Source organism: Massilia sp. Root351 (genome assembly GCF_001425045.1).
Taxonomy (GTDB): Bacteria; Pseudomonadota; Gammaproteobacteria; order Burkholderiales; family Burkholderiaceae_D; genus Rugamonas.
Genome location: NZ_LMDJ01000001.1, coordinates 623,697 through 733,595 on the forward strand (window position 1 = coordinate 623,697; position 109,899 = coordinate 733,595).

Below are 109,899 nucleotides of genomic sequence, written 5' to 3' on the forward strand. Positions count from 1 at the left end.
AGCAGCCAGAACAGCACGTCGCCTTCCGCCAGGATCGGCCAGAACATCAACACGACTGCGTAAATCCCGCCTCGGCCCGCGTCCTGCGGGCCCTTTCAGCAGCCGCTGACGGCCATAACGGGCCGTAATTATTTCCTAAAAGTTCTTCCGTGCGCCACGGAATATGTCCGTGTGTTGAAATGGCATTGTTGCTAAGAATTCTAGCGGGTGCTTGACATTACACAAGCTTCGCTAGTCGCGGCTTGGCCGGAACGGGCTGGTTTGGTATTAGAATTGTTATTGAAATTGCAATGCCATTCCGGGATAGACAACTCACCCAGACGAGGAAAAATCATGGCACACCACGCCCTTGCTTCTCAAGAAAGTTACAACCCTAATCATCTGTTGGATATGCTGCTGGGCAAGATGCAGCTGAAGAACGACGCCGCGCTGTCGCGCATGCTGGAAGTGGCGCCGCCTGTGATCAGCAAGATCCGCCACCACCGCCTGCCGGTCGGCGCCTCGCTGCTGATCCGCATGCACGAAGTGACCGGCATGAGCATTCGCGACCTGCGCGACTTGATGGGCGACCGCCGCACCAAGTACCGCCTGTCCGATGCCCAGGGACGTCCAAAGCCAGAGGACCGTCCGGAAAAGCAGCAGGACGCCGGCACCTACGCGCACTGACGTGCGGCGCGAGGCAGCGGCGCCGGAGCCGGGACTGCGATGTCCCGGCCTGGCGGGCCGGTGCGCACGCGGCGGCGCGGCAATAGTTCAGCTCAGCAGGACCATGGCAATTTCTTCATACTGCAGTTCCGTTTCGCGGAACAGCTGCAGGTAGACCGTTTCATCGAGGCCCAGCGCAGTCCAGGCCACGGTGGACACCGGCGGCACCAGGCCGTCCGGCATTTGCGCCAAATCGAGCGCATGGGCAATGGCGTCCGCCACATGGATGATGGCCGCCAAGAATCCCGCCCCCGGTGCTTCCGGGTGGTGGTGGTGCGCGATCGCCAGCCGCATCGTGTCCGAAAAATTCCAATGTTCCGCCAGCGCCATGCCGGCGTCCACGTGGTCGATGCCCAGCACTGCGCGTTCCGCTTCCAGCGGCATGCAGTCATGTTCGTTGCGGTAGGCGATGGCCTGCTGGTACGCTTGCGGGAAGCACGCCACCAGCACCAGGCGGCCGATGTCGTGCAGCAGCCCGGCCGTGAAGGCGTAATCCTGGTTGAAGCGCATCTGGCGCGCCAGCACCTTGGCGCAGGCCGCGCTGGCAATCGAGTGGCGCCAGAACGCCTTGTGGTCGAAGCCGGCGCAAGAGCGCTCGGCGAAGCAGCCGGTGAGGGCGGCCGCCGTGATCAGGTTGCGCGTGGCCTGGAAGCCGAGGAAGGTGATGGCTTGCTGGATGGTGGTCACTTTCACCTGCAGGCCGTACAGCGAGGAATTGGCCAGGCGCAAGGTCTTGGCGGTCAGCGCCTGGTCGTGCGAGACCTTCTTGGCCAGCACGGAAATATCCACATCCTCCTGGTCGATGCTGTTGAGCAGTTCCATCACCACGGCGGGCAGCGAGGGCAGGTCATCCAGGTTTTTTACTACGTCGTCGTATGTCAGCATGGCGCTCATTCGTCAGCGGGGGCGTGGCCCAGGCGGTAATCGGTCACGAAGCGGCGCAGCAGCGCCGTGGCCCAGTCGCTGTCGCTGTCCGGGTCGTTTTTATGGAACAGCTGCCCGATGCGGGCGAGCTGCTGCTGCCGGCCGGCGGCCTGCTCGGCCTCGCTGGGCTGCTGCACCGTGGCGATGGGCAGCGCTTCGATGCCGTGGCGCGCCATCAGCGCCAGCATGGACTCGGTCAGCACCGTGCCCTGCGGCAGCAGCACCTTGCCGTGCGCATCCAGCAGTTCGTCCGACAATATCATTCCTGCTTCCACCTGGCCCACCGGCAGGTGCTGATAAGTGGCAGTCATTGCGGCCTCCGTCGTTCTCGTCGCACGATCTTACCATCGGCGCCGCGGGCGAGTCGAAAATCTTGCCAAGTTGCTAGGCATACTTTACATTGGGGCGTAGCCGTCATATCCGTGCCGCGCGGGACTGGGAGGAGTAGCTCGATGTATGGTATCCAAGGTCGATTGACCTTGCTGTTCGTGGTGATCGTCACGCTCGTGCTCGGCATTTCCGGCACCTATGCGCAGTACAGCCTGAGCCATGAACTTGAAGTCAACAACCAGCGCCTGCGCCAGGGCGTGCTGACGCGCTTGCAGACCAGCTTGCCCTCCGCGCTGTGGGACCTGGACAAGGCCAAGGTGGACAACATCGTGGCGGCCGAAATGCTGCCGCCCGAACTGGTGGCGATCCGCGTCTACGACACTTCGGTCGGCCTGTTCTCGGGCAAGCTGCGCAAGGAAAACGGCAGCGTCACCCAGATCGAGTCCGACGTCCCGGTGGGCGGCACGCCGGTGGTGGCCGACCTGGCCTACCGCGACGCCGGCGCGGCCGGCAACGCGCCCAAGCCCGTCATCGTGGGCCGGGTGGTGGTCAATTTCAGCCGCGCGCAGATGGACGCCACCTTGCGCAGCGAGGTGCAGCGCAAGGTCATCGAAGTGCTGCTGCTGGACTCCATCCTGGTGGCCGCGCTGGCGCTGAGCCTGCGCATCGTGTTCGACCCGCTCAAGCAGCTGCGCGACGGCTTGCACGATCTGGCCACGCGCGGCTCGGACGAGGTGGGCGAGCTGCCGGAAAACCGGCGCGACGAGCTGGGCCAGGTGATCCGCGGCTTCAACGCCATCCAGCGCCGCGTGAAGGCCATCATCGCCCGCACCCGCGAAGCCGAGGACGAGGCGCGCCGCGCCGCGCAGGAAACCGCGAAAGCGCTGGACGACCTGCGCCGCACCCAGGAATCGCTGCTGCAGGCCGAGCGCCTGGCCTCGCTGGGCGGCCTGGTGGCCGGCGTGGCGCACGAAATCAATACGCCGGTCGGCATCGCGCTGACCAGCGCCTCCATCCTGTCCGAGGCCACCGAGCGGGTGCACCAGTCGGTGGCCGAGGGCGCCATCAAGAAATCGGACATCCTGAAGTACCTGGAGACGGCCGGCGAGAGCACCAAGCTGATCATGAACAACGCCTACCGCGCCGCGCACCTGATCCACAGCTTCAAGCAGATCGCGGTGGACCAGGTGAGCGAGGTGCGGCGCCGCTTCGAACTGCGCGAATACATCGGCGAGGTGGTGTCCAGCCTGCAGCCCAAGCTGAAGAAAACCCATATCCAGGTCGACATCAACTGTCCCGTCGAGATCGTGCTCGACAGCTACCCGGGCGCGCTGGCCCAGGTCATCACCAACCTCACGCTGAACTGCGTGGAGCACGCCTTCGAACCCGACGCGGAAGGCCGCATCGCCATCAACGTCAAGCTGGACGGCGACTGGGTGGAAATGCAGGTGGTCGACAACGGCAAAGGCATTCCGCCGGACATGCTGGACAAGGTGTTCGATCCCTTCGTGACCACGCGCCGGGGCCAGGGCGGCACCGGGCTGGGGCTCAACATCGTGTTCAATCTGATCGCCAAGCAGTTCGCCGGCACCATCACGGTGACCAGCACACTGGGGCAGGGCGCCAGTTTCGTGCTGCGCATCCCGCGCGTGACGCCGATCGAGGGCGAGGACAGCGGCCGGCCGCACGCCGACGCGCCCTTGCACGCATAGGACCGGGCGCGAAGCGCCCGCCAAAGAACCGGCAACTGCCGCATACTACGGTTTTGCTGTGAAGGAGGCGACGATGGAGACACGCAGGCAAATCGCCCTGCTGCGCGGCATCAACGTGGGGCGCGCCAAGCGCGTCGCCATGGCCGATCTGCGCAAGCTGGTCACCGACCTGGGCTACGCCGACGTGCGCACCGTGCTCAACAGCGGCAATGTGGTCTACGACTGCCCGGAAGACGCCGCCGATCCTGCCGAGGCGGCCGTCCGCATCGAGGAAGCGCTGGTGCTCAAGCTGGGCGTGGGCGCGCGCGTGACGGTGCTCGACGCCGGGCAGCTTGCGCACGTGGTGGAGGACAACAGCCTGCATCCGCTGGCCGACGATCCGTCGCGCCTGCTGGTGGCGGTGCTGAACAACCCGGCCGACCGCGAACGGCTGCTGCCGCTGGCGCACCAGAGCTGGGAGCCGGAAGCGTTCGCGCTGGGGCGCTGGGCGGCCTACCTGTGGTGCGCCGACGGCATTCTGGCCAGCCGCGCGGCGGCCGCCATGGGCAAGGTGCTGGGCGACGCCGTCACCACCCGCAACTGGACCACGATCAGCAAACTGCACGCGCTGGCCTGCCAGCGGCCGGCTTGAATTCAAGGAGAACATGATGGCACTGGTGGAAGGCGAATTCGAGGTCACGATGAGTCCCGAGCACATGTCGGTGGGGGCCTCCGGCTTCGGCCTGCACCGCATGGTGCTCGACAAGCGCTACCACGGCGCGCTCGACGCCAGCGGCAACGGCGAAATGCTCAGCTTCATGGGCGCGGCGCAAGGTTCGGCCGGCTATGTGGCGATGGAGCGCGTGGAAGGCAAGCTGGACGGCCTGCGCGGCGGCTTCACCTTGCAGCACAGCGGCATCATGGACCGGGGCCAGCCCAGCCTGAGCGTGCTGGTGGTGCCGGATTCGGGCAGCGGGGACTTGACCGGGCTGAGCGGCAAACTGGACCTGCGCATCGAGGACGGCAAGCACTTTTACACGTTCGACTATGTGATTGCGGCCCTGCCTTAGCGTTTGCGCTACAATGGCGCAATTATTTGCTATGCGGCAACAAAATGAACAAAGATCTGTATAAGGGCGCGCTGATCATGGCCGCCGTGCTGGTGGTGCTGGTGGTGGGCGGCTTCGCGCTGTCGGACAACGGCGTGCAGAAGGCCGGCTGTGTCGGCCGCGCCATTGCCAGCGGCATTTCCTTGGGCAATATCGCCTCGGTCTGCGGGCTGGGCCGCTGAGATGCCGGGGTCTGGCCCCGGGTCTGCCCCCAGGCGGCTCAAGTCACCTGAAAGCAGGCGGCGAAGGCCTGGCGCGCCGGATGGTGCAGCACGTCGCTGCGCCACACCAGCATGGTCTGCACCAGCGCCGTTTCCGGCGGCAGCGCGTGGCACTGGATGCTGCCGGCCAGCTTGCGCTGCTTGAGCACTTCCTTCGGCATCAGCGCCACCCCCATGCCGGCCGCCACGCAGCCCAGTATCGCCTCGAACGTGCCGAACTCCGAAATGCGCGTGGCCGCCACGTCGCCTTCCGCAAACCAGTTTTCCAGCCGCCGCCGGTAAGCGCAGCCGCTGCGGAATACCAGCAGGGCGCGCCGCGCCACGTCGCGCGGGCTGTGCACCGGCCCTTGCGCCGCATCGGTCAGCAGCACCAGCTCCTCCTCGAATACCGCCAGTTGCGCCAGCTCCGGCCGCAGCACCGGCGCGGCCACCAGCGCCACGTCCAGTTTGTGCTGGAGCACGGCCTGCAGCAACTGGTCGGTAGGGGCGGTTTCCAGCAGCAGGTCCACCTGCGGGTGCTGCTTGTGAAACGTCGCCAGCACCAGCGGCAGGCGCGCGGCGGCGGCAGTTTCCATGGCGCCGATGCGCAACTGTCCGGCCGGTTTCTGGTCGCCGCGCACCGAGGCCTGCGCCTCGTCGGCCAGGGTCAGCAGGCGGTCCGCGTAAGCCAGCAGGCGTTCGCCTTCGGCCGTGATCAGCAGGCGCCGGCCGGCGCGGTGGAACAGCGCCACGCCCAGCGATTCCTCCAGCTGCCCCAGCCGGGCCGACACGTTCGATTGCACGCGGTTGAGCCGCGCGGCGGCCTGCGTGACGCTGCCTTCCTCGGCCACGGCTTTGAAGATGCGCAGTGCGGACAGTTCCATGGCTCTCCTGTGATTCTCAAAATACGATAGATAAGATCATTATTATTCATTTTTCTGGATATGCAAACCCGCCTATAGTGTATCCATGAAAACCGCCACCCCACCCTCGCGCGCTGTATTGCTGGCCTGCAGCTTCGCCTTCATCATCGTCCAGCTTGACGTCACCATCGTCAACGTCGCCTTGCCCCGCATGGGGCAGGAGCTCGGCGCCAGCGTTGGCGACCTGCAATGGGTAGTCGATGCCTACACCCTGGGTTTTGCCGTCTTCCTGCTATCGGCCGGCGTCCTCGGCGACAAGTTCGGTTCCCGCCGCGTGTTCCTGGCCGGCTTCTGGCTGTTCACGCTGGCCTCGCTGGCTTGCGCGGCCGCCAGCGGCGCCATGATGCTCAACCTGGCCCGCGCCGTGCAGGGCATAGGGGCTGCGCTGCTGGTGCCCAGTTCGCTTGCCATCCTGAACGCCGCTTACGCGCACGACAAGGTGCAGCTGGCCAAGGCCGTGGGCTGGTGGACGGCGGCCGGCGGCGTCTCGATCGCGCTGGGCCCGGTATTGGGCGCGGCGCTGCTGGAGCTGGCCGGCTGGCGCAGCATTTTCTGGGTCAACATCCCGCTGTGCCTGGCGGGTGCCTGGCTGACGCTGCGCGCCGTGCCGGCGGCGGCCGGGAAGGATCCGCAGCGCGCCTTCGACATGCCGGGCCAGCTGCTGGCCGTGGTGGCGCTGACCGCCTTCATCGGCGCCGTGATCGAAGTGCACGCGCTGGGCTGGACCCATGCGATAGTGCAGGGCGGCCTGGCGCTGGCCGCGCTGGCGGGGGCGATGTTCCTGTGGGTGGAGGCGCGCAGCAAGGCGCCCATGCTGCCGCTGGCGCTGTTCCGCAGCGCGGGCTTCAGCGGCGCGGTGGCGTTCGGTGTGCTGGTCAACTTCGCTTACTACGGCGTGATCTTCGTGCTCAGCTTTTACCTGCAGAGCATGCGCGGCTACACCGCCCTGGAGGCGGGCATGATCTTCCTGCCGCTGACCGGCACGTTCATCTTCTCCAACATCGCCAGCGGACGGATGTCGGCGCGCACCGGCTTGCGGGCGCCCATGATAGCCGGCGGGCTGATAGGCGCCAGCGGCTATGCCTTGCTGGGCGTGTTCGGCATCTCCGCCGAGGCCGGCTTCTGGGCCATGCTGCCCGGCCTGGCCCTGATCCCGGCCGGCATGGGCTTGGCCGTGCCAGCCATGACGACCTCGATTTTATCCAGTGTCGGCGCCGGCCAGGCCGGCACCGCCTCGGCAGTGCTCAACACCGCACGCCAGGTGGGCGGCGCGCTCGGTGTGGCGGTCTATGGCGCCATGGTCGCTGCCGCCACGCCGGCGATGGCGATGACCGGCTTGCGCACCGCAATGGCGATCTCCGCCGCGCTGCTGCTGGCCGCCGCCGCCATCGCCTGGCAGTGTATTGCCCGCGCCGCAGCCACCGCGTCCGTGGCACGTGCGTTGTAGAAGGAGCTGCCGCCTGGAATGTAGGGACGGCGGCCGTGGCCGCCTCACGTCCAGGCGCACTGTCGCGCCGGCGTCACGCGGTCAGTTGCGCGAGCGGCACAACAGCAGCGCGACCAGGCTCAGGCCCGCTGCGGTGGAGAGGTAGTAGCCGACGTAGCTCAGACCGTGGTGCGTGGCCAGCCAGGTGGCGGCGTACGGCGCCAGCGAGGCGCCCAGGATGCCGGCCAGGTTGAACGTGAGCGAGGCGCCGGTGTAGCGCACCTCGGCCGGGAACAGCTCGGACAGCATGGTGCCCAGCGGGCCGTAGGTCATGCCCATCAGGCCCAGGCCGATCGACATGGCCAGCGTGACTTCGATGGTGCTGCCGGAGCCGAACAGCGGCGCCAGCACCAGCCCGAACGCCATGATCAGCGCGGAGACCACGATCAAGGTCAGGCGGCGGCCATAGCGGTCCGCCACCAGCGCGGTGATGGGGATGGTGAGGCCGAAGAACACCACCGAGAACAGCTGCAGGATCAGGAAGTCCTTGCGGGTATAGCCCAGCGCGGTGGTGCCCCAGCTCAGCGTGAACACCGTCATCAGGTAGAACAGCACAAAGGTGGCCATGGCCATCAGGGTGCCCAGCACCAGCATGCGGGTATGGTCGCGGAACACGGTGACGGCGGGGATCTTCACGCGCTCGCCCTTGTCGAGCACCTTCTGGAAGTCCGGCGTTTCGGTGATCTTCAGGCGCACGTACAGGCCGACGATGACCAGCAGCGCGCTGGACAGGAAGGGAATGCGCCAGCCGTAGGAGAAGAACTGCTCGTCGCTCAGCACCTGGGTCAGCAGCAGGAAGATGGAGCCGGACAGGAAGAAGCCGATCGGCGCGCCCAGTTGCGGGAACATGCCGTACCAGGCGCGTTTGCCCGGCGGCGCGTTCTCGGTGGCCAGCAGCACCGCGCCGCCCCACTCGCCGCCCAGGCCCAGCCCCTGGCCGAAGCGGCACAGCGCCAGCAGCAGCGGCGCCATGGTGCCGATGGCGGCGTAGGTCGGCAGCAGGCCGATGGCGACGGTGGACAAGCCCATGGTGAGCAGCGCCGCCACCAGCGTGGCCTTGCGGCCGATGCGGTCGCCGAAGTGGCCGAATACGGCCGAGCCGACCGGGCGCGCGAAGAAGGCGATGGCGAACGTGGCCAGCGATTGCAGGGTGGCGGCGGCGGGGTCTCCTGCCGGGAAGAACAGCTTGGGGAAGACCAGCACGGCGGCGGTCGCGTAGATATAAAAATCGAAGAATTCGATGGTGGTGCCGATCAGGCTGGCGAACAAGACGGTGGCGGGGGAATTGGCCTTCGGTGCGCCGGGGTGAGGCTGACTCATTACTGCTCCTGGTTGCGATGGACGACGGGCGCAGGCGGGCAAGCGGCGCGGATGGCCGGCAAGGAATGCGCCGCTGCACGGGCGGGGATGGTGCCAGGTGCAGTGTGCGGCGGGGACAGCCGGTTTCGGGTGGAACGCGCGGCAGGCCTGCTGAGGCCAACATGATACGTCCCGGCGGCGAAAAACGCCAAGGACGCATCATGTCGGACCGGCGCAGCGGTCAGGCTTGGTCCCCGGCCGCGCTGGAGGCCGGTATTATGGCCGCGAAGCCTACGCGTATTTCATCGGCGGACTCGGGCCGCACCACGCGCGCAAGCTCCTTGCCGTCGCGCAGGAAGATCAGCGTGGGCCACAGCTTCACGCGGAAGGAACGGCCCAGCAGGCGTCCCGGCCCGTCTTCCACTTTGTAATGCGGCACCTGTTCGTAGGCGGCGTAGGCTTGCGCCAGGGGCGGCTGGGCGGCGCGGCAGTAGCCGCACCAGTTGGTGCCGAATTCCAGCACCGCCGGCCCGGCCAGCGCGTCGATGTCGGCGCGCGTGGGCGCGCTTTCCTTGTAGGTGGTTTCCATTAGCTTGTCCTCCTGATACGGCTCATGATCTACGATTTCGGCTTCAGGCTGGCGCACGGGTCGGGTCGCGGCTTCTTCGGCACGGTATAGCTGGCGTCGTACAGACCGGGTGCGGCTGCGCTCTCCACGTAGCCCACGCTGCGCACGGTCAGCTTGGGCTCGACCGCGTTGAGCCAGCGCGGCACCCCGTAGTCCTTGCGCACATGGCCGTTGCCGGCGATGAGCACCACGTCGCGCGGCTGCTGGGCGCGCAGCAGCTTGGCCATCCAGATGTCGCGCGCGACCTGGGCGTTGACCATGCCGGGCACCATCATGTCAGGCAGCATATTGCAGTGGCCGGCCACGATTTCCTTTTCCTGGCCCTTGAGAATGTCGGCCGGCAGCGGCTCCTTCAGGCGGTACTGCGCCACGGTCTTCTCGTCGAAGCTGGACGCCACGCCGTCGCGCACCACCAGCGAGGCATCCTTGCGCGACAGGTTGGCGGCGATCAGCGGCAGCTCGTAGCGCAAGGCCAGGTCGATGATGGGACGGTACTGGTCCCAGTCCCAGCGCGGGCCGGCCATCACCAGGATGACGCACTGGGCGTCGCGGCAGTCCTTCTGCGCCTTGCTGAGCAGTTCCTGGTTTTCGCGGTCGAACTGCTCCATGGCGATGGCGGGACGCCAGCCGGCTTCCACGCGCCGGAACAGCTGCTGGTAGCGCAGCTTGTGGCCGTCGGGGTTGTCGTGCACTTCGCCCAGCAGCAGCACCTGCGGATTGTCGGTGACGGGTTCGGATTGGGACTGGGTTGGTTTGTTCTTGCTGCCTGCACAGCCGGCGATGGCGGCGGCGACCAGCAGCAGCGCGGGTAGGGAGCGTTTCATGTTGCCTTACTTTGGTTGAGGGAAAACCGGGTCAGCCTCCAGTCTATCCCAAGCCGGCCTCCTTGGTGGGAAGGGGGCCGGCCATCCCTGTCACGCCAGTAGCTTGTGGATCTGCGCGGCGATTTCCTGCACGTGCGTTTCCAGCGCGAAGTGGCCGGTGTCCAGCAGTTTCACCACCGCGTTCGGGTTGTCGCGGCGGTAGGCTTCGGCGCCTGCCGGGATGAAGAAGGGGTCGTTTTTGCCCCAGATGACCAGCGTCGGCAATTGCGTGTCGCGGAAGAACTGCTGGAACACCGGGTACTTCGGCAGATTGTTCTGGTAGTCGAGGAACAGCGCCAGCTGGATCTCCGCGTTGCCGGGGCGCTGCATCAGCAGCGCGTCCAGGTAGTAGGCCTCCGGCGCCACCGCGTCCGGGTTGGCCACTCCGTGGGTGTACTGCCATTTGGTCCCCTCAAGGCTGAGCGATTCGCGCATGGCCTCGCGGTGTTCGTCCGGCGCCGCCCAGTACTGCTTGATGCCGGTCCACGGATCGCCCAGGCCTTCCAGGTAGGCATTGCCGTTCTGCGAGACCAGTGCGGTCACGCGTTCGGGATGGGCGGCGGCCAGGCGCAGGCCGACAGGAGCCCCGTAGTCGAACACGTAGAGCGCGTATTTTTTCAGCTCCAGCGCCTGCACGAAGGCTTCCATGGTGGCGGCCAGGTTGTCGAAAGTGTAGCCGTAATTGCGCTCCCCGGGGACGGTGGTGAAGCCGAAGCCCGGCAGGTCCGGTGCGATGACGCGGTATTTGGTGGCCAGCAGCGGGATCAGGTCGCGGTACATGTGCGAGGAGCTGGGGAAGCCGTGCAGCAGCAGCATCACAGGCGCATCCGGCGCGCCGGCTTCGCGGTAGAAGATGTTCACGCCGTCGGCTTCGACATTGCGGAAGGTGGCTAGGTTCGACATGGTTGGCTCCGTTCTCAATGAAACTGGTTAAATTACGTTTTACTGGTTACTAGATTAGCGTAGAATTGAAACTTGTAAAATAATTTTTTAACGGTTACAGTGAAATTCACTCTTTCGGAGAATGGAATAATGATGGATTTTCTGGGCGATCACCCGGCGCTGGATCTGCTCAACACCGTGGTGCAAGTCAACGGCGAGGCGGTGGAGCGCTGGCAGAGCGGTGCCGACGTGGCGCAATGGCTGGCGCAGGCGGGATATTTGCCGGGCGGCGCTGCTGCTGCTGCTGCTGCTGCTGCTGCCGGGCTGCCGCACTTGTTGGAGCAGGCGCGCGCGCTGCGCGAGCTGCTGCGCAGGCTGGTGGCGGCGCGCAAGGCCGGGCTGGCACTGGACGGGACGGACCTGGCGACGCTGAATGCGGCGCTGGCGTATGGACGGCGCCACATGGCGCTGGCGGCCGGGCAGGATGGCGCGCTGGCCTTGCGACCGGTGTACGCGGCCGATACGGCGCAACAGGTGCTGGCGCCGCTGGCCGAGTCGGCGGCCGAGCTGCTTGCCGGCGACTTTGCGCTGGTGAAGCACTGCGAGAACCCGGAATGCTCGATGTGGTTCATGGACCGCACCAAGTCGCACCGCAGGCGCTGGTGCAGCATGGCGATTTGCGGCAACCGCCACAAAGTCGCCAGTTTCCGCCAGCGCAGGGCCAGCCCTCCTACGTAGGTTGACGTATGTCGTAGTCATTCCTCAATGGTTAATCTCATGTCAATAGTGAACCACAACATGAGAGAGGCCTGGGATGATGAAGATACGAAAACGAGCGTTGCTGGCTGCACTCGCGGCGGCGGCGCCGATGCTGGCGCACGCGGGCGCCACGATACCAATCGGCGAGGACAAATCGGTCAGCGTGGGCTTCGGCATGCGCGGCTCCTATTCCAGCATCGAGGACGGCGCCAGTAATGGCACCTCGCGCTCGAATGACCTGAACCTGGACAGCGCCCGCCTGTTCTTCGGCGCATCGCTGAACAAGAACATCAAGGGCATGTTCAACACAGAGTGGGACGGCGACAAGATCCGCGTGCTGGATGCTGCCGGCCAGTTCGCCATCTCGCCCGAACTCAATATCTGGGCCGGCCGCCTGCTCTCGCCGAGCGACCGCGCCAACATGGCCGGACCATATTACTCGCTGGGCGGCGGCTACTGGGCCGGCGTCTCCTCCCGCTACGGCTACAACGGCGGCATCTTCCGCGGCCGCGACGACGGCGTGGTCGTGTGGGGCAATGTGCTGGAAGGGGGCAAGCTGGGCTACTCCTTCGGTGCTTTCGAAGGCCACACCTTCGGCATCGGCTCGCTGACCCAGAACCAGGCCAGGGCCGCCGGCGTGAAAACCTCCGATTCGCTGATGTACGCCGGCCGGGTGCAATACGACTTCTGGGACGCCGAGCCGGGCTACTACGGCACTGGCAACTACCTCGGCGGCAAGGACATCCTGGCCATCGGCGTGGCTGCCCGCCAGCAGAAGGACGGCGTGCTGACGCTGTCCGGCGTGGGCGACTACAGCGCCTGGAACGTCGACTTCCTGCTGGAAAAGCGCATCCCCGGCTCGGGCGCGTTCGCCATCGAGGCGGCCTATTACGACTACGACACCGACAACGTCATCAAGTCCGAGCAGGGCGAGGCCTGGTCGGCCGGCGCGTCCTATATTTTCGAGCAGGGCATGGGCGCGGGCAAGCTGCAGCCCTTCGTGCGCTTCCAGAAATTCACGCCCGACACGCATCTCAACACGCGCCAGAGCGACGTCGGCGTGAACTACATCATCGACGGCTACAACGCGCAAGTGAGCGCCGTGTATTCGCGCACCAAGGTCGCGGCCACGCCGGACCAGAACAAATTCGTCGTCGCGCTGCAACTCCAATACTGACCCAACCCATTACGAGGACCGCCATGCAAACTCGCCGCACATTCATCGCCACCTTCACGCAGATCGCCGCCGGCGCCGCCATGCTGATGGGAGGCGTTTCCGCGCAGGCCGCCGACACCATCAAGGTCGGCATCCTGCATTCGCTGTCGGGCACCATGGCCATTTCGGAAACGTCGCTCAAGGACGTGGCCCTGATGACCATAGACGAAATCAACGCCAACGGCGGCGTGCTGGGCAAGAAACTGGAAGCCGTGGTGGTGGACCCGGCCTCCAACTGGCCGCTGTTCGCCGAGAAGGCGCGCCAGCTGATCGCCAAGGACAAGGTCGCCGCTGTCTTCGGCTGCTGGACTTCGGTGTCGCGCAAGTCCGTGCTGCCGGTGTTCAAGGAGCTGAACAGCATCCTGTACTACCCGGTGCAGTACGAAGGCGAGGAGCTGGAGAAGAACGTGTTCTACACCGGCGCCGCGCCCAACCAGCAAGCCATCCCCGCGGTGGAATACCTGATGAGCAAGGACGGCGGCGCCGCCAAGCGCTTCGTCCTGCTGGGCACCGACTACGTGTACCCGCGCACCACCAACAAGATCCTGCGCGCCTTCCTGAAGAGCAAAGGCGTGAAGGACAGCGACATCGACGAGGTCTACACCCCGTTCGGCCATTCGGACTACCAGACCATCGTGGCCAACATCAAGAAATTCTCGGCCGGCGGCAAGACGGCGGTGATCTCCACCATCAACGGCGACTCCAACGTGCCGTTCTACAAAGAGCTGGGCAACGCCGGCCTGAAGGCGACCGACGTGCCGGTGGTGGCGTTCTCGGTAGGCGAGGAGGAGCTGCGCGGCGTGGACACCAAGCCGCTGCTGGGCCACCTGGCGGCGTGGAACTACTTCGAGTCGGTGAAGAACCCGGTCAACTCGGAGTTCATCAAGAAGTGGAAGGCCTACGCCGTGGCCAAGAAGCTGCCGAACGCAAACACCGTGGTGACCAACGACCCGATGGAAGCGACCTACGTCGGCATCCACATGTGGAAGCAGGCGGTGGAAAAGGCCGGCACCACGGATACCGACAAGGTAATTGCGGCGATGGGCGGCCAGAGCTTCAAGGCGCCGTCCGGCTTCACCCTGACCATGGACCCGACCAACCACCACCTGCACAAGCCGGTGATGATAGGCGAGATCAAGGGCGACGGGCAGTTCAGCGTGGTTTGGAAGACCAAGGCCCCGCTGCGCGCCCAGCCATGGAGTCCTTTCATCAAGGGCAATGAAGGCAAGCAGAAGATGTAAAGGAACGCCGGCGCCCAGTGTCGGGCGGGCTGGGCGCTTGCGCCGTAACCCGCCACCACAGGCCACCGGCGGCTCATGGCAGGTTGCGCGTGCAGGCACGCCGACCCGCCCTTCGTACAGCATGACAACCCGGCATATCCCATGAAACGAATTCTGCTAACAGCGCTGCTTTGCCTGCACGCCTTGGGCGTGCATGCCGCAATTTCTCCGGCGTTGCTCGCGCCGCTGGCCGGCGACGATCCCGACGCGCGCATCGAAGCGGTCGGCAGGATCGCCGCGCTGGCCGATGCCGATGCGCTCAAGGTGCTGCAAGCGCTGAACGGCGACACGCTGTACGCCACGCCGGACGGCGCCATCCTGGTCGTCGACGGCGACAAGGCCTGGAACCCTGCCACCGGCGCCACCGGCCCCGTGCCGGACGGTGTGGACGGCGTGGTCGTCAACAATCGCCTGCGCGGTGCGGTCGAGGGCGCGCTATCCGGCCTGGCGCTGCTGTCGCCGCAGCGCGAACAGCGCCTGGCCGCAGCGCTCCAGCTGCAAGCCAAATCCGCCGACCCCGCGCAAGCGCCGCTGGTACGCAAGGCCTACGCGCTGGAGCGGGACGCGGACATCAAAACCATCCTGCAAACCCTGGTCGCCACCGCCGACCTGCACTCGCCCGACGCCGCCGTGCGCCGCGCCGCCGTGGCAAGCCTGGCCGACACCGGCGGCGCCGCGCTGCGCCCTGTGCTGCAAGCCATGCTGGTACAGGATGGCGGCAGCTTCGCCGAACCCGATCCCTCGGTGCGCAGCGCCGCCGTGGACGCGCTGAACCGCATCGACAGCCGCATCGCCCGCACCGAATTCGTCGGCAACCTGTTCTACGGCGTGTCGCTGGGCAGCGTGCTGCTGCTGGCCGCGCTCGGCCTGGCCATCACCTTCGGCCTGATGGGCATCATCAACATGGCCCACGGCGAGCTGCTGATGATAGGCGCCTACACCACCTATCTGTGCCAGTCGCTGTTCCGCAATTACTTCCCGAACGCGCTGGACTGGTACCTCGCCGCCGCGCTGCCGGCCGCCTTCCTGGTCGCGTTCGCGGTCGGCGTGGCGCTGGAGCGCACGGTGATCCGCTGGCTCTACGGCCGGCCGCTGGAAACCCTGCTGGCCACCTGGGGCATCAGCCTGATGCTGATGCAGCTGGTGCGCACCATTTTCGGCGCGCAGAACGTGGAGGTGGCCAACCCATCGTGGATGTCCGGCGGCGTGACCGTGCTTGGCTCGCTGGTGCTGTCGTACAACCGCATCGCCATCATCGCCTTCGCCATCATCGTGGTGGTGGCTGTGTGGCTGATCCTGAACAAGACCCGCCTCGGCCTGTTCGTTCGCGCCGTCATGCAGAACCGGCGCATGGCCGACTGCGTGGGCGTGCCCACCGGCCGCATCGACATGATGACCTTCGGGCTGGGCTCCGGGATCGCCGGCCTGGGCGGCGTGGCGCTGTCCCAGCTTGGCAACGTCGGGCCGGACCTGGGCCAGGCCTACATCGTCGATTCCTTCATGGTGGTGGTGCTGGGAGGCGTCGGCCAGCTGGCCGGCACCGTGATCGCCGCGCTGGGCCTGGGCGAAGTGAACAAGTTCCTGGAACCGCTGGCGGGCGCCGTCATGGCCAAGATTTCCATCCTCGTATTCATCATCATCTTCATCCAGCGCCGGCCGCAAGGACTGTTCGCGATGAAAGGCAGGAGCGTCGAATGAGCCTCAGTCTATATACTCCCCGCGCCTGGAGCGCGATCTGCGCGGTGGTGGCGGTGGCCGCGCTGCTGCCGCTGCTGAACCTCGTGTTCCCGGCCGGCCATGCGCTGCACGTTTCCAGCTATGCCATGGGCCTGGTCGGCAAGTTCATGTGCTATGCGCTGGCCGCGCTGGCGCTGGACCTGGTGTGGGGCTACACCGGCATCCTGTCGCTGGGCCACGGCGTGTTCTTCGCGCTGGGCGCCTACGCGCACGGCATGTACCTGATGCGCGCCATTGGCCGCGACGGCGTCTACCAAAGCACGCTGCCGGACTTCATGGTCTTTCTCGACTGGAAAACCTATCCCTGGTACTGGTCCATGACGGACAACTTCTGGTACTGCATGGCGCTGGTGGTGCTGGTGCCGGGCGTGCTGGCCTTCGTGTTCGGCTACTTCGCCTTCCGCTCGCGCATCAAGGGCGTGTACTTCTCCATCATCACGCAAGCCATGACCTACGCCTTCATGCTGCTGTTCTTCCGCAACGACACCGGCTTCGGCGGCAATAACGGCTTTACCGACTTCAAGCGCATCCTCGGCTTCAGCGTGACGGCTCCCGGCACCAAGGCGGTGTTGTACCTGGTGACGCTGGCCTTCCTGGTCGGCGCGCTGCTGCTGTGCCGCTGGATCGTCACTTCGAAGCTGGGCCGCGTGCTGCAGGCCGTGCGTGACGCCGAATCGCGCCTCATGTTCATCGGCTACAACCCGCTGTGGTTCAAGCTCTTCGTTTGGACCTTGTCGGCGGTGCTGTGCGGCATAGCGGGTGCGCTGTACGTGCCGCAGGTGGGCATCATCAATCCGTCCGAAATGTCGCCGGCCAACTCGATCGAGATGGTGATCTGGGCGGCGGTGGGCGGGCGCGGCACGCTGGTTGGCCCCATCATCGGCGCGTTCACCGTAAACGGGCTGAAAAGCTGGTTCACCGCGGCGTTCCCGGACCTGTGGCTGTTCGCACTGGGGCTGCTGTTCATTCTGGTTACGCTATTCATGCAAAAAGGCATACTGGGCCTGGTGGAAAAACTGAAGCGCGGCGCGCCGCCGCCGGAACCTGCACCGGCGCCCGCAGCCGATACGGCGCCGCACGCAAGCGCGCCTGCCAAGGAGGCCGCATGACCGTCAAACGCGAAGGCCTGGACACGGAGCATGGCATCATCCTGTATCTGGACGACATCACCGTGTCTTTCGACGGCTTCAAGGCGCTCAATAAACTGAGCCTGAACATCGGCGTGGGAGAGCTGCGCTGCATCATCGGTCCCAACGGCGCTGGCAAGACCACCATGATGGACGTCATCACCGGCAAGACGCGGCCCACCTCCGGCAGCGCCTTCTTCGGCCAGACCTACGACCTGGCGGGCATGACCGAATACGATATCGCGCACGCCGGCATCGGCCGCAAGTTCCAGCGGCCCACGGTGTTCGAGCAGCACACGGTGTTCGAGAACCTGGAGCTGGCCGCCAAGATGGACAAGCGTGTGCGTCCGACGCTGTTTGCCCGGCTCGGCTCGGAGCAGCGCGACAAGATCGCCGAGATCCTGCGCCTGATCCGCCTCAACGGCCAGGAGGAGCGGCTGGCCGGGCTGCTGTCGCACGGCCAGAAGCAATGGCTGGAAATCGGCATGCTGCTGATGCAGGAGCCGCAGCTGATCCTGCTGGACGAACCGGTGGCCGGCATGTCGGACGCGGAAACCGCGCGCACAGCCGAGCTGCTGAACGAGTTGCGCGGCAAGCATTCCATCATGGTGGTGGAGCACGACATGGGCTTTGTCGCCGAGATTGCGCAGCAGGGCGAGGTGACGGTGCTGCATGAGGGATCGGTGCTGGCGCAAGGCCGCATGGATCAGGTGCAGGCCGATGAACGCGTGATCGAAGTCTATCTGGGACGCTAGGGAGCCATATGCTGCAAGTAGAACAAGTGAACCAGTACTACGGCTCGTCGCACACCCTGCGCGGGGTCTCGCTGTCGGTGGAGAAGGGCGAATGCCTGACGCTGCTGGGCCGCAACGGCGTGGGCAAGACCACGCTGCTCAAGTGCCTGACCGGCGTGCTGCCGGTGGCGCGCGGCAAGGTGACGTTCAACGGGCGCGACATCACGCGCCTCAAGCCGCACCAGCGCGCGGCGGCTGGTATCGCCTATGTGCCGCAGGGCCGGGAAATTTTCGCGCGCCTGACGGTGCAGGAGAATCTGCAGATGGGCATGGCAACGCTGTCGCGGCGCGAAGCGTCCACCATCAGCGGCGAAGTGTACGAGCTTTTCCCTGTGCTGAAGGAGATGCTGGGACGGCGCGGCGGCGACCTGTCGGGCGGGCAGCAACAGCAGCTGGCCATCGCGCGCGCGCTGCTGGCCAGGCCCAAGCTGATTATCCTCGACGAGCCGACCGAGGGCATCCAGCCGTCCATCATCAAGGACATCGAACGGGTAATACGGCTGCTGCGGCAGCGCGGCGATATCGGCATCCTGCTGTGCGAGCAGTACTTCGACTTCGCGCGCGCGCTGGCGGACAAGTTCGTGGTGCTCTCGCGCGGAGAAGTGGTGGCCGCCGGCGCGCCGGACGACATGGACGGCGAGGCCGTGCGGCGGCACCTGGCGGTGTAGCGCAGCTGCCGCCGGCTCAGGCGCTCGCCACCATCGCGCCCGAGTCGGCCGAGCCGCGCAGCTTGTTCATCGCCAGCGACGCGGCGGCGGTGCGTGTCTCCACGCCCAGCTTCTCGAACACGTGCTCCAGGTGCTTGTTCACCGTGCGCGGGCTGGTGCCGAGAATGTCGCCGATGTCGCGGTTGGTCTTTCCCTTGATGACCCAGTGCAGCACCTCCGACTCGCGCATGGTCAGCTTGAACAGCGCCACCAGCGCCTGCACCTGCGCCGCGTCCGACTCTTCGCGCAGCACCACCATCCACTGCTCCGGGTTGCCCAGGTCGCCCGCGCTGAAGATCAGCCGTTGCGCGCCCTGGATCACGTTGAGCGGCGGATAGTCCAGGCCCGCCTGGCGCGCTTGCACGGTGGCCGCCAGCCACGCCGTCAGCTCGGCCGGCGTATCGGCCAGTTGCCCGGTGCCCGGCAACGCGAAATAGTTTTGCATCAGCTGCCGCGCCAGCGGCGTTTGCCAGACGATGCGCCCGGTGCGCGGCCCGATCGCCAGGGTGGCGTTGCCGAACGCGTCCAGCGCGCTGCGGGCCTGGTTCATCAGCCGCGCGGTCTGCAAGTGCGCCGCGATACGCGCCAGTACTTCGCTCTGCCGCACTGGCTTGGTCACGTAGTCGGTGCCGCCGGCGCTGAAGGCTGCCAGCACATGCTCGGTTTCGGTCAGCCCGGTCATGAAGATGATGGGTACATGCCGCGTGGCGATCTGCGCGCGCAGCTGGCGGCAGGTTTCAAAGCCGTCCATGCCCGGCATCACCGCGTCCAGCAGGATGATGTCCGGCACCGCTTGCGCGCAGCGTTCCAGCGCGTCCGCGCCGCTGTTCGCCACCAGTACCGTGAAGCCCGATTCGTCCAGTGCGTCGTGCAGCACCGCCAGGTTTTCCGGCACGTCGTCGACGATCAGCACCAGGTGGCCGGGGCGGTGCTCAAATTGCTTCGGTATCATGTTGTTCTCCCAAGTCTTGGTCTGTTTCGCTGCATTGCTCCAGCAGCCGCGCCATTGCATCCAGCTGGAAGCGGGCGGCGTGGCCACGCATGGCGGCGATGAAGGCCGAGTATTGCGGGCCGAGCGTGGCGATTTCGTCGAGCTGGTGGACAATGCCGCGCACATAGCCCAGCTTGAGCTGGGCGCGCAGTTCCACCAACTGGGCGGCGGGCGGGAAGAGCAGCACGGGCGGCGGCGCCGTCTCCGCAGCGGCAATCTCGCTGCTGATGCTTTTCGGCCCCGCGTGCGATATCCACTCCAGCTGCAGCCGGCGGCCAATCCAGTCCAGCAGCTCCGCCACGTTCACCGGCTTGACGAAGAAGTCCTCGGCCGGGATCGCCGCCGGGTTCTCCAGCCCCTTGTCGTACGCGTTGGCCGACACGATGGCGATCGGCACTTCGGAGCGGTGCACCTGGCGGATGATGCGGCTGGCCTCCCAGCCGTCCATGCCGGGCATGGCCAGGTCCATCAGGATCAGGTCCGGGCCGAGGGCGGCATAGTTGTCCACGCAGTCCGCGCCCGACACGGCCTGCGCCATCTCGAAGCCCAGCGGTGCCAGTATGTTTACCAGCAGCTCGCGGTCCACGCGCTCATTGTCCACCACCAGCACCTTGCGGCGGCGGCCCGCGTAGCCGGTACGCACCGCTTCGGGCGCGCCGTCCGCGCGCGCTTCCGTGTGCACGCGCGGCAGCATCAGCTTGATCTTGAACACGCTGCCGCTGCCCGGCGTGCTGTTGAGCGTGAGTTCACCGCCCATCAGCTGCGTCAGCATCTTGCTGATCGGCAGGCCGAGGCCGGTGCCGGCGGCGCCCGCGTGCTCGCCGGCGCTGCCGCGCGTGAACGGCTCGAAGATGGACTCGCGTTCATGTTCCAGAATGCCCGGACCGCTGTCCTCCACCTCGAAGGCCGCCATGTCGCGCGCGTAGCGCACCCGGAACACGATGCCGCCGCGCTGGGTGAACTTGACCGCGTTGCCGAGGATGTTGATCAGGATCTGGCCCAGCCGCTTGCGGTCCGCGCGCACCACGCGCGGCAGCTCGCCGGTCAGTTCGTAGCGGAACGACAGTCCTTTGGCGCCGGCCTGCTGCTCGAACATGCGCACGATCTGGCCGATGAAGTCCGGCAGCTTCACTTCCTTGATGTTGAAACTGAGCTTGCCGCCCTCGATGCGCGCGATGTCCAGCGTGCCTTCGATCAGCGACAGCAGGTGTTCGCCGCTGCCGCGTATCACGCGGATGGCCTGCTGGCGGTGCTCCGGTATCGACGGGTCGTTGTCGAGCAGCTGCGCGTAGCCGAGGATGCTGTTGAGCGGGGTGCGGATTTCGTGGCTGATGCCGGCGATATAGCGGCTCTTGGCCTGGTTGGCCTGGTCGGCCTGCTTCTTGGCCTGCTGCAGCTGCGCGTCGGTGCGGCTGTGCAGTTCGATTTCGCGGGTCAGCAAGCCGGTCTGGCGGTTCGATTCCTCCTGCGCCACGCGGCGGCTCTCGCTGGTGAGCACCAGCCACCACGCCACGATGCCGCTGGCCAGCAGCAGCGCGCCGAAGATCTTGATGAAGGCCAGCCGCAGTTGCGGCAGCATGGTGGAGCCGGCCTGGAGCAGCAGCCGTTCCTCGTGCACGTAGATCAGTCCCAGCAGGCCGCCCAGGAACAGCAGCGTCACCATCATCAGCAGCAGGTAGTGGCCAAGGCCGCTGGTGATGTAGGGCCACATGGACTTGGGCAGCAGCGCCTTCATGGCGCTGTCCCACTGCTCGGTGAAGCGCGCGTGCGGCTTGCACACGTCGTTGCAGCGCGCGTCCAGGCAGCAGCACAGGGAGCAGATCGGGCCCTGGTAGGCCGGGCAGTGCGCCATGTCTTCCGACTCGTACTCCCTGGAGCAGATGCAGCAGACTTTGCCGAGCGTGGCCGCCGGCGCCGGCTGGCGGGCAATGTAATACTTGCCCCTGGTGGCGATGGCGATCAGCGGCGCGGCGGCAAAGGCGGTGCCCAGTGCGATGAAGGCCGAGAAGGCTTGCGCCTGCGCGCCGAACAGGCCGGTGAACGCCGCCACCGACAGCACCGACGCCAGCACCATGGCGCCCACGCCCACCGGGTTGATGTCGTACAGGTAGGCGCGGCGGAACTCGATGCCCTTGGGGCTCAGTCCCAGCGGTTTGTTCACCACCAGGTCCGCCACCACGGCCGTCACCCACGAGATGGCGATATTGGAATACAGTCCCAGCACCTGGTCCAGCGCCTGGAACACGTCCAGTTCCATCAGCAGCACGGCGATCAGCGCGTTGAACACGGCCCACACCACGCGTCCCGGATGGCTGTGCGTCAGACGCGCGAAGAAGTTGGACCACGCCAGCGAGCCGGCGTAGGCGTTGGTCATGTTGATCTTCACCTGCGAGATGATGACGAAGCAGGCCGTCACCAGCACGGCGGCGGTGGGGCTGGCGAACACCTGCTGGAAGCCGGCCAGGTACATCTGGTTCGGGTTGATCGCCTGTGCCAGCGCCACACCGCTGTTAATCGCCAGCAGCGCCAGCAGCGCGCCGCCCAGCATCTTGGCGATGCCGAGCACGATCCAGCCGGGGCCGGCGGCCAGCACGCCCAGGTGCCACTGGATGCGGTTCCTGGCCGTCTTTTCCGGCATGAAGCGCAGGAAGTCCACCTGTTCGCCGATCTGGGTGATGAGCGCCACGCCGACGGCGGTGGCGGCGCCGAAGGCCAGCATGTTGAACTGGCCGTTGCCGGGCGACTGGCCGGCGAACTGCCCCAGTTGCGTGAGCAGCTCCGGCTGCTTGACCGCGATGGCGATAAACGGCAGCACCAGCAGCAGCAGCCAGACCGGCTGCGAAATCATCTGGATGCGGCTGATCAGGGTCACGCCGTGCGTCACCAGGGGGATCACCACCAGCGCGCTGACCATATAGCCTATCCATAACGGCAAGCCGAAATACAGCTCCAGCGCGTAGGCCATGATGGCCGCTTCCAGCGCGAACAGGATGAAGGTGAAGGAAGCGTAGACGAAAGACGAAATGGTGGAGCCGATGTAGCCGAAGCCGGCGCCGCGCGTGAGCAGGTCCATGTCCACGCCGTACCTGGCGGCGTAGTAGCTGATCGGCAGGCCGGTGAGGAAGATGATCAGGCCCACTGCCATGATGGCCCAGAAGGCGTTGATGAAACCGTAGTTGACGGCGATGGTGCCGCCGATCGCTTCCAGCACCAGGAAGGAGATGGCGCCGAAGGCGGTGTTCGACACCCGGAACACCGACCATTTGCGGAACGAGCGCGGCGTATAGCGCAGCGCGTAGTCTTCGATGGTCTCGTTGGCCACCCAGGTGTTGTAGTCGCGGCGGATCTTGACGATGCGCTGCGGCGGTTCCTGATCGGCCACGCCCGTTTTTGGTGCAGACACCGGCATTTTGCATTCCCAGGTAGCGTAGTCCTGGTGTTGCTAGCAAGTTTTACGCCCGGCGTTGGCCGGCGCGCTCCCGTGTCACCTCATCCACCATCTCGCGCAGGGCCGCCAGTAGCGGGTGGCGCGCCGTGTGCCGGGTGCCGTAGCCAAGGTTGAAGGCGTAATCGAAATCGTCCGGGTTCATGCCCTGGTTGTGCTGGATCATGGTCTCCAGCTTGTCGAGCCCCTTGACGATGCGCGCCTCGGGCGAGGCGGCGTTGTCGTACTCGTCCCATAGCGACAGCAGCTGGGTGCGCAGGCGTTCCGGCAGCGGGGCGGCCAGCGTCTGCAAGTCCTCCCGTTCGCGCGCCGATTTGTCCGGCATGCCGGGCGTTTGCGCGATGGCCGGGATGTCGCCATGGAGCGCCTCGCCCAGGTCGTGGATCACGCACATTTTGAGGATGCGCGCGAAGTCCAGGCCCGGCAGCTCGTCTTCCAGCAGCATGGCGAACAGGGCCAGGCGCCAGCTGTGTTCCGCCGTGCTCTCGCGCCGGCCCTCGGAGGTGTGTGCCGTGCGCAGCACGTTTTTGAGCCGCTCGGCCTCCTGCAGGAAGGCGATGCAGCCGGTCAGTTCGGATTTGTCCATGCCCTTACTTTACCAGCAGCGGGTTTTCTGCCGCAAATTGGTGCAAAAGAATGGCACGGTAGTTGCATCGTGGGAGTGACCGATACCTCACTCTTGAAAGGAATCCCATGCCGCAATCGACCCACACCCAGGACGCGCACATGGCGCTGAGCGCCCGTATCGTCACCGCCAAGGCCATGCGGGACCTGAGCTGGGCGCAGCTGGCCGAAGGCACGGGCCTGAGCGTGCCGTATGTGACGGCGGCCCTGCTGGGCCAGCACGCGCTGCCGAAGGCGGCCGCCTTCGCGGTGGCGCAGCGGCTCGGCCTGGACGCGGAGGCGGCAGCGCTGCTGCAAACCATCCCGCTGCGCGGCAGCATTCCGGGCGGCGTGCCGACCGATCCGACCATTTACCGCTTCTACGAAATGGTGCAGGTGTACGGCACCACGCTGAAGGCCCTGGTGCACGAGCAGTTCGGCGACGGCATCATCAGCGCCATCAACTTCAAGCTGGATATCCAGAAGGTGGACGACCCCGAGGGCGGCTCGCGCGCCATCATCACGCTGGACGGCAAATTCCTGCCGTATAAGCCGTTCTGAACACAAAAAAGCCCTGCGCCGTTTCCGGGGCAGGGCTTTCCTGATGAATCCTGGTGGTGATAGGTGGACTTGAACCACCGACCCCAGCATTATGAATGCTGTGCTCTAACCAACTGAGCTATATCACCGAAAGGTTGGTGGTGATAGGTGGACTTGAACCACCGACCCCAGCATTATGAATGCTGTGCTCTAACCAACTGAGCTATATCACCGCAACGGCCAGCATTATCGCGTTTTGGGCCGGGGGCTGTCAAGGAAACGGCGGAATTATTTTGCTGCAGGGCTGTTTTTGATGGCGATTACATAACTTCCGGGGTCAGCCCCCCCGGGGCTGACCCCGGGTGTTGATCGCGGCCAGCATGGTGCCGGCCGGGTCCGGCGCCAGGCAATCGATCACCGCGCGCTCCGGCATCGAGCGCAGCCAGGTCAGCTGGCGCTTGGCCAGCTGGCGCGTGGCGATGATGCCGGTCTCGCGCATGGTCTTGAAGTCGATGCTGCCGTCCAGGTATTCCCAGGCCTGGCGGTAGCCCACGCAGCGCATGGACGGCAGCCCGGGATGCAGGTCGCCACGGCGGCGCAGCTGGGCCACTTCGCTGATCAGGTCGCCATCCGGGCTTGCCTGCAGCATGATGTCGAAGCGGCGCGCGATGCGTTCGTGCAGCACGGCGCGGTCGGACGGCTCCAGCGCGAACGACAGCAGCTCGAACGGCAGCGCGGTCTTCTCGCGCAAGGCCAGCAGCTCCGACATCGGCTTGCCGCTCAGTGCGATGATCTCCAGCGCGCGCTGGATGCGCTGCGCGTCGTTCGGCGCCAGGCGGGCGGCGGTGGCGGGGTCTTGCTGGGCCAGGCGGGCGTGCATCGCCGGCCAGCCGTGGCGCGCGGCTTCGTCTTCCAGTGCGGCGCGTAGCGCCGGGTCGGCGCCGGGCAGGTCGTCCAGGCCGTCGGCCAGGCCTTTAAAGTACAGCATGGTGCCGCCCACCAGCAGCGGCAGCTTGCCGCGCGCGACGATCTGGTCCACCAGGCGCAGGGTGTCGCTGCGGAACTGGGCCACCGAGTAGGAGTCGAGCGGGTCGATGATGTCGATCAGGTGGTGCGGCGCGGCGGCGCGCTCCTCGCGCGTGGGCTTGGCGGTGCCGATGTCCATGCCGCGGTACACCAGCGCCGAATCGACGGAGATGATTTCGGACGGGATCTGCTGCGCGATGGCCAGTGCGGCGGCGGTCTTGCCGCTGGCGGTGGGGCCCATGATGGCCACGGCCAGCGGCTTGGCGGCCGGCGGTTTGCTTGCTTGCGTCATGATGCTTTTTTTTTCGGTTACTGGCCGCGCAGGAACAGCTTGTCCAGCGCGTTGATTTCGACCTGCACCCAGGTCGGGCGGCCGTGGTTGCACTGGTCGGCGCGTTCGGTGCTTTCCATCTGGCGCAGCAGGGCGTTCATTTCCTGCACCGACAGGATGCGGTTGGCGCGCACGGCGGTGTGGCAGGCCAGGGTGCCGAGCAGCTCGTTGCGGCGCTCGATGAGCACGCGCGAGCCGCCGAATTCGCGCACGTCGCGCAGCACGTCGCGCGCCAGCGTCTGGGCGTCGGCGTTCTTCAGCAGGGCAGGCACGGTGCGCACCGCCAGGGTGGTGGGCGACAGGGCGGCGATGTCGAAGCCCAGCGAGTGCAGCGTTTCCTGGTGCTCTTGCGCGGTGCCCACTTCCACCGCGTCGGCGTAGAAGGTGACGGGGATCAGCAGCTGCTGCACTTGCATGTCCTGGCCGGACACTTGCGCGTCCAGCGCGTTTTTCAGCTGTTCGTACAAAATGCGCTCGTGCGCGGCGTGCATGTCCACCAGCACCAGGCCTTTGCTGTTTTGCGCCATGATGTAGATGCCGTGCAGCTGCGCCAGCGCGAAGCCGAGCGGGAATTCTTCGGCGGCCATGGCGGCCGAGGAGGCGATGTAGGGGGCGGCTTGGGGCAGGGCGTAGCCTGCGCCCGCTGCGCCTGCGCCGGACATGCCGCCGCCGAGGCCTGCGCCGCCCTGGCCGTTGCCGTCCGCGCCGCCGCTGCCGGCGCCATCGCCGCCATCAACACCGTAACTGGCGCGCGCGCCGAAGGCGCTGCCGCCGCTGAACAGGGCGCCGTAACGCTCCGTGCTCTGGGCCACGCCGCCGTGGTTGCCCGTGTCGCCGAACTGGCGCTGCGGCTGGCCGAACGGCGAGGCCGAGAAGGTCGGCTGGTAGTCGGGATTGAGGATGGAGCCGAACGAGGTCTGCTCCTGCGGGCGCCACGGCGCGGTGGCGGTCAGCCCGTCCGCCGCTGGCAGCGGCGAGGGCACGCTGCCGTGCGAGGTGGCCGAGGTCTGCGCCAGCGCGCGCTGCACCGCGTGGAACACAAACTGGTGCACCGCGCGGCTGTCGCGGAAGCGCACCTCGATCTTGGACGGGTGCACGTTCACATCCACCAGCGCCGGGTCCAGGTCCAGCGCCAGCACGTAGGACGGGAAGCGGTCGCCGTGCAGCACGTCCTCGTAGGCAGCGCGCACCGCGTGCATCAGCACCTTGTCGCGCACGAAGCGGCCGTTGACGTAGAAGTACTGGCCGTCGGCGCGCGCCTTGGAAGCGGTGGGCAGGCCGGCGTAGCCGTGGATGCGCAGCGGGCCGGCGTTCTCGTCGATCGGCAGGCGCGCGGTGGCGAAATTCTCGCCCAGGATCTGTGCGCTGCGCTTGGCCATTTCGCCCACCATCCAGTGGTCCACGGTCTTGCCGTTGTGCGCCAGCGAGAACGCGACGTCCGGCCGCGCCAGCGCGATGCGGCGCACCACGTCGGCGCAGTGGCCGAATTCGGTCTGCTCGGACTTCAAGAACTTGCGGCGCGCCGGTGTGTTGAAATACAGGTCGCGCACGTCGATGGTGGTGCCGTGGGCGCCGGACGAGGGCGTGACGGTGCCCAGGTGCGAGCCGGTGATTTCCCAGGCGTGCGGCGCGTCGGCCGTGCGCGAGGTGAGCGTGACGGCGGCCACGGACGCGATGGAGGCCAGCGCCTCGCCGCGGAAGCCCAGCGTGTGCACGTTTTCCAGGTCGTCCAGCGAGGCGATCTTGGAGGTGGCGTGGCGCGCCAGCGCGAGCGGCATCTGCTCGGGGGCGATGCCGCGGCCGTTGTCGGTGATGGCGATGCGCTTGACGCCGCCTTCCTCCAGCCGCACGGTGATCTGGGTGGAGCCTGCGTCGAGCGCGTTCTCCAGCAATTCCTTGACCACCGCCGACGGCCGCTCCACCACCTCGCCGGCGGCGATCTGGGAAATCAACTGGTCGGGCAGGGCCTGGATGGGACGGTGTGGGGCGGGAGCGTTCATGCCGTGATTATAAAACACGGTGCTCCGGGAAATTAGTTGCCCAGTTAATTAACCCTGACCCCATTTTGTTTATTTGCCAACTTCGCGCACGGGGATGGTGACGTTGCACAGCTCGACGTAGCCGGCCGGGACCTTGGTCCACGGGCCGCCGCGGTTGCGCTGGGCTTCGGCCACGGCCTTGAAGCTGGCCGAGTCGGTGCGCATGACTTCGAGCTTGAGGCGCTCGGCTTCGGGCACGTCGGCCGCCAGCCGCACGGACTTGATCGGCGTGCGCTGCTCGGCCTTGTCATAGAAGCCGAGCGCGCCGCTGCCGCGCGGCAGCGAGGACAGCAGCGGCATGCCGGACACCACCCGGCCCACCACGGTGATGTTGCGGTCCAGGTGGCGCGGCGCGTGGCCGGTCACCGCGTACAGCGAACTGCCGTTGGCGCTGTCGCTGTCCACGTCGCGGCCCACGCCGACCATGCCGTAGCAGTGCGCCAGCCAGGCGCGCCCGGTTTTCGGGTCGCGCGCGGACGGGAAACCGTTCGAGTGGCCGACCTGGGCGGCATAGCCGTCGCGGTCGGGCAGCAGCGTGAATTGCTTGTCATTCGACAGCGGCACCGTGAATTCGCCCGGCAGCTTGGCCTTGGCGGCCTTGAAGGGGCGCGGGTTCTTTTCGTCCGGGTCGCCCCATTGGGCCACATAGTTGTCGTGCGAACGCAGCATGGCCAGGCCGTCGAAGTAGTGCTCGCGCACCAGGGCGCGGATGTTGGCGGCGTGCGCCGGGGCGAAGGCGGGCGCCAGTTCGATCACCACGCGGCCGGCGGGCAGGTCCATATACAGCGTGTGCTCCGGGTCCAGCGGGCGCCAGTCCGCCGCCCTGGAGGCTTGGACCACGTCGGCCACGGTGGGCCTGGGCGGGTTGGCCGGCTCGGCGGCCCGGACGGCCTGGGTGCACAGCACGGCCAGTGCCGGGATCGCCAGCACGGTTTTCGCTACGTTGTACGCATGCATCTATTGGTCTCCTGGTTTCTCATTTGCGAGTCGGGGAATTGTAATACCGGCATGCGCCCCCATACTGCAGGTGGGCAAAATTAAACCGTGACTACAATCTTGCACCGCTCAGTGTGGTGTATGATTCCGGCGCTACCGGCGTTACCTTTTTGGGATTTTTATGGAATTCATGCAATTACTGGACATGCTGGTGCATGTCGACAAGGCCCTGGACACCCTGATCGCCCATTACGGGGTGTGGATCTACGCGGTGCTGTTTTTCATCATTTTTAGTGAAACAGGCTTGGTCGTGCTGTTTTTCTTCCCTGGCGACACCCTGCTGTTCATCGCCGGCGCCTTGTGCGCCACCGGCCAGATGAACCTGCCGGTCCTGATCGCGCTGCTGATCACGGCGGCCGTCACCGGCAACACCGTCAATTACTGGATCGGCGAGGCCATCGGTCAACGGGTATTTACCCACGACTACCGCTGGCTGAACAAGGACGCGCTGCACCGCACGCATGAATTCTTCGAGAAGCACGGCGGCAAGACCATCATCCTGGCCCGCTTCATTCCCGTGGTGCGCACTTTCGCGCCCTTCGTGGCGGGCGTGTCGGACATGACCTTCAGCCGCTTCCAGCTGTACAACGTGACCGGCGCGGTGGCGTGGGTGGTGTCGCTGACCGTCGGCGGATATCTGTTTGGCAATATGCCTATCGTGCGCGACCACCTGACCACCATCGTCATGGTGGGCGTGGGCGCAGCCATCGTGCCGCTGATGCTGGGCGGCGCGTGGAAGCTGGGCCGCCGCGTGCTGGGCCGCTGACCGCGGCAATTGCAATACTAGTAATAATGGCAACAACGGCCGCAGCGCCATGCTGCGGCTGATTTCGTCCTGCACAGCTCAAGTTTTCCCCCTGTGCAACCGTTAAACCAGGTATGCATTTCTCATTCCTGGACTCCCATGCGTAACCTGATCGCCTTCAGTGCCAGCTGGCTTGCCATTGCGGCAGCGGGCGCCGCCGATCCTTCGCCTTATGCGCCGCCGTTGAGCAAGATGGCGCAGGCCAATATCAGCAACATCCGTCCGTCCAATCCGTCGCCTATCGGTCTTGGCGGCGCCAATGGCGCCAATGGCGCCGCTAGCGGGACCGCCAAGCCGGGCGCCAGGGCGCCTGCCGCGCCCAAGCTGAGCGAGCGCGAACGCGAGGAGCAGGCCGAAGCGGAACTGTCGGCCAAGATCGCCGAGCGCCTGGCGCAGATGCGCGCCAACCAGGCCGCGCGCGCCGCCGCCGCCGCCAAGGCCAGGAAGGATGCCGCGGCCAAGGCCGCGAAAATCGCCGCCATGCCGCCGCCGCGCGCCAACGGCACGCACTGGGCCTACGAGGGCGAATTCGGCCCGGCCAACTGGAGCAAGATCAACGCGGACTGGGCCAAGTGCGGCAGCGGCAACCGCCAGTCGCCGATCGATATCCGCGACGGCATGAAGGTGGACCTGGAGCAGATCACTTTCGATTACCGCCCGTCCGCCTTCAACGTGCAGGACAACGGCAAGACCGTGCAGGTGACCATGGGCGGCGGGAATTTCCTGTCGGTGGGCAACCGCATGTACGAGCTGGTGCAGTTCCATTTCCACCGGCCGTCGGAGGAGCGCATCAACGGCAAGGGTTTCGAGATGGTGATGCACCTGGTGCACAAGGACGGCGAGGGCCGCCTGGCGGTGCTGGCGCTGCTGCTGGAGCGCGGCAAGCCGCAGCCGGCCATCCAGACCGTGTGGAACAACCTGCCGCTGGAGAAGGGGGACGTGACGGCGCCCTCCATCGTGCTCGATCCGAACGACCTGCTGCCGCAGCGGCGCGACTATTTCACCTATATGGGATCGATCACGGAGCCGCCGTGCACCGAGAACGTGCTGTGGCTGGTGATGAAGGAGCCGGTGCAGGCGTCGCCGGCGCAGATGGCGCTGTTCAGCCGCCTGTATCCGCTCAATGCGCGCCCGATCCAGCCTGCATCGGGCCGCATCATCAAGGAATCGCAGTAATGGTGTGCAGGCCGGTCCATTCGGCGCCGGCTTTCAGCTCTTTCTGGTCCACGCGCGCCGGTTCGATGCAGACGAACTCGCGCCATTCGTGGTCGGCCATGTCGGTCAGCCTGGCCGCGTTTTCCGCGCCCGGGTTCCATACCACCCATTCCGAGAAGCCTTGCTGCTGCAGCAGCAGCTTGCTGACAGCGGTGTGCAGTTCCAGCTCCTGCGGCGCGGCGTAGATATTGTCCAGTGGCGGGCCGAAGGCGATGGGTCCGGGCTCCAGGCCGTGCAGCGCGCTTTTCAGGAAGTCGCCCGCCGCATAATAGGTGTGCAGCGCGCTGGCGAAGTCGAAACTGCTTTGTCCGGTATTGCGCACGTTGAAGCGCATCTGCAGCGCGTTGCCGCGCAGCGCGAAGCGCAGGCGCAGCGCGAAGTCGTGCGGCCAGCCGGCGGCCAGTTGCCCCGGCACGTCGGCCTGCGTCAGTTCGAATTCCACCTGCACGCCCTCCGCGTCGGCGCCATGCTCGCCCAGGCGCCAGCTGGACAAGCGCGCCAGGCCGTGGCGCTGGCCGTCGCCGCGCGTGGAGAACTGCGGGAAGATCACCGGCACGCCGCCGCGTATGGCCGCGCTGCCGTCCATCGGCGAGCATTCGCTCAGGAACAGGCGTTCCTTGCCCTCCGGCGTGGTCCACGACAGCAGGTGGGCGCCGAACAGCGTGATGATGGCCTGCGCGCCGTCGGGCGCGGTGACACGGATTGCCGGCAGCGCGCCGTAGGTGACGTGCTCGATTCCACTGTTGATCATGGATGTCCTTTAGGTGGTGCGGCTCTTGGCGAGCGGCGGATTCTTGGCGAAGTACTGGCGGATGCCTTTGACGACGGCGTCGGCCAGCTTGTCCTGGTAGCCGTTGTCTTTCAGCCTGGCTTCTTCTTCCGGGTTGGAGATGAAGGCGGTCTCGATCAGGATCGACGGAATGTCGGGCGCTTTCAGCACCGCGAAGCCGGCCTGCTCGACCGAGCCCTTGTGCAGGCGGTTGATGCCGCCGATCTCGCTCAGCACGGCCTTGCCCAGCTTCAGGCTGTCGTTGATCTGGGCCGTGGTGGACAGGTCGAACAGCACGCTGGCGAGCTGCTTGTCGTGCCCTTGCACGTTCACGCCGCCGATGTTGTCGGCGTCGTTTTCCTTGTTGGCCAGCCAGCGCGCCGCACTGGAACTGGCGCCTTTTTCGGACAGCACGAACACCGACGAACCGCGCGCGGACGGCTGCACGAAGGCGTCCGCGTGGATCGACACGAACAGGTCGGCCTGCACCTTGCGCGCCTTGTCGACCCGGGTGCCGAGCGGCACGAAGTAGTCGCCGTCGCGCGTCAGCATGACGCGGATGTTGGGATGCTGTTCCAGCTTGCCCTTGAGCCGCTTGGCGATGGCCAGCACGATGTCCTTTTCGCGCGAGCCGCTGGAGCCGATGGCGCCGGGGTCTTCGCCGCCGTGGCCGGGGTCGAGCGCGATGGTGATCATGCGCGCCACCTTCTGGCCCGGCAGGGGCTTGGCCTGCGGCAGCGGTTCACGCGTTTCCGGTTTGGCCTCGGGCCTGGCGTCCGGATGCGCGGCGGCGATCTCGGTCTTCTGCGCGGCCGCTTCGGCCTTTGCCTCGGCCTTGATCTCGGCGCGCGCCTCGGCCTTCGCCTGCGCGGCCTGCGTGGCCTGGCTGGCCTGCACGCCGGTGCCGGGGGAACCCGGAGCGCCGGGGACAGGTGCGGCGGCGGCGGGAACTGCGGGCGCGGTGGCGATGGCCTCGCCCGCCGGCAGCGCCGGCGCGTCGCTCCAGTCGCCTTTTTCTATCATGGCGGCAATGGGATCGAGCGCGTTGACCGGGTACAGGTCGAAGATCAGGCGGTGCTTGTACTGGCCGGCCGGCGCCAGCGCGAACACCTGCGGCGTCACTTCCTCTTTCAGGTCGAACACCAGCCGCACCACGTTGGGCCGGTTCTGGCCCACGCGCACCTGGCGGATGTAGGGGTCGTTCGACTGGATCTTGGCGACCAGCGACTTCAGCGTGGGATTGAGCTCCAGGCCTTCGATGTCCACCACCAGGCGCTCGGGGTCCTTCACCACGAAGTGGGTGGCCTTCAGGTTGGAATCGTTCTCCAGGGTGACGCGGGTGTAGTCCGCGGCGGGCCACACGCGCACCGCCAGGATCTGGGCGGCGCGCGCCGACAGCGGCGCCATGACCGACAGCAGCAGGGCGCTGCCGGCGCGCAGTACCGTGCGCCGGTGGCGGGACTTTACATGTTCGGTGCGAATTTGAGGCGTTGCAGGCATGACAGACCTAAAGCGGAGGACGCTTGCAATTCTACATCACGTCCTTCGCCAGCCACAGCCAAGAATATATGCAGGTCCGGCGGCGGCAGCACCGGGTCGGCTTTCTCGGGCCATTCCACGATGCAGATGTTGTCGCCGTTGAAGTCCTCGCGGAAGCCGGCGTCGAGGAATTCCTCGGGGCTGCTCATGCGGTACAGGTCGAAGTGGATCACGTTGACGGCGCGGCCGTCGAGCTGCACGCTGTACGGTTCGGACAGCGTGTAGGTGGGGCTTTTCACATTGCCCTGGTGGCCGGCCGCGTGCAGCAGCGCGCGGGTGAGGGCGGTTTTGCCCGCGCCCAGGTCGCCGTGCAGGTAGATCGCCATGCCCGGCAGGAGCGCGCGCGACAGGGCCGCGCCCAGGGCGGCGGTGCCGGCTTCGTCGTGGAGGTGGGATTTAAAGTGCTGCATCGCATAAAATGTGGGTTGTAAACCGTTGCATTGTATAGCCGATCACACTTGTGCCGACACTTCCTGCCCACCTCAATTTAGACGAACTTGCCCGTTCCATCAAGGAGTGGGGCATGGAGCTGGGCTTTGCCGAAGTGCGCGTGGCCGATATCGACCTGTCGGCCCAAGAGGCGGGCCTGCAAGCCTGGCTGGACGCCGGCATGCACGGTGAAATGGACTATATGGCCAGCCACGGCATGAAGCGCGCCCGCCCGGACGAGCTGGTGCCGGGCACGGTGCGCGTGATCACCGCGCGCATGAACTACCTGCCCGGGTCGCTGGACGCAGATTGGCGCGAACGCGAGGCCGCGCGCATTGCCGATCCATCGGCGGCCGTGATTTCGGTCTATGCGCGCGGCCGCGACTACCACAAGGTGCTGCGCGCGCGGCTGCAGCAGCTGGCCGACCGCATCAAGGGCGCCGTGGGCGACTTCGGCTACCGCGTGTTTACCGATTCGGCGCCGGTGATGGAGCTGCCGCTGGCCGAGAAGTCCGGCCTGGGCTGGCGCGGCAAGCACACCTTGCTGATCAACCGCAGCGCCGGCTCCATGTTCTTCATGGGTGAAGTCCTGGTCGACCTGCCGCTGCCGGTGGACGAACCGGCCGGCGCCCACTGCGGCCAGTGCAGCGCCTGCATCACGGCGTGTCCCACGCAGGCCATCCTCGGCCCGGGCCGGCTGGACGCGCGCCGCTGCATTTCCTACCTGACCATCGAACTGAAGAACGCGATACCGGAGGAGATGCGGCCCCTGATCGGCAACCGCGTGTACGGCTGCGACGACTGCCAGACCGCCTGCCCGTGGAACAAGTTCGCCCAGCGCGCCACCCTGCCGGATTTCGACGAGCGGCACGGCCTGGGCAGCGCCGGCATGGTGGCGCTGTTCGGCTGGAGCGAGGAGGAATTTAACCGCAAGATGGAGGGCAGTCCGATCCGCCGCATCGGCCATGAGCGCTGGCTGCGCAATATCGCGGTCGGACTGGGCAACGCGGCGGCGGCCGGCGCGCGGGGCGACCCCGTCATCGTGGCCGCGCTGCAGGCGCGCCGCGCGCACCCCTCGGCGCTGGTGCGCGAGCACGTTGAATGGGCGCTGGCGCTGCATGCCTAGCGGGCGCCACGCGGCACGCGCCAGGCAGCAGGGGCGGCGGGGTCAGGGCGCGTCGGTCGGCGCGTTGCCCGCTGCGGCGCCGGGCGCCACGGGATTGCCGAAGATCTGACGGTAGCTGGCGTAGAAGGCGCAGTGGAACAGCACCGAGAACAGCACCAGCACGATTTGCATCACCATGACGAACAGGGTGGGGCTGCCGCCGAACAGCGCGCCGACGATTTGCGACAGCAGCAGCATCAGGCCGAACTGGCTGACGGCAAACACCACGAAGGTCTTGAAGGCGCGCAGCACGCCGAAGAAGCTGTAGAAGATGGATTTGCCCACGCCCATGTTCTGGAAGTAGATCAGCGGCGCGGCGAAGCAGAAGGCCATGGCGGCCGGCAGGCCGATCGCCAGGATCAGCAGCAGCGCGCTGCCCAGGCTGGCGTCGCGCACTTCGGCCGAGTCATGCGCAATCTTGCCGGTCAACAGCTTGACCAGCATGCCGTCGCTGACCAGCGAGGCCAGGCCGATGGCCAGCGCGGCGGCCGACAGGTACAGCAGCCCGACCGCCACCAGCTTGGGCAGGGCCGGCTTGCGGAAGCCCGACAGCAGCAGCGCCGGCACCACCCGCTTGCCCTGCTCGACGTCGGCGCAGGCCTGCATGAAGGCCACCGAGAACGCCGGGATCAGCACAATGGCGGCCAGCTGGCCAATCATGGGCACGATGCTGAGCACCAGGTTCAGCATGGCGTACAGCATGGCCAGCGAGGTCAGGCTGCCAGGCTGCTGCCTGAACAAATCAAAGCCCTGTTTGATCCAGAGCCAGCCGGTGCTTGCGGGGAGTTTGCCCATGTCGGTTTTTCAGTACAGTGCGGGTGCCGCAACGGCGATGCGCTCGCGCAGGATGCGTTCAAAGTGGGTCGGATCGTGCGGCGTCAGCATTTCCGCTTCGCGCGGCAGGTGCAGGTCGTACAGGCGCGACAGCCAGAAGCGCAGCGCGCCGGCGCGCAGCATCGGCTGCCAGGCGGTCTGTTCGGCTGCCGTGAAGGGGCGCACCGCGTGGTAGGCGTCCAGCATGGCGCGCACGCGGGCCGTGTCCAGCACGCCGGTGTCGAGGTCGATGCACCAGTCGTTGACCGTCACGGCCACGTCGAACAGCCAGCTGTCGCAGCCGGCGAAGTAGAAGTCGAAGAAGCCGGTGAGCTTGTCGCCGTCGAACATCACGTTGTTGCGGAACAGGTCGGCGTGCACCGGACCTTGTTGCAGCAGCTTGTAGGTGCCGCAGCCGTAGAACGCTTCCTGGAAATGCATTTCGGCGCGCAGCAGGTGCGCTTCGGACTCGCTCAGGAAGGGCAGCACTTGCGGCGTGGCCCAGTTCCACCAGTCCAGGCCGCGCAGGTTGGGCTGCTGCGCCGGGTAGTCCAGCGCCGCCACATGCATCCTGGCCAGCATGGCGCCCACCTCGGCGCAATGCACCGGCTGCGGGTCCATCTGCGACTTGCCCACCAGCTTGGTGACGATAGACGCGGGCTTGCCGTGCAGGGCCGTGACCAGTTCGCCGCCGGCATTGGCGATCGGCGCGGGCACGGCCACGCCCCGGTCGGCCAGGTGGCGCATCAGGTTCAAATAAAAGGGAAGTTGCTCGAAAGACAGGTTCTCGAATATCGTGAGGACGTATTCGCCGCTCTCGGTAGTGAGGAAGAAGTTACTGTTTTCGATGCCGGAAGCGATGCCTTTGATCGCAACCGGTTTGCCGAGGGGAAATTGCGTGATCCACTGGCGGACGTCATCCAGGCTGACCGGGGTAAAAACTGCCATGAGAAGCGAATATGATTGAAATTAAGCTGCGGGAGCAAGAAGCCGGTGACTCAGCGCATGCTCAGCGTTTCGCTGGCGGAGGCGGCGGGGCCGGCGTGTCGTCGGCCGCCTCGTCTTCCTTCTGCTTGGTCTTCTTCTTGCCGATGTCGAATTCCATCACGGTCCACTGCGGTCCGCGGTTGGCCTGGCCGGCGGCGTCGCCGGGCAGGGCCGTGGTGCTGGTGGTGTTTTGCGCCTTGACGGTGTAGGTGCTGGGGCCGCTCTTGACCTTGGCCTCGGTGACCCGGCCGCCTTCGCGTTTTTCCGTGACTTTGCGTTCGTTGGCCGGCTTGGTGGTAACCGTGATCGGCGTGTCAACTTCTTCGATTTTGTCGAGTTTCGGGGGCGCGGCCGAAGGCGTTTGAGCCTGGGCGACGCTGCTCAGGGCGAGAATGAGGACTGGCCAGATTGTGGATGCACGCATGATGTATACCGCCCTGTTAGATGAATTGCTAGATTCCGTATGTGCCCATTGTAACAAACCGACACGGTTCCGGTTTTAAAATAGTCTGCGATAATGGCCGACTCCATTGTTATAACGCCGGAACGCTTAATTTTCTTATATGCAAAAGACCCTGCTGCTGGTTGACGGTTCCAGCTACCTCTACCGAGCCTTCCACGCGCTGCCCGACCTGCGCAGCCCGGACGGCCATCCGACCGGCGCCATGCACGGCATGGTCAACATGCTGCGCCGCCTGCGCGCCGACTTCCCCGCCGCCTACATCGCCTGCGTGTTCGACGCCAAGGGCAAGACCTTCCGCGACGATCTGTACCCCGAGTACAAGGCCACGCGCGCGTCCATGCCGGACGACCTGCGCCTGCAGATCGAACCCATCCACGAGGCCGTGCGCGCCATGGGCTGGCCGATCCTGATGGTCGAAGGCGTGGAGGCGGACGACGTGATCGGCACGCTGTGCGTGGATGCGGTCAAGGCCGGCCTGGACGTGGTGGTGTCGACCGGCGACAAGGACCTGGCGCAGCTGGTCAATCCGCACGTCATGCTGATCAACACCATGACCAACGAGAAGATGGACGAGCCGGGCGTGCTGGCCAAGTTCGGCGTGCCGCCGAACCGCATCATCGACTACCTGACCCTGATCGGCGACACCGTCGACAACGTGCCGGGCGTGGCCAAGTGCGGCCCGAAAACCGCGCTCAAGTGGCTCACCGCCTATGACAGCCTGGACGGCGTGATGGCCAACGCGGACAAGATCACCGGCGCCGTCGGCGAGAACCTGCGCACCGCGCTGCCATGGCTGCCGAAGGGCCGCGAGCTGATCACCGTGAAGACCGACTGCGACCTGAGCGCGCACATGATGTCGATTTCCGAATCGCTGGTGGCCAAGGGCGAGGACAAGGAGTCGCTGCTGGCCTTCTTCGGCAAATACGGCTTCAAGACGCTGCTGCGGGAACTGGGCGGCTTGACGCCGGCCGCGCCCATCGGCGCCGGCGGCGCGGGCGCACCGTCCGCCGCCACCGGCGCCGGCGCGGCCGCGGCGCCAGCGGGCGCCATCGCCGCCGGCGGCGCCAACGGCGACCTGTTCGCCGCCGCCAGCGCGCCGGCCAGCGTCCACTACGAGACCGTGCTGACCGAGGCGGACCTGGACAAATGGATCGCCCGCATCGACGCCGCCGGGCTGACGGCGGTGGACACGGAAACCACCTCGCTGGAGCCGATGACGGCGCAGATGGTCGGCATTTCGCTGGCCACCGAGCCGGGCGTGGCCTGCTATATCCCGGTGGCGCACAGCTACCAGGGCGTGCCCGAGCAGCTCAGCCGCGAACTGGTGCTGGAAAAGCTCAGGCCCTGGCTGGAGGACGGCGCCAAGCCCAAGGTCGGCCAGAACCTGAAGTACGACGCGCACATCTTCGCCAACCACGGCGTGGCCCTGCGCGGCATCGTGCACGACACGCTGCTGCAGTCCTACGTGTTCGAATCGCACCGCACGCACGACATGGACAGCCTGGCGCTGCGCCACCTGAACCACACCACCATCCCGTTCGTGGACGTGTGCGGCAAGGGCGCCAAGCAGATCACCTTCGACCAGGTGGAAATCGGCCGCGCCACCGAATACGCGGCGGAAGACGCCGACATCACGCTGCGGCTGCACCTGGCCATGCACGGCAACGTCTCGGCCGACGAGAAGCTGACCCGCATCTACAGCAAGATCGAACTGCCAACCGCCATCGTGCTGCAAAAGATCGAACGCAACGGCGTGATGATCGACGCGGCGCTGCTGAAGATCCAGTCGGACGAGCTGGGCGCGCGCATCGTGGAACTGGAAGCGAAGGCGCACGAGCTGGCCGAGCAGCCGTTCAACCTGGGCTCGCCCAAGCAGATCGGCGAGATCTTCTTCGAGAAGCTGAAGCTGCCGGTGGTGAAAAAGACGCCCAGCGGCGCCCCGTCCACCGACGAGGAAGTGCTGCAGAAGCTGGCCGAGGACTATCCCTTGCCGAAAGTGCTGCTGGAATACCGCGGCATGGCCAAGCTGAAGTCCACCTATACCGACAAGCTGCCGCTGATGATCAACAAGGCCACCGGCCGCGTGCACACCAACTACGCACAGGCGGTGGCGGTGACGGGGCGCCTGGCGTCGAACGATCCGAACCTGCAGAACATCCCGATCCGCACCGCCGAAGGGCGGCGCATCCGGGAAGCCTTCGTGGCGCCGCCGGGCAGCCATATCGTGTCGGCCGACTATTCGCAGATCGAGCTGCGCATCATGGCGCACATCTCGGAGGACGCGAACATGCTGCGCGCCTTCGCCGAAGGCGAGGACATCCACCGCGCCACCGCCGCCGAGATCTTCGGCGTGGCGCCGGCCGACGTGACCAGCGAACAGCGCCGCTACGCCAAGGTGATCAATTTCGGCCTGATCTACGGCATGAGCGCCTTCGGCCTGGCCTCCAACCTGGGTATCGACCGCGCCGCCGCGCAGAACTACATCGACCGCTACTTCGCGCGCTTCTCCGGCGTGAAGGCCTACATGGACGACACCCGCCTGCAGGCCAAGGCCAAGGGCTACGTGGAAACCGTGTTCGGCCGCCGCCTCTGGCTGCCGGAGATCAATTCGCCGAACGGCCCGCGCCGCCAGGGCGCCGAGCGCGCGGCGATCAACGCGCCGATGCAGGGCACGGCGGCCGACCTGATCAAGCTGGCCATGATCGCGGTGCAGGACTGGCTGGAGAAGGATGGCCTGAAAACCCGCATGATCATGCAGGTGCACGACGAACTGGTGCTGGAAGTGCCGGACGAGGAGCTGGCGCTGGTGCGCGAAAAGCTGCCGCAGCTGATGGCCGGCGTGGCGCAGTTGAAGGTGCCGCTGCTGGCGGAAGTCGGCGTGGGCAAGAACTGGGAGGAGGCTCACTAAGTGGGCCTGCGCGGGATTTATTCACCAACAGGAGGGGACTGATGAAAGATTTGTTGAACGACGCAGCAAGCCTGAACGACAAGCACCTGAGCGACGGCGTGGCCCGCCGCGACTTCCTGAAAGTGGCCCTCGGCACCGGCTTTGCGGCCGCCGCGCTGCCGGTGGTGGCGCAGAACGTCGTCAAGACCGACACCGACGGCCTGACCGCCGGCACCGTCACGGTCACCGTGAACGGCACCGCAGTGCCGGTATACCGCGCGCAGCCGGCCGGCAAGACCGGCCTGCCGGTGATCCTGGTGATCTCCGAGATCTTCGGCGTGCACGAGCACATCGCCGACGTGGCGCGCCGCTTCGCCAAGCTGGGCTATCTGGCGCTGGCGCCGGACCTGTTCGTGCGCCAGGGCGACGCCACCAAGGCGCCGTCGCAGGCCGAACTGATGAAGAACATCGTCGGCAAGACGCCGGACGCCGAGGTGCACGCCGACCTGGACGCCGTGGTGGCCTGGGCCAAGGCCAACGGCGGCAACACCGACAAGCTGGGCATCACCGGCTTCTGCTGGGGCGGCCGCCAGACCTGGCTGTACACCGCGCACAATCCGAATGTGAAGGCCGGCGTGGCCTGGTACGGCCGCGTGGTGGGCGAGAAAACCGCCATCAGCCCGCTGCACCCGGTCGACGTGGCCGACAAGATCAAGGCGCCGGTGCTGGGCCTGTACGGCGCCAAGGACACCGGCATCCCGGTCGAATCGCTGGACAAGCTGAAGGCGGCGCTGGCGGCCGCCGGCAACACCGGGTCCACCATCGTGGTCTATCCCAATTCGGGCCACGCCTTCCACGCCGACTACCGTCCCAGCTACAACGAAGCCGACGCCAAGGACGGTTTTGCGCGCGCCGTGGCCTGGTTCAAGGCTAACGGCGTTGCATAACTGAGCAGAAAATCGGGCCGGGCGGTAAAATGCCCGGTTTGCGCCGGCATTCAGGCGCGGAACGCAGCAGGCGCCGGGCCCCGGCTGCGTTTCCTGGTAGTGCTCAAGAGGCAATAAAATCGATTCCACACTCATTTCCATCCTGCTGGCCACCACCATCGGCGGCGTGATCAGCCTGACCGCTGCGGCCATTTTCTCGTTTACCTTGCTGTCCAAGGTGGTCGAGCGCATGGTCAGCCTGTCGGTCGGCATCATGCTGTCCACGTCGCTGCTGCACGCGCTGCCGGAGGCGTTTGAATCGAGTGCGGATCCGCGCACCCTGTTTGCCACCCTGCTGGGCGGCTTGCTGGCCTTCTTCATGCTGGAAAAGCTGGCCATCCTGCGCCACTCGCACCACCACGAGCACGACGGCCATCACCACCACCACGGACATGACAAGCGCGAAGCCGGCAAGGCCGGCTGGATGATCCTGGTGGGCGACGGCATGCACAACTTCACCGACGGCATCCTGATCGCGGCGGCTTTCCTGGCCGATCCGGGCCTGGGGCTGGTGACCGGCGTGGCCATCATCGCGCACGAGATCCCGCAGGAGATCGGCGACTTCATCGTGCTGCTGAACGCCGGCTTCTCGCGCACGCGCGCCTATGTCTACAATCTGCTGTGCAGCATGATGGCGATCGCCGGCGGCCTGCTGGGCTACTATACGCTGGACCAGGCCAGCAACCTGATTCCCTACGTGCTGGTGTTCGCCTCGTCCGGCTTCATCTACATCGCCGTGAGCGACCTGATGCCGCAGATGCAGCGCCGTGCCACGCTGCGCGAGACCATCCCGCAAGTACTGCTGATCGCCGCCGGCGTCGGCATCGTGCTGTTCCTCACCGCGCAGCGCCACTGAGCGGCCGCCAGGCCGGGCTTGCGGCCGCGCAAACCGCGCGCTCCGGCCTGTGCTAAGGTGATGTTTTGGCCGCCAAGGAGGCAACCATGGCCACCGAACAAGACCTGCAAGCCCTGTCCCCATCCGACCGCGCCCGCCTGGAGCGCCTGGCGGAACTCGCCGGGCGCACGCCGCTGGAAACCTTGTACTTTGTTCAACGGGACGGGTTCGAAGAGTGCGAAGAGAGCGTGCGTGAAAACTTAATCGCGGAGCAAGATATTGCAGAGGGACGCGGGGTTCCGAACGAACAAGTGATGGAAGACGCCCAGCGCATCATTGACGAATGTGCTCAGCGTGCCAAGCAAGCCTAAGATCGTTTGGGCCCCGGCAGCGAAAGCTGACTATGACGCGGCGTTGCGGCGCATCGGTACGACGGATCCGCGCGCGGCGGACTTGGTAGCGCGTCGGGTTCGACGACTGCTGGCTCTGCTGGAAATTCAGCCCATGCTCGGCACACCGGCGACGACTTTGAATATTCGTCGATTCGCTATCCCGAAGACCGGACACACGATCGAATACCGTGTGCGTCCGGGAGAACTTCATATCTTGCGCTGGTACCGCCAGCGGCGCAAGCGGCCGTGATCAGGCGCCGGTGGCGACCGGGCGGGCCGGGTTGGCGCACCATTCGCTCCAGGAGCCTGGATACAGCGAGGCGCCGTGCAGGCCGGCTATTTCCATCGCCAGCAGGTTGTGGCAGGCGGTGACGCCCGAGCCGCATTGCATGATGGCTGTGGGCGCGTTGCTGAACAGCGGCGCGAATTCCTGCTTCAGCTGCGGCCCCGGCTTGAAACGGCCGTCCGGCAGCAGGTTGTCCTTGAAGAAACGGTTCCTGGCGCCCGGAATGTGGCCGCCCACCGGATCGATAGTCTCGTTCTCGCCGCGGAAACGGTCCGCCGCGCGCGCGTCCACCACGGTGCGGCGCTGCGTGCCCAGGTTCTCCACCACGTCGGCCAGGGTCACGGTATGCGCCAGGCTCGGACGCTCGGTGATGTGGCCTCGCGCGCGCTGCGCCACCGGCGTCACCAGCGGCAGGCCTTGCGACTGCCAGGCGGCCAGGCCGCCGTCCAGCACCGCCACCGCCGGGTGGCCCACCCAGCGCAGCAGCCACCACAGGCGCGCCGCGAACATGCCGCCGTGCGCGTCGTAGGCCACCACTTGCGTGCTGTCGCTGATGCCCCAACTGCGCAGCGTCTCGATCAGCGCGCCGCGCTCGGGCAGCGGATGGCGGCCCGTGAACTGCGCGCCGGCGGCGGCCTTGGGGCCGGACAGGTCGTCGTCGATACTGGCGAACTGCGCGTTCTGGATATGGCCGATGGCGAAGCCGTCGCGGCCCGCGTCCGGGTTCATCAGGTCGTGCCGGCAGTCCAGGATGACCCAGGCCGGGTCGGTCAGGTGCTGCGCGAGGTCGGCGGCGGTGATCAGGGTGGTATGCATGGCGCTCCTCTGTTTCGTTCTTACACTTCGCTGGCGATCGGATCGGTGGTGGCAATGGCTTTGCCGCGCTCCGTACTGCGGGTATTGTAAAACGTTGCGGCGATACCGGAAGCGAGAATGATGGCGATGCCCAGCCAGCTGTGCCAGTCGAAGGAATCGCTGAACACCATCACGCCCCAGAAGCTGGAGAAGACGATGCCGGTGTACTGCAGATTGGCCACCACCAGCGTCTTGCCGACGCGGTAGGCGCGCGTCATGGCCATCTGCGCGGCGGTGGCGCTCAGGCCGATGCCCAGCATCAGGAAGAATTTGTACCAGCTGTCGACCGCGTGCCAGATCACCGGGCCGCTGCCCGCTTCCAGGATATGCCCGCCGACGCCGGCCAGCAGGTTGCCGACCGAGAAATAGAACACCACCCGGTATTCCGGCTCGCCCGCCAGGCCCAGCTTGCGCACCTGCATATAAGCCATGGCCGACAGCACGCTCGACACGATGGCCACGATGGCAGGGGCCAGCTGGTTGGAATGGAAGGCCGGCTGCAGCAGCAGGGTGACGCCGACAAAGCTCATCACCACGGCCAGGATCAGCGGCCATTCGATGCGGTTCTGGGCGTGCCACCAGCCGTGCATGAACAGCCACAGCGCGATCCAGATCGGCGCCATGTAGTTCAGCGTCATGGCGGTGGCCAGGGGCAGGTTGGCGATGGCGTAGAACCACAGCCACAGGGAGACCACGCCGATGAAGCCGCGCCACAGGTGGGCGAAGGGCATGCTGGTCTTGAAGCTGCCGCCCTGGATGCGGATCATGCAGAACAGCACCGTCACGCCGATGACGCCCCGGCACAGCACGATCTCGGAGGTGGAGTAGATTTCCGAGGCGAGTTTCACGCATACGCCCATGGCGGCGAACATGAAACTGGCGAACAACATCCAAAGCGATTGCATCACATTCCTGTTTCTGCCGCCTTGGCGGCTGGGTTACAAAGCGACTTTGCTGCGGTACCACTCGTGGAAGTGCTGCATGCCGTCTTCCATCGGCGACTGGTACGGGCCGGCGTCGTTTTCGCCGCGCTGCATCAGGATCTTGCGGCCGGCGTCCATGCGCAGGGCGATTTCATCGTCCTCGACGCAGGTTTCCATGTAGGCCGCGCGCTCGGCGTCCACGAAATCGCGCTCGAACAGCACGATTTCCTCGGGATAGTAGAACTCCACCACGTTGCGCGTTTTTTGCGGGCCGTCCGGCCACAGGGTGGACACCACCAGCACGTGCGGATACCACTCCACCATGATGTTGGGGTACAGCGTGAGCCAGATGGCGCCGAATTCGGGCGGTTCGCCGCCGCGGAACTTGAGCACCTGCTCGTGCCATTTCTGGTACACCGGCGAGCCGGACTTGCGCAGGCTGCGGTTCACGCCCACCGTCTGCACGCTGTAGTCGGCGCCGAATTCCCAGCGCAGGTCTTCGCAGTTGACGAAGCCGCCCAGCCCGGGGTGGAAGGGCTCGACGTGGTAGTCCTCCAGGTAGACCTCGATGAAGGTCTTCCAGTTGTAGTCGCACTGATGCACTTCCACGTGGTCGAACATATAGCCGCTGAAGTCCAGGTCCTTGGAGACCGACATTTCCTTCAGCTTGTCCATGACGTTGTAGCCGTTCTGCTCGAACAGCAGCCCGTTCCAGCTTTGCAGCCTGGTCTTGGGCAGGTTCAGGCAGGGCGTCTCGGGGAAGTGCGGCGCGCCGATCAGCTCCCCTTTCAGGTCGTAGGTCCAGCGGTGCAGCGGGCAGACGATGGTGTTGCTGTTGCCGCGCCCATTGAACATCAGCGCCTGGCGGTGGCGGCAGACGTTGGATAGCACTTCAAGGCCGTTGGCGTTGCGCACCAGCATACGCCCTTCGTTTTCGGAAACGAGGGTCGCAAAGTCGCCGGCGTTCGGCACCATCAGTTCATGGCCGACATAGCGCGGCCCTGCTTTGAACAGTTGCTGCATTTCACGCTGCAGTAGCGTTTCGTCAAAATAGACGTTAACCGGAAGTTGCGCGTTGGAGCGCGCTAGCTTGGCGTGGGTAGCCAGATCGGACATCCCAACCCCCCTTAATTAAAGTGCTGCAAACCAAGAAGAGACAGAATCCGTAAAGACCTGAATTCAGTTTTTGAAACGGTATTTCGGACAGAACCGGAGATTATACCGTGAAATGCCTATATTCCGCTGGCTTTCCTGACAAGGGCGCCCGATTGCCTCGCCGACAGGGTAGACTGGAGAGCAACACTGTAAGCGCCGGTTGCACTTGTGCCGAAGTGTTAATTCCACTGCATTGGTTGGTTTGATCTAAAATAACGGGCTACACTGCGCTGGCGGCCCCTGAACGCTGCCCGGCCTTACCGATTTGAGTGCTTATGTCTAAGAAATTGAATGCTGACCCCGTGAATGCCGCATCCGCCCCTGCTTCCTTCGAGGAAGCCATGGCGGAGCTTGCGCAACTGGTGACGCAAATGGAAGCGGGCCAGCTGCCGCTGGAAGCGTCCGTCGCGGCCTATGCGCGCGGCTCGGAACTGGTTAAATACTGCGCCGGCCAGCTCGACAAGGTGGAAGCGCAGGTCAAGGTGCTGGAAGGCGGCATGCTCAAGCCTTTCGCCGACGCCGAGGAGCTGGCATGAGCGCGGCCTTCCACGACTGGATGAAAACCATCCAGGCCGGCATGGAGCAGGATATGGGCGCCTACCTGCCGGGCGCCGGCGCCGTGCCGTCCAAATTGCACGAAGCGATGCGCTACGCGCTGCTGGGGGGCGGCAAGCGTGTGCGTCCCCTGCTGGTGTACGCGGCCGGGGCCCTGTTCGGCGCCGACGCCGCAGTACTGAGCCGCGCCGCCGCCGCCGTCGAAATGATCCATGCCTACTCGCTGGTGCACGACGACATGCCCTGCATGGACGACGATGAACTGCGCCGCGGCAAGCCGACCGTGCATGTGGCCTACGACGAGGCCACCGCGCTGCTGGTGGGCGACGCGCTGCAATCGCAAGCCTTCCTGGTGCTGGCCGACGCGGCCGCGGCGGACGGCGCGGCGCTGCCGCCGGGGCGCCTGGCGGCCATGCTGCGCCTGCTGGCCCATGCTTCCGGCTCGGCCGGCATGTGCGGCGGCCAGGCGATCGACCTGGACAGCGTGGGCCTGAGCCTGACGCTGGAACAGCTCGAGCGCATGCATCAACTGAAGACCGGCGCCTTGCTGCGCGCGTCCGTGGTGCTGGGCGCGCTGGCCGGCAAGGATCTGGACCAGACGGAACTGACCGCGCTGAACGACTATGCGCGCGCCATCGGCCTGGCCTTCCAGGTGGTGGACGACGTGCTCGACGCCACGGCCGATTCGGCCACGCTGGGCAAAACCGCCGGCAAGGACGCGGCCGACAACAAGCCGACCTATGTTTCGATACTGGGTCTGGAACCGTCGCGCGAGCTGGCGGAAACATTGCGGCGCGACGCGCATGCTGCGCTCGCGCCGTTTGGAGAAAAAGCTCTGCGGTTACGCGAACTCGCGGATCTGATCGTGCAGCGGAAGGCATAAATGAACTTGCTTGAAAATATCAACGACCCGGCAGACGTGCGCAAGCTGGCACGCACCCAACTCACGCCGCTGGCGCACGAAGTGCGCAACTACCTGCTCGATTCCGTCTCCAAGACGGGCGGCCACCTGTCGTCCAACCTGGGCACGGTGGAACTGACCGTGGCGCTGCACTACGTCTTCAACACGCCGCACGACCGCATCGTGTGGGACGTGGGCCACCAGACCTACACGCACAAGATCCTGACCGGCCGCCGCAAGCAGATGCACACGCTGCGCCAGCTGGACGGCATTTCCGGCTTCCCGCGCCGCGTGGAAAGCGAATACGACACCTTCGGCACCGCGCACTCGTCGACCTCGATCTCGGCCGCGCTGGGCATGGCGCAGGCGGCCAAGATCAAGGGCGAGCACCGCCACGCCATCGCCGTCATCGGCGACGGTTCCATGACCGCCGGCATGGCGTTCGAGGCCCTCAACAACGCCGGCGTGCAGGAGGACGTCAACCTGCTGGTGATCCTGAACGACAACGACATGTCGATCTCGCCGCCGGTGGGCGCGCTGAACCGCTACCTGGCGCGCCTGATGTCGGGCCAGTTCTACGCGGCCGCCAAGAATGTCGGCAAGCAGGTCCTGCCCGGCCCCGTGCTGGAGCTGGCCAAGCGCTTCGAAGAGCATGCGAAAGGCATGGTGGTTCCGGCCACCATGTTCGAGGAATTCGGTTTCAACTACATCGGCCCGATCGACGGCCATGACCTGGAATCGCTGATCCCGACGCTGGAGAACATCAAGAAGCTGAAGGGTCCGCAATTCCTGCATGTGGTGACCAAGAAGGGCCAGGGCTACAAGCTGGCCGAGGCCGAGCCGGTGCTGTACCACGGCACGCCCAAATTCAATCCGGCCGAGGGCATCAAGCCCGCTCCGGCCGGCAAGATCACCTACACCGAAGTGTTCGGCAACTGGCTGTGCGACATGGCCAAGGCCGACCAGCGCCTGGTCGGCATCACACCCGCCATGCGCGAAGGCTCGGGCATGGTGCGCTTCGAGCAGGAATACCCGGACCGCTATTTCGACGTCGGCATCGCCGAGCAGCACTCGGTCACCTTCGGCGCGGGCCTGGCCTGCGAAGGCCTGAAGCCGGTGGTGGCGATCTACTCCACCTTCCTGCAGCGCGCCTACGACCAGCTGATCCACGACGTGGCGCTGCAAAACCTGGACGTGACCTTTGCGCTGGACCGCGCCGGCCTGGTGGGCGCGGACGGCGCCACCCACGCCGGCAACTACGACCTGGCCTACCTGCGCTGCATCCCCAACATGGTGGTGATGGCCGCGTCGGACGAGAATGAATGCCGCCAGATGCTCACCACGGGCTACCACTACGACGGTCCGGCCGCCATCCGCTATCCGCGCGGCGCGGGCATCGGCGCGGCCATCGATCCGAAACTGGATGCGATCGAGATCGGCAAGGGCGAGATCAAGCGCAAAGGCGAGAAGATCGCCATCCTGGCGTTCGGTTCGATGGTGGCGCCATCGGTAACGGCGGGCGCGCAGCTGGGCGCCACCGTGGCCAACATGCGCTTCGTCAAGCCGCTGGACGTGGACCTGGTGAGGCAGCTGGCCGCCGACCATGATTACTTCGTGACGGTGGAAGAGGGCTGCATCATGGGCGGCGCCGGCGCCGCCGTGGCCGAAGCGCTGGCCGCCGAAGGCATCGTCAAGCCGGTGCTCATGCTCGGCCTGCCGGACAAGTTCATCGACCATGGCGACCCGGCCAAACTGCTGGCCAGCGTGGGCCTGGACGCCGCCGGCATCGCTGCCTCCATCAAGGCGCGCTTCGTGGCGGCGGACGGCAGCGACGAGCCGCGCCTCGTGGTCAACAACGGCTGAAGGCAAGCACGCTATGCCAGTCAGTTCCTACCTCGACACCTCGCCCGAACTGGGCGAGGGGGTCTACCTGCACGAGACCGCGCAAGTGATCGGCGACGTGCGCATCGGGCGCGATTCCTCCGTGTGGTGCAACACCGTGCTGCGCGGGGACGTGAACCGCATCACCATCGGCGAGTGCAGCAATGTGCAGGACTTTGCCATGGGCCACGTGTCGCACAAGAACGCGGCCAAGCCGGACGGCTCGCCGCTGGTGATCGGCAACTACGTCACCATTGGCCACTCCGTGATCCTGCATGGCTGCGAGATCGGCGATGAATGCCTGATCGGCATGGGCACCATCGTCATGGACGACGTGGTGGTGAAAAAGCACGTCATGATCGGCGCCGGCAGCCTGGTTGCACCCGGCAAGGTGCTGGAAAGCGGCTACCTGTACGTTGGCCGCCCGGTCAAGCGCGTGCGCAAGCTCACCGATGAAGAAATCGCCTACCTGAAGTATTCGGCCGAACACTACGTCCGCGTCAAAAACAACCATTCCAGGTAAGTCCCCCTTGCGGCGGCGCCCGCGCTCTCCTATATTGGTATAAACGGTTTATTCCAATACTGGGGGATCGCCATGCGCTCTTGCGCCCGCTGCGCTTGTTCCGCGGTGCTGCTTGCAGCATGTTTGCTGCCGCAGGCCGCGCCGGCGCAGGTGCCCGATTCCGGCCGCTGGCAGGAGCTGCGCTTCGGCGCGGAAGAGGTCGGCGAACGCATGGAAGACCGTTACATCGAGCAGGTGGTGGAACTGGCCGCCGCCGGCCGGCTCGATGCGGACCGCGCGCTGCTGCACCGCCTGCGCTACATCAGCCGGGAACTGATCGCCGCCGCCATTGAGTTGAAACCGGAAGCGGCGTCCTGGCCGTGGGAAGTGCACCTGGCCAGCGGGCCGGATATCGAAGCGGTCTGCCTGGCCGGCGGCAAGCTGCTGGTGGGCGCCGATTTCGTGCGGCGGCTGGCGCTGGACGACAGCGAACTGGCCGTGCTGCTGGCGCACGAGGTGGCGCACGCCATTGCGGAACACTCACGCGAGTTCCTGTCCGAAGCGCAGCTGGTTTATCGGCCGCTGGTGCCGGTGGACGTGGTCATGCTGCGGCTCGACAGCGACTTGTCCCTGCAACTGCGCCTGGCAAGCCTGGCCCGCACACAGGAGCGCGAGGCGGACCAGCTGGGGATGGTGCTGGCGCACCGCGCCGGATGGCCCACGTCGGCCATGCTCAGTTTCTACCGCAAGCTGGCGGACGCGGACGGCGGCGCCGGTGAGTCCCTGGTCGCCAGCCATCCCTCGCACGCCTCGCGCATCAGCATGTCGCGCGGCATGGCGCGGCTGCTGGAGCCATGACCTCGACGCCGCGATGCGCCCTACAGCGCCTCATAGGCAGCCTTCGCCATCGCCTCGTAACCGGCGTCGCCGGGGTGCAGGTGATCGCCCGAGTCGTACGCGGGCAGCATGCGGGACGGGTGCGCCGGGTCGCGCAGAACGGCGTCGAAGTCCGCCACCGCGTCGAAGGCGCCGCTGCCGCGTATCCAGTCGTTCACCTGGCGCCGCACGGCGTCCTTGGCTAGGCTGTAGTGATCCGACAGGGGAGTGCCTTGCAGCGCGTTCTCGAAAGGCGCCATGGTGGCGCCGACCACCTTCACCTTGCGCTCCCTGGCGCGTTCTATCAGCTTGCGGTAGCCGGCGATCAGCGTTTCCGCTTGCATGGCCGGATCGTGCGGGGCGAAGCCGCTGGCGGGCCAGCCGATGTCGTTGATGCCCAGCGCAATGATCACGCTGCGCACGCCCGGCTGCGCCAGCACGTCGTGCTCGAAGCGCGCTGCTGCCCGCTCGCCCATGCGGTCTCCCAGTACCCGCGCGCCCGAAATCCCGGCGTTGGCGACGCCGATTCCGCGCGCTGCGGCCAGCCTGGCCAGGTAGTCCGGCCAGCGGCGGTCATGGTCCGGCGTGGAGCCGTTGCCGTCTGTGAGCGAGTCGCCGAAGGCGACGACCGTGCCGCCCGTCGCCATCGCTGTTTCCCTGGCCGTTGCCGGCGCGCCGCCGCTGACGTGGATCGCGCTCAGGAACACGCGTCCTTGCAGCGGCGCCGCCTCCGACAACTGTCGCGCGCCGGCCTGGTTGCCGCGGCCGACAAAGGCCGTCTGCTGCGCGCCCCAGTGGAAAGTGGACGGCGCCGCACGCTGCGGAAAGTAAGTTGACACGCTCAACCGTTCAAGCGCACGCACGCTGAAGTCCAGCGCGTCGCTGACCGCCTGCTGGCCGGGCGCCACGGTCACCGAGCGCCGGCCGCCAAAGGTCAGAATGCCCGCCGGCGCGCCTGCAATGGCGCTGGAAGCGCCGCCTGCCGCGTTGCCGGCGCTGCGGGCCAGCTGTGCTTCGCCGATCACCAGCGGCTCCGTGCCATAGCGGTTCGACAGCACCACCCGCACGCGCTGCCCGCCCACGCTGAGGCGCAGCGTCTCGCGCACGGTTTGTTTCTGCAGGCTGAGCGGGATATTGGTCGGCAGCGCGAAGCCCGCATCCCAGCCGGGCTGCGGCGCCGCGTACCAGCTGGTCTGCCACTGTTCGGCCGCTGCGGCCGCTGCGGTGGACGAGGCGAGGGCGGCGGCAGCGCCGATGGTGGCTATGGTGGCTATGGTCTTGAACATGATGTGCTCCTTGAGTCAGTGTGCAGACATCTTCATTCATTCCAATCCCATGCGGAAGCTGTTGAAATGGACTATGATTCATTCCAATATCGAATGAGGACCCGGCATGGACACCATCCGCTCCCTGCAGTACTTCGTGCGCGCCGTCGAACTGGGCAGCTTGTCCGCCGTCGCGCGCGAACACGGCACCACGCAGCCCACGGTGAGCAAGGTCGTCGCGGCCCTGGAAGACAGCCTGGGCGTGCGCCTGCTCGAACGCAGCACCTCCAGCCTGTCGGCCACCGTGCAGGGCCAGCGCTTCTACCAGCGTAGCAAGGGCGTGCTGGAAGACTACGCCGAAGCCGTGGCCGAGGCGCGCGGCGAAAGCCAGAGCGCTGCCGGCCTGCTGCGCGTTAACGCCCCGGTCGCGCTGGGCCAGTTCCGCCTGAACGCGCTGGTGCAGGAGTTCCTCGCGCACTACCCGGAAATGGAAATCGAGCTGATACTGAACGACCGCATGGCGGACTTGGTGGAAGAGGGCGTCGACGTCGCGCTGCGCCTGGGAAGCGAGCTGCCGCCCAACGCCATCGCCCGCAAGATCGCCGGCTCGCCGCGCTGGCTGGTGGCATCGCCCGGCTACCTGCACAGCCGCCCCACGCTGCACCAGCCAGAGGACCTGGCGGCGCACGACTACATCCGCTTCGCCTGGCTCAGCACCGGCGGCATGGTCGAACTGCATAACGGCGCGCGCAGCGTGCGCATCCAAACCCAGGGCCGCTACCGCGTCAACAACGCGCTGGCGATCCGCGAAAGCCTGGAAATGGGCGCCGGCATCGGCCTGTGCCCCGCCTGGCTGGTGCAGGACCTGCTGGCAAGCCGCAAGCTCACCCGCGTGCTGCAGGACTGGCACGGCGCCGCGCAGGATCTCAGCCTGATCTATCCCTCCCGCCGGCACCAGCCGTTGCGCACCCGGCTGTTCATGGACTTTCTGCAGGCGCGCCTGCTGCAACAGGCAGGATTCGAAGTTTAACCCTTCTTGCTCTTGCGCTCGTGCTGCCACAGCACGTCGCTGCCGCCGGCGAAGCGGTTCAGCACGCGGGCCAGTACGAACATCAGGTCGGACAGGCGGTTGACGTACTGGCGCGGGTGCTCGTGCAGGGCCTCGGCCTTGCCCAGCGTGACGATGCTGCGCTCAGCGCGGCGGCAGACCGTTCGGCACACATGGGCGATGGCGGCGGCGCGCGAGCCGGCCGGCAGGATGAACTCGGTCAGCGCCGGCAGGGTGGCGTTGTACTTGGCCAGCAGCGCGTCCAGCTGCTCGACATGTTCCTCCTTGATCATCTGGTAGCCGGGGATGCACAGCTCGCCGCCCAGGTCGAACAGGTCGTGCTGGATGCCCACCAGTTCATCGCGCAGGTCGTCCGGCATGGCTTCGCTGAGCAGCAGGCCGAGGTTGGAGTTCAGCTCGTCCACGTCGCCGATGGCGTGGATGCGCAGGCTGTCCTTGTCGGTGCGGCTGCCGTCGCCCAGGCCGGTGGTGCCGTTGTCGCCGGTGCGGGTGGCGATTTTCGAGAGTCGGTTGCCCATGGTATTGCCCCTTATTTCTGGAATGACAGCGAGCATACGATAATTTCGGCTTGGGTGCCTTACAATCAGTACTTCATCGGCGATATGCTCCACTCCCATGACCACAGCCACCCAAGTAGCCACGCCGGCCTTTACGGCCGAGCGCCAGCACAGCGTCGCGGCGGCCCTGCGCGCCGCGCTGCCGGCAAGCAGCATCCTGTCCGCGCTGGAGGACACCCGGCCCTACGAGTGCGACGGCCTGTCGGCCTACCGCCAGCCGCCCATGATCGTGGCGCTGCCCGCCAATGAGCAGGAGGTGCTGGCGGTGCTCAAGGTGTGCCGCGACATGAACGTGCCCATCGTGCCGCGCGGCGCGGGCACCGGGCTGTCCGGCGGCGCCATGCCGATTGCCGACGGGGTGGTGCTGTCCACCGCGCGCATGAACCAGATCGTGCGCATGGACGCGTATTCGCGCACGGCCGTGGTGCAGCCCGGCGTGCGCAACCTGGCCATCTCGGAGGCGGCCGCGCAGCATGCGCTGTACTACGCCCCCGATCCGTCCTCGCAAATTGCCTGCACCATAGGCGGCAACGTGGCGGAGAACTCGGGCGGCGTGCATTGCCTGAAGTACGGCCTGACGGTGCACAACGTGCTGCGCGTGCGCATGGCCACCATCGAGGGCGATGTGGTGGAGCTGGGCAGCGAGGCGCTCGATGCGCCGGGCCTGGACCTGCTGTCGGCCTTCATCGGCTCGGAGGGCATGCTGGGCATCGTCACCGAGGTGACGGTAAAGCTGGTGCCCAAGCCGGCCTGTGCGCGCGTGATCATGGCGTCCTTCGGCGACGTGGTCACCGGCGGCAATGCGGTGGCCAAGGTGATTGCGGCCGGAATTATCCCTGCCGGGCTGGAAATGATGGACCGCACCTCCTCGCGCATGGTGGAGCCATTCGTGAAGGCGGGCTACGACACCGACGCCGCCGCCATCCTGCTGTGCGAGGCGGACGGCACGCTGGAAGAGGTGGACGAAGAAATCGCGCGCATGACGGCGGTGCTGGAGGCGGCCGGCGCCAGCGCCATCCAGGTGTCGCAGAGCGAGGCCGAGCGGCTGAAGTTCTGGTCGGGGCGCAAGAACGCTTTCCCTGCGGCCGGCCGCATCTCGCCGGATTACTACTGCATGGACGGCACCATCCCGCGCAAGCACCTGGCGCGGGTGCTGATCGGCATTGAACAGATGGAGCTGAAGTACGGCCTGCGCTGCGCCAATGTGTTCCATGCGGGCGACGGCAACCTGCATCCGCTGATCCTGTTCGACGCGAACCAGCCGGATGAGCTGGAGCGCGCCGAGGCCTTCGGCGCCGAAATCCTGGCGCTGTGCGTGGAAGTGGGCGGCACCATCACGGGCGAGCATGGCGTGGGCATCGAGAAAATCGATTCCATGTGCGTGCAGTTCAAGCCTGCCGAGCTGGAGGCTTTCTTCAGCGTGAAGCGCGCCTTCGATCCGGCCATGCTGCTCAATCCGAACAAGGCCATTCCCACCCTGAACCGCTGCGCGGAGTTCGGCAAGATGCGCGTGACGGCAGGCCTGCTGCCGCATGCGGGTTTGCCGCGTTTTTAATCGGAGCCACATGCAAGCGATCGTAGAGCAATTCCGTAACCAGGTGCTCGCTGCCGTCGAGGCGGGAACGCCTTTGCGCGTGCGCGGCGGCGGCAGCAAGGACTGGTATGGCAACGCGGCCATGGACCCGGCTGCGCCGGGCGCGCTGCTCGATACCCGCGCTTACACCGGGGTGGTGGACTACGAGCCGACCGAACTGGTGATCACGGTGCGCTGCGGCACGCCGCTGGCCGAGGTGGAGGCACTGCTGGCCGCCAACGGCCAGATGCTGGCGTTCGAGCCGCCGCGCTTGGGCGCCGGGTCGACCATCGGCGGGGTGGTGGCAAGCGGCCTGGCCGGGCCGCGCCGCGCCAGCGCCGGCGGCGTGCGGGACTTCGTGCTGGGCGCCAAGCTCATGGACGGCAAGGGCGAGGTGCTGAACTTCGGCGGGCAGGTGATGAAGAACGTGGCGGGCTACGATGTTTCGCGCCTGCTGGCCGGCTCGATGGGCACGCTGGGATTGATACTGGAGGTGTCGCTCAAGGTGCTGCCACTGCCGGTATGCGAAGCCGCGCTGCGTTTCGAATTGGGCGAGATCGATGCGCTGCGGCGCCTGAATGAGTGGGCCGGGCAGCCTTTGCCGCTGTCGGCCAGTTGCTGGCACCGGGGCGTGCTGACGCTGCGGCTGTCGGGTGCGGAGGCAGCGGTGCGCGCGGCATTGGCGCGCATGGACGGTGCGCGCGTCCCTGATGGCGAAGCGGCGGCGTTCTGGGCCAGCCTGCGCGACCAGTCGCACGGCCACTTCAATGGTGGCGCCCTGTGGCGGCTGTCGGTGCCGCCAGCGGCCAGCTCCATCATCCTGAAAGGCGAGCAGCTGATCGAATGGGGCGGCGCGCAGCGCTGGCTGAAAGTGGACGCGGCGCCCACCGCCGATACGGCGCAGGATGTCCGCCGCACGGTGGCGGCGGCGGGCGGCCACGCCACGCTGTTCCGCGCCGATGACAAACGTGCCGGCGCGTTTCATCCGCCGGCGTCCGCCGTGGCGAAGATCAACCAGCGCCTGAAGCAGGCCTTCGATCCGGCCGGTATCTTCAACCCCGGCCGCATGTAGACTCCGATACCATGCAAACCAACCTGGCAGACTTCATCAAGAACACGCGCGAAGGCGACGAGGCCGAGGCCATCCTGCGCGCCTGCGTGCATTGCGGCTTTTGCACCGCCACCTGTCCCACCTACCAGCTGCTGGGCGATGAGCTCGATGGCCCGCGCGGCCGCATCTACCTGATCAAGCAGGTGCTGGAAGGCGCGCCCGTGACGCAGAAAACGCAGACCCACCTGGACCGCTGCCTGACCTGCCGCAACTGCGAGAGCACCTGTCCGTCCGGCGTGCAGTACGGCCGCCTGGCCGACATCGGCCGCAAGGTGGTCGAGCAGCGCGTGCAGCGGCCGCTGGCCGAGCGCGTGAAACGCTACGTGCTGAAAGAAGCATTGCCGCGCCGCTGGCTGTTCGAGCCGGCGCTGGCCATGGGGCGCCTGTTCAAGCCGGTGCTCTCGCCGGCGCTGCAGGACAAGCTGCCGCCGGCCGCGGCTGCGGGGCGCAGGCCTGCGCGCAGCCATGCGCGCAGGATGCTGGTGCTGGAAGGCTGTGTGCAGCCGGGCATGGCGCCCAACATCAACGCCGCCACGGCGCGCGTGCTGGATGCGCTGGGCGTGCAGCTGGTCGCCGCGCGCAAGGCGGGCTGCTGCGGCGCGTTGCGCTACCACCTGAATGAGCAGGAGGGGGGGCTGGACGACATGCGCCGCAATATCGATGCGTGGTGGCCCTACGTTGCCGGAGATGCCGCGCCGGTCGAGGCCATCGTGATGACAGCTTCCGGCTGCGGCGTCACCGTCAAGGAGTACGGCCATCTGCTGGCGCACGACCCCGCCTATGCCGAGAAGGCGCGCCGCGTGTCGGCGCTGACCAGGGACCTGAGCGAGGTGATGCCGGAGTTCGAGGCGGAGCTGGCGCAACGCATGCGGGGCCGCATCGCCGAGCGGGTGGCCTTCCATCCGCCTTGCACCCTGCAGCACGGGCAGCAGATACGCGGCAAGGTGGAAGGCGTGCTGCGCGCCGTGGGCGTGGAGGTGGTGCTGTGCGCGGACAGCCATCTGTGCTGCGGCTCGGCTGGCACCTATTCGATGCTGCAGCCGGAGCTGTCGATGCAGCTGCGCGAGCGCAAGCTGGAGAACCTGGCGGCCACCGGCGCGAAGAAGATCGTGTCGGCCAATATCGGTTGCCTTACGCACCTGCAGTCCGGCACCGAAACGCCGGTGCAGCACTGGATAGAACTGATCGATCAGGCGCTGGGCAAGCTGGCGTAGGGGATGCTGGGAGCGCCGCTCATGCCGTCGACCGGCAGCAGGGCGGCGCGCTGCCAGGCGGGCGTGGCGGCGAAGCTGGCGGTCCACGGCAGCACCTCGCCGGCCGGCATCGGGCGCGCGATGCCGTAGCCTTGCGCCAGCTCGCAGCCCAGGCGCATCAGCTGGGCGCCGTGTTCCACCGTCTCGACGCCCTCCGCGATCACGCTGCGGTTGAAGGCGCGTGCCAGGCCGATGACGGCCGACACCAGGTGCAGGTCGTCGCGGTCGACCAGCATGTTGCGCACGAAGCTCTGGTCTATCTTCAGCACTTCGGCAGGCAGGCGCTTCAGGTAGGACATGGACGAGTAGCCGGTGCCGAAATCGTCCAGCGCGAAGCGGATGCCGAGCGCTTGGCATTCCAGCATGATGGCGCGCACGTGGCCGATGTCCGCCAGCGCCGACGATTCCAGTATCTCCAGCTCCAGCATGCGCGGCGGCACGCCGGGAAATTCGGCCAGGATGGCGGTCAGGCGCGGCACGAAGTCGGTGCGCTGGAAATGGCGCGCGGCGATGTTGACGCTCACCACCCAGTCCGGATGGCTGGCGCGCCACAGTTCCAGCTGGCGCAGCGCGTGGCGCAGCACCATGTCGCCGATTTCCACGATCAGGTCGGTATGCTCGACCACCGGCAGGAACTCCATCGGCCCGACGATGCCGCGCTGCGGATGGCGCCAGCGCAGCAGCGCCTCCATGCCGATGATGCGGCCGGCGCGCATGTCCAGCTTGGGCTGGTAGTACAGGCACAACTCCTCGGCGCGCAGCGCGGCGCGGATTTCGGTGCGGCGGTTGTGGTGCGTGCGCACCTGCTCGTCCAGGTGCACATCGAAATAGTGTACCTTGTTGCGGCCGGTGAGCTTGGCCTGGTACAGCGCCTGGTCGGCGTGGCGCAGCAGGTTGTCGGCGCTGATGTCGCCGCCCTGGTAGATCGTGACGCCGGCGCTGGCCGGCACCGACAGCGTCTGCGTCTCGCAATGGTAAGGGCGGGCCAGCAGCGCGAGCAGCTGCGCCAGCGTGTGCTCGACGGCGGCCTGGTCGGGCTGGTCCGGCAGCAGCAGCACGAATTCGTCCCCGCCCAGGCGCGCGGCGTAGTGGCGCGGACCGGCGAAGCTGTGCAGGCGGCCGGCTGCCTGCTTGAGGATTTCATCGCCCAGCGCGTGGCCGCCGCGCTCATTCACCTGCTGGAAGTGGTCCAGGTCCAGCATGCACACGGCCAGCATGGCGTTGTGCTCTTTGGCCAGTTCCAGTTCATGCTCGAAGCGGGCCGCCAGCGCGCTGCGGTTGGGCAGGCCGGTCAGCAGGTCGTGCTGGCTTTGCCAGGACATTTGCTGGATCAGCTGCTTCTTCTCGCTCACGTCGCGGAACACCAGCACTATCCCTTGTACGCCCGCCTGCGCCGCAGCGGACAGCCGCGCCGCGCCGCCGTCCCCGTTGCGCCGGATGGGCGCGATCGTGTATTCGATGACGAAGCTGGCGCCGGATGGCTGGCGCAGGGTCTGGTTCTTGGCGCGCACCACGGCGCCGCCGGCGTAGATGCTCTGCATGGTGCGCTTCAGCGCCTGGTGGCCGAAGTTGTTGGCCAGCGTGAACACCGCTTGCAGCTGCCTGCCGCGCGCCTGCTCTTCGCCATAGCCGGTGAGCTGCTGCGCCGCTTCGTTCATGCTGCCGATGCGGCCGTCGAGGCCGATCACGATGACGGCGTCGCCGATCGACGACAGCGTGACCTCGATGCGTTCCTTCTGTTCCTGCAGCGAGTGCACCAGCGCCTGCACCTGGCTGGCCATGCTGTTGAAGGTGGTGGCCATGGCGCGCGCCTCGGGCGAGCCGCTGACCGGCATGCGCATGCCAAGGTCGCCGTTCTGGAAGCGGCCGGTGGCGCTTTCGAGGCGCAGCTGCATGCGCCGGTTGAGGTAAATCAGCAGGCCTAGCAGTACGTAGATGGTGACGATGTTTACCGCCGAGATGGCCGCTTGCTGGCGCAGCGCGCGCCATACGCGGTTCAGCGGCTGGGTGGGATGGAACCACAGCGACAGCGTGCCGGGGGCGAGGCCGGGGCCCGCGCCGCCGGGGCCCGCGCCAACCTCGTGCAGCGGCACGCGCAGCTTGAGGTACAGCGGTTCGATGGCGGTGACCCTGCCCAGCCAGGAAGGATGGGCCAGGTCCGGCAGCGGCGCCGCGCCGGCCGAGCTGGTGGCGTTGCCGCCGTGTTCCCAGCGCACCATCGCCAGGTCGGGATCGTGCGCGGCGGCGCCGGCCAGCAATGCGGCAATGGCCAGCTGGTTGCGTTCGCGCTGCAAAGGCTTGAGGGCGGCCGCCAGGTACTGGCTCAATTGCTGCGCTTCGATTTCGTAGCGCTGGCGCGCGGCGGCCGATTCGGATTCGGTCATCAGCGTATAGCGCACGCTGACAATGACGGTTACTAGCAACAAGATAGGGACGAAGAGCCTGGCATAGATTCCCATGCGCATCCACAATGACAGCAATTTCCCCAACAGTGGCATAGGTTTCCGTCCAGCCTTAAATCATTCCTAGTCACATTATTACGTAAAAGTCATGGCGCAACCCCGATTATTTTAACTTTCCGCCCATTTTTCCATGATTTCCGCGACAGCCGGCAGCTGGCCCAGGAACAGGTCCACCAGCTGCGGATCGAAATGCAGGCCGCGCTGCGCGCGCAGGTGGTCGCAGGCCTGTTCCACGGTCCATGCCTGTTTGTAGGGACGCACCGACGTTAGCGCGTCGAACACGTCGGCCACCGCGACGATGCGCCCGGCCAGCGGAATCTGTTCGCCTTTCAGGCCCTGCGGGTAGCCGCTGCCATCCCATTTCTCGTGGTGGTTCTGCGCCACCTGGCAGGCCACGGCCAGCATGCCCGTGGCGTGGCGGCCGATGATGTCGGCGCCGATGGTCGGGTGGGTTTGCATCACGCGCCATTCGTCCTCGTCCAGCTTGGCGGGCTTTTGCAGGATGCGGTCGGGGATGCCGATCTTGCCGATGTCGTGCATGGGCGCGGCGTTGAACAGGTCGTCCACATCGTCCTCGTCCAGGCCGCAGGCAATGGCCAGCAGGCGCGTGTAGTGGCTCATGCGGATCACGTGCAGCCCGGTTTCATTGTCCTTGTATTCGGCGGCCAGGCCGAGGCGCTGCACGATCTCGAGGCGGCTCGCTTTCAGTTCGTCCAGCCGCACCAGCGACAGGTGCAGGCGCACGCGCGCCTTCACCACGGCAGGGCTGACCGGCTTGGTGATGTAGTCCACCGCGCCCGCTTCGAAGCCGTCCACCTCGTCGGTGCTGTCGGTCAGCGCGGTGACGAAGATGACCGGGATGCCGGCCGTGGCGGGATCGGCCTTCAGGCGGCGGCACACCTCGTAGCCGGTCATGTCGGGCATCATCACGTCCAGCAGGATCAGGTCGGGCTGCTCCTTGGCGGCCAGTTCAAGCGCGCGCGGGCCGTCCTTGGCGAACAGCAGGCTATGGCGCTCCTGCAGGATTTGCCGCAGCAGCTGCAGGTTGGTGGATTCGTCGTCGACCGCGAGGATGACGGGAAGGCGCTTGGGTGGTTGTGTCATGGTGTGCTCCCGGCCGGCGCCGGCAGGCAGGACGCCAGCAGCGCCTGCAGCCGCGCGTGGGCCGCGCTGAAATCGAAATCGTCTATCGCTTGCTGCAGTTCCCGCAGGCGCTGTGGCGGGACATGCGACGCCAGTGCTTGTGCCAATTGTTCCATAGCGGCTTCGTCGAAGGCGCCACTGTCGATGGAGCGCTGCAGGGTGGCGCCCAGGCGCTGCACCAGCGCTTCATCGAGCGGTGCGTGCGGTTCCGGGCCGGGGGCTGCGGCGGGTGCGGCGGTGGTGGCGGCCGCGCCGGCAGCCGCAGCGGTGCCAGCGGTGGCGGTGGCGTTGGCGAGCAGGAGGTCGATGGCCGCGATGGCTTCGGCCAGGCGCTGCTCCACCGCGTCCAGCAGCGGCGCTGCCGTGGCCGGCGCCGCCACCGCGCTGCCGCGCCACGCTTGTTCGAGACGGTCCAGCGTTGCGGCCAGCTGCTCCAGCCCCAGGTTGCCGGCCGCGCCCTTGAGCTGGTGCGCCAGTGCCGCGGCGGCGGCGAAGCTTGCCTGGCCGGCGCCATCGGCGGCATCGGCGAGGCCGGCGCCCAGCCGCCGCAGTTCGCCGGTGGCGCCCGCGCGGTCGGCGGCGAAGCTGCGCAGCGCGCGGTGATACGCGCGCTCCTCGCCGGCCCAGCGGTGCAGCGCGTGCTGGTGGTTCAGCACTTGCAGCAGGGTTTCCGGGCCGCTGGCCTGGGTTTGCTCGTCAATGGCGATACCCAGCACCATGGCCAGTTCGCGGCCCAGCACGTGCATGTCCACCGGCTTGGGCGCGAAGCCCTCCATGCCTGCCGCATTGGTGGCCTCGCGGTCTTTTTCCAGCACGCTGGCGGTCATGGCGATGATGGGCACGCGCGGGCGGCCGCGCTGCGCTTCCTGCGCGCGGATGCGGCGCGTCGCTTCCAGGCCGTCCATGCCCGGCATCTGCACATCCATCAGGATCACGTCGAAGCGGCCTTCGGCGGCCAGCTGCACCGCGATGGCGCCGTCGCTGGCGCCGGTGATGCTGTGGCCCTGCTTGCCCAGCAAGAGGGTGAGCAATTCCAGGTTTTGCGGCACGTCGTCGGCCGCCAGGATGTTCAGCGGCGGCAGCTTGATGCACGGCGCCGCGCGCTGCTGCGCCGGCTGGCTGAGCGCGGCCGTCATCGGCAGCACCACGTGGAAGGCGCTGCCGTGGCCCTCGGTGCTGGTGGCCCAGATCTGGCCGCCCATCAGTTCGGCCAGCTGCTTGCAGATGGTGGTGCCCAGCCCCGTGCCGCCGAAACGCCGGTTCATCGACGCGTCGGCCTGGGTGAAGGGTTCGAAAATGGCGGCCAGGCGGCTGGCCGGAATGCCGATGCCGGTGTCGCTGACGATGAAGTGCACGCAGTCGCCGTCCGGCCCGTTCTCGCGCGCCACCGCCAGCGTGACGTTGCCCTGGGCGGTGAACTTGATGGCGTTGCCCAGCAAATTGCTCAGCACCTGGCGCACCCGCAGCTCGTCGCCGTGCAGGCTGTGCGGCATGGCCGGATCGTAGGCGATCGACAGCTTCAGCCCTTTCGCGCCGGCGTTGCTGCCCATGGTGGAGGACAGCTCGTCGATCAGGGCCAGCAGGTTGTAGTCGGCCAGCTCCAGTTCCACCGCGCCCTTGTCCAGCTTGGCCGTGTCGAGGATTTCGTTGAGCAGGCGCAGCAGCGAGCGCGCCGAGTTGCGCACCGTGTTCAGGTGGCGCCGCTGGTCGCTGGCCAGTTCGCCCTGCAGCAGCACGTCGGTGAAGCCGAGGATGGAATTCATCGGGGTACGGATCTCGTGGCTCATGTTGGCCAGGAAGGCGGCGCGCGCGGCGGCGGCCTGCTCGGCGCGCTCCTTGGCCGCGCGCAGCTCCTCTTCCATGGTGCGGCGGCCGCTGATGTCGAGGATCACGCCGTCCAGCCATTGCACTTTGCCTTCGTCGTTGAGGATGGCGCTGCCGTTTTCCCACAGCCAGCGGATGCTGCCGTCCTGGTGCAGCAGGCGGTATTCCAGCAGGAAGGGCTGGCCGTTTTCCACCGCCGCGTCCAGGCCGCGCGCCACCTGTTCATGGTCGTCCGGGTGGATCAGGTCGCCGAAGCAGCGCTTGGGCGGCGCGCCGAGGAAATCCGATGCCGGGTAGCCGGTGACGCTTTCCACCGCCGCGCTGACGTAGACCATGGGCCAGCCGGGCGCCATCAGGCTGCGGTAGGAAATGCCGGGGATGTTGCCGATCAGGGAGCGGAACTGCTGTTCGCTGGCGCGCAGCTGCTGCTCCATGGCCTTGCGCTCGCTGATGTCGGTGACGAAGCAGACGTACAAGTCCTTGTCGGCCAGGCGCGCGTGGCCGTAGGCATTGCGCAGCGGGACCAGGGCGCCGCTCTTGTGCAGGCCCAGCACGTCCTGGCTCTCGCCGATCACGCCCTCCCTGCCGTCGTTCAGGTGGCTCAGGATACCGTCGCGCTGCGAGCGCGCGGGATCGGCGATCAGCACGCGCACGTTGCGGCCCAGGATGTCTTCGCGGCGCCAGCCGAAAATGCGCTCGGCGGCCGCGTTGAATTCGCGGATGGTGCCGTCCGACTCCATGGTGATGACGCCGTCGACGGCGGTGGCCAGCAGTGCGCGCATCCACGATTCGCTCTGGCTGAGCTGGAAGAACAGCGCGCGGTAGCGCAGCATGCCGTTGGCCGACAGTACCAGCAAGGTGAACGAGACGGTGATCAGGGTGACGGCCAGCGCCAGGAAACCGGCGTTGCTCACCCCGCCGGCCGTGCCGGGCGGCACGGTGCCGACGAAGCGCGCCGCCGCCATGCCGGTGTAGTGCATGCCGGCGATGGCGCAGCCCATGATGACGCTGGCGATGGCCAGCCGGGCGCCGCCGCCCAGGCGGCCGCGCAGCGCGTTCAGGCCGAAGCGCACCCACAGCGCCAGCGTGGCCAGCGCCACCGCCACCACGATGGACAGCGCGAACATGGCCGGGTCGTAGCGCAGCGTGAGGGCGCTGCGCATGGCGGCCATGCCGGTGTAGTGCATGGCGCCGATGCCGGCGCCCACCAGCACGCCGCCGGCCAGCAGCTGCCAGCGGCCGATCTGCTGGCGGCTGATCAGCGACAGCGCCACGAAGGACGCGGCCACGCTGGGCAGCATGGACCAGATGGTGATGGCGCGGTCGTAATCGACGCTGGTGCACAGGTCGAAGGCCAGCATGCCGATGAAATGCATGGCCCACACGCCGCTGCCCAGTGACAGGCTGCCGGTCAGCAGCGCGGCGCTGCGCAGCCGCGCGCTGGTGGCGGCGCCGGCCTGGCCGGCCATCTGCAATCCCATCCAGGAGGAAAACGCCGCCACCAGGATGGACAAGGCAACCAGCCAGGGATCGTAGCGCCCGAAACTGAGCATAGTGGGGTCGGAGGGCGGCGAGAACAGCTGCGCCAGGTAGTCGATAACCATGATGTGCGGGCGGGGCAAAGCCGCCGGGGTAGTGCCAGGGAAGGAATTACTCGGCCAGCAGGCGCGCGATATCGTCCGTCAGTTCTTCCGGCTTGGTGGTGGGGGCGTAGCGCTTGTAGACCGTGCCGTCCTTGCGGATCAGGAACTTGGTGAAGTTCCACTTGATGCCTTCCGTGCCCAGCAGGCCGGGCGACTGTTTTTTCAGGTGCTGGTACAGCGGGTGCGCGCCGCTGCCGTTCACGTCCACCTTGGCGAACATGGGGAAGCTCACGCCGTAGTTCTTTTCGCAGAAGGCGCCGATGTCCTCGGCCGTTCCGGGTTCCTGGGCGCCGAACTGGTTGCAGGGGAAGCCCAGCACCACCGCCCCCTGGTCCTTGAACTGCTGGTACACCGCCTCCAGGCCATGGTACTGCGGCGTGAAGCCGCACTTGCTGGCCGTATTGACGATCAGCAGCACCTTGCCCTTGTACTGCGCCAGCTCGGCCGGCGCGCCGGACAGGGTGTCGGCCTTGAAATCGAATACTGTGGTCATGGGCTTCCTTAGATGATGTTCAGGTGTTCGGTGCCCGCCGACAGGTCGCGCGTCTTGGCGGCCTTGCCTTCCAGCTTGATGGCCAGGCGCAGGTCGTTGACCGAATCGGCGTTGCGCAGCGCGTCCTCGTAGCTGATCACATCGGCCTCGAACAGGTCGAACAGCGACTGGTCGAAGGTCTGCATGCCCAGCTCGCGCGACTTCTTCATCAGCTCCTTGATCTCGTGTACCTGGCCCTTGAAGATCAGGTCCGAGATCAGCGGCGAGTTGAGCAGGATTTCGATGGCCACGGCGCGGCCCTTGGTTTCCTTGCGCGGAATCAGGCGTTGCGACACCATGCCCTTCAGGTTGAGCGACAGGTCCATCAGCAGCTGCTGGCGGCGCTCCTCGGGGAAGAAGTTGATGATGCGGTCGAGCGCCTGGTTGGCGCTGTTGGCGTGCAGGGTGGCCAGGCACAGGTGGCCGGTTTCGGCGAAGGCGATGGCGTGGTCCATGGTCTGGCGGTCGCGGATCTCGCCGATCTGGATCACGTCCGGCGCCTGGCGCAGGGTGTTCTTCAGCGCCACTTCCCAGTCGTCGGTGTCCACGCCCACCTCGCGCTGCGTGATGATGCAGTTGCGGTGCGGGTGCACGAATTCCACCGGGTCCTCGATGGTGATGATGTGGCCGTAGCTGTTCTCGTTGCGGTAGCCCACCATGGCCGCCAGCGTGGTCGACTTGCCCGAGCCGGTGGCGCCCACCATGATCACCAGGCCGCGCTTGGACATCACCACGTCCTTCAGCACTTCCGGCAAGCCCAGCTCTTCCAGCTTGGGGATGGCCGAATTAATCGTGCGCAGCACCATGCCCACGGCGCTCATCTGCACGAAGGCCGACACGCGGAAGCGTCCCAGGTCGCCCGGGCTGATGGCGAAGTTGGCCTCCTTGGTCAGCTCGAAGCCGGCGGTCTGCTTGTCGTTCATGATGGAACGGGCCAGGTCCGAGGTGTGGGCGGCGGTGAGCGGCTGGGCCGACACCGGCGTCATCTTGCCGTCGATCTTCATCGCCGGCGGGAAGCCGGCCGTGATGAACAGGTCCGAGCCGTTCTTGCTGACCATCAGGCGCAGCAAGTCGAACATGAATTTGGAGGCCTGGTCGCGTTCCATCTGGTGTGCTTTCGTTTAGCCCGGGAAGTTGTCGGGGATCTTGGCGGCGTTGCGCGCGGCGGCCGGCGAGATCAGGTTGCGGCGCACCAGGTCGGTCAGGTTCTGGTCCAAGGTCTGCATGCCGACGTTGCTGCCGGTCTGGATGGCCGAGTACATCTGCGCGATCTTCGCTTCGCGGATCAGGTTGCGGATGGCCGGCGTGCCGACCATGATTTCGTGCGCCGCCACGCGGCCGGAGCCGTCCTTGGTCTTGAGCAGCGTTTGCGAAATGACCGCCTGCAGCGATTCGGACAGCATGGCCCGCACCATTTCCTTTTCCTCGGCCGGGAACACGTCGACGATGCGGTCGATGGTCTTGGCGGCGGAGGAGGTGTGCAGGGTGCCGAACACCAGGTGGCCGGTTTCGGCCGCCGACAGCGCCAGGCGGATGGTCTCCAGGTCGCGCAGCTCGCCCACCAGGATGGCGTCCGGGTCTTCCCGCAGCGCCGAGCGCAGCGCGTTGTTGAACGACAGCGTGTGCGGTCCCACTTCGCGCTGGTTGATCAGGCACTTCTTGGAGTCGTGCACGAATTCGATCGGGTCCTCGATGGTGAGGATGTGGCCGTACTCGTTTTCGTTGAGGTGGTTGACCATGGCCGCCAGGGTGGTGGACTTGCCCGAGCCGGTCGGCCCCGTCACCAGCACCAGGCCGCGCGGCTTGAGCGCGAATTCGGCGAAGATCTTGGGCGCGTTCAGTTCTTCCAGGCTGAGGATCTTGGACGGAATGGTGCGCAGCACGGCGGCCGCGCCGCGTTCCTGGTTGTAGGCGTTGACGCGGAAGCGCGCCAGGCCGGGAATGGCGAAGGAAAAATCGCACTCCAGCATTTCCTCGTAGGCCTTGCGCTGGCCGTCGTTCATGATGTCATAGATCATGCCGTGCACGTCCTTGTGCTCGAGCGGCGGCAGGTTGATGCGGCGTACGTCGCCGTGGACGCGGATCATGGGCGGCAGGCCGGCGGACAGGTGCAGATCGGAAGCTTTGTTCTTGACGGAGAATGCGAGTAATTCGGAGATGTCCATTTATAATCCCAGTGCTGCGTTTCGGGGAGAGGCCTGCGGAACCGGCCCAACCAGCCAGCCCGATGATTATGTCCAGAATAGCCCAGAACTTGCAAGCAGTGATCAGTACAATTGTTGCCTCCGAGCACGAAGCGGGCCGTCCGGCGCAGTCCGTGCGCTTGCTGGCCGTGTCGAAGACCTTCGGCGCGGAGGCGGTACTGGAAGCGGTGCAGGCCGGGCAGCGCGCGTTTGGCGAAAACTATGTGCAGGAGGGCGTGGACAAGATCCGCGCGCTGGCTGCGGCCACGCCCATGCCGGACCAGGCACTGGAGTGGCATTTCATCGGGCCTATACAAAGTAACAAGACGCGGCCCATCGCCGAGCATTTCGACTGGGTGCACACGGTGGAGCGCGAGAAGATCGCGCTGCGCCTGAGCGAACAGCGTCCGGCCGGACGGGCGCCGTTGAATATCTGTTTGCAAGTAAACATCAGCGGGGAAGCCAGCAAGAGCGGCGCGGCGCCGGACCAGGTGGCGGCGCTGGCGCAGGCGGTGGCCGGGCTGCCGAACCTGCGCCTGCGCGGGCTGATGGCCATTCCCGAACCGGAAGACGATCTCGACAAGCAGCGCGCGGCATTTCGCCGCGTGCGCGAACTGTATGACGCGCTGTGCGCGCAAGGCCTGGCGCTCGACACGCTGTCGATGGGCATGTCCGGCGACATGCGCGCGGCGGTGCTGGAAGGCGCCACCATCGTGCGGGTGGGCAGCGCCATATTCGGCGCGCGCAGCTACGCGGCGACTTCCGCGGCCACACCCGCGGTTACCCCTAAAGGACAAGTATGAAAATTGCATTCATCGGCGGCGGCAATATGGCCGCGGCACTGATCTCCGGCCTGGCCGGCAAGCTGACGGCGGGCGCCAACATCCACGTGGTGGACCCCAGCGCGGCGGCGCTGGAGAAGCTGCGCGCGCAGTTCGGCGTGAGCACGTCGGCCGCGCTGCCGGGCGCGCCCCACGCGCCGGACGCCGGCGTGGCGGGCGGCGACGGGGCCGCCGTTGCGGCCGCAGCAGGCTACCAGGCGGTGGCCAGTGCGGACGTGATCGTGCTGGCGGTGAAACCGCAAAGCATGCGCGAAGTGGCGCAGCAACTGCGCCCGCTGCTGCCATTGCCAGGCGGCGCGGCGGCGGCCGGCCCGCTGCTGGTGTCGATCGCGGCCGGCATCCGCGCGGCGGACCTGTCGCGCTGGCTGGGCGGCTACGGTGCCATCGTGCGCTGCATGCCGAACACGCCGGCGCTGATCGGCATGGGCGTCACCGGCATGGCCGCGTCGGCCGGCGTGAGCGCGCAGCAGCGCGCGGCGGCCGACGCCATCATGAAAGCCGTGGGCGGCACCGTGTGGCTGGACGACGAGGACAAGATCGACGCCGTGACGGCGGTGTCGGGCAGCGGCCCGGCCTATGTGTTCTACTTTATCGAGGCGATGCAGAAGGCGGCCGAGGAACTGGGCTTGAGCGCCCAGCAGGGCAAGGACCTGGCGCTGGCCACCTTCGCCGGCGCGGCGCAGTTGGCGGCGCAGTCGGACGAGCCGGTGTCGCTGCTGCGCGAGCGCGTGACGTCGAAAGGCGGCACCACCTACGCGGCGCTGAGCAGCATGGCGGACGACGGCGTGGCCGAGGCGATCGGCCGCGCCATGAAAGCGGCCGCCGCGCGCGGCCAGGAGCTGGGCCGCGAGTTCGGCGGCGCGGACTGAGGCTGGCGGCTTGCGCCGGGCAGGCCCGGCTGCGCCGCCCCGCGATCCTGGCCGATGGGGCGTAGCGGGGGCGGGAAGCGCGCAAGCCGCCGCGGCGCGGCATCAGCGTTGCATCAGCGCTGTTTGGCGCCGATCACCAGGCCGGCCAGCAGGCCGACCGCCGCGCCCATCGCCACCGCGCCCCATGGATGTTCATGGACGTAATTGTCGGTAGCCTTGGCCGCCAGCTTGCTGCGTGCCAGCATGCTGTCTTCCAGCCGCAGCAGGTCGGTTTTGGCGGTCTGCAGGGTTTCCTTGAAAGCGGCCTTGGCGTGTTCGATCTCGGCGCTGCCATCCTTGACGGCCGTGCTCAGCCATTGTTCGGCATCGGTGACGGCGTCGCGCAGGTGGCTCAGCAGGCGTTCGCGGTCGGCGCCCGCGTCGTTGCGCAAGGTGCTGCCGCTGGCTTGGTTGGTATTCTGGTCCATGGATAGCCTCTATGCAGTGGTGGATAAGGCAGGGACACGCCGCTTGCCACATGGCTTGCTTCAGCGTAGCGCGTAGTCCAGCGCAACGCCTGCAAAGACAGCCGCCCCCAGCCAGTTATTGTGCCGGAACGCGGCAAAGCAAGGCGCACGTTCGCGGCCGCGTATCAAGGTGTAGTGGTAGGCCGCGATGGCGCCCGCCGCCGCCAGCCCCAGGTGGAACGGCCAGCCCAGGCCGAACTGGCGTCCCGCCGCCAGCAGCATGCCCAGGTACACCGCGTAACACAGCATGACGATGGCCACGTCGTAGCTGCCAAAGGTGATGGCCGAGGTCTTGATGCCGATTTTCAGATCGTCGTCGCGGTCCACCATCGCGTACTCGGTGTCGTAGGCCACGGCCCAGAACACATTGGCCGCCAGCAGCCACCACGCCACGGCCGGCACCGCGCCCTGCACGGCGGCAAACGCCATCGGGATGCCGAAGCCGAAGGCGATGCCCAGGTAAGCCTGCGGGATGGCGAAAAAGCGCTTGAAATATGGATAAGTGCCGGCGATCACGACCGCCGCCACGCTCAGCTGCTTGGTCAGCGCGTTCAGCGGCAGGATCAGCAGGAAGGCCAGCACCGCCAGGGTGGCCGCCACGGCCAGCGCCTCCTTGCCGCTGATGCGCCCGCTGGTGATCGGGCGTTCGGCGGTGCGCTTCACGTGGCGGTCGAAATCCTGGTCGGCGTAATCGTTGACGGCGCAGCCGGCCGAACGCATCAGCAGGGTGCCCAGCGAGAAGATGAGCAGCAGGCGCCCGTCCGGCACGCCGCCGCTGGCCAGCCACAGCGCGGCCAGGGTGGGCCACAGCAGCAGCACGGTGCCGATGGGTTTGTCGAGGCGTACCAGGCGGAAGTAGAGCTGCAGCTTGTTCATCGCGTTCGGGAGCTAGGCAAAAACGCGATTATAGACCCTGCCAGGCGCTTAGGCGGAGGCCTCGTCCTGGCACAGCGGGGTGACGCCCGGCAGGTCGCATTCGGCCACGGCGCTGCAGATGGCGTCGATGGCGGCCTTGCGCGTAAAACTCTTGCGCCAGACGATGACCACGCGGCGCGACGGCGCCGGCTGCTCGAAGGGCCGGAACTGCAGCATGCCGTCCTTCACGCCCATGTCCGGCACCGAGGCGCGCGGCAGCACGGTCAGGCCGATGCCGCTGGCCACCATGTGGCGGATGGTCTCCAGCGAGGAACCCTCGAAGGTGCGCTGCATGCCGTTGCCGGGCGAGGAAAAGCGCGCCATTTCCGGGCACACCTCGAGCACCTGGTCGCGGAAGCAGTGGCCATTGCCCAGCAACAGCATGGTCTCCGTCTTCAAGTCCTCGGCCGGGATGCTGTTGCGCGCAGCCCACGGATGCTGGCGCGGCATCGCCACCACGAAGGGCTCGTCGTACAGGGTCTGCAGGGCCATGCCGTGGTCGGGCAGGGGCAGCGCCATGATGGCCGCGTCCAGTTCGCCCTGGCGCAGCATCTCCAGCAGCTTGACCGTGAAGTTTTCCTGAAGGATGAGCGGCATCTGCGGCACATTCTCTATCATGGCCTTCACCAGGGGCGGCAGCAGATAGGGGCCGATGGTGTAAATGACGCCCAGGCGCAACGGCCCGGCCAGCGGGTCCTTGTTTTGCTTGGCGAGTTCCTTGATGGCGGCGGTCTGTTCCAGCACGCGCTCGGCCTGGGCCACGATCTGCGCGCCCAGCGGGGTGACGGAAATTTCGGCGCCGCCGCGTTCAAACAGGACGACACCCAGCTCGTCTTCGAGCTTCTTGATGGCAACCGAGAGCGTAGGCTGGGCAACGTAACAGGCTTCGGCGGCGTGTCCGAAGTGTTTCGCTCGCGCAACAGCGACGATGTATTTCAATTCGGTCAGTGTCATAAATGTATTTGAACACAGGCAATGATTGGGCGCAATGCCGAAAGGGGCCAGCTGTCCAGCGCAACTAAATAGTATTGTAGCGTAAGGGCATGGCTATAATTGCCCGGACCGGCTGTGCCCAGGCAGCCGACCAACCTGGCGAGGCAAGCATGTCAACCACATTTGGCCACGAAGAAGCGCAGGCCTACATCCACAAGCTGCTCAAGGTGATGCACCAGACCGGCGGCTCGGACCTGTTCATTTCCGCCGATTTTCCGCCCAGTATCAAGTCGCAGGGCGCCATGAAACCGCTCAGCCAGCAGCGCCTGACCGGCGAAGTGACGCGCGCGCTGGCCATGGCCATCATGAACGACAAGCAGCGCAACGAGTTCGCCGCCGAGATGGAATGCAATTTCGCCATCTCGCTGCCGGACGTGTGCCGCTTCCGCGTCAACGTGCTGATGCAGCAGCAGAACGTGGCCATGGTGATCCGCACCATTGCCTCCGAGATCCCGAATTTCGCGAAGCTGGACCTGCCCGAGGTGCTCAAGGACGTCATCATGGCCAAGCGCGGGCTGGTGCTGGTGGTGGGAGGGACCGGCTCGGGCAAGTCGACCACGCTGGCGGCCATGATCGACTACCGCAACAGCAACTCGGCCGGGCACATCATCACGGTGGAAGACCCGGTCGAATATGTGCACAAGAACAAGGGCTGCCTGGTGACGCACCGCGAGGTGGGCGTGGACACGCATTCCTGGCACAACGCGCTGAAGAACACGCTGCGCCAGGCGCCGGATGTGATCCTGATCGGCGAGATCCGCGACACCGAGACCATGGAGCACGCCATCGCCTTCGCCGAGACCGGCCACCTGTGCCTGGGCACCCTGCACGCCAACAACGCCAACCAGACCATGGACCGCATCATCAACTTCTTCCCGGAAGAGCGGCGCAACCAGCTGCTGATGGACCTGTCGTCTAACCTGAAGGCCATCGTGTCGCAGCGCCTGGTGCGCACCGAGGACGGCAAGGGGCGCAAGGCCGCCATTGAAATCCTGCTGAACACGCCGACCATCGCCGAGATGATCTTCAAGGGCAATTTCCACTCCATCAAGGAAATCATGGCCAAATCGCGCGAGCTGGGCATGTGCACCTTCGACCAGGCGCTCTACGAGCTCTATAATAGGGGCTATATCTCCTACGAAGAGGCGCTGCGCAACGCCGACTCGGCCAATGGACTGCGGCTGCAGATCAAGCTGCGCGGCGACCGCAAGGAGCCGGGCGAAGGCGGCGGTGGTGCAGCCGGGCCGGTTGGCGAGCTGAGCATGCAAATCGACCAGGAAGAGGAAGACGCCGAGCCCGGCCACTAACCAACGGAACCTATGCCCCAATTCGAAGAAAAAATCTGCAGCCGCGCCGAACTGGCGGCGCGCGTGGCCGCCTTGCCCCAGCCGGTGGTGCTCACCAACGGCGTGTTCGACATCCTGCACCGCGGCCACGTGACCTACCTGGCGCAGGCGCGCGCGCTGGGCGCCGCGCTGGTGGTGGCGGCCAATACGGACGCGTCGGTGAAGCGGCTGGGCAAGGGCGACGACCGCCCGCTGAACGCTTGCGCGGACCGCATGGCGGTGCTGGCGGCGCTGGAATCGGTCAGCCTGGTGGTGCCGTTCGACGAGGACACGGCGCTGGAAGTGGTGCAGGAAGCGCGGCCCGGGATCTACGCCAAGGGCGGCGACTACGACATGACGGCCATCCCCGAGGGCAAGGCCGTGATCGCCTACGGCGGGCAGGCGGTGGCGATCGACTTCGAGCACGACCGCTCCACCACCAAGCTGCTGGCCAAGGTGCGCACCTTCGGCGGCTGAGTTATCTTTTCTTGAGGATGGTGATCTTGCCATCCGCTTCAAGGAAGACGCACTGCATTTCGTCGAGGCTGCAGTCCTGCTCGCGCAGGGCTTGCTGCATGTCGCCCTCGGCGACGCGGTTGCGCTTGACGACCTCCTGGAAGATCTTGCCGTCGCGCCCCAGCAGGACGGCGGTGCCGTCGACCAGTTCGGCCGCCTTGCGGCTGCGGGACGTGATGAAGGCGATCGCCATGTTCAGCGCGATAAGGGTGGCAGCGATCAGCAAGCCGGCGGGAATGGAATTATCGCCGCCGGACAGCGAGTTCGACACCGACTCGCTCAGCAGCATGACGACCAGCAGATCGAAGGGGGTAAACTGGCCCACGGTGCGCTTGCCCGCCACGCGCACCATGACCAGCAGCACGGCGTAGATGATCGCCCCCCGGGCGACCAGCTCCCACCACGGCAACTCCATCTCGAACATACCCCCTCCCTGCGGCGCCTATACGACCTTATACGACGAAGCGCAGCGCCACGCCAACACCGTAGAGCTGAGCAAGCTGAGCCGCATTTCCCCCACTTCGGGGTCAGACCCCGAAGTGGGGGGGGGATGCGGCTCAGGCCGCTTGTCGGATGTCGGGTGGAGTTATAGGGATTTTCCGAGCTGGCGCAGCAGGCGCGACAGGGTGCGCGGGGACATGTGCAGATATTGTGCGATGGCGCGAATGGAGTAGGCGGACGACAGGTAGGCGCGCAAGGCCGCTTCTTGCCAGCAGGCGAAGCGGGCAAAGTACTGGTCGATGGGCTCTGCCGGCACGGTGCTTGCGGCGGGCGGCGCACGTTTGGCCGCCTTGGCCGCGAGGCGCTGGGACGCGAGCGGATCGGGCAAGCCATGGCCCTGCATGACGAATTCGGCGTAAGCCTGGATGTGGCGTTCACGCGGGCCGGTCCCGAACTGGCTTAGCAACCAGTCTGTGTGCAACCAGTCTGGCCGGCGGGTCAAGCCAAGCAGGGCGCGGTGGCTGCTCCATTTCCAGGCCGACGCCACCGCGGCCAGCTGGGCCCGGACGGGATTCAGGACAAGGTAGCGTGCCACCTCCAGCAGGTATTCCTGGCGGTCGATGATCTCGGCGCTGTAGCGGCTTTGCGATACGTGGCCAAGATGCTGGTACTTCCGGTTGAAGTACTGGAAATACTTGCCGTTTAGATAGCGCATGCCGGCCGCGATGTTGCCGAGCGGGGTCTCCACCGCCAGGTGGAAGTGGTTCGGCATCTGGCAGTAGGCGTGGACGATGAACTGGAATCGCGCAGCGGTCTCTCCCAGCATGCCCAGCCAGACCCGATAGTCATTGCCATCGACGTAAATGGTGGTGCGGCGAACGCCGCGCGCCGTGACGTGATAGAGGGCGCCGCATGCCTGGGTGCGAAGTGGTCTGCTCATGCCGCAATATACCGCCGGGGCACCGCGGCATATTGATGCCCATCAACTTTTCACTGGCGAGCTGAGCCGCATTTGGCCTAAGTCGGGGTCTGACCCCGCTGTGCGGGGGATGCGGCTCAGGCTGCTAGCCTTGGGGTGTCAGGCGCCGCCGCTGTAGCCGTTTTGGCGCCAGGCTTCGAATACGACCACGGCGACCGTGTTGGAGAGGTTGAGGCTGCGGTTGTCGGGGCGCATGGGGAGACGGATGCGCTGGCTTTCGGGGAAGCTGTTGCGCAGCTCCGGGGCCAGGCCGCGCGTCTCGGAGCCGAACACGAAGTAGTCGCCGGGCTGGAAGCGGCATTGCGCGAACGGCGAGGAGCCGTGCGTGGTCATCGCGTACATGCGCGCCGCGTCGGGCTGCTCGCTGGCCAGGAAGGCGTCCCAGCTTTTGTGCACTTTCATGCTGGCATACTCGTGGTAGTCGAGCCCGGCACGCTTCATCTTGCTGTCTTCCAGCGGAAAGCCCAGCGGCTCGATCAGGTGCAGCCGGGCGCCGGTGTTGGCGCACAGCCGGATGACGTTGCCGGTGTTGGGCGGGATCTCGGGGTTGACTAGTACTACGTGGAACACTGCGTTTCTCCTGTTAACTATAATGCGGCGGCGTGCGCGCGAACACCAGGCAGGTGATGCGCGCGGCGCCGTGGCGCTTGAATGCGGCGGCCAGTTCGTCCAGCGTCTGGCCGCTGGTCATGACGTCGTCGACAATGCCGATGTGGCGCCCTTCGACCAGCGCCCGGTCCGCTACCGCGAAGGCGTGCGCGATGTTGGCGCGCCGCTCGGACGGCTGCACCAGGCTTTGCGCGGCCGTGTCGTGCACCCGGGCTGCCAGGCGCGGGTGCACGGCGATGTCGAGCCGCCGGCCCAGCGCGCGGGCGATTTCCAGCGCCTGGTTGAAGCCGCGCTCGGCCAGCCGCTGCGGCCCCAGCGGCACCGGGCAGAGCACGGCGGGCCGCTCGAATCCCGGCGCGGCCTGGACCGCGTCGGCCAGCGCGCGGCCGAACAGCGCGGCCAGCGCCAGCCGGCCGCCGAATTTGAGCTGCAGCACCAGCTGGTCTTGCGGCATGGCATAGTCGGCGGCGGCCAGCGTGGCGTCGAAGGCGGGCCGGTGCGCGAGGCAGCGGCCGCACACGGCGCCGCCCCGGCTGGCCGGCATCGGCGCGCCGGGCGCCTGCGCGTGCCACTGCCCCGCCAGCGGGTTGGCGCAGACCCCACAACGCGGACGCGCCGTGCCGAATATCTGCGCATGGCATTGCTGGCAAGTTTGCATGCCGGTCCAGGCTTCCCCGCCGCACAGCACGCAAGCGCCCGGCAGCAATGTGTGGCTGGCGCGCGCCAGCAGCGCGCGCAGCCGGCCACGGGACAGCAGCCCGGGCCGCAGGCGGGCCGGCGGGGCTGCGCCGGCGTCGATGGCGGCCGGCGCGGCAACCGCTGCGCCGGGCGCGGATTCAGGGCCAGGCATCGCACTTCCCCTTAACCATGTAAACTGCCGCCATTATCTCACCCATCCGACCGCGAGTCTGACCGATCATGCAAGTTCCCGCCAAGCCGCCGAAATTGAGCGCGCCCATCGACATCGAGCGCGTGCGCGCGCTGTTTTCCCGCCCCGAGCGCATCGCGCCGTCCGATTTCCTGCGCCGCGAGATTGCGTCGCGCATGCAGGACCGCCTGCAACTGGTGAAAATCGTGCCGCAGCGGGTGCTGGACGCGGGCTGCGGCGCCGGCGCCGATTTGCCGATGTTGCAAAAAATGTATGCCGCCGCCCAAATCCTGGGCGTGGACGCCGCCGAGCCGATGGCGCGCGCGGCCGCCGCCGCCAGTCCGGCGCCGAAAGGCGGACTGAACCAGCTGATCAGCAAGCTGCTGCCGTCCAAGACCGGGGTCGACCTGGTGTGCGGCGATTTTGCCGAGCTGCCGCTGGCGCTGCACAGCATGGACCTGGTCTGGTCCAACCTGGCGCTGCACTGGCATCCGCAGCCGGACCGCGTGTTCGCCGAGTGGCGCCGCGTGCTGCGGGTCGAGGGCTTGCTGATGTTTTCCTGCTTCGGCCCGGACACGTTCGCCGAGCTGCGCACCGCCTTTGCCGAGGTCGACCTGTTCCCGCACGCGCTGCCCTTCGTGGACATGCACGACTTTGGCGACCAGCTGGTGGAGGCCGGCTTTTCCACCCCGGTGCTGGACATGGAGAAGATCACCGTCACCTATGGCACGCCGCAGGCGCTGCTGGCCGACGTGCGCGCCTGGGGCGGCAATCCGCTGGCCACGCGCCGCCAGGGCCTGCTGGGCCGCGCCGGCCGGGACCGCCTGCTGGCCGCGCTGGAGCGCCAGCGCCGCCCGGACGGCAAGCTGGGCCTGACTTTCGAGGTGCTTTACGGACATGCTTTCCGCCCGGCACCACGCAGCACCAGCCAGGGCGAGTCGATTGTCCGCTTCGACCTGCCGCGCAAGCCCGGGAAATAGGCCGGCGCCAGGCGGCCCGCTGTGGAATAGCGTCCCGCATATGTGGCAAATAACGCCAAAGCACTGACGATTGGGCTTGCGTAACAGATAATTTCCTTGATGCCCCTAGGGGTGTTGACTATAATCCTTGACTAATTTTGCCATCATTTCGTCTTGTATAAGTATTACCAAAATACAGGGTGGGGGGACTTTAGGTGTTGTAGCGTACGGCGGCTATTCAGAACATCGGACGGCTGCCTTTAAAAATATTAATTATTTCTTGGGTGGTTGGGGAAAACATGAAACATGCAAAGCGATTTCAATCGTTGATGCTCGCGCTGTCGATGACAGCCGCCGCAGTCCCGTCCTGGGCGGCGGAGACGGCTGCAGCGGCTACTGAATACTCGAAGGCCACCGGCGGTACCGGCGGTCCCATGGTCAACCAGCTGAACCTGCAGGCGCCCGCCACCGCCATCGCTGCGGACATCTACAGCCTGCACAACCTGATGATGTACATCTGCCTGGCGATCTTCATCGCCGTGTTCGGCGTGATGTTCTATTCCATCCTCAAGCACCGCAAGTCGCTGGGCCACAAATCGGCCTCCTTCCACGAGTCCACCGCGGTCGAAATCGCCTGGACCATCGTGCCGTTCCTGATCGTCATCGGCATGGCGCTGCCCGCCACCAAGACCGTGGTGGCCATGAAGGACACCTCCAACGCCGACATCACCATCAAAGCCACCGGCATGCAGTGGAAATGGGGCTACGACTACCTGAAGGGCGAGGGCGAGGGCATCACCTTCATCTCCAACCTGTCCACGCCGCGCTCGCAAGTGGGCGCGCCGGGCGTGGCGCCGACCGAGAAGCGCGGCGACGCTTACCTGATGGAAGTCGACAACGAGGTGGTGGTGCCGGTCAATAAGAAGATCCGCATCGTCACCACCGCCAACGACGTGATCCACGCCTGGACCATTCCCGCCTTCGGCGTGAAGCAGGACGCCATCCCCGGCTTCGTGCGCGACACCTGGTTCAAGGCGCAGCACACCGGCGTCTACCGCGGCACTTGCGTGGAACTGTGCGGCAAGGACCACGCCTTCATGCCTATCGTGGTGCGCGTGGTCACCGCCGAGGAGTACACCGCCTGGGCCGACAAGAAGAAAAAGGAACTGGCCGCCCTGGCGGACGATCCGAACAAGACCTGGACCATCGATGAACTGAAGACCAAGGGCGAGAAAGTGTACTCGGCCAACTGCGCCGTGTGCCACCAGGCCAACGGCAAGGGCGTACCTGGCGCCTTCGCGCCGCTGGACGGCTCCGCCGTCGTCAACGGCGAGAAAGCGGCCCAGATCCACGTGCTGCTGAACGGCCAGAAGACCGGCAAGTTCCCGGCCGAGATGCCGGCCTGGAAGCAGCTGTCGGACACCGACATCGCCGCCGTCATCACGTATACGCGCAACAGCTGGTCGAACAAGCCGGCCGAAAACATCGTTCAACCGGCCGAAGTCCTGGCTGCACGCAAGTAATTAGGAGTTGCACATCATGAGCACGACTATCGATCACGCACACGATCATGCGCATGGCCACGACCATGGTCATGACTACGGACACGACCACGCACACGACCACCCCAGCGGCTACCAGCGCTGGCTGTTCGCCACCAACCACAAGGATATCGGCACGCTGTACCTGTGGTTCTCCTTCATCATGCTGCTGTCCGGCGGCGTGCTGGCGCTGATGATACGCACCGAGCTGTTCCAGCCCGGCCTGCAGTTCTTCCAGCCTGAGTTCTTCAACCAGCTCACCACCATGCACGGCCTGGTGATGGTGTTCGGCGCCATCATGCCGGCCTTCGTCGGCTTCGCCAACTGGATGATCCCGCTGCAGATCGGCGCATCCGACATGGCGTTCGCGCGCATGAACAACTTCTCGTTCTGGCTGCTGCCGCCTGCCGCGCTGCTGCTGGCCGGCTCGTTCTTCGTGCCGGGCGGCGCCACCGCCGCCGGCTGGACGCTGTACGCGCCGCTGTCGACCCAGATGGGCCCCGGCATGGACATGGGCATCTTCGCCATGCACATCATGGGCGCGTCCTCGATCATGGGCTCGATCAACATCATCGTCACCATCCTGAACATGCGCGCGCCCGGCATGACCCTGATGAAGATGCCGATGTTCTGCTGGACCTGGCTGATCACCGCCTACCTGCTGATCGCCGTGATGCCGGTTCTGGCGGGCGCCATCACCATGACCCTGACCGACCGCCACTTCGGCACCTCGTTCTTCAACGCCGCCGGCGGCGGCGACCCGGTCATGTACCAGCATATCTTCTGGTTCTTCGGCCACCCCGAGGTGTACATCATGATTCTGCCGGCTTTCGGCATCGTCTCGCAGATCATCCCGGCCTTTGCCCGCAAGACCCTGTTCGGCTACCACTCGATGGTGTACGCCACCGCGTCGATCGCGATCCTGTCCTTCATCGTCTGGGCGCACCACATGTTTACCACCGGCATGCCGGTGACTTCGCAGCTGTTCTTCATGTACGCCACCATGCTGATCGCGGTGCCGACCGGCGTGAAGGTGTTCAACTGGATCGCCACCATGTGGAAGGGTTCGATGACCTTTGAAACCCCGATGCTGTTTGCCGTGGGCTTCATCTTCGTGTTCACCATCGGCGGCTTCACCGGCCTGATCCTGGCCGTGACCCCGATCGACATCCAGCTGCAGGACACCTATTACGTGGTGGCGCACTTCCACTATGTGCTGGTGGCCGGCTCGCTGTTCGCGCTGTTCGCCGGCTTCTACTACTGGGGTCCGAAGTGGACCGGCCACATGTACAGCGAAGCGATGGGCAAGACCCACTTCTGGCTGTCGCTGATCACCTTCAACATCACGTTCTTCCCGATGCACTTCCTGGGCCTGGCCGGCATGCCGCGCCGCTACGCCGACTACGCGGCGCAGTTCACCGACTTCAACGCCATCGCTTCGATCGGCGCCTTCGGTTTCGGCCTGAGCCAGGTGTTCTTCCTGTTCTTCGTGGTGCTGCCGACCATCCGCGGCGGCAAGCCTGCCGGCGACAAGCCATGGGAAGGCGCAGAAGGCCTGGAGTGGACCGTGCCGTCGCCGGCGCCGTTCCACACCTTTGAAACCCCACCGCAAGTGAAATAATCATGGCCGCCCCTCAAGCCGACAAGAAGCAGGGCAACCTGAAGCTGGCGCTGATCCTGGGTTCGATCGCGCTGGTGTTCTTCGTGTCGGTGTTCGTCAAACGCGGCTGGCTAGGCTGACATGAGCGTCAAGGCCGAAAACCTGCGCATGCTGCGGAAGCTGATCATCATCGCGGTGATGATGTTCGGCTTCGGCTACCTGCTGATCCCGGTGTACAAGCATATCTGCGAGGTGCTCGGGATTAACATGATCACGCAGAAGGACGGCACCGTTTCGCTGGACCCGAAGAATACCCAGGTCGACAGCAGCCGGCTGGTGACGGTGGAGCTGGACAGCAATGCGCACGGCCCGTGGCGTTTCCGCGCCACCCAGCGCAGCATCCAGGTCCATCCGGGCGAACTGGCCACGGTGGTGTACGAAGTGGTCAACACGCAGCCGCGCACGGTGAACGCGCAAGCGATTCCGAGCTACGCGCCGAACAGCGCCACGGCCTATTTCAAGAAGGTGGAGTGCTTCTGTTTCCAGCAGCAGACCATGAAGGCGAACGAGGCGCGGCAGATGCCGGTGGTGTTCTTCATCGACCCGGCTTTGCCGAAGGACGTGAAGACCATCACGCTGTCGTACACGTTCTTCGAGATCGCGGGACTGGATAAGACTGCCTCAAACTAGGAGGCCAAGATGGAAGAAAAGAAGCAAACAGCTTCTTTCATGTATTCGATGAAAGCGGTGATATGGTCGTTCTTCGGCCTGCGCCGGAAAAAGGATTTTGACCAGGACGGGGCCAAGCTCAACCCCTTCCACGTCATCATCGCCGCCTTGATAGGCGTGGCGCTGTTCATTGGCTTGCTGATAACAATAGTGAAGTTCGTAGTTTCACAGTAATTTTAGGAGATGAAGATGAGTTCACATAACGCGGCACCGTACTACTTCGTGCCTGGTCCGTCCCGCTGGCCTATGCTCGCCGGCATTTCCCTGCTCATCACCATGATAGGCGCGTCGGCCTGGGTCAACGACGCCTCCTGGGGCTCCACCGTCAACATCATCGGCATCCTGGCCACGCTGACCGTGCTGTATTTCTGGTTCGGCGACGCCATCAAGGAATCGGAAGGCGGCTTGTACAGCAAGCGCATCGACCATTCCTACCGCTGGTCGATGGGCTGGTTCATCTTCTCGGAGGTGATGTTCTTCGGCGCCTTCTTCGGCGCACTGTTCTACGCCCGCGCCATTTCCCTGCCATGGCTGGGTGACCTGGACCATAAATTCATCTGGCCGGACTTCGCCGCGCAGTGGGGCAACACCCCGGCCGGCGTGGTGGAGAGCTTCACCGCCATGGGCCCGTTCCCTATCCCGACCATCAACACCGCGCTGCTGCTGCTGTCCGGCCTGACCCTGACCATCGCCCACCACGCGCTGATCGCGGGCAAGCGCGGCAAGACCGTCGGCTGGCTGGCCGCCACCGTGGCGCTGGGCGCCGTGTTCATGTGCTTCCAGGTGTACGAGTACATGCACGCCTACAGCGAACTGAATCTGAAGCTGACCTCGGGCATCTACGGTTCCACCTTCTACCTGCTGACCGGCTTCCACGGCTTCCACGTGACCATGGGCGCGATCATGCTGGCGGTGGTGATGGTGCGCGTGATGAAGGGCCACTTCACCCCGGAACACCACTTCGGCTTCGAAGGCGCCGCCTGGTACTGGCACTTTGTGGACGTGGTCTGGCTGGGCCTGTACATCGTGGTCTACTGGCTGTAACTGTCACAGTAAGCGCTATAATCTGCGGCGGACAAGGTTCGCCGCAATGAAAAAAGCCGTGCGCAGGTGAACCCGCGCACGGCTTTTTTCTTGGCGCCGGCAAGGCGCTAGCGTATGCCGGTCGGCTGGATGTAGCCCAGCTTGTGCGCCACCAGGATGAGCACGAACAGCGCGATCGAGAAGCCCACGCGCATGGCCAGCGAGCGCACCATGCGCTGGTCGTTCTTGCCCTTTTGGCGCATCATGTAATACAGGGCCGACCCCAGGCTGGCAAGGATCAGGATGAAGGCAATGGCAACGAGGATTTTCATGGAATTGGCAGTACCGCAGGTCGGGACGCAGGTCGGGAATAAGGCACCATTGTAATGGCCTTCCGCTTCAAATGGGTTCCCTTCGCCGCCACTGTGCTGCTGGTGGCGCTGGGCGTGTCGCTCGGCCGGTGGCAGGACCGCCGCGCCGCCGACAAGAGCGCCGCCGAGGCGCGCCTGCAGGCCGGGCAGGCCGGCGCGCCGCTGCTGCTGGGCGCGGCCGCCGTGCCGGCCGCCGAGGTGGCGCAGGTCGAGTTCCGCCGCGTGCGCGTCACCGGCCGCTTTGTCGCGGACTGGCCGCTGTACCTGGACAACCGCCCGTCGGCCAAGGGCGTCGGCTTTTATCTGCTGATGCCGTTCCGTATCGACGGCTCGGACCAGCACGTGCTGGTGGCGCGCGGCTGGCTGCCGCGCAATTCGGCGATGCGCGAGCAGCTGCCGCCCTACGGCACGCCGTCCGGCACCGTCACGCTGGAAGGCGTGGCACGGCTGCATGCCGGCCATGTGATGCAACTCGGCACGGCGCCGCCGCTCAAGCCGGGCGCCATCGTGCAAAATGCCGGCGTGGCCGAGGTGGCCGCCGCCAGCGGGCTGCGCATGCAGCCCTTCATCATCGAACAAACCGCCCCGGCCGGTGCGGAGGACAGCGGCCTGTCGCACGACTGGCCGGCGCCCGCTTCCGGCGTGGACAAACACCGCGGCTACGCCTTCCAGTGGTATGCACTGGCTGTCATGGCCGCTCTCTTTTTCGTTGCAACAGGATTCAGACGTGGAAAACAAAACTGAGGAAACCAAGCGCTCGCGTGGACGCTGGAAGCTGATGGCGGTGCTGGCCGTGTGCGCGGCGCCGCTGATTGCATCGTACATCACCTACTACATCATCAAGCCGGAAGGGCGCACCAACTACGGCGCGCTGATCGACCCGCGCCAGTACCCGATTCCCGCCATGGCCAGCGCCACGCTGGACGGCAAGCCCACCGGGCTCGATGCCTACAAGGGCAAGTGGATCATGCTGAAGGTGGGCGGTTCGGACTGCCAGCAGGCCTGCCAGGACCAGCTGTTCGCCATGCGCCAGCTGCGCACCATGCAGGGCAAGGAGATGGAGCGCATCGAACGCGTGTGGCTGATTACCGACGACCAGCCGCTGGAGACGGTGCTGCTGCGCGTGAACGACGGCACCCGCATGCTGCGCGCACCGGCCGGCACCGTGGCCAAGTGGCTGCCGGTGGAGCAGGGCGGCCAGGCCTCGGACCACATCTACCTGATCGACCCGCTGGGCAACCTGATGATGCGTTTCCCGAAAGACCCGGAACCGGGCAAGGTGAAGAAAGATATCGCCAAGCTGCTCAAGGCTTCGGCCATCGGTTGAGGGGGCGCAATGCATAGCACCACGCTGGCCCAGCTGGCCATCACCGGACTGCTGGTGGCGCTGCTGCCGCTGTCCATGGTCTGGGTGTCCTCGGATGAGAACAAGTACCGCAAGCTGGTCTGGATCAGCGTGTTCCTGACGTTCGACCTGATCGTGTTCGGCGCCTTTACCCGCCTGACCGATTCGGGCCTGGGCTGCCCGGACTGGCCGGGCTGCTACGGCCTGGCCAATCCTTTCCTGGCGCATGCCGAGATCGCCGCCGCCGAGGCCCTGCAGCCAAGCGGCCCGGTCACCGTGTTCAAGGCCTGGGTGGAAATGATCCACCGCTACCTGGCCATGGGCATCGGCGTGCTGATCGTGGCCATGATGGCGGTGGCGCTGCTGCAAACGCGCCGGGCGGGCAAGCTGGCCGCGCAGCCCGAACATCTCGCGGCGGCCGCCGCGGCGCGCTGGACCTACGCGCCCGGCCTGCCGGTGGCGCTGTTCTTCTTCGTCTGCCTGCAAGGCGCGTTCGGCGCCTGGACCGTCACGCTCAAGCTGCAGCCGGTGATCGTCACCATGCACCTGCTGCTGGGCATGGGCCTGCTGTCCATGCTGGTGTGGTTCGGCTGCCGCCAGGACACGGTGCACGCAGCCCTAGCGCCGGCGTCGGCAAGGCCGCCGGCGCCGGCAGCGGCGCGCCGCGTGCCGATCGCGCCGCTGCCGGTGCTGCGCACCGTGCGCTGGCTGGCGCTGGCCGCCGGCGCCGCGCTGCTGGTGCAGCTGGCCTTGGGCGGGTGGGTGAGCACGAACTACGCCACCCTGGCCTGCACCGAATTCCCGCTGTGCGCCGGCAAGGTGGTGCCCGAGATGGACTTCGAGCATGGCTTCCACCTGTGGCGCGAGCTGGGCAAGACCGCCGCCGGCCACTACCTGCCGTTTTCCGCGCTGACGGCGATTCACTGGGTTCACCGCAACTTCGCGCTGGTGGTGCTGCTGCTCGCTGGCTACGCGGCTTGGCGCGCATGGAATCTGGCCGCAATGACAAGGCTGGCGCGCGGCATCGCCGCCGTGCTGGCGCTGCAGACGGCCAGCGGCCTGGCCACGATCTACTTCAGTTTCCCGCTCGCCATCGCCGTGCTGCATAACGCCGGAGCGGCGCTGCTGGTGCTTTTGCTGACCATGTTAAACTATCGCGCTAAGCACCAACTCGACACGGCCCAGCAAGGCGCTGCGCCAGCCAGACACCGCCAATGACCACCCAGACCGCTCTACATAAACCGACCAACCGCATCGCCCAGTACTGGGCGCTGACCAAGCCGCGCGTGACGCAGCTGGCGGTGTTCTGCGCCGTCATCGGCATGTTCCTGGCCACCGACGAGCTGCCCAGCTGGCGCGTGGTGGTGGCCGCCACCATCGGCATCTGGCTGCTGGCCGGCGCCGCGTTCGCCGTCAACTGCCTGGCCGAGCGCGAGATCGACGCGCGCATGGCGCGCACCGCGCGCCGCCCGATGGCGCAGGGCGAAATCAGCGTAACGCAGACCGCCGTGTTCTCGGCCGTGATCGGCGGCCTGGGCATGTGGATCCTGTACACGCTGGTCAACCCGCTCACCATGTGGCTGACCTTTGTTACTTTTGTCGGCTACGCGGTCATCTACACCATGATTTTGAAGCCGGCCACGCCGCAGAACATCGTCATCGGCGGCCTGTCCGGCGCCATGCCGCCGGCGCTGGGCTGGGCCGCCGTGGCCAATGAAGTGCCGATGCAGGCCTGGCTGTTGGTGATGATCATCTTCATCTGGACCCCGCCGCATTTCTGGGCGCTGGCCATGTACCGCCGCGACGACTACGCCAAGTCCGGCCTGCCGATGCTGCCCGTCACCCACGGCATGACCTTCACCGGCTTCCACGTGTGGCTGTATTCGATCGCGCTGGCCGCCACCACCCTGCTGCCGTTCGCCGTGAAGATGAGCGGCCTGATCTACCTGGTCAGCGCCGTGGCGCTGAACGTGGTGTTCCTGTGGCACAGCTGGCGCGTGCACCGCCATTACACCGACCTGGTGGCGCGCAAGGCGTTTACCTGGTCCATCATCTATTTGTCCCTGCTGTTCGCCGCGCTGCTGGTGGACCATTACGTGAAGATCTGACATGACCAAATCATTAAAATCGCTGTTTGCCGTGCTGTGCATCGCGCTCGCCCTGGGCGGATGCCAGAAACAGGCCCCCGGCTCCGGCCTGGCCTTCAAGAACACCGACCTGACGGGCCTGAGCTACGCCCAGGGCTTCTCCCTGAACGACCACACCGGCAAGCCGGTGACGCTGGAGAGCTACAAGGGCAAGGCGGTGGTGATCTTCTTCGGCTACACCCAGTGCCCGGACGTGTGCCCGACCACCATGGCCGAAATGGCCGGCGTGATGAAGGAACTCGGCCCGCAGGCGGACCAGGTGCAGGTGCTGTTCATCACGCTGGACCCGGCGCGCGACACCAAGGAACTGCTGGCCCAGTACGCGCCCACCTTCGATCCGCGCTTCATCGGCCTGTACGGCACCCCCGAGCAGACCGCGCAGGTGGCCAAGGAATTCAAGGTCATCTACAACAAGGTGGAAGGCAAGACGCCGGACAGCTACACCATCGACCACACGGCCGGCAGCTATGTGTTCGACAAGAACGGCAAGATCCGCCTGTTCCTGCGCCACGGCCAGGGCCCGGCGCCGATCGCGCATGACCTGAAGTTGCTTCTTTCCTGATGCTGCTGCTTTCCTGATAAGCTAGCCCCCGATACAACAATTCGAGGGCTAGATGGAAAAGCGTTTTCAACCTTACAGCCGCCTGGCTGCGATCGTGTTCCTGGTGATCGGCTGCCTGGCGGTGCTGCGTCCCTTCCTGGCGGCGATCCTGTTTGCCGCCGCCATCACCATTTCCAGCTGGCCCCTGTTCCAGATGCTGCTGGTGCGCTGCCGCCAGCGCCGCACGCTGGCCGCCATCATCATGACCTTGTCGCTGATCCTGGTGATCATCCTGCCGCTGGCCCTGGTCACCTGGAACATCGCCGACAGCGCGCGCGAGGCCTACGATCACCTGCGCACCGCCATCGACGACGGCACCGTGGCGCCGCCGCCCTGGCTGCGCGACATCCCGATGGTGGGCGAGGCGGCCGACGCCTACGTGCGCAAGATTATCGGCAGCCGCGAGGAACTGGTGGCGCTGGCCAAGCGCTACATGGAACCGGCGCGCGCCTTCCTGCTGGGCAGCGGCGTGGTGCTGGGCAGCGGCGTGGCCCAGGTCAGCCTGGCCGCCTTCGTCAGCTTCTTCCTGTACCGCGACGGCATGGCCATCCTCGGCGCGCTGCGGGTGGGCATGGACAAGATCATGGGCGAGCACGCGGTGGAAGTGGCCGACACCGTCAGCCGCACCGTGCGCGGCGTGATGTACGGCCTGCTCGGCACCGCGCTGGCGCAGGCCGCCGTGGCCTGCATCGGCTTCCTGATCGCCGGCGTGCCGGCCGTGGCGCTGCTGTCGGTGGCCACCTTCCTGTTCTCGCTGGTACCGGTCGGCCCGCCGCTGATCTGGGGCGGCGCCGCGCTGTGGCTGTTCAACCAGGGCAGCACCGGCTGGGGCATATTCATGGTGGTGTGGGGCGTGCTGGTGATCAGCGGAGTGGATAACGTGGTCAAGCCGATGATCATCAGCCGCGGCTCGAGCCTGCCGTTCCTGCTGGTGCTGCTGGGCGTGATGGGCGGCGTGCTGGCGTTCGGCTTCGTCGGCCTGTTCATCGGCCCGACCTTGCTGGCGGTGGCGCTGGGCCTGCTGCGCAACTGGACCGGGAAGCCGGCCTGATGCAGGGCACGCTGCCCGCCCTGGGACGCAAGGATGCGCAAACGCTGCTGGCCGAAAGCGAGGCGCGCTACCGCGCGCTGATGGAAATGGTGCCCGATGCGGTGTGGATCCACAGCGGCGGCAGGATCGTGTTCGCCAACCAGGCCGCGCACAGCCTGTTCGGCGCCGGGCCGGCCGCCAGCCTGGCCGGGACCGCCGCCGACGAGCGCGTTCCCGCCGCGCTGCGCGCGCAGCTGGACCGGGGGCTGCACGGCGACCTGGCGCTGGCCTGGCAGCAGCCGCGCGTCACGGTCCCGCTGCTGCGGCTGGACGGCGCGCCGGTGGAAGTGGCGTACTTCGGCTGCCGCCTGTGGTTCGGCAACGCCGATGCGGTGATGAGCGTGGCGCGCCCGGCCGGCAAGGCCGGCGAGGCGGGCGGCGCCGGCAGCCTGCCCACGCATGACGCGCTGACCGGCTTGCCGGCCCGCGCGCTGTTCCTGGACAGCCTGGCGCACGCGATCCGGCGCGCCGGGCGCCGCAAGGAGCGCCTGGCCGTGCTGTTCCTGGACCTGGACAAATTCAAGCAGGTCAACGACACGCTGGGCCACGCCGCCGGCGACGAGCTGCTGCGCGCGGTGGCCGCCACCTTGCGCGGCAGCGTGCGCGACTTCGACAGCGTGGCGCGCCTGGGCGGCGACGAATTCGTGCTGCTGCTCGACAGCCCGCTGGCCGACGCCACGCCCGGCATGATCGCCGAGCGCATCGGCGAGCACCTGGCGCGGCCGGTCACCGTGGCCGGGCAGCAGCACGTCATCACCGCCAGCATGGGGCTGAGCCTGTACCCCGACGACGGCGGCTCGGCCGAGGACCTGCTGCGCCAGGCCGACATCGCCATGTACCGCGCCAAGGAGGCGGGCCGCAACGGCTTCCAGTTCTTTACGCAGGAAATGCAGCAGCGCGTGAACGCGCGCGTCAAGCTGGAGCAGGGCCTGATGCGGGCCTTGCAGCGCGACGAATTCGTGCTGCACTACCAGCCGCAGGTGGACCTGGCCAGCGGCAAGGTGATCGGCCTGGAAGCGCTGCTGCGCTGGCAGTCGCCCGAGCTGGGGCTGGTGCCGCCGATGCAGTTCATCCCGGTGGCCGAGGAAAGCAATCTGATCACCGCCATCGGCGGCTGGGTGCTGGACAAGGTGTGCGCCACGCTGCGCGGCTGGATCGACAGCGGCGTGCCGGTGGTGCCGGTGGCGGTCAACGTGGCCGCCGCCCAGTTCGCACAGCAGGACATGGAAGCCATGGTGCGCGGCGTGCTGGCGCGCTACAGCCTGGAGCCGGGCCTGATCGAACTGGAACTGACCGAGAGCATGTCGATGGTGGACCCGGAAGCGTCGATCGCGCTGATGCACCGCCTGAAGGCGATCGGCATCACGATGTCGATCGACGACTTCGGCACCGGCTATTCCAACCTGAGCTACCTGAAGCGCTTCCCGGTCGATAAGCTGAAGATCGACCAGTCCTTCACGCGCGGCGCGGCCAGCGATCCGGAGGACCGCTCCATCGTCACGGCGGTGATCAGGCTGGCGCACAGCCTGGGCTTGCGCGCCATTGCGGAAGGGGTGGAGACGGAACGCCAGCTGCAGCTGCTGGCGCGCCAGGGATGCGACGAATTCCAGGGCTATTACTTCAGCCGCCCGCTGCCCGAAGCGGGCATCGTGGCCATGCTGCGCAGCGGCGCAGCGCTGGCCGTGGACTGACGGCGGCCTAGTCCTGGTCGTCGGATTCGCTGTGGCGGGGCTGGCGCGGAATCACTTTCACCAGCAGGATGCGCGGGCCGCTCATCTTCTTGACCACGATGTCGAAGCCGTTGAACTCCACGCGCTGGCCCTGTTTGGGAATGTCGCCCAGCTTGAGCATCACCATGCCGCCCACCGATTCGATGTCCTCCAGGCCCATTTCCTCGTTCTCGATGTCCAGTCCCAGCGCGCGCTCGAGCGACACGATGGGCAGGCTGGCCTTGCCGACCAGCGCGCCGTCGGGCTGCTTGAGCCAGTCGTTTTCGTTGAGGCGGAATTCATCGTGGATCTCGCCCACCATGGCGCCCAGCAGGTTGTCCAGCGTGAGGAAGCCCACCGGACGCTTGCCCTTTTCGCCGATCAGCGCGAAGTGCGGCGCGCCGTCCTTGAAGCGGCGGAACAGTTCCAGCGCCGGCGTGCGCGCCGAATAGGTTTCCACCGGGCGCAGGAAAGGCATCATCGAGGTGATGGCCTTGCCGGACTGCTCGGCGAAGAACAGGTCTTTCAGGTGCACCATGCCGAGCACGGTCTCGCCGTCCGCGTCGTAGTACGGGTAGCGGCTGAAGCGGTTGCGCACCACGGTTTGCAGGTTCTCTTCCAGCGACTTCGACGCGTGCAGCGCGATCACTTCATGGATCGGACGCATCAGGTCCGACACCGACAGCTGGCTGAAGTCGAGCGAGTGCGCCAGGATGTTGCGCTCGTCCTTGTTGAATTTCTCGCCAGGCTGGCTGGTGCGCAGGATCAGCTTCAGTTCCTCGGTCGAATAGTGCGAGTCGCCATGGCCGCCGGCGCCGGCCAGGCCGGCCAGGCGCAGCACCATGTTGGCGCTGGCGTTGAGCACCCAGATGGCGGGGTACATGGCCCAGTAGAAGCCGTACAGCGGAATCGCGCTCCACAGGCCGACCACTTCCGGCAGGCGGATGGCCAGCGATTTGGGGGCCAGTTCGCCCACCACGATGTGCAGGAAGGAGATGGTGACGAAAGCGAAGACGAAGGAAATGCCGTGGATCAGCTGCGGGGAGGTGACGCCCAGGGCGCCGAACACCGGTTCCAGCAGCGAGGCGAAAGCCGGTTCGCCGACCCAGCCCAGGCCCAGCGATGCGAGGGTGATACCCAGCTGGCAGGCCGACAGATAGGCATCGAGTTCACCGTGGACCTTGGCCAGGATGCGGCCGCGCAGGCCTTGCGTTTTGGCGATGGCGCGCACGCGGGTGCGGCGCAAAGTGACGATACCGAATTCGGCGGCAACAAAGAAACCATTGAGCGCTACCAGGAATAGCGCCAACAGGACCAGCAGTAAGTTAGCCATATAAATCGCTTGCGCGACCGTAGTTGAAACCTACATCTTATCCGACGCGGGCCGATCGGGCGCAAATTTGCCTTTTGGCTACACCTGCGGCGGCAGCGTCAGGACAGGCGGTGGCGGAACAGCCAGGCCGCCAGCGGCAGCGTCAGGGCGGCGATAATCAGCATCGGCAGCAGGTCCATCGCCACCACGCGCAGTCCCACGCCTTCCAGGTAGACGCGCTGCACCAGGTCGATGGCGAAGCGCAGCGGATTGGCCAGCGTGAGCGTTTGCAGCAGTGGCGGCATGTTGCGCACCGGCGTGGTCAGCCCGGACAGCAGCATCAGTGGCATGATGAGCACAAAGGTGTACAGCATGGCCTGCTGCATGTTCAGCGACACGGCCGATATCGACAGGCCGATGCCGACGCAGGCCAGGGTGAACAGGCCCAGCCCCGCGTACAGCGTGAGCAGCGAGCCGGCCAGCGGCACCTTGAACCAGAGCGCGGTCACCAGCAGGATGATGGTCGATTGCGCCAGGCCGATCAGCACCGGCGCCAGCGCCTTGCCGGCCATGATCTCCAGCGGCGACATGGGCGTGACCAGCAGCTGGTCGAAGCTGCCCTGTTCGCGTTCGCGCGCCACCGACAGGGCGCTCAGCAGCAGCGTTTGCAGCATGCTCAGCGCCGCCACCATCCCGGGCAGCATATTCCAGCGGGTTTCCAGGTTGGGGTTGTACCAGGCGCGCGATTCCACGCCGAGCGTAGCGCCCGCGCTGCCGCCGCCGCCGTGGCGGCGCGCCCAGTCGCGGTTGTAGGCCGCCACCACCTGCCCGGCGAAGGCGGCGGCCGATCCCGCTGTGTTGGAGTTGCGGCCGTCCAGTATCAGCTGCACCGGCGCGGCTTCGCCCGCGTATAACTGGTGCTCGAAGCGCGGGCCGATCTGCACCGCCAGCATGGCCTGGTGCGTTTCGATGGCGTGCGCCATGCCTTCCTGGCTGCGCAGGGTGGCCACGCGGCGGAATACGCCGCTGCCTTCCAGCCTGGCGGCCAGCTCGGTGGAGGCGGCGCTGCGGCTCTGGTCCAGCAGCACGTAGGGCGCATCGGTCAGGTCAAAGGTGGCGGCGTAGCCGAACAGCAGGCTTTGCACCAGCGCCGGCACAAACAGGATGGCGCGCGTTTTCGGGTCCTTGACCACGGCCAGGAACTCCTTGTGGCACATATTGGCGATGCGCCGCAGCGTTGCGGCGATGGCGGGGAAGGTCGGAATGGCGAACATACGGGGCCTCAGTCGAGTTTTTTCCGCGTGACGGCGCGCGCCACGGCAAGCAGCAGCACGGCATAGACGGCCAGGATGGCGCAATTCTTGAGTATCAGCGGCCACACGTTCCCGGCCAGGAACAGCGTCTTGATCAGCTCCATGAAGTAAGTCGCGGGCAGGGCATTGCCGACGTACTGGATGGCGCGCGGCACGTTGCGCAGGTCGAACAGGAAGCCGGACAGCATCAGCGATGGCATGAAGCTGCTCAGCAGCGCAACCTGGCTGGCCAGGAACTGGTTGCGCGTGATGGAGGAAATCACCAGGCCCATGCCGACCGCCACGAACAGGTACAGCATGCAGGCCAGCACCAGCACGATCAGCGAGCCTTGCATCGGCACGTGGAACAGGAAGCGGGCGGCCAGCAGGCAAAGCGCCAGGCCGGCCATGCCGACGGTGAAGTAGGGGATGATCTTGGCCAGCAGGATCTCGGCCGGGCGCACCGGGGTGACGAACAGCGCTTCCAGCGTGCCGCGCTCCCATTCGCGCGCCATCACCAGCGCGGTCAGCAAGGCGCCCACCAGCGTCATGATGAGGACAATCAGTCCCGGCACCAGGTACCAGGTGCTGGTGTTGGCGGCGTTGTACCACATGCGCTGCTCGATGGCGACCATGCCGGTGGCTGCGCTGCCGGGCTGCGCAGGCCCAGCGGCGGGAACGGCTGCGGCGCGGCCCTGGCGGTCGGCCTGGATGGCGGGCCACTGCGCCAGCGCGCCGCTGGTGTATTGCAGGATGATGCTGGCGCGGTTGGCGTCGGTGCCGTGCACCAGCACTTGCACGCGCGCGTCGCCTTGTGCCAGGCGGCGCGTGAAGTCGGCGGGAACGCGCACGATGCCGTCCACGCGGCGCTCGGTCATCAGCTGCTCTGCCTCGTGCATGGAGCCCAGCAGCACCGGTGCGATGGCGGTGGTGTGCTGCAGGCCGGCGATGGCGTTGGCGGCGGTGGGCGAGGAGTCTTCCAGTACGACCGCCACCGGCGCGTTTTTCACGTCCAGCGACAGGCCGTAGCCGAAGATCAGGATCAGCGCGATGGGCAGGGCAATGCCGATGGCCAGGTTGCTGGCGTCGCGCAGCAACTGGCGGAATTCCTTGCGCACCAGCGCGCGCAGGCGGGCAGCGCCGCCGCCGCCGTTGCCGCGCCTTGCTTGCCGCGTCATGGCTGGTCTCCCCGGCGATTCTGTTCGACGATGGCGATGAAGGCTTGTTCCATGCCCCGAGCGCCGCCCGCCTGCTCCCGCACTTGGCGCGGCGTGCCGATGGCGAGCAGCTTACCGGCATCCTGGATGACGATGCGGTCGCAGTACTCGGCTTCCTCCATGAAGTGGGTGGTGATGATGACCGTCACGCCGGCGGCCGCCAGCGCCGTGATGCGGCGCCAGAATTCGCGCCGCGCCAGCGGGTCGGCGCCGCTGGTGGGTTCGTCCAGGAACAGGATCTCGGGCGAGTGCAGCAGGCCGACCGCCATCGCCAGGCGTTGCTTGAAGCCGCCGGGCAGCTGGCCGCTGGCCATGTTCTCCTGGCCGTCCAGCTGGAACTGCGCCAGCACCTCGCCGCTGCGCCGGCGCAGGTGCTCGCCGTGCAGGCCGTACGCGGTGCCGAAGAACTTCAGGTTCTCCGCCACCGTCAGGTTCCCGTACAGGGAGAATTTTTGCGACACGTAGCCCACCTTGCGGCGCGCTTCGGCACGGGCATGGCGCAGATTCACGCCCGCCACTTGCAGCGTGCCGCTGCTTGCGGGCAGCAGGCCGCACAGCATGCGGAACGTGGTGGTCTTGCCGGCGCCGTTGGGGCCGAGCAGGCCGAAGATCTCGCCGCGCGCGACGCTGAAGCTGGTGCTGGAAACCGCTGTGAAATCGCCGAACTTGCGCACCAGGTCGCGCACCTCGATCACCGGTCCGCCGGCCGGCGCGTGCACCTGCACCTGGGCCGGTGCCAACGTTGCGCCGCCCGGGTGCGCTGCGTTGCCGGCGTCCCGCACCGCGTGGTCCCCGCTTGCCGCTGAGCGCCCCTGCCCGCCGCCACCGCAGCCGTTACCGCGGCCGCCAGTGCCACTCTCCTGCGCGCGCAGGATCAGCATGAACCCATCCTCCAGGCGCGCCTCGGCCGGGGTGGTGGCTGCGCCGTCCAGCAGCGCGGCCACGCTTCGCGGCGCGGCGCCGCTGCGCTGGATGTAGCGTACCTGGCCGCCTTCCGGTACCGCGTCGACGATGCTGGCGCCGGCATCCAGCAGCCTTGCCTGCAGCGCGCGCGCAGTGACGCCGGCCGGCGGCGTGGCCATATGGCACATGCCCTGCGCCCGGCTGCGGATGGACTCCGGCGTGCCCGAAGCCAGCACCAGTCCCTCGTGCAGCACGCACACGTGCGCGCAGCGCTCCGCCTCGTCCAGGTAGGACGTGCTGATCACCACGGTCAGTCCCTGTTCGGAGACCAGTTGCTGCACGATGTCCCACAGTTCGCGCCGCGATAGCGGGTCCACGCCCACGGTAGGCTCGTCGAGCAGCAGCAGTTCGGGCGAACGCACCAGCGTGCAGGCCAGCCCCAGCTTCTGCTTCATGCCGCCGGACAGCTGGCCTGCCAGGCGGCCCGTGAAGCGTTCCAGGTCCGTCATGTGCAGCAGCCGCTGGAAACGGCTGCGCCGTACGCCCGCTTCCACGCCGTGCAAGTCGGCGTACAGGTCCAGATTTTCCTGCACGCTCAAGTCTTCATACAGGCCGAAACGCTGCGGCATGTAACTGATGCGGTCCTGGACCCGCTGCGGATGGCGCGCCACCTCGATACCCAGCACCTGCAACTGGCCCGAGGTGGCAGTCATCAGCCCGGCCGCGAGCCGCAGCAGCGTGGTCTTGCCCGCTCCATCCGGCCCCACCAGCGCCGTCAGCGCACCCGCCGGCACTTCCAGCGACACGCCGCGCAAGGCATCGACCGCGCGGCCAGTCTCTTTCGTCACGAAGCGCTTGTGCAGGCCGCTCCCCACCAGGGCAGGGCCTGCTGCGCCGGCCGTGCCGCCGGCCATCGCCGCCAGGCCAGTCATCTCTGCGCCTGCACGGCAGGGCGCGCGATGCGCACCGTGGCGGGCATGCCGAGACGCAGGCGGTCGCCCTTGTCCTCGGCCAGCACGCGCACCTCGTACACGAGGCTGGTGCGCAGGTCTTCCGTCTGCACCGTCTTCGGTGTGAACTCCGCCACCGACGAGATGTAGCCGACCTTGCCCGCGATCGCCTGGCCGGGCAGGCTGTCGATGGCAATGCTGGCCGCCATGCCGGGCTTGACCAGGCCCAGTTCCGTCTCCCGCACGTAGGCCCGCACCCATTTGGGATCGGTGATCGCCAGCGTGTACACCGGCCGCTGCGGCGAAGCCATGTCGCCGGCTTCCATCAGGCGCGCCCGCACCACGGCGGCGATGGGCGCGCGCAGTTCCGCATCCTTCAACTGCTGCGCCAGCACGGCTGTTTGTGCGCGCGCCGCTTCCAGCTGTGCTGCCGCCTGCGCGATGTCTTCCTTGCGCGCGCCGGCCTGCGCCAGCTCCTGCGCCTTGCGCGCGCCTTCCAGCCGCGCCTGCGCCGCCTTGCTGCGCGCCGCCGCGTTGTCCACGTCCTGCAGGCTCACCGCGCGCCCCACCGGTCCTTGCACCAGCCCTTGCAGGCGCGCCAAGCTCTTGGCCGCCACGTCCGCCTCGGCCTGCGCTTCCGCCGTCTGCGCGCGCGCCTGGCCGACTTCCTGCGGCCGGTTGCCGGCGCGCAGCCGCGCCAGCGTCTGCTCCAGCGCGTTGGCCTGCGCGCGCGACTCGGCGATGCGCAACTCCAGCGTGGTGGTATCGAGCTTGCCCACCACCTGGCCGGCGCTTACCTGCTCGCCTTCCTGCACTGCCAGGCTGGCGATGCGTTCGCTGCCGTTGAACGCCAGCGATACCTGGCGCACGTCCACATTGCCGTACAGGACCAATGCCGTGTCGGCAGGGGAGGGGCGGCTGGCGTACCACGCCGCTGCTGCGGCAGACAGCACCAGCACGGTGACGAGGATGATCTTTTTGTTCATATGCAGTTCTCCAGCGCGCAAAGTATGCGAGAATTCTACATCAAATTTAAATTTGAATTTAAATTATTGGAAAATGTGCGGTGTTGTTCGTTCCCGCGCGCCTTCCCCTACAATATCGCCCCATGTCCTCTGTCAAGCCTAAACCAACTGCCGCGCCGCTGCGCGCCGCCCGCTCGGACGGCGACGCCACCCGCAGCGCCATCCTCGATGTCGCCGGGCAGGTGTTCGCGCAGCGTGGCTACGCCGACGCCACCAGCAAGGAAATATGTGCCCGCGCCGGGGTCAACATCGCATCGGTGAACTATCACTTCGGCAGCCGTGGCGGCTTGTACGAGGCGGTGCTGGTGGAGGCGCACAATCATTTGCTGCGGCTGGAGGAGATGCAGGCGCTGGCCGCCGGTCCGGGCGATCCGCGCCAGAAGCTGCGCGCCATCGTCAGCCGCATCGTCGAGCATGTGACGGGGCCGCGCGCGCATTGGGGCAGCCGGGTGGTGGTGCGCGAGCTGCTGGCGCCCAGCGAGCACGCGGCGGCGCTGGTGCAGCAGGCTATCGCGCCCAAGGCCGGGATATTGATCGGTATCGTCAGCCAGATCGTGGGGCTGCCGCCCACGCACCCGGCCATGCAGCGCAGCTTGTTCTTTACGGTGGCGCCGTGCCTGGCCATGCTGCTGGCTCCGGCCGAGCTGCGCACCCAGGTGCTGCCCGGCCTGGGCGGCGAACCCGCCCAGCTGGCGGACGACCTGCTGCGCTACGCGCTGGCCGGCATGGACGCCCTCGGCGCGCAGTACCGCGCCTGACTGCTCAACGGGCCGGGAAGGCGTGCTGCTTCGAGTGCGCCGCAATTGCCAGCGCGGCGGCCAGCAGCAGGCACAAGGTCCAGGGCAGCGACCACGCACCCGTGGCGCTCAGCAGCAAGCCGCCGAACAGCCCGCCGCCGGCGATGGCCAGGTTCCAGCTGGTGACCAGCAGCGACTGCGCCACGTCGGCCGAGCTGCCCGCCACATTGGCCAGCGCGGTCTGGAAGAAGGTCGGTGCGCCGCCGAAGGCCAGGCCCCATACGCCCACTGCGATATACACCGCTGCCGGATGCGTGCCCCACAACCCCAGTGCCAGCGCCGCCAGCCCGAACGCCGCGGTGCTGCCCAGCACCATCGCGCGCAGGCGGCGGTCAATCAGCAGGCCTGCCAGCCACAGGCCGGCGATGGACGCGGCGCCGAAGATGAACAGTACCGCGTCCGCCTTGCGCTCCAGGCCGGCCGGGGCCAGGAAGGGCGAGATATAGGTGTACAGGATGTTGTGCGCCAGCACGTAGGCAAAGGTGGTGGCCAGCACCGCCTTGACGCCGCTGATGCCCAGCACCTGGCCCACGGGCGCACGGCGCGCGCCGCTCTGGCCGGGGAAGTCCGGCACGGCCGCCGTGACCCACGCGATCAGCGCGAGCGCCAGCATGCTCATGATGCCGAAGGCGTACTGCCAGCCCAGCGTGGCGCCGAGCAGCGTGCCGGCCGGGACGCCCAGCGACAGTCCCACCGGTATGCCGGCCATGGCCACCGCCATGGCGCGGCCCTTGTGCTGCGGCGCCACCATGCGCACGGCGTAACCGGCCAGCAGGGCCCACAGCATGCCGGCGAACACGCCGGCGACAAAGCGCGCCGCCAGGGTCAGCACGTAGCTGGTGGAGAGCGCCGTGACGCCGTTGACCAGCGCGAAGCCGGCGATGGTGGCCAGCAGCAGCGGCTTGCGGCGCAGGCCCTGCGTGGCGGCGGTGAGCGGAATGGCGCACAGCAGGGAGCCCAGCGCGTAGCTGGTGACCAGTTGGCCTACCATGGCGCCGCTGGCCTCGAGGCTGGCGCCCATCTGCGGCAGCAGGCCCGCGGGCAGCGCCTCGGTGAGGATGGTGATGAAGCCCGCCATGGCCAGCGCGAGCAGGCCGGAAAGCGGGAAGGGGGAATCGGATTTGCGCATGGTGTAGCCCTGTGGTTGAAGACCCGCCCACAGTAGCGGCGCTGCGTGCCGAGAAAAAGTGGGCTAGACTTCCGGACTTTGAGGACAATTCTGTCCTGAATCGGGGGCGGAAGCGGAAATGGAAAGTCTGAGCGGATTCAACGTGTTCGTGCAGGTGGCCGAGACGCGCAGCTTCGTGGCGGCCGGCCGGGCGCTGGGCATTTCCGCGTCTGCCATCGGCAAGAGCGTGGCGCGGCTGGAGGAGCGCCTGGGCGTGCGGCTGTTCCACCGCAGCACGCGCAGCATGACCTTGACGGCGGAAGGCAGGATGCTGCTGGAGCGCAGCCGCCGCGTGCTGGCCGAGATCGAGGCGGCGGAGCAGGAACTGTCGCAGTCGGCCGCCCTGCCCACGGGCCGCTTGCGCGTCAGCTTGCCGCTGGTGAGCGGGCTGGTGTTGCCGCCGCTGGCCGATTTCATGCGCGCCTATCCCGCCGTGGAGCTGGACCTGTCCTTTACGGACCGCATGGTGGACGTGGTGGAGGAGGGCTACGACGCGGTGGTGCGTACCGGCGAGCTGCTCGATTCACGCCTGTCGTCGCGCCAGCTGGGCAGTTTCGGCACCGTCATTGTCGGCTCGCCGGCCTACTTCGCGCAGCACGGCGCGCCGCAGCGCCCGGCCGACCTGCCCGGCCATCCCTGCATGCATTACCGCTATCCGAACTCGGGCAAGCTGGAAGTGTGGCCGCTGCTGCGCGCGGAAGGCGAAGCGGAACTGCGCCTGCCCACTTCCATGATCTGCGATAACGCCGAAACCCGGGTCTGGTTCGCCTTGCAGGGCCTGGGCATCGCCTGCCTGCCGGCGTTCGCGGTGCGCGCCGAGCTGGCGGCCGGCACGCTGCGCACGGTGCTCGACGAGTATGTGGACCGCACCATTACCTTCCGCCTGCTGTGGCCATCGGGCCGCCACCTCACACCCCGGCTGCGCGCTTTCATCGATTTCATGGCCGAGCGCGGGCTGTAGCAGCGCGCCCCTGGCTCAGGGCGCCGGCGGATCGCTGCTGAACGCGCCCGTGTGCAGCTGTTCCAGGATGGCTTCCACCGCCGGATGCTTGATCTTGCGCTCGTTCGAAATGGCGTAGAACTGCTCCCGCAGTTCCGGCGCGTTCCCCACGTGCAGGGCGCCGAACTGTTCCTGGATGTCGTGCGCCAGCACCGAGGGGGCGAAGAATAGCCCCATGCCGTTGCGGCCGAAGGTGTTCAGCATGGCGTTGTCTTCGAACTCCCCCACCACGTCCGGCCGCACGCCATGCCGCACGAACCACGCGTCGATGCGGCCGCGCAGGGCGTTGTTGCGGGTTGGCAGCAGCAGCGGCGCACCGTTCAGGCTGTGGGGGAAGTTGCGCTTGTACTTGCTGGCCAGCTTGCGCGCGCCGAACAGCTGCATCTCGGTTTCCAGCAGCAGGTGGCTGAACACGCGCAAGCTGGGCGAGGCGCGCACGGCGCGGTCGGTCAGCACCACATCGAGTTTGTTCAAGGCCAGGTCGGCCAGCAATGAATCGAATTCATTCTCCATGCAGATCAGCTTGACCTTCTTGTCCAGGTGCAGCGTCATTTCCAGCAGGCGGTAGGCCACCAGCTTGGGCAGCGAGTCGGAAATGCCCACCGCCAGCCGCATGCGGCCGGCGTCCACGTCGGTCAGCGCCTGCTGCAGCCGGTCCTCCAGCTGGAAGATCTGGTCCGCATAGTCGAGCGCCACGCGGCCCGCCTCGGTCGGCACCAGGCGGCGCCCCTGCTGCGTCAACAGCACCGTGCCGAGCTGCTGGTCCAGCTGCGACAGCTGGGTGCTGACGGTCTGCACCGCCAGGCCCAGGCGCTCCGCGGCGCGCGTGACGCTGCCTTCCTTGGCCACGTTCCAGAAGAAGAAAAGGTGTCTGAAATTGATGCCGGCTGTTTTCATGGTTCTGCTTTTACGAAGTAATACTTCGATTATCTTCTATTTTTAAATGGTATGGAATTCTCTACACTGCGTGACATTCATCAATAAGAAAGGAAAAACCAGATGAAACACTTCAGAGTGTCATTCATTGTCTCCTTCATCTGCCTGGCAGTGGCCGGCTGGTGGGGCTATACGCATACCGGCTGGGGCGGCGCGCTCACGGCCCTGGGCATTGCCACCATCCTGGCGGTAATGGAAGTATCGCTGTCCTTCGATAACGCGGTGGTCAACGCCTCGGTACTGAAGACCTGGGACGAATTCTGGAAGAAGCTGTTCCTGGGCGTGGGCATCATCATCGCGGTGTTCGGCATGCGCTTGCTGTTCCCGCTGGTGATCGTGGCCGTGGCGGCCGACATCAGCATGGCCGAAGTCTGGACGCTGGCGCTGAACGACCCGAAAGCGTATTCCACGCACCTGACCAACCACCACGCTGAAGTGGCGGCATTCGGCGGCGCCTTCCTGCTGCTGGTGTTCCTGAACTTCCTGCTGGACAAGGACAAGGAAACGCACTGGCTGGGCAACGTCGAGAAGAAGCTCGGCTCGCTGGGCAAGATGTCCTCGGTCTCCGTGATGGTGACCATCGGCGCGCTGATGGCCTGCCTGACCATGGTGGAAGAGGGCCAGAAGCTGATCGTGCTGATCGCCGGCCTGTGGGGCGTGCTGATCTATGTGGCGGTTGACGGCTTGAGCAGCCTGCTGGAAGCGGAAGAAGAAGGCACCAACGTGGGCGACATGGTCAAGCGCGGCGGTATCGGCGGCTTCCTGTACCTGGAAGTGCTGGATGCGTCGTTCAGCTTCGACGGCGTGATCGGCGCGTTCGCCATCACCAACGACGTCGTGATCATCATGCTGGGCCTGGCCATCGGCGCAATGTTTGTGCGCTCCATGACCATCTTCCTGGTCGAGAAGGGCACGCTGGATGAATTCGTCTACCTGGAGCACGGCGCGCACTACGCGATCGGCATCCTGGCGGTGATCATGCTCGCCAGCATCAAGTTCCACATTCCCGAGATCTTCACGGGTCTGATCGGTGTGGCCTTCATCGTGGCGTCCATCTGGTCGTCGGTACGCCACCGCAAGCAGCAGGAAGCGCTCGGCGTCGCTGCCTGAGCGTTGTAAAGGAAACGCGGCGCGCCCAAAGAACACCGGCCCGCCGCGCATGCAGCAAGGTGTTCAACAACTTTTAGGAGTCACAAATCATGGCAATCAGTCTGCAAAAAGGCGGTAACGTTAATCTGAGCAAAGAAGCTCCGGGCCTGTCGAAGATGGTCGTAGGCCTGGGCTGGGATATCCGCAACACGGACGGCGCAGCTTTCGACATCGACAGCTCCGCCTTCCTGCTGAAGGTTGACGGCAAGGTCCGCGCCGACAACGACTTCATCTTCTACAACAACCTGAAATCGAGCGACACCTCGGTAACGCACTCTGGCGACAACCGTACCGGCGCCGGCGACGGCGACGACGAAACCGTCACCATCGAACTGTCCAAGGTGCCGGCCGAAGTGGACCGCATCGCGATCTGCGTCACCATCCACGACGCCGAGGCCCGCCGCCAGAACTTCGGCCAGGTGCAGAAGGCCTTCGTGCGTTGCGTGAACGCGGCCGGCAACACCGAGATCGCCCGCTTCGACCTGTCCGAAGACGGCTCGACCGAGACCTCGCTGGTGTTCGGCGAAGTCTACCGCAACGGCGGCGATTGGAAATTCCGCGCCGTCGGCCAGGGCTACAAAGGCGGCCTGGGCGCGCTGGCGTCGTCCTTCGGCGTTTCGGTGTAACCATGCCGGTGTTCACCGTTACAGGGGATGTCGATCCCTTCCTGCACGTGTCGCTGCGTCAGGGCGAAAAGATCTACTGCGAATCCGGCGCCATGGTCATGATGGAAGCGCCGCTGGAGCTGAAGGGCAAGATCACGGGCGGTATCGGCAGCGCAATCATGCGCACCTTTGCCAACGGTGAATCGTTCTTCCAGCAGCACATTGAGGCGGTGCGCGGCAACGGCGATTGCCTGTTGTCGCCCACGCTGCCCGGTGCGATGCAGGTGGTCGAAGTCGGCCCCCGGCAGTACATGATCAGCGACGGCGCTTTCGTGGCCGCGTCCTCCGGCGTGGAGCTGAAGGTGCGTACGCAGAGCCTGGGCAATGCGCTGTTCGCGCAGAGCGGCGGCTTTTTCATCACGGAGACGCAGGGCAGCGGCCAGCTGGCGGTATCGGGCTTCGGTTCGATTTCGCAGCTGGAAGTGGAGCCGGGCAAGGACGTGACGATCGATAACTCGCACGTGGTGTGCTGGGACAGTTCGCTGCGCTACGAGATGTCGGTGGCGACCTCGCAAAGCGGCGGCTTCCTGAGCAACCTGGTGAACAGCCAGACCAGCGGCGAGGGCATGGTGCTGCGCTTTTCCGGGCAGGGCAAGATTTTGGTGTGTTCGCGCAGCCGCCAGGGCTTCCTGGGCTGGGTGCGCGGCACCGGACAATAACTCGGAGGTAAATGAATATGTCAGTTAATCTGCAAAAGGGCCAGAAGATCTCTCTGGACAAGGAAGCGGGCAGCGCGCTGTCGCGCGTGGTGATGGGACTGGGCTGGGACGCCGTGAAGAGCAAAGGCTTCTTCGGTTTCGGCGGCGGCAGCGCGGAGGTGGACCTGGATGCCTCGTGCATCATGTTCGACACCGAGAACCGTCCGCTGGACGTGATCTGGTTCCGCCAGCTGAAAAGCCAGGACGGCAGCGTGGTGCATAGCGGCGACAACCGCACCGGCGCCGGCGACGGCGACGACGAACAGGTGACCGTGGCGCTGAACAGCGTGCCGGCCAACGTGAAGAGCATCGTGTTCACGGTGAACAGCTTCACCGGCCAGAGCTTCGCGCAAGTGCAAAACGCCTACTGCCGCCTGATCAACGCGGCCGACGGCAAGGAAGTGGCGCGCTTCAACCTGTCGGTGCAGGGCAACCACTCGGCGCAGATCATGGCCAAGCTGTACCGCCACAACGGCGAATGGAAGATGCACGCGATCGGTGAAAACGGCACCGGCCGCACCTTCGACGACCTGCTGCCGCAGATCGCGCCGCACCTGTAAAGAGCAAGTGTAGTACCGGGCGCCCCGCAGGCCGGTCTGTGGGGCGCCCAACCCGATGTTTGCTTCCCGGTGCGTGTTCCCCATGGCGCGCGCCTTTTCACGGCAGCCTGTTTTCAGGCTGCCGTTTTTTTATTTTGGTGGGGCGAATTGCGGCTGGCGCGGCTGATCGGCCGCCTGCCGCGCGGCAGGCAAGGACCAGACGCTGTCGGGAGCGCCTTGACGGGCGCGGCGGGCGGCGGCGCGGGCCATCCAGGCGAAGGCCAGCGCGGCGATGGCGGCGCTGGCATCGACGCCGGGGCGGTAGGTCCAGCCGGCGTAGGACGTGGCGTACGCGGTGTGCAGGCTGGCCAGGGGCACCGCCAGCGCGGTGGCGGCGCTTAGCCGCAGCAGCCCGATGCCGGCGCGCGCGGCGCCGCGCCAGAAGGCCCACGCCAGGCAGGCCAGGAACACGCCGTAGTAGACAGTGTAGTGCCAGGCGTTCGCGTCCAGCACGCGGCCGTACAGCAGCTTGGCCGCCGCCACCGTGAGCGAGATGCCGCACACGCTGCCCAGGCACACCCCCACGGTGCCTGCCGCCAGCCAGCGCGCCGAACGCTGCTGCAGCACCGGGCCGCTGCCGTTGCGCGCGGTCTTGCGGCGCGTTTCTATCCACAGCAGGTTCCCCGAATAGAACAGGAAGGCGCCCGCCAGCCCAAGCGCGAAATAGGTCCAGCGCACCGGCTCGCCGCCGAAGGTGCCGAAGTGCAGCGAGAAGAAGGAGGACACGGTCGCGGTCCAGTTGCCCTGCGCGCCGGGGAAGTAGGCGGTGTTGAGAATCTCGCCGGTGGCGGCATTCATCACCAAGAAGCCTTCCAGGCGCACCATGTAGCGCTTGTCGTGCCCTGCCACGCGCGCCATGGCGCCTGCGGTGCCGTGCGCGCGGTACAGAATGCTGGTCGGCTCGAACTCCGGCGAGAAGGCGCGCACGCGCGCCAGCAGTTCCTGCGGCGCCAGCATGGCGGTAGGCGTGGCGTCCGGCTTGAGCGGGTAGATGCTGGTGCTCTTGAAGGCGGTTTCGATGTTGTCGCCGTAGATTACCTTGTCCTGCACGTCGTATACCGGGTCGTGCAGGCAGAACACCACGGCCGTCAGCGCGATGACGATGTGGAAGGGCAGGCTGGCAATGCCGATGGCGTTGTGCGCGTCCAGCCACATGCGCTTGAGGTTGCGCCCCACGCGCAGCGCGAAGAAGTCCTTCACCAGCGACGGCAGCAGGATAATCAGGCCGGACACCAGGGCCACCGAATACAGCAGGCAGATGGCGCCCACCAGCAGTTCCACGGTTTCGTGGTCGCCGGGAATGCCGGCCGTGCGGTGCAGGTCGTCGATGAACTGGGCCAGGCCGGACGGCTGTAGGCGCACCAGTTCCAGCTCGCCTTCCGGCGTGAATCCGGACGACCAGGGCATGCGGTCGGCGCGGCCGGTCTTCCAGGTGAGGCGGGCAGGGATCTCGGCGCTGTCGCCCAGGTGCAGGGTGAATTCCTTGCGGGCGTCCTTGCGCGCGGCCAGTGTCTGCTCGATCAGCGCGGCCGATTGCGCCAGCGGCGGGGCAGCCGTGGCGGCGGGCGGATTGGACCAGCGCGACAGCGTCTCCTCGAACATGGTGAGCGCGCCCGCATAGAACGCGATGAATAGCGCGAAGGCGCTCAGGATGCCGGTCCAGGTGTGGACCGATTTGTAGACTCGTATGACGTCGGCGCGCATGGCAGGCTCAGGATAGGTAATGGCGGCAGGCGGCGAGGGCGGCGAAGGCGAGCGCGTTGGCGCTGCCCAGCCATAGCCAGGCGCGCGCGCCGCTGCGGAACAGGAAGACCAAACTCAGCACGCCGGTCCATACCGGCGCGGTGAGCCACATGGTGGCCTGGAATTTGTTGGGGTGCATGGCGCCGCCCGGCGTGAGCCAGGCGAACAGCCCGCTGACGGCGATCGCCAGGCCGAAGCCGAGCACCACCCCGGCCAGGGTTTTGCTGAACCAGTCGCGCTGGATCATGGCTGGGTACTCCGCTTTGTCCCCGCTCCCGCCCTGGCCGCGCTGCGCAGCGTGCGCCAGGCCGCCAGGTAGGGCAATACGGCGAACAGCAGCATGGTGATGCTCAGCACCGCGAACAGCGCGGTGGAGAGGTGCGCCATCCTCAGCCAGAAGCACAGCGCCGCCGCCAGCAGGGCGCTGGACCCGAGGCGCAGCGCGCGCACGACGCCTGCGGACGGAGCTTGCGCCAGCCATTGCTGGCGCGGCGCGGACAGGTAGTAGCCGCACGCGGCGGCGGTGTTGGCCGCCAGCGCGAAGGCAAGCAGGATACGGTCCATGGCTTACTCCAGGAAAAATTCAAGCCCGCGCGACAGGGCGGGGAACATGGCGGAGCCATGGTTCTCGCCGGGCAGTTCGATGAAGCGCACGCGCGAGAGAGCGCGCGGCTGTCCCGGTTGCCCTGGCTGCGCCGGCTGCGCGGCTTGCAGCGCGGCGGCGAGCTGGCGGGCTTCGCCGACCATGCGGCGCTCCATCAGCGCCTTATTGCGCTCTGTGGCGGCGTTGGCCGCGCTGCCTGCTGCCGGCGCGCCGGAGGCGCGCGGCAGTGCGGCCTGTTCCAGTTCGCCCACGGTGATCAGCAGCTGCGGCTTGCCGCCGCTGCGCTGCGCCAGTCCGGCCAGGCCCGTGAGCACGTAGCGCTCGCGCCACCAGATCGACGGGCTGGCGGCGATGTAGGTCTGGAACGAGGCCGGCTGGGTGAACAGCGTGTGCAGCACGAACAGCCCGCCGTACGAATGCCCAAACAGCGCCTGCCGCTGCTGGTCGAGCGGCGCCAGTTGCTGCACCAGCGGTTTCAGTTCGAGGTTGATGAAGTCCAGGAAGCGCGCAGCGCCGCCTTCCTTGCCTGCGTCCGCCGCGCCCGGCCGGCCGGGCGCGCCAGGAAGGGCCGGGGCGGGCGGCGTGTAGTCGAGTGCGCGCGCTGCCTGGTCGTAGTCCTCGCCGCTGGCGTAGCCGATGCCGACCACCGCAGGCGGCGCCTGGCCGGTGACCTTGCTGCGCCGTTCCACGGTACGGGCCATCAGCGCCAGGGCTGGAAACGACGCGTTGCCGTCCAGCGCATAGATCACCGGATGCCCGCCCGGCGGCGGCGCCGATTCCGGCACGCTGACGAAGATGCGGTAGCGCTGGCCCGTATTGGTGGAGACGATGTCGCGCTCCAGCGCCTGCGGCATGCGCGCCGTGGCCCACTGCGCCTCGGCGCGCGCGTGCGCCAGCGGCTGGATCAGCAGGGCCGCGCCCAGCAAGTAGCGCAGCGCCATCATTTCAGGTCCACCGACGCGGCCAGCTTGAACGCGCGCGCGCCGCCTTGCGTGACGAAGCCGTCGTTGAACAGGCCGGCCCAGTAGCTCTTGTCGGCCAGGTTCTCCACGCTGGCGCGCAGCTGCACCGCGTGGTCCAGCACGCGCGCGCCGTAGCGGGCGCCCAGGTCGAAGCGCGTCCAGCCGCCGATGCGCTGCGTGTTGGTGGAGTTGACGAACTGCTCGCCGGTGTAGATGGCGCGCGCGCTCAGCACCAGCGCCGGCACGGCAGGCAGGCTCCACTCGGTGCCCACGTTGGCTTTCCATTTCGGCGTGCCGAAGGCGCTCTTGCCGCTGACGGCGGGGTTGGCCGCATGCGTCATCCTGCCCTGCGTGTAGGCGGCGCCGCCCAGCAGCGTGAACTGTTTGCCCAACTGGCCGAACAGGTTCCATTCCACGCCCCGGTTGCGCTGCTCGCCGTCGTTGTCGTAGGTGTTGGCGGCCACGTTCTTGATCATGCTGGGACGCTTGATCTGGAAGGCGCTGACGGTGTTGCCGAAATCGCCGCCGTCCCACTTCACGCCCGCTTCCACCTGCTTGCTGCGGTAGGGCGCGAACACTTCGCCGAAGTTTTTCGCGGTCTGGTCGCTAACGGTGTCGCCCTGGCTCAGGCCTTCGATCGCATTGGCGTACAGGGAAATGGACGGGCCCCACGGCTTGACCACCAGGCCGACGGCGGGCGTGACGGCGTTCTTGTCATAGTTCGAGGCGGGCGCGCCGGTGTTGGCGTTGAAGGTCTTGCTCAGCACACGCTGCCGGCGGGCGCCCAGCGTCAGCAGCACCGCATCCTGGGCGAAGGACAGCGTGTCGGCCAGCGCCCAGCTGTCCAGTTTTGCCTCGCCTGTCTTGGGCACGTTCACCGGCGCCGGCGCCAGTGCGGGCGTGGCGGGATTGTAGATGTTGGACTTGTAGTCCGCGCTGATGCTGGGGTTGGCGCGGCGCGTGTCGTACTCCAGCACGGTGTAGCTGGCCACCGCCTGGTGGCGCACGGCGCCGGTGCTGAAGCGGGCGCGCAGGCCCGCCTCGGCCGAGTCGGTGTCGGTGGCGCCTGCCTGGTGGAAGGTGGTGCCCACATAGTCGCCCGCTGCGTTGCGGATCGACGCGCGCGTGCCGTTGATGTAGCCCGAGTAGCGGTAGCGCAGCTGGCCGGCTGCGGCGTAGGCGGTGACATGGTCGTTGAAATCGTAGCCGGCGCGCAGCAGCACGGCGCGGTTATCGAGCTTGCCGTAGATGCCGCGCAGCAGATTGGTGCCGGCCTTGGGCGGGGCGATCACGCCGGTGGCGGGAAAGGACGCCATCCACGCGCTGCCGTTGCGGATGTCCTCCTTGTCAGAATAGGCGTCGAGCGAGGCGGTGAGCTGTTCGCCACGGTAGTCCAGCGCCATCGAAGCCAGCTTGCGCTCCTTCTTCTGCGCGTCCACCCCGGCCTCGCCGTCGCGGTAGGCGCCGTTCACGCGCACGCCGAAACGGTTTTTCTCGCCGAAGCGCCGGCCGGCGTCCAGGTGCAGGCCGAACTGGGAATCGGAGGTGTAGTCGGTGGTCAGGCGCAACAGCGGCTTGTCGGCCGCGCGCTTGGGCAGCAGGTTGATCACGCCGCCCACCGCGCCTTGCGGCGACATGCCGCTCAGCAGCGCGCCCGGGCCTTTCAGCACTTCCACCCGTTCGATGAATTCGGTGGGCGCGTGGCCGTAGGGCGACAGGCCATACAAGCCGTTGTAGGCCAGGCCCTCGCCGTTGATTTCAAAGCCGCGGATGCTGAAGTTTTCGTAGATGTGGCCGTCGGACGTGGTGAAGCGCACCGACGGGTCGTTCAGCAGCACGGCGCCCACGGTGGACGCCTGCTGGTCCTCAATCAGCTTGGCGGTATAGCTGGTGAGGTTGAAGGGGGCGTCCATGGTGCTGGTGCTGCCCAGGATGCCGAGCTGGCCGCCGCGCGCCACCTGGCCGCCGGCGTAGCTGGCGGGCAGTTCGTCCGGCAGCAGGCCGCCGGTCACGCTCACCGCGTCCATCACCTGCTCGCCGCCGCGCTGCGCCGCTGCGGCGGCGCCGCTGCCGCCGGCCGGCTTTGCCTGCAGCACGTAGCCGGCGCTGGTTTTGCCGATGGCGTACTGGCTGTCGCGCAGCAGCGCGTTGAAGCCCGCCTCCACGCTGTAGCTGCCTTTCAGGCCGGCGCTGCGCAGGCCTTGCAGCTTGCCGGCGTCCATCGCGACGGCCACGCCGGCTTGCTGCGCAAAGCGGGTCAGGGCGTCCGCCAGCGGACCGGCTGGAATGTCGTACTGGGCGGCGGTGCTTTGCGCCATGGCGGCGCTGCCGGCGGCGGCAGCGGCGGCGCCCAGCGCGAGGTGGATGGCAAGAGTCAGGGGGGCGATGCGAAGCGTGGACATTCAGGATTCCTTTTTTCTTGGTAGTCAAATTGCATACACAGACCTTGACGCGCGAAAAATGGAAACCGGAACCCTTCGGGCAAATTATTTTGGCGGGGCGCCTGCCGGCGCATCGACCAGCACCAGGTACGGGGTGACGGTGCGCACGCGCAGCGCCGGGAAGCTGTTCAGCAGCAGGTGCAGGGCGCGGCCGGTGTCGTCCAGCGGCAGCACGGCGGAGACGTTGATGGCGGCGATCTGTTCGCGGTTGTAGCGGATCATGCCGGGCCGGTGGCGCGCCAGCTCGTCCAGCACCTCGGCCAGCGGACGGTTGCGCACCACCAGCTGGTGGTTCTTCCAGGCGTCGTCCACGCTGCCGGGATCGATGGCGGTGGCCGTGCCCACGGCACTGTGGCCGATGCGCACGCGCTGGCCGGCCGTCACCTGCTGCGCGTCGCTGTTGCCGGCGGCGATCTGGCCGGCGCTGAGCACTGCCGTCCCCGATTCCAGCATGGTCAGCTCGGTGCCGCCGCTGCCGTTCGTCCTGCGCACGGTAAAGCGCGTGCCCAGCGCGCGGATGCTGCCTTCGGCCGTGCGGACCACGAAGGGCCGGGCCGGGTCGCGCGCCACGTCCACCAGGATTTCGCCCTGCAGCAGTTCCACCGTGCGCTGGCTGGCGTCGAAATGCAGGCGCACGGCGCTGCCGCTGTTGAGCGTCACGGCGCTGCCGTCGGCCAGCGTGGTGCGGCGCCATTCTCCGGCGCCGCTGCGCAGGTCGGCCAGCAGCGCTTGCGGCCCGTAGCCCTGCATGCCCAGCCAGGCCGCGGCCAGCGCGGGGAGGGCGATGGCCAGCGCGGCGGAGATGCGGAGCACTTGCCGCACTTGCCGTGACTGGCGGGCATGGCGGCCTTGCGGGACCGGCGGGGCGTGGTCCGCCTTGGGATTCGAGGCTATGCCGTCCGCGCCTATGCCGGAGCCCGCGCCGCCGGCTGGCGCGATGGCCGCGCGCAAGGCGGCGCGCGCAGGCTGCGTGGGCAGCACGCCGAGCAAACCTTCCAGGCGCGCGGCGGCGGCGGCGTGCTGCGGGTCGGCCCGCTTCCAGGCGTCGAAACCCGCCCGCGCGCAGGCGCGGTCAACGGCGTCGTCCGCGCTCAGCGCCACGATCCAGGCGGCCGCCTGGCCGGCAACGCTGCCGCTCATGCCTGCGCCAGCTCGTCGCAGCGCAGCAGCGCCTGGACCAGGTATTTCTGCACCATGCGGGTGGACACGCCCAGCTGAGCCGCAATGGCGGCGTGCGTCATGCCGTCCAGGTAGTGCAGCACAAAGGCCTCGCGCGGCTTGTCGGCCAGCCCCGCCAGCGCGGCCGCGATGCGCTCCAGCGCCTGCACCGCCTGCATGATCTCCTCGGGCGACGGGTAGCTGGGCATGTGCCCTGCCAGCAGCGCCAGTTCGGCCATATAAGCCTGGTCTATGGTCTGGCGCCGGCTGCGGTCGATCAGCAGGCGCTTGGCGGTGGTGGTCAGATAGGCGCGCGGCTCGAGCACGCCAGCCAGCGTTTTGTTGGCCGCCACGATGCGCAGAAAGGTATCCTGCGCCACGTCCGCCGCGTTCTCCGCGCAACCCAGCTTGCGGCGCAGCCAGCCGTACAGCCAGCCATGATGGGCGCTATAGAGCGCGCTCATTTCCTGCTGCAATGGCGTGGTGGCGAAGGTCATGGAGTCAAATGCAAATAAGAACTATTCTCATTCTATGCCATTTGTGACTTTGTTTGCAACCGCTGGGCGGGGGCGGGCGCGGAAGCGTTGTCATACAACTGCTATAATCAAGGCTGACCACCAATCCGCCCAGCCATGAACGACATCGCCGCCGCCACCGCCCTGCAGCCTCCCAAGAAGCGCCACCGCAACCTCGCGCAGGGCGTGGTGGAGAGCATTACCGCCAGCATCACGGGCGGGCAGCTCAAGCCGGGCGACAAATTGCCGACCGAGTCCGTCATCATGGAGATGCACGGCGTGAGCCGCACCGTGGTGCGCGAAGCGATCTCGCATCTGCAGG

109 protein-coding genes and 2 tRNA genes (2 of these 111 running past the window's edge) are annotated in these 109,899 nt (G+C 66.6%); 57 read left to right on the top strand and 54 right to left on the bottom strand.

From position 1 onward, the window contains the following. Together ASD15_RS02795 and ASD15_RS02800 are read left to right on the top strand one after the other, a co-directional pair. Window positions 1-63: the 3' end of a hypothetical protein gene (locus ASD15_RS02795; protein ID WP_057153200.1), read on the top strand. The gene continues 243 nt to the left of window position 1, outside the view; the window shows 63 of its 306 coding nt (coding positions 244-306); its start codon lies off the left edge, out of view; the stop codon is at window positions 61-63. A 270-nt stretch (window positions 64-333) separates the two neighbouring features. Next, on the top strand, window positions 334-666 hold the full coding sequence (locus tag ASD15_RS02800) for a hypothetical protein (RefSeq protein ID WP_056393077.1): 333 nt from the start codon (window positions 334-336) through the stop codon (window positions 664-666). Window positions 667-753: 87 nt separating this feature from the next. On the opposite strand, the gene ASD15_RS02805 is transcribed toward ASD15_RS02800, so the two are convergent. Together ASD15_RS02805 and ASD15_RS02810 are read right to left on the bottom strand one after the other, a co-directional pair. Further along, window positions 754-1,599, bottom strand: coding sequence for an HDOD domain-containing protein (locus ASD15_RS02805; RefSeq protein WP_057153201.1), 846 nt, complete (start codon window positions 1,597-1,599; stop codon window positions 754-756). Next, the gene (locus tag ASD15_RS02810; RefSeq protein WP_057153202.1) at window positions 1,596-1,940 is read right to left on the bottom strand and encodes a hypothetical protein; all 345 of its coding nucleotides are present in this window, start codon (window positions 1,938-1,940) and stop codon (window positions 1,596-1,598) included. The genes ASD15_RS02805 and ASD15_RS02810 overlap by 4 nt, the downstream gene beginning before the upstream one ends. Before the next feature lie 141 nt (window positions 1,941-2,081). Here ASD15_RS02810 and ASD15_RS02815 point away from each other — a divergent pair, with 141 nt between their 5' ends. From ASD15_RS02815 to ASD15_RS32130, 4 genes are all read left to right on the top strand, one after another. Beyond that, window positions 2,082-3,671, top strand: a complete 1,590-nt coding sequence (locus ASD15_RS02815) for a sensor histidine kinase (RefSeq protein WP_057153203.1) — start codon at window positions 2,082-2,084, stop codon at window positions 3,669-3,671. A 73-nt stretch (window positions 3,672-3,744) separates the two neighbouring features. Further along, entirely contained in the window at window positions 3,745-4,302 is a 558-nt protein-coding gene (locus ASD15_RS02820) for a DUF1697 domain-containing protein (protein ID WP_057153204.1), read from the top strand. Window positions 4,303-4,315: 13 nt separating this feature from the next. After that, the gene (locus ASD15_RS02825) at window positions 4,316-4,720 is read left to right on the top strand and encodes a DUF3224 domain-containing protein (protein WP_057153205.1); all 405 of its coding nucleotides are present in this window, start codon (window positions 4,316-4,318) and stop codon (window positions 4,718-4,720) included. Window positions 4,721-4,764: 44 nt separating this feature from the next. Beyond that, entirely contained in the window at window positions 4,765-4,941 is a 177-nt protein-coding gene (locus tag ASD15_RS32130; protein WP_157200793.1) for a hypothetical protein, read from the top strand. A gap of 38 nt (window positions 4,942-4,979) precedes the next feature. Here ASD15_RS32130 and ASD15_RS02830 read toward each other — a convergent pair whose 3' ends face one another. Continuing rightward, window positions 4,980-5,843 (bottom strand): LysR family transcriptional regulator, encoded by an 864-nt coding sequence (locus ASD15_RS02830; RefSeq protein ID WP_057153206.1) that lies wholly within the window; start codon window positions 5,841-5,843, stop codon window positions 4,980-4,982. Window positions 5,844-5,928: 85 nt separating this feature from the next. Between ASD15_RS02830 and ASD15_RS02835 the strand changes: the two genes are divergently transcribed. Then, entirely contained in the window at window positions 5,929-7,329 is a 1,401-nt protein-coding gene (locus ASD15_RS02835; protein ID WP_057153207.1) for an MFS transporter, read from the top strand. Between the two features lie 81 nt (window positions 7,330-7,410). Here the strand turns inward: ASD15_RS02835 and ASD15_RS02840 are convergent, their stop codons facing one another. The 4 genes from ASD15_RS02840 to ASD15_RS02855 all read right to left on the bottom strand — a co-directional run bounded on the left by ASD15_RS02840 (window position 7,411) and on the right by ASD15_RS02855 (window position 11,061). Then, window positions 7,411-8,688 carry an MFS transporter gene (locus tag ASD15_RS02840; RefSeq protein WP_057153208.1) on the bottom strand — a complete coding sequence of 426 codons (1,278 nt, stop codon included), beginning with the start codon at window positions 8,686-8,688 and terminating at the stop codon, window positions 7,411-7,413. A 220-nt stretch (window positions 8,689-8,908) separates the two neighbouring features. Beyond that, a complete protein-coding gene (locus ASD15_RS02845) occupies window positions 8,909-9,256 on the bottom strand; it encodes a thioredoxin family protein (RefSeq protein ID WP_057153209.1) in 348 nt (115 codons plus the stop codon). A 29-nt stretch (window positions 9,257-9,285) separates the two neighbouring features. Next, on the bottom strand, window positions 9,286-10,119 hold the full coding sequence (locus tag ASD15_RS02850; RefSeq protein WP_057153210.1) for a ChaN family lipoprotein: 834 nt from the start codon (window positions 10,117-10,119) through the stop codon (window positions 9,286-9,288). A 90-nt stretch (window positions 10,120-10,209) separates the two neighbouring features. After that, complete coding sequence (locus tag ASD15_RS02855; protein WP_057153211.1) at window positions 10,210-11,061, bottom strand: alpha/beta fold hydrolase; 852 nt, start codon at window positions 11,059-11,061, stop codon at window positions 10,210-10,212. 129 nt (window positions 11,062-11,190) lie between these two features. Here ASD15_RS02855 and ASD15_RS02860 point away from each other — a divergent pair, with 129 nt between their 5' ends. The 7 genes from ASD15_RS02860 to urtE all read left to right on the top strand — a co-directional run bounded on the left by ASD15_RS02860 (window position 11,191) and on the right by urtE (window position 18,621). After that, on the top strand, window positions 11,191-11,778 hold the full coding sequence (locus ASD15_RS02860) for an ABATE domain-containing protein (protein WP_057153212.1): 588 nt from the start codon (window positions 11,191-11,193) through the stop codon (window positions 11,776-11,778). Between the two features lie 76 nt (window positions 11,779-11,854). Further along, window positions 11,855-12,976, top strand: a complete 1,122-nt coding sequence (locus ASD15_RS02865; protein ID WP_057153213.1) for a hypothetical protein — start codon at window positions 11,855-11,857, stop codon at window positions 12,974-12,976. Window positions 12,977-12,999: 23 nt separating this feature from the next. Next, window positions 13,000-14,256, top strand: coding sequence for an urea ABC transporter substrate-binding protein (gene urtA / locus ASD15_RS02870; protein WP_157200794.1), 1,257 nt, complete (start codon window positions 13,000-13,002; stop codon window positions 14,254-14,256). Between the two features lie 141 nt (window positions 14,257-14,397). Beyond that, window positions 14,398-15,993: an urea ABC transporter permease subunit UrtB gene (gene urtB, locus ASD15_RS02875; protein ID WP_057153214.1), complete on the top strand. Its 1,596-nt coding sequence runs from the start codon at window positions 14,398-14,400 to the stop codon at window positions 15,991-15,993. Further along, window positions 15,990-17,141: an urea ABC transporter permease subunit UrtC gene (gene urtC, locus ASD15_RS02880; RefSeq protein ID WP_082551505.1), complete on the top strand. Its 1,152-nt coding sequence runs from the start codon at window positions 15,990-15,992 to the stop codon at window positions 17,139-17,141. The genes urtB and urtC overlap by 4 nt, the downstream gene beginning before the upstream one ends. Continuing rightward, complete coding sequence (gene urtD, locus ASD15_RS02885) at window positions 17,138-17,914, top strand: urea ABC transporter ATP-binding protein UrtD (RefSeq protein WP_057153215.1); 777 nt, start codon at window positions 17,138-17,140, stop codon at window positions 17,912-17,914. Before urtC ends, urtD begins: the two co-directional genes overlap by 4 nt. An 8-nt stretch (window positions 17,915-17,922) precedes the next feature. Beyond that, window positions 17,923-18,621: an urea ABC transporter ATP-binding subunit UrtE gene (gene urtE, locus ASD15_RS02890; protein ID WP_057153216.1), complete on the top strand. Its 699-nt coding sequence runs from the start codon at window positions 17,923-17,925 to the stop codon at window positions 18,619-18,621. 16 nt (window positions 18,622-18,637) lie between these two features. Here the strand turns inward: urtE and ASD15_RS02895 are convergent, their stop codons facing one another. The 3 genes from ASD15_RS02895 to ASD15_RS02905 are packed head-to-tail and all read right to left on the bottom strand — an operon-like array spanning window position 18,638 to window position 23,682. Further along, entirely contained in the window at window positions 18,638-19,612 is a 975-nt protein-coding gene (locus ASD15_RS02895) for a response regulator transcription factor (protein ID WP_057153217.1), read from the bottom strand. Beyond that, complete coding sequence (locus ASD15_RS02900; RefSeq protein WP_057153218.1) at window positions 19,593-23,060, bottom strand: ATP-binding protein; 3,468 nt, start codon at window positions 23,058-23,060, stop codon at window positions 19,593-19,595. The genes ASD15_RS02895 and ASD15_RS02900 overlap by 20 nt, the downstream gene beginning before the upstream one ends. A gap of 43 nt (window positions 23,061-23,103) precedes the next feature. Beyond that, window positions 23,104-23,682 carry an HD family hydrolase gene (locus tag ASD15_RS02905; protein WP_057153219.1) on the bottom strand — a complete coding sequence of 193 codons (579 nt, stop codon included), beginning with the start codon at window positions 23,680-23,682 and terminating at the stop codon, window positions 23,104-23,106. A 107-nt stretch (window positions 23,683-23,789) separates the two neighbouring features. Here ASD15_RS02905 and cynS point away from each other — a divergent pair, with 107 nt between their 5' ends. Further along, window positions 23,790-24,260 (top strand): cyanase, encoded by a 471-nt coding sequence (gene cynS / locus ASD15_RS02910; RefSeq protein WP_057153220.1) that lies wholly within the window; start codon window positions 23,790-23,792, stop codon window positions 24,258-24,260. A gap of 51 nt (window positions 24,261-24,311) precedes the next feature. Here the strand turns inward: cynS and ASD15_RS02915 are convergent. The 5 genes from ASD15_RS02915 to ASD15_RS02935 all read right to left on the bottom strand — a co-directional run bounded on the left by ASD15_RS02915 (window position 24,312) and on the right by ASD15_RS02935 (window position 28,592). Then, a tRNA-Met gene (locus ASD15_RS02915) sits at window positions 24,312-24,388 on the bottom strand. 7 nt (window positions 24,389-24,395) lie between these two features. Further along, a tRNA-Met gene (locus ASD15_RS02920) sits at window positions 24,396-24,472 on the bottom strand. A gap of 104 nt (window positions 24,473-24,576) precedes the next feature. Continuing rightward, window positions 24,577-25,557, bottom strand: coding sequence for a tRNA (adenosine(37)-N6)-dimethylallyltransferase MiaA (gene miaA, locus ASD15_RS02925; protein WP_082551506.1), 981 nt, complete (start codon window positions 25,555-25,557; stop codon window positions 24,577-24,579). A 17-nt stretch (window positions 25,558-25,574) separates the two neighbouring features. Continuing rightward, entirely contained in the window at window positions 25,575-27,596 is a 2,022-nt protein-coding gene (mutL, locus tag ASD15_RS02930) for a DNA mismatch repair endonuclease MutL (protein WP_082551507.1), read from the bottom strand. A 69-nt stretch (window positions 27,597-27,665) separates the two neighbouring features. Then, the gene (locus tag ASD15_RS02935) at window positions 27,666-28,592 is read right to left on the bottom strand and encodes a peptidylprolyl isomerase (protein ID WP_057153222.1); all 927 of its coding nucleotides are present in this window, start codon (window positions 28,590-28,592) and stop codon (window positions 27,666-27,668) included. 160 nt (window positions 28,593-28,752) lie between these two features. Between ASD15_RS02935 and ASD15_RS02940 the strand changes: the two genes are divergently transcribed. Beyond that, complete coding sequence (locus tag ASD15_RS02940; RefSeq protein WP_057153223.1) at window positions 28,753-29,397, top strand: VTT domain-containing protein; 645 nt, start codon at window positions 28,753-28,755, stop codon at window positions 29,395-29,397. 138 nt (window positions 29,398-29,535) lie between these two features. After that, window positions 29,536-30,612 (top strand): carbonic anhydrase, encoded by a 1,077-nt coding sequence (locus tag ASD15_RS02945; protein WP_057153224.1) that lies wholly within the window; start codon window positions 29,536-29,538, stop codon window positions 30,610-30,612. Here the strand turns inward: ASD15_RS02945 and ASD15_RS02950 are convergent. Genes ASD15_RS02950 through tsaE form a run of 3 tightly spaced genes read right to left on the bottom strand, consistent with a single transcriptional unit; the run spans window position 30,596 to window position 33,369 of the window. After that, the gene (locus ASD15_RS02950; RefSeq protein ID WP_057153225.1) at window positions 30,596-31,402 is read right to left on the bottom strand and encodes a D-hexose-6-phosphate mutarotase; all 807 of its coding nucleotides are present in this window, start codon (window positions 31,400-31,402) and stop codon (window positions 30,596-30,598) included. The two genes, ASD15_RS02945 and ASD15_RS02950, sit on opposite strands and share 17 nt — an antisense overlap. Window positions 31,403-31,411: 9 nt before the next feature. Beyond that, complete coding sequence (locus ASD15_RS02955; RefSeq protein WP_057153226.1) at window positions 31,412-32,920, bottom strand: N-acetylmuramoyl-L-alanine amidase; 1,509 nt, start codon at window positions 32,918-32,920, stop codon at window positions 31,412-31,414. Further along, window positions 32,884-33,369 (bottom strand): tRNA (adenosine(37)-N6)-threonylcarbamoyltransferase complex ATPase subunit type 1 TsaE, encoded by a 486-nt coding sequence (gene tsaE / locus ASD15_RS02960; protein ID WP_057153227.1) that lies wholly within the window; start codon window positions 33,367-33,369, stop codon window positions 32,884-32,886. The genes ASD15_RS02955 and tsaE overlap by 37 nt, the downstream gene beginning before the upstream one ends. A gap of 50 nt (window positions 33,370-33,419) precedes the next feature. On the opposite strand from tsaE, the gene queG reads away from it, so the two are divergent. Continuing rightward, window positions 33,420-34,514, top strand: a complete 1,095-nt coding sequence (gene queG / locus ASD15_RS02965) for a tRNA epoxyqueuosine(34) reductase QueG (RefSeq protein WP_057153228.1) — start codon at window positions 33,420-33,422, stop codon at window positions 34,512-34,514. 42 nt (window positions 34,515-34,556) lie between these two features. Here the strand turns inward: queG and ASD15_RS02970 are convergent, their stop codons facing one another. The 3 genes from ASD15_RS02970 to ASD15_RS02980 form a co-directional block, all read right to left on the bottom strand. After that, entirely contained in the window at window positions 34,557-35,348 is a 792-nt protein-coding gene (locus ASD15_RS02970; RefSeq protein ID WP_057153229.1) for a BPSS1780 family membrane protein, read from the bottom strand. Window positions 35,349-35,357: 9 nt separating this feature from the next. After that, the gene (locus ASD15_RS02975; RefSeq protein WP_057153230.1) at window positions 35,358-36,314 is read right to left on the bottom strand and encodes a homoserine kinase; all 957 of its coding nucleotides are present in this window, start codon (window positions 36,312-36,314) and stop codon (window positions 35,358-35,360) included. 61 nt (window positions 36,315-36,375) lie between these two features. Beyond that, window positions 36,376-36,777, bottom strand: coding sequence for a hypothetical protein (locus tag ASD15_RS02980; protein ID WP_229418037.1), 402 nt, complete (start codon window positions 36,775-36,777; stop codon window positions 36,376-36,378). A gap of 139 nt (window positions 36,778-36,916) precedes the next feature. On the opposite strand from ASD15_RS02980, the gene polA reads away from it, so the two are divergent. The 5 genes from polA (at window position 36,917) to ASD15_RS33755 (ending at window position 42,166) form a co-directional block, all read left to right on the top strand. Next, window positions 36,917-39,724, top strand: coding sequence for a DNA polymerase I (polA, locus tag ASD15_RS02985; protein WP_057153231.1), 2,808 nt, complete (start codon window positions 36,917-36,919; stop codon window positions 39,722-39,724). Window positions 39,725-39,765: 41 nt separating this feature from the next. Further along, on the top strand, window positions 39,766-40,650 hold the full coding sequence (locus ASD15_RS02990) for a dienelactone hydrolase family protein (RefSeq protein WP_057153232.1): 885 nt from the start codon (window positions 39,766-39,768) through the stop codon (window positions 40,648-40,650). 142 nt (window positions 40,651-40,792) lie between these two features. Then, window positions 40,793-41,545: a ZIP family metal transporter gene (locus ASD15_RS02995; protein ID WP_057153233.1), complete on the top strand. Its 753-nt coding sequence runs from the start codon at window positions 40,793-40,795 to the stop codon at window positions 41,543-41,545. Between the two features lie 86 nt (window positions 41,546-41,631). Then, entirely contained in the window at window positions 41,632-41,895 is a 264-nt protein-coding gene (locus tag ASD15_RS03000) for a hypothetical protein (protein WP_157200795.1), read from the top strand. After that, window positions 41,879-42,166, top strand: a complete 288-nt coding sequence (locus tag ASD15_RS33755) for a type II toxin-antitoxin system RelE/ParE family toxin (RefSeq protein WP_373888160.1) — start codon at window positions 41,879-41,881, stop codon at window positions 42,164-42,166. Before ASD15_RS03000 ends, ASD15_RS33755 begins: the two co-directional genes overlap by 17 nt. Here the strand turns inward: ASD15_RS33755 and ASD15_RS03005 are convergent, their stop codons facing one another. The 3 genes from ASD15_RS03005 to ASD15_RS03015 are packed head-to-tail and all read right to left on the bottom strand — an operon-like array spanning window position 42,167 to window position 45,096. Continuing rightward, on the bottom strand, window positions 42,167-43,018 hold the full coding sequence (locus tag ASD15_RS03005) for a sulfurtransferase (RefSeq protein ID WP_057153235.1): 852 nt from the start codon (window positions 43,016-43,018) through the stop codon (window positions 42,167-42,169). 20 nt (window positions 43,019-43,038) lie between these two features. Then, complete coding sequence (locus tag ASD15_RS03010) at window positions 43,039-43,962, bottom strand: DMT family transporter (protein WP_057153236.1); 924 nt, start codon at window positions 43,960-43,962, stop codon at window positions 43,039-43,041. A gap of 33 nt (window positions 43,963-43,995) precedes the next feature. After that, window positions 43,996-45,096 (bottom strand): aromatic ring-hydroxylating dioxygenase subunit alpha, encoded by a 1,101-nt coding sequence (locus ASD15_RS03015; protein WP_057153237.1) that lies wholly within the window; start codon window positions 45,094-45,096, stop codon window positions 43,996-43,998. Window positions 45,097-45,410: 314 nt separating this feature from the next. On the opposite strand from ASD15_RS03015, the gene ASD15_RS03020 reads away from it, so the two are divergent. The 5 genes from ASD15_RS03020 (at window position 45,411) to ASD15_RS03040 (ending at window position 49,832) form a co-directional block, all read left to right on the top strand. Next, window positions 45,411-45,671, top strand: a complete 261-nt coding sequence (locus ASD15_RS03020; RefSeq protein WP_057153238.1) for an exodeoxyribonuclease VII small subunit — start codon at window positions 45,411-45,413, stop codon at window positions 45,669-45,671. Further along, window positions 45,668-46,573 carry a polyprenyl synthetase family protein gene (locus ASD15_RS03025; protein WP_057153239.1) on the top strand — a complete coding sequence of 302 codons (906 nt, stop codon included), beginning with the start codon at window positions 45,668-45,670 and terminating at the stop codon, window positions 46,571-46,573. Before ASD15_RS03020 ends, ASD15_RS03025 begins: the two co-directional genes overlap by 4 nt. Continuing rightward, window positions 46,574-48,454 carry a 1-deoxy-D-xylulose-5-phosphate synthase gene (dxs, locus tag ASD15_RS03030; RefSeq protein ID WP_057153240.1) on the top strand — a complete coding sequence of 627 codons (1,881 nt, stop codon included), beginning with the start codon at window positions 46,574-46,576 and terminating at the stop codon, window positions 48,452-48,454. Between the two features lie 13 nt (window positions 48,455-48,467). Next, window positions 48,468-48,995 (top strand): gamma carbonic anhydrase family protein, encoded by a 528-nt coding sequence (locus tag ASD15_RS03035; protein ID WP_057153241.1) that lies wholly within the window; start codon window positions 48,468-48,470, stop codon window positions 48,993-48,995. A 123-nt stretch (window positions 48,996-49,118) separates the two neighbouring features. Then, the gene (locus ASD15_RS03040; RefSeq protein ID WP_229418039.1) at window positions 49,119-49,832 is read left to right on the top strand and encodes a M48 family metalloprotease; all 714 of its coding nucleotides are present in this window, start codon (window positions 49,119-49,121) and stop codon (window positions 49,830-49,832) included. A 20-nt stretch (window positions 49,833-49,852) separates the two neighbouring features. On the opposite strand, the gene ASD15_RS03045 is transcribed toward ASD15_RS03040, so the two are convergent. Next, on the bottom strand, window positions 49,853-51,136 hold the full coding sequence (locus tag ASD15_RS03045; protein WP_057153243.1) for an SGNH/GDSL hydrolase family protein: 1,284 nt from the start codon (window positions 51,134-51,136) through the stop codon (window positions 49,853-49,855). Between the two features lie 106 nt (window positions 51,137-51,242). On the opposite strand from ASD15_RS03045, the gene ASD15_RS03050 reads away from it, so the two are divergent. After that, window positions 51,243-52,145, top strand: coding sequence for a LysR family transcriptional regulator (locus tag ASD15_RS03050; RefSeq protein ID WP_057153244.1), 903 nt, complete (start codon window positions 51,243-51,245; stop codon window positions 52,143-52,145). Here the strand turns inward: ASD15_RS03050 and ASD15_RS03055 are convergent. After that, on the bottom strand, window positions 52,142-52,702 hold the full coding sequence (locus tag ASD15_RS03055; RefSeq protein WP_057153245.1) for a cob(I)yrinic acid a,c-diamide adenosyltransferase: 561 nt from the start codon (window positions 52,700-52,702) through the stop codon (window positions 52,142-52,144). The genes ASD15_RS03050 and ASD15_RS03055 overlap by 4 nt on opposite strands. Window positions 52,703-52,799: 97 nt before the next feature. Between ASD15_RS03055 and ASD15_RS03060 the strand changes: the two genes are divergently transcribed. The 3 genes from ASD15_RS03060 to glcF are packed head-to-tail and all read left to right on the top strand — an operon-like array spanning window position 52,800 to window position 56,639. After that, window positions 52,800-54,296, top strand: coding sequence for an FAD-linked oxidase C-terminal domain-containing protein (locus tag ASD15_RS03060; RefSeq protein WP_057153246.1), 1,497 nt, complete (start codon window positions 52,800-52,802; stop codon window positions 54,294-54,296). A 10-nt stretch (window positions 54,297-54,306) separates the two neighbouring features. Then, window positions 54,307-55,386, top strand: a complete 1,080-nt coding sequence (gene glcE, locus ASD15_RS03065; protein WP_057153247.1) for a glycolate oxidase subunit GlcE — start codon at window positions 54,307-54,309, stop codon at window positions 55,384-55,386. An 11-nt stretch (window positions 55,387-55,397) separates the two neighbouring features. After that, a complete protein-coding gene (gene glcF / locus ASD15_RS03070; RefSeq protein ID WP_057153248.1) occupies window positions 55,398-56,639 on the top strand; it encodes a glycolate oxidase subunit GlcF in 1,242 nt (413 codons plus the stop codon). Here glcF and ASD15_RS03075 read toward each other — a convergent pair. The 6 genes from ASD15_RS03075 to ASD15_RS03100 all read right to left on the bottom strand — a co-directional run bounded on the left by ASD15_RS03075 (window position 56,615) and on the right by ASD15_RS03100 (window position 66,447). Further along, the gene (locus ASD15_RS03075) at window positions 56,615-59,104 is read right to left on the bottom strand and encodes a bifunctional diguanylate cyclase/phosphodiesterase (RefSeq protein WP_229418040.1); all 2,490 of its coding nucleotides are present in this window, start codon (window positions 59,102-59,104) and stop codon (window positions 56,615-56,617) included. The genes glcF and ASD15_RS03075 overlap by 25 nt on opposite strands. A 144-nt stretch (window positions 59,105-59,248) precedes the next feature. Then, a complete protein-coding gene (locus tag ASD15_RS03080; RefSeq protein ID WP_057153249.1) occupies window positions 59,249-60,244 on the bottom strand; it encodes an HD-GYP domain-containing protein in 996 nt (331 codons plus the stop codon). After that, window positions 60,241-63,711: an MHYT domain-containing protein gene (locus ASD15_RS03085; protein ID WP_057153250.1), complete on the bottom strand. Its 3,471-nt coding sequence runs from the start codon at window positions 63,709-63,711 to the stop codon at window positions 60,241-60,243. The genes ASD15_RS03080 and ASD15_RS03085 overlap by 4 nt, the downstream gene beginning before the upstream one ends. Before the next feature lie 46 nt (window positions 63,712-63,757). Then, window positions 63,758-64,243: a glutathione peroxidase gene (locus ASD15_RS03090; protein WP_057153251.1), complete on the bottom strand. Its 486-nt coding sequence runs from the start codon at window positions 64,241-64,243 to the stop codon at window positions 63,758-63,760. Window positions 64,244-64,251: 8 nt separating this feature from the next. Then, window positions 64,252-65,388, bottom strand: coding sequence for a PilT/PilU family type 4a pilus ATPase (locus tag ASD15_RS03095; protein ID WP_057153252.1), 1,137 nt, complete (start codon window positions 65,386-65,388; stop codon window positions 64,252-64,254). Window positions 65,389-65,403: 15 nt separating this feature from the next. After that, entirely contained in the window at window positions 65,404-66,447 is a 1,044-nt protein-coding gene (locus ASD15_RS03100; protein ID WP_056398579.1) for a type IV pilus twitching motility protein PilT, read from the bottom strand. Window positions 66,448-66,515: 68 nt separating this feature from the next. Between ASD15_RS03100 and ASD15_RS03105 the strand changes: the two genes are divergently transcribed. Both ASD15_RS03105 and proC read left to right on the top strand, forming a co-directional pair. Beyond that, a complete protein-coding gene (locus ASD15_RS03105) occupies window positions 66,516-67,268 on the top strand; it encodes a YggS family pyridoxal phosphate-dependent enzyme (protein WP_057153682.1) in 753 nt (250 codons plus the stop codon). Beyond that, on the top strand, window positions 67,265-68,176 hold the full coding sequence (gene proC, locus ASD15_RS03110; protein ID WP_057153253.1) for a pyrroline-5-carboxylate reductase: 912 nt from the start codon (window positions 67,265-67,267) through the stop codon (window positions 68,174-68,176). The genes ASD15_RS03105 and proC overlap by 4 nt, the downstream gene beginning before the upstream one ends. Before the next feature lie 113 nt (window positions 68,177-68,289). Here the strand turns inward: proC and ASD15_RS03115 are convergent, their stop codons facing one another. From ASD15_RS03115 to ASD15_RS03125, 3 genes are read right to left on the bottom strand one after another with little or no spacing between them, the layout of a single operon-like run. Further along, window positions 68,290-68,643 carry a YqjD family protein gene (locus ASD15_RS03115; protein WP_057153254.1) on the bottom strand — a complete coding sequence of 118 codons (354 nt, stop codon included), beginning with the start codon at window positions 68,641-68,643 and terminating at the stop codon, window positions 68,290-68,292. A 60-nt stretch (window positions 68,644-68,703) separates the two neighbouring features. Beyond that, window positions 68,704-69,558 carry a 4-hydroxybenzoate octaprenyltransferase gene (gene ubiA / locus ASD15_RS03120; RefSeq protein WP_057153255.1) on the bottom strand — a complete coding sequence of 285 codons (855 nt, stop codon included), beginning with the start codon at window positions 69,556-69,558 and terminating at the stop codon, window positions 68,704-68,706. Window positions 69,559-69,606: 48 nt separating this feature from the next. After that, window positions 69,607-70,551, bottom strand: coding sequence for a hydrogen peroxide-inducible genes activator (locus tag ASD15_RS03125; RefSeq protein WP_057153256.1), 945 nt, complete (start codon window positions 70,549-70,551; stop codon window positions 69,607-69,609). A 149-nt stretch (window positions 70,552-70,700) separates the two neighbouring features. Here ASD15_RS03125 and ASD15_RS03130 point away from each other — a divergent pair, with 149 nt between their 5' ends. Both ASD15_RS03130 and ASD15_RS03135 read left to right on the top strand, forming a co-directional pair. Continuing rightward, window positions 70,701-71,897 (top strand): PilT/PilU family type 4a pilus ATPase, encoded by a 1,197-nt coding sequence (locus tag ASD15_RS03130; RefSeq protein ID WP_057153257.1) that lies wholly within the window; start codon window positions 70,701-70,703, stop codon window positions 71,895-71,897. Between the two features lie 12 nt (window positions 71,898-71,909). Continuing rightward, entirely contained in the window at window positions 71,910-72,392 is a 483-nt protein-coding gene (locus ASD15_RS03135; protein WP_057153258.1) for an adenylyltransferase/cytidyltransferase family protein, read from the top strand. Between the two features lies 1 nt (window position 72,393). Here the strand turns inward: ASD15_RS03135 and ASD15_RS03140 are convergent, their stop codons facing one another. The 4 genes from ASD15_RS03140 to ASD15_RS03155 all read right to left on the bottom strand — a co-directional run bounded on the left by ASD15_RS03140 (window position 72,394) and on the right by ASD15_RS03155 (window position 75,310). After that, complete coding sequence (locus tag ASD15_RS03140; RefSeq protein ID WP_057153259.1) at window positions 72,394-72,855, bottom strand: DUF421 domain-containing protein; 462 nt, start codon at window positions 72,853-72,855, stop codon at window positions 72,394-72,396. Window positions 72,856-73,017: 162 nt separating this feature from the next. After that, window positions 73,018-73,812 (bottom strand): transposase, encoded by a 795-nt coding sequence (locus ASD15_RS03145; RefSeq protein WP_057153260.1) that lies wholly within the window; start codon window positions 73,810-73,812, stop codon window positions 73,018-73,020. Window positions 73,813-73,950: 138 nt separating this feature from the next. After that, window positions 73,951-74,421, bottom strand: coding sequence for a tRNA (uridine(34)/cytosine(34)/5-carboxymethylaminomethyluridine(34)-2'-O)-methyltransferase TrmL (gene trmL, locus ASD15_RS03150; protein ID WP_057153261.1), 471 nt, complete (start codon window positions 74,419-74,421; stop codon window positions 73,951-73,953). 13 nt (window positions 74,422-74,434) lie between these two features. After that, a complete protein-coding gene (locus ASD15_RS03155; protein WP_082551510.1) occupies window positions 74,435-75,310 on the bottom strand; it encodes a ComF family protein in 876 nt (291 codons plus the stop codon). Between the two features lie 68 nt (window positions 75,311-75,378). On the opposite strand from ASD15_RS03155, the gene ASD15_RS03160 reads away from it, so the two are divergent. The 7 genes from ASD15_RS03160 to ASD15_RS03185 all read left to right on the top strand — a co-directional run bounded on the left by ASD15_RS03160 (window position 75,379) and on the right by ASD15_RS03185 (window position 81,201). Further along, entirely contained in the window at window positions 75,379-76,308 is a 930-nt protein-coding gene (locus ASD15_RS03160) for a methyltransferase domain-containing protein (protein WP_057153262.1), read from the top strand. Between the two features lie 278 nt (window positions 76,309-76,586). Then, entirely contained in the window at window positions 76,587-77,810 is a 1,224-nt protein-coding gene (gene coxB / locus ASD15_RS03165) for a cytochrome c oxidase subunit II (RefSeq protein ID WP_057153263.1), read from the top strand. A gap of 16 nt (window positions 77,811-77,826) precedes the next feature. After that, window positions 77,827-79,449, top strand: a complete 1,623-nt coding sequence (ctaD, locus tag ASD15_RS03170; protein WP_057153264.1) for a cytochrome c oxidase subunit I — start codon at window positions 77,827-77,829, stop codon at window positions 79,447-79,449. A 2-nt stretch (window positions 79,450-79,451) separates the two neighbouring features. Continuing rightward, window positions 79,452-79,568, top strand: a complete 117-nt coding sequence (locus ASD15_RS33050; protein WP_229418041.1) for a cytochrome oxidase small assembly protein — start codon at window positions 79,452-79,454, stop codon at window positions 79,566-79,568. 1 nt (window position 79,569) lies between these two features. Continuing rightward, window positions 79,570-80,118 (top strand): cytochrome c oxidase assembly protein, encoded by a 549-nt coding sequence (locus ASD15_RS03175; protein WP_057153265.1) that lies wholly within the window; start codon window positions 79,570-79,572, stop codon window positions 80,116-80,118. A 9-nt stretch (window positions 80,119-80,127) separates the two neighbouring features. Beyond that, window positions 80,128-80,331 (top strand): DUF2970 domain-containing protein, encoded by a 204-nt coding sequence (locus ASD15_RS03180; RefSeq protein ID WP_057153266.1) that lies wholly within the window; start codon window positions 80,128-80,130, stop codon window positions 80,329-80,331. Between the two features lie 9 nt (window positions 80,332-80,340). Next, a complete protein-coding gene (locus ASD15_RS03185; RefSeq protein ID WP_373888153.1) occupies window positions 80,341-81,201 on the top strand; it encodes a cytochrome c oxidase subunit 3 in 861 nt (286 codons plus the stop codon). Between the two features lie 107 nt (window positions 81,202-81,308). On the opposite strand, the gene ASD15_RS03190 is transcribed toward ASD15_RS03185, so the two are convergent. Further along, complete coding sequence (locus ASD15_RS03190; protein ID WP_057153268.1) at window positions 81,309-81,512, bottom strand: twin transmembrane helix small protein; 204 nt, start codon at window positions 81,510-81,512, stop codon at window positions 81,309-81,311. Between the two features lie 48 nt (window positions 81,513-81,560). On the opposite strand from ASD15_RS03190, the gene ASD15_RS03195 reads away from it, so the two are divergent. Genes ASD15_RS03195 through ASD15_RS03225 form a run of 7 tightly spaced genes read left to right on the top strand, consistent with a single transcriptional unit; the run spans window position 81,561 to window position 88,425 of the window. Then, complete coding sequence (locus tag ASD15_RS03195; RefSeq protein ID WP_057153269.1) at window positions 81,561-82,295, top strand: SURF1 family protein; 735 nt, start codon at window positions 81,561-81,563, stop codon at window positions 82,293-82,295. A 34-nt stretch (window positions 82,296-82,329) separates the two neighbouring features. Continuing rightward, window positions 82,330-82,878: a cytochrome C oxidase subunit I gene (locus ASD15_RS03200; protein WP_157200815.1), complete on the top strand. Its 549-nt coding sequence runs from the start codon at window positions 82,330-82,332 to the stop codon at window positions 82,876-82,878. 9 nt (window positions 82,879-82,887) lie between these two features. Further along, window positions 82,888-84,114 carry a heme A synthase gene (locus tag ASD15_RS03205; RefSeq protein ID WP_057153271.1) on the top strand — a complete coding sequence of 409 codons (1,227 nt, stop codon included), beginning with the start codon at window positions 82,888-82,890 and terminating at the stop codon, window positions 84,112-84,114. Next, on the top strand, window positions 84,111-85,004 hold the full coding sequence (gene cyoE, locus ASD15_RS03210; RefSeq protein ID WP_057153272.1) for a heme o synthase: 894 nt from the start codon (window positions 84,111-84,113) through the stop codon (window positions 85,002-85,004). Before ASD15_RS03205 ends, cyoE begins: the two co-directional genes overlap by 4 nt. A 1-nt stretch (window position 85,005) precedes the next feature. Beyond that, window positions 85,006-85,605 carry an SCO family protein gene (locus ASD15_RS03215; RefSeq protein WP_057153273.1) on the top strand — a complete coding sequence of 200 codons (600 nt, stop codon included), beginning with the start codon at window positions 85,006-85,008 and terminating at the stop codon, window positions 85,603-85,605. Between the two features lie 52 nt (window positions 85,606-85,657). After that, window positions 85,658-86,695, top strand: coding sequence for an AI-2E family transporter (locus ASD15_RS03220; protein ID WP_057153274.1), 1,038 nt, complete (start codon window positions 85,658-85,660; stop codon window positions 86,693-86,695). Beyond that, the gene (locus ASD15_RS03225; RefSeq protein WP_057153275.1) at window positions 86,695-88,425 is read left to right on the top strand and encodes a bifunctional diguanylate cyclase/phosphodiesterase; all 1,731 of its coding nucleotides are present in this window, start codon (window positions 86,695-86,697) and stop codon (window positions 88,423-88,425) included. The genes ASD15_RS03220 and ASD15_RS03225 overlap by 1 nt, the downstream gene beginning before the upstream one ends. A gap of 7 nt (window positions 88,426-88,432) precedes the next feature. On the opposite strand, the gene ASD15_RS03230 is transcribed toward ASD15_RS03225, so the two are convergent. The 5 genes from ASD15_RS03230 to ASD15_RS03250 form a co-directional block, all read right to left on the bottom strand. Next, window positions 88,433-89,776: a hemolysin family protein gene (locus tag ASD15_RS03230; protein WP_057153276.1), complete on the bottom strand. Its 1,344-nt coding sequence runs from the start codon at window positions 89,774-89,776 to the stop codon at window positions 88,433-88,435. 98 nt (window positions 89,777-89,874) lie between these two features. Next, window positions 89,875-91,029: an ABC transporter permease gene (locus ASD15_RS03235; RefSeq protein WP_057153277.1), complete on the bottom strand. Its 1,155-nt coding sequence runs from the start codon at window positions 91,027-91,029 to the stop codon at window positions 89,875-89,877. 8 nt (window positions 91,030-91,037) lie between these two features. Next, window positions 91,038-92,225 carry an ABC transporter permease gene (locus tag ASD15_RS03240; protein ID WP_057153278.1) on the bottom strand — a complete coding sequence of 396 codons (1,188 nt, stop codon included), beginning with the start codon at window positions 92,223-92,225 and terminating at the stop codon, window positions 91,038-91,040. Next, window positions 92,222-94,081 carry an ATP-binding cassette domain-containing protein gene (locus ASD15_RS03245; protein ID WP_057153685.1) on the bottom strand — a complete coding sequence of 620 codons (1,860 nt, stop codon included), beginning with the start codon at window positions 94,079-94,081 and terminating at the stop codon, window positions 92,222-92,224. Before ASD15_RS03245 ends, ASD15_RS03240 begins: the two co-directional genes overlap by 4 nt. Before the next feature lie 14 nt (window positions 94,082-94,095). Next, on the bottom strand, window positions 94,096-95,103 hold the full coding sequence (locus ASD15_RS03250; protein ID WP_057153279.1) for an HlyD family efflux transporter periplasmic adaptor subunit: 1,008 nt from the start codon (window positions 95,101-95,103) through the stop codon (window positions 94,096-94,098). A 122-nt stretch (window positions 95,104-95,225) separates the two neighbouring features. Here ASD15_RS03250 and ASD15_RS03255 point away from each other — a divergent pair, with 122 nt between their 5' ends. After that, window positions 95,226-95,900 carry a TetR/AcrR family transcriptional regulator gene (locus ASD15_RS03255; protein WP_057153280.1) on the top strand — a complete coding sequence of 225 codons (675 nt, stop codon included), beginning with the start codon at window positions 95,226-95,228 and terminating at the stop codon, window positions 95,898-95,900. A 4-nt stretch (window positions 95,901-95,904) separates the two neighbouring features. Here the strand turns inward: ASD15_RS03255 and ASD15_RS03260 are convergent, their stop codons facing one another. Then, on the bottom strand, window positions 95,905-97,068 hold the full coding sequence (locus ASD15_RS03260) for an MFS transporter (protein ID WP_057153281.1): 1,164 nt from the start codon (window positions 97,066-97,068) through the stop codon (window positions 95,905-95,907). A 118-nt stretch (window positions 97,069-97,186) separates the two neighbouring features. Between ASD15_RS03260 and ASD15_RS03265 the strand changes: the two genes are divergently transcribed. Beyond that, complete coding sequence (locus ASD15_RS03265; RefSeq protein ID WP_057153282.1) at window positions 97,187-98,068, top strand: LysR family transcriptional regulator; 882 nt, start codon at window positions 97,187-97,189, stop codon at window positions 98,066-98,068. Between the two features lie 15 nt (window positions 98,069-98,083). On the opposite strand, the gene nhaR is transcribed toward ASD15_RS03265, so the two are convergent. Next, entirely contained in the window at window positions 98,084-99,004 is a 921-nt protein-coding gene (nhaR, locus tag ASD15_RS03270) for a transcriptional activator NhaR (protein WP_057153283.1), read from the bottom strand. Window positions 99,005-99,106: 102 nt separating this feature from the next. Between nhaR and ASD15_RS03275 the strand changes: the two genes are divergently transcribed. From ASD15_RS03275 to ASD15_RS03290, 4 genes are all read left to right on the top strand, one after another. Further along, the gene (locus ASD15_RS03275; protein ID WP_057153284.1) at window positions 99,107-100,153 is read left to right on the top strand and encodes a DUF475 domain-containing protein; all 1,047 of its coding nucleotides are present in this window, start codon (window positions 99,107-99,109) and stop codon (window positions 100,151-100,153) included. A gap of 89 nt (window positions 100,154-100,242) precedes the next feature. Further along, on the top strand, window positions 100,243-100,818 hold the full coding sequence (locus tag ASD15_RS03280; protein WP_057153285.1) for a TerD family protein: 576 nt from the start codon (window positions 100,243-100,245) through the stop codon (window positions 100,816-100,818). Between the two features lie 2 nt (window positions 100,819-100,820). Then, a complete protein-coding gene (locus tag ASD15_RS03285) occupies window positions 100,821-101,516 on the top strand; it encodes a TIGR00266 family protein (RefSeq protein ID WP_057153286.1) in 696 nt (231 codons plus the stop codon). Between the two features lie 17 nt (window positions 101,517-101,533). Further along, complete coding sequence (locus tag ASD15_RS03290; RefSeq protein ID WP_057153287.1) at window positions 101,534-102,115, top strand: TerD family protein; 582 nt, start codon at window positions 101,534-101,536, stop codon at window positions 102,113-102,115. Between the two features lie 129 nt (window positions 102,116-102,244). Here the strand turns inward: ASD15_RS03290 and ASD15_RS03295 are convergent, their stop codons facing one another. The 7 genes from ASD15_RS03295 to ASD15_RS03325 all read right to left on the bottom strand — a co-directional run bounded on the left by ASD15_RS03295 (window position 102,245) and on the right by ASD15_RS03325 (window position 109,559). Further along, window positions 102,245-103,858, bottom strand: coding sequence for a PepSY domain-containing protein (locus tag ASD15_RS03295; protein ID WP_057153288.1), 1,614 nt, complete (start codon window positions 103,856-103,858; stop codon window positions 102,245-102,247). A 7-nt stretch (window positions 103,859-103,865) separates the two neighbouring features. Beyond that, window positions 103,866-104,144, bottom strand: coding sequence for a hypothetical protein (locus ASD15_RS03300; RefSeq protein WP_057153289.1), 279 nt, complete (start codon window positions 104,142-104,144; stop codon window positions 103,866-103,868). Further along, on the bottom strand, window positions 104,141-104,461 hold the full coding sequence (locus tag ASD15_RS03305; RefSeq protein WP_057153290.1) for a hypothetical protein: 321 nt from the start codon (window positions 104,459-104,461) through the stop codon (window positions 104,141-104,143). The genes ASD15_RS03300 and ASD15_RS03305 overlap by 4 nt, the downstream gene beginning before the upstream one ends. 3 nt (window positions 104,462-104,464) lie before the next feature. Next, window positions 104,465-105,445: an alpha/beta hydrolase gene (locus ASD15_RS03310; RefSeq protein WP_057153291.1), complete on the bottom strand. Its 981-nt coding sequence runs from the start codon at window positions 105,443-105,445 to the stop codon at window positions 104,465-104,467. Further along, on the bottom strand, window positions 105,442-107,865 hold the full coding sequence (locus tag ASD15_RS03315) for a TonB-dependent receptor (RefSeq protein ID WP_057153292.1): 2,424 nt from the start codon (window positions 107,863-107,865) through the stop codon (window positions 105,442-105,444). The genes ASD15_RS03310 and ASD15_RS03315 overlap by 4 nt, the downstream gene beginning before the upstream one ends. Window positions 107,866-107,949: 84 nt before the next feature. Next, window positions 107,950-109,044 (bottom strand): FecR domain-containing protein, encoded by a 1,095-nt coding sequence (locus tag ASD15_RS03320; RefSeq protein WP_057153293.1) that lies wholly within the window; start codon window positions 109,042-109,044, stop codon window positions 107,950-107,952. Beyond that, on the bottom strand, window positions 109,041-109,559 hold the full coding sequence (locus tag ASD15_RS03325; protein ID WP_057153294.1) for a sigma-70 family RNA polymerase sigma factor: 519 nt from the start codon (window positions 109,557-109,559) through the stop codon (window positions 109,041-109,043). Before ASD15_RS03325 ends, ASD15_RS03320 begins: the two co-directional genes overlap by 4 nt. Before the next feature lie 135 nt (window positions 109,560-109,694). Here ASD15_RS03325 and ASD15_RS03330 point away from each other — a divergent pair, with 135 nt between their 5' ends. Further along, on the top strand, window positions 109,695-109,899 hold the beginning of the coding sequence (locus tag ASD15_RS03330) for a FadR/GntR family transcriptional regulator (RefSeq protein ID WP_057153295.1). Its footprint extends 539 nt past the window's final position; only the first 205 of its 744 coding nucleotides appear in the window; the start codon lies at window positions 109,695-109,697; the stop codon falls past the right edge of the window.

What these genes read in the sequence shown, in the direction of transcription:
- ASD15_RS03230 (WP_057153276.1), bottom strand. Translation starts at nt 89,776, where the DNA reads ATGGCTAACTTACTGCTGGTCCTGTTGGCGCTATTCCTGGTAGCGCTC.
- ASD15_RS03290 (WP_057153287.1), top strand. Translation starts at nt 101,534, where the DNA reads ATGTCAGTTAATCTGCAAAAGGGCCAGAAGATCTCTCTGGACAAGGAA.
- ASD15_RS02815 (WP_057153203.1), top strand. Translation starts at nt 2,082, where the DNA reads ATGTATGGTATCCAAGGTCGATTGACCTTGCTGTTCGTGGTGATCGTC.
- urtB (WP_057153214.1), top strand. Translation starts at nt 14,398, where the DNA reads ATGAAACGAATTCTGCTAACAGCGCTGCTTTGCCTGCACGCCTTGGGC.
- ASD15_RS32130 (WP_157200793.1), top strand. Translation starts at nt 4,765, where the DNA reads ATGAACAAAGATCTGTATAAGGGCGCGCTGATCATGGCCGCCGTGCTG.
- ASD15_RS03245 (WP_057153685.1), bottom strand. Translation starts at nt 94,081, where the DNA reads ATGGCCGGCGGCACGGCCGGCGCAGCAGGCCCTGCCCTGGTGGGGAGC.
- ASD15_RS03035 (WP_057153241.1), top strand. Translation starts at nt 48,468, where the DNA reads ATGCCAGTCAGTTCCTACCTCGACACCTCGCCCGAACTGGGCGAGGGG.
- ASD15_RS02845 (WP_057153209.1), bottom strand. Translation starts at nt 9,256, where the DNA reads ATGGAAACCACCTACAAGGAAAGCGCGCCCACGCGCGCCGACATCGAC.
- ASD15_RS03105 (WP_057153682.1), top strand. Translation starts at nt 66,516, where the DNA reads ATGTCCAGAATAGCCCAGAACTTGCAAGCAGTGATCAGTACAATTGTT.
- ASD15_RS02935 (WP_057153222.1), bottom strand. Translation starts at nt 28,592, where the DNA reads ATGCATGCGTACAACGTAGCGAAAACCGTGCTGGCGATCCCGGCACTG.
- ASD15_RS03185 (WP_373888153.1), top strand. Translation starts at nt 80,341, where the DNA reads ATGAAGATGAGTTCACATAACGCGGCACCGTACTACTTCGTGCCTGGT.
- ASD15_RS03275 (WP_057153284.1), top strand. Translation starts at nt 99,107, where the DNA reads ATGAAACACTTCAGAGTGTCATTCATTGTCTCCTTCATCTGCCTGGCA.
- ASD15_RS03255 (WP_057153280.1), top strand. Translation starts at nt 95,226, where the DNA reads ATGTCCTCTGTCAAGCCTAAACCAACTGCCGCGCCGCTGCGCGCCGCC.
- ASD15_RS03180 (WP_057153266.1), top strand. Translation starts at nt 80,128, where the DNA reads ATGGAAGAAAAGAAGCAAACAGCTTCTTTCATGTATTCGATGAAAGCG.
- ASD15_RS03285 (WP_057153286.1), top strand. Translation starts at nt 100,821, where the DNA reads ATGCCGGTGTTCACCGTTACAGGGGATGTCGATCCCTTCCTGCACGTG.
- ASD15_RS03305 (WP_057153290.1), bottom strand. Translation starts at nt 104,461, where the DNA reads ATGGACCGTATCCTGCTTGCCTTCGCGCTGGCGGCCAACACCGCCGCC.
- ASD15_RS03320 (WP_057153293.1), bottom strand. Translation starts at nt 109,044, where the DNA reads ATGAGCGGCAGCGTTGCCGGCCAGGCGGCCGCCTGGATCGTGGCGCTG.
- ASD15_RS03220 (WP_057153274.1), top strand. Translation starts at nt 85,658, where the DNA reads ATGGAAAAGCGTTTTCAACCTTACAGCCGCCTGGCTGCGATCGTGTTC.
- urtC (WP_082551505.1), top strand. Translation starts at nt 15,990, where the DNA reads ATGAGCCTCAGTCTATATACTCCCCGCGCCTGGAGCGCGATCTGCGCG.
- ubiA (WP_057153255.1), bottom strand. Translation starts at nt 69,558, where the DNA reads ATGAACAAGCTGCAGCTCTACTTCCGCCTGGTACGCCTCGACAAACCC.
- ASD15_RS02955 (WP_057153226.1), bottom strand. Translation starts at nt 32,920, where the DNA reads ATGCCTGCAACGCCTCAAATTCGCACCGAACATGTAAAGTCCCGCCAC.
- ASD15_RS03135 (WP_057153258.1), top strand. Translation starts at nt 71,910, where the DNA reads ATGCCCCAATTCGAAGAAAAAATCTGCAGCCGCGCCGAACTGGCGGCG.
- cynS (WP_057153220.1), top strand. Translation starts at nt 23,790, where the DNA reads ATGCCGCAATCGACCCACACCCAGGACGCGCACATGGCGCTGAGCGCC.
- glcE (WP_057153247.1), top strand. Translation starts at nt 54,307, where the DNA reads ATGCAAGCGATCGTAGAGCAATTCCGTAACCAGGTGCTCGCTGCCGTC.
- ASD15_RS03250 (WP_057153279.1), bottom strand. Translation starts at nt 95,103, where the DNA reads ATGAACAAAAAGATCATCCTCGTCACCGTGCTGGTGCTGTCTGCCGCA.
- ASD15_RS03005 (WP_057153235.1), bottom strand. Translation starts at nt 43,018, where the DNA reads ATGCATACCACCCTGATCACCGCCGCCGACCTCGCGCAGCACCTGACC.
- ASD15_RS33050 (WP_229418041.1), top strand. Translation starts at nt 79,452, where the DNA reads ATGGCCGCCCCTCAAGCCGACAAGAAGCAGGGCAACCTGAAGCTGGCG.
- ASD15_RS02820 (WP_057153204.1), top strand. Translation starts at nt 3,745, where the DNA reads ATGGAGACACGCAGGCAAATCGCCCTGCTGCGCGGCATCAACGTGGGG.
- ASD15_RS02805 (WP_057153201.1), bottom strand. Translation starts at nt 1,599, where the DNA reads ATGAGCGCCATGCTGACATACGACGACGTAGTAAAAAACCTGGATGAC.
- ctaD (WP_057153264.1), top strand. Translation starts at nt 77,827, where the DNA reads ATGAGCACGACTATCGATCACGCACACGATCATGCGCATGGCCACGAC.
- ASD15_RS03090 (WP_057153251.1), bottom strand. Translation starts at nt 64,243, where the DNA reads ATGACCACAGTATTCGATTTCAAGGCCGACACCCTGTCCGGCGCGCCG.
- ASD15_RS02980 (WP_229418037.1), bottom strand. Translation starts at nt 36,777, where the DNA reads ATGCGTGCATCCACAATCTGGCCAGTCCTCATTCTCGCCCTGAGCAGC.
- ASD15_RS03300 (WP_057153289.1), bottom strand. Translation starts at nt 104,144, where the DNA reads ATGATCCAGCGCGACTGGTTCAGCAAAACCCTGGCCGGGGTGGTGCTC.
- ASD15_RS03025 (WP_057153239.1), top strand. Translation starts at nt 45,668, where the DNA reads ATGAGCGCGGCCTTCCACGACTGGATGAAAACCATCCAGGCCGGCATG.
- ASD15_RS02990 (WP_057153232.1), top strand. Translation starts at nt 39,766, where the DNA reads ATGAAAGATTTGTTGAACGACGCAGCAAGCCTGAACGACAAGCACCTG.
- ASD15_RS03260 (WP_057153281.1), bottom strand. Translation starts at nt 97,068, where the DNA reads ATGCGCAAATCCGATTCCCCCTTCCCGCTTTCCGGCCTGCTCGCGCTG.
- ASD15_RS02840 (WP_057153208.1), bottom strand. Translation starts at nt 8,688, where the DNA reads ATGAGTCAGCCTCACCCCGGCGCACCGAAGGCCAATTCCCCCGCCACC.
- cyoE (WP_057153272.1), top strand. Translation starts at nt 84,111, where the DNA reads ATGACCACCCAGACCGCTCTACATAAACCGACCAACCGCATCGCCCAG.
- ASD15_RS03125 (WP_057153256.1), bottom strand. Translation starts at nt 70,551, where the DNA reads ATGACACTGACCGAATTGAAATACATCGTCGCTGTTGCGCGAGCGAAA.
- ASD15_RS03215 (WP_057153273.1), top strand. Translation starts at nt 85,006, where the DNA reads ATGACCAAATCATTAAAATCGCTGTTTGCCGTGCTGTGCATCGCGCTC.
- ASD15_RS02895 (WP_057153217.1), bottom strand. Translation starts at nt 19,612, where the DNA reads ATGATACCGAAGCAATTTGAGCACCGCCCCGGCCACCTGGTGCTGATC.
- ASD15_RS02945 (WP_057153224.1), top strand. Translation starts at nt 29,536, where the DNA reads ATGCGTAACCTGATCGCCTTCAGTGCCAGCTGGCTTGCCATTGCGGCA.
- ASD15_RS03155 (WP_082551510.1), bottom strand. Translation starts at nt 75,310, where the DNA reads ATGCCTGGCCCTGAATCCGCGCCCGGCGCAGCGGTTGCCGCGCCGGCC.
- dxs (WP_057153240.1), top strand. Translation starts at nt 46,574, where the DNA reads ATGAACTTGCTTGAAAATATCAACGACCCGGCAGACGTGCGCAAGCTG.
- ASD15_RS02800 (WP_056393077.1), top strand. Translation starts at nt 334, where the DNA reads ATGGCACACCACGCCCTTGCTTCTCAAGAAAGTTACAACCCTAATCAT.
- ASD15_RS02905 (WP_057153219.1), bottom strand. Translation starts at nt 23,682, where the DNA reads ATGGACAAATCCGAACTGACCGGCTGCATCGCCTTCCTGCAGGAGGCC.
- ASD15_RS03140 (WP_057153259.1), bottom strand. Translation starts at nt 72,855, where the DNA reads ATGTTCGAGATGGAGTTGCCGTGGTGGGAGCTGGTCGCCCGGGGGGCG.
- nhaR (WP_057153283.1), bottom strand. Translation starts at nt 99,004, where the DNA reads ATGAAAACAGCCGGCATCAATTTCAGACACCTTTTCTTCTTCTGGAAC.
- ASD15_RS03085 (WP_057153250.1), bottom strand. Translation starts at nt 63,711, where the DNA reads ATGGTTATCGACTACCTGGCGCAGCTGTTCTCGCCGCCCTCCGACCCC.
- ASD15_RS02835 (WP_057153207.1), top strand. Translation starts at nt 5,929, where the DNA reads ATGAAAACCGCCACCCCACCCTCGCGCGCTGTATTGCTGGCCTGCAGC.
- miaA (WP_082551506.1), bottom strand. Translation starts at nt 25,557, where the DNA reads ATGACGCAAGCAAGCAAACCGCCGGCCGCCAAGCCGCTGGCCGTGGCC.
- ASD15_RS03190 (WP_057153268.1), bottom strand. Translation starts at nt 81,512, where the DNA reads ATGAAAATCCTCGTTGCCATTGCCTTCATCCTGATCCTTGCCAGCCTG.
- glcF (WP_057153248.1), top strand. Translation starts at nt 55,398, where the DNA reads ATGCAAACCAACCTGGCAGACTTCATCAAGAACACGCGCGAAGGCGAC.
- ASD15_RS03175 (WP_057153265.1), top strand. Translation starts at nt 79,570, where the DNA reads ATGAGCGTCAAGGCCGAAAACCTGCGCATGCTGCGGAAGCTGATCATC.
- ASD15_RS03310 (WP_057153291.1), bottom strand. Translation starts at nt 105,445, where the DNA reads ATGATGGCGCTGCGCTACTTGCTGGGCGCGGCCCTGCTGATCCAGCCG.
- urtE (WP_057153216.1), top strand. Translation starts at nt 17,923, where the DNA reads ATGCTGCAAGTAGAACAAGTGAACCAGTACTACGGCTCGTCGCACACC.
- ASD15_RS03100 (WP_056398579.1), bottom strand. Translation starts at nt 66,447, where the DNA reads ATGGACATCTCCGAATTACTCGCATTCTCCGTCAAGAACAAAGCTTCC.
- ASD15_RS03160 (WP_057153262.1), top strand. Translation starts at nt 75,379, where the DNA reads ATGCAAGTTCCCGCCAAGCCGCCGAAATTGAGCGCGCCCATCGACATC.
- ASD15_RS03045 (WP_057153243.1), bottom strand. Translation starts at nt 51,136, where the DNA reads ATGTTCAAGACCATAGCCACCATAGCCACCATCGGCGCTGCCGCCGCC.
- ASD15_RS03020 (WP_057153238.1), top strand. Translation starts at nt 45,411, where the DNA reads ATGTCTAAGAAATTGAATGCTGACCCCGTGAATGCCGCATCCGCCCCT.
- ASD15_RS03095 (WP_057153252.1), bottom strand. Translation starts at nt 65,388, where the DNA reads ATGGAACGCGACCAGGCCTCCAAATTCATGTTCGACTTGCTGCGCCTG.
- ASD15_RS03130 (WP_057153257.1), top strand. Translation starts at nt 70,701, where the DNA reads ATGTCAACCACATTTGGCCACGAAGAAGCGCAGGCCTACATCCACAAG.
- ASD15_RS02825 (WP_057153205.1), top strand. Translation starts at nt 4,316, where the DNA reads ATGATGGCACTGGTGGAAGGCGAATTCGAGGTCACGATGAGTCCCGAG.
- ASD15_RS02860 (WP_057153212.1), top strand. Translation starts at nt 11,191, where the DNA reads ATGATGGATTTTCTGGGCGATCACCCGGCGCTGGATCTGCTCAACACC.
- ASD15_RS02855 (WP_057153211.1), bottom strand. Translation starts at nt 11,061, where the DNA reads ATGTCGAACCTAGCCACCTTCCGCAATGTCGAAGCCGACGGCGTGAAC.
- ASD15_RS03240 (WP_057153278.1), bottom strand. Translation starts at nt 92,225, where the DNA reads ATGACGCGGCAAGCAAGGCGCGGCAACGGCGGCGGCGGCGCTGCCCGC.
- ASD15_RS03080 (WP_057153249.1), bottom strand. Translation starts at nt 60,244, where the DNA reads ATGACACAACCACCCAAGCGCCTTCCCGTCATCCTCGCGGTCGACGAC.
- urtD (WP_057153215.1), top strand. Translation starts at nt 17,138, where the DNA reads ATGACCGTCAAACGCGAAGGCCTGGACACGGAGCATGGCATCATCCTG.
- ASD15_RS03200 (WP_157200815.1), top strand. Translation starts at nt 82,330, where the DNA reads ATGGCGGTGCTGGCCGTGTGCGCGGCGCCGCTGATTGCATCGTACATC.
- ASD15_RS03205 (WP_057153271.1), top strand. Translation starts at nt 82,888, where the DNA reads ATGCATAGCACCACGCTGGCCCAGCTGGCCATCACCGGACTGCTGGTG.
- ASD15_RS02850 (WP_057153210.1), bottom strand. Translation starts at nt 10,119, where the DNA reads ATGAAACGCTCCCTACCCGCGCTGCTGCTGGTCGCCGCCGCCATCGCC.
- urtA (WP_157200794.1), top strand. Translation starts at nt 13,000, where the DNA reads ATGCAAACTCGCCGCACATTCATCGCCACCTTCACGCAGATCGCCGCC.
- ASD15_RS03145 (WP_057153260.1), bottom strand. Translation starts at nt 73,812, where the DNA reads ATGAGCAGACCACTTCGCACCCAGGCATGCGGCGCCCTCTATCACGTC.
- ASD15_RS02940 (WP_057153223.1), top strand. Translation starts at nt 28,753, where the DNA reads ATGGAATTCATGCAATTACTGGACATGCTGGTGCATGTCGACAAGGCC.
- ASD15_RS03000 (WP_157200795.1), top strand. Translation starts at nt 41,632, where the DNA reads ATGGCCACCGAACAAGACCTGCAAGCCCTGTCCCCATCCGACCGCGCC.
- ASD15_RS02950 (WP_057153225.1), bottom strand. Translation starts at nt 31,402, where the DNA reads ATGATCAACAGTGGAATCGAGCACGTCACCTACGGCGCGCTGCCGGCA.
- ASD15_RS03015 (WP_057153237.1), bottom strand. Translation starts at nt 45,096, where the DNA reads ATGTCCGATCTGGCTACCCACGCCAAGCTAGCGCGCTCCAACGCGCAA.
- ASD15_RS02830 (WP_057153206.1), bottom strand. Translation starts at nt 5,843, where the DNA reads ATGGAACTGTCCGCACTGCGCATCTTCAAAGCCGTGGCCGAGGAAGGC.
- ASD15_RS03115 (WP_057153254.1), bottom strand. Translation starts at nt 68,643, where the DNA reads ATGGACCAGAATACCAACCAAGCCAGCGGCAGCACCTTGCGCAACGAC.
- ASD15_RS02970 (WP_057153229.1), bottom strand. Translation starts at nt 35,348, where the DNA reads ATGGGCAAACTCCCCGCAAGCACCGGCTGGCTCTGGATCAAACAGGGC.
- ASD15_RS03225 (WP_057153275.1), top strand. Translation starts at nt 86,695, where the DNA reads ATGCAGGGCACGCTGCCCGCCCTGGGACGCAAGGATGCGCAAACGCTG.
- proC (WP_057153253.1), top strand. Translation starts at nt 67,265, where the DNA reads ATGAAAATTGCATTCATCGGCGGCGGCAATATGGCCGCGGCACTGATC.
- tsaE (WP_057153227.1), bottom strand. Translation starts at nt 33,369, where the DNA reads ATGCAGCACTTTAAATCCCACCTCCACGACGAAGCCGGCACCGCCGCC.
- ASD15_RS03050 (WP_057153244.1), top strand. Translation starts at nt 51,243, where the DNA reads ATGGACACCATCCGCTCCCTGCAGTACTTCGTGCGCGCCGTCGAACTG.
- ASD15_RS02900 (WP_057153218.1), bottom strand. Translation starts at nt 23,060, where the DNA reads ATGCCGGTGTCTGCACCAAAAACGGGCGTGGCCGATCAGGAACCGCCG.
- ASD15_RS03010 (WP_057153236.1), bottom strand. Translation starts at nt 43,962, where the DNA reads ATGCAATCGCTTTGGATGTTGTTCGCCAGTTTCATGTTCGCCGCCATG.
- ASD15_RS03325 (WP_057153294.1), bottom strand. Translation starts at nt 109,559, where the DNA reads ATGACCTTCGCCACCACGCCATTGCAGCAGGAAATGAGCGCGCTCTAT.
- ASD15_RS03280 (WP_057153285.1), top strand. Translation starts at nt 100,243, where the DNA reads ATGGCAATCAGTCTGCAAAAAGGCGGTAACGTTAATCTGAGCAAAGAA.
- ASD15_RS03235 (WP_057153277.1), bottom strand. Translation starts at nt 91,029, where the DNA reads ATGTTCGCCATTCCGACCTTCCCCGCCATCGCCGCAACGCTGCGGCGC.
- ASD15_RS03315 (WP_057153292.1), bottom strand. Translation starts at nt 107,865, where the DNA reads ATGTCCACGCTTCGCATCGCCCCCCTGACTCTTGCCATCCACCTCGCG.
- ASD15_RS03295 (WP_057153288.1), bottom strand. Translation starts at nt 103,858, where the DNA reads ATGCGCGCCGACGTCATACGAGTCTACAAATCGGTCCACACCTGGACC.
- polA (WP_057153231.1), top strand. Translation starts at nt 36,917, where the DNA reads ATGCAAAAGACCCTGCTGCTGGTTGACGGTTCCAGCTACCTCTACCGA.
- ASD15_RS03055 (WP_057153245.1), bottom strand. Translation starts at nt 52,702, where the DNA reads ATGGGCAACCGACTCTCGAAAATCGCCACCCGCACCGGCGACAACGGC.
- ASD15_RS02810 (WP_057153202.1), bottom strand. Translation starts at nt 1,940, where the DNA reads ATGACTGCCACTTATCAGCACCTGCCGGTGGGCCAGGTGGAAGCAGGA.
- ASD15_RS02975 (WP_057153230.1), bottom strand. Translation starts at nt 36,314, where the DNA reads ATGGCAGTTTTTACCCCGGTCAGCCTGGATGACGTCCGCCAGTGGATC.
- ASD15_RS03265 (WP_057153282.1), top strand. Translation starts at nt 97,187, where the DNA reads ATGGAAAGTCTGAGCGGATTCAACGTGTTCGTGCAGGTGGCCGAGACG.
- coxB (WP_057153263.1), top strand. Translation starts at nt 76,587, where the DNA reads ATGAAACATGCAAAGCGATTTCAATCGTTGATGCTCGCGCTGTCGATG.
- ASD15_RS02865 (WP_057153213.1), top strand. Translation starts at nt 11,855, where the DNA reads ATGATGAAGATACGAAAACGAGCGTTGCTGGCTGCACTCGCGGCGGCG.
- mutL (WP_082551507.1), bottom strand. Translation starts at nt 27,596, where the DNA reads ATGAACGCTCCCGCCCCACACCGTCCCATCCAGGCCCTGCCCGACCAG.
- ASD15_RS03060 (WP_057153246.1), top strand. Translation starts at nt 52,800, where the DNA reads ATGACCACAGCCACCCAAGTAGCCACGCCGGCCTTTACGGCCGAGCGC.